This is a genomic window from Paenibacillus lignilyticus (genome assembly GCF_017942085.1).
In the GTDB taxonomy this organism is placed as follows: Bacteria; Bacillota; Bacilli; order Paenibacillales; family Paenibacillaceae; genus Paenibacillus_Z; species Paenibacillus_Z lignilyticus.
Genome location: NZ_JAGKSP010000008.1, coordinates 173,014 through 264,219, shown reverse-complemented (window position 1 = coordinate 264,219; position 91,206 = coordinate 173,014). Strand labels below are relative to the sequence as shown.

Genomic DNA, 91,206 nt, shown 5'->3' with positions numbered 1-91,206 from the left:
CCCCCCCCCCCCCCCCCCCCCCCCCCCCCCCCCCCCTCCCCCCCTCCCCCCCCCCCCCCTCCCCCTCCCCCCCCCCCCCCCCCCCCCCCCCCCCCCCCTCCCCCCCCCCCGCCCCCCCCTCCGCCCCCCCCCGCCCCCCCCGCCCCCCCCCTACCACCCGCCGCCCCACGCGTACCAGGGTCACCGGTCGCACCAGTCGCACCGGTAGCGCCAGCGGCGCCAGGTGTACCAGGGTCACCGGTCGCACCAGTAGCACCGGTAGCTCCAGCGGCGCCAGGTGTACCAGGGTCACCGGTCGCACCAGTCGCCCCGGTTGGACCTGTAGGACCACCGGGTTCACCAGGCGTACCAGTTGCCCCAGTCGCACCAGGTTCACCGGTGGCTCCGGTAGCACCCGTCGCCCCAGCAGCGCCAGGCGTACCAGGATCACCGGTCGCACCAGTAGCGCCAGTGGCTCCGGCAGCGCCAGGCGTACCAGGAGCACCAGTAGCACCGGTGGCTCCGGCAGCACCAGGCGTACCAGGAGCACCGGTAGCACCGGTAGCACCGGTCGCGCCAGTGGCGCCGATCACTCCGCCGGCGTCACTCAACAATTCGTTGGTAACCAGACGATGGGAGGCAACCAGTTCACCGCCGGCATCTTTGCCCCAAACCGAAATTTGAGCAGACGATGCTCCGTCACCTGAGGCGTTGAAGATAAATTCAAATGCATCTAAATCAGCGAAATAGGTTTTGGTAACGACCTGATTGGCAAAGACCACAAACAATTCTTCGACATATAGTGATCGCAGAGTGCCCACATAATAGCCCGTAAGATAAAGGATATACGAGTCAGTAGAATGACTGTTATCGATTTTGATCGTTACGGTTTGTGTAGGTCTAGTTCCGGTTTCTGCGGCAATACTATTTTCAATCGGTCCAGTTGAGAAAATAGGCAATTTATTAATTCCTCCTTATTGATTTGATTAAGATTCCGCCGCGATAAAGCGATGGGTGTCAACTAAACGGCCAGTGCCTGTTTTACCCCAAGCAGATACCGCGGTTTGATCGGCTCCTGCACCTCCGGTAATGAATTGATACTCGTAGGCGTCAAAGTCGGCATAATACACTTTTGAAAACGTTTGATTGGGTAATAAGCTAACCAGCTCATTAACATACATGGTGCGACCCCCGTTCAAGTAAAATCCTTGAACAAGGACGGTGGACATGCTGAGCGAATCCCGGTTCACCATCCGCACCGCCAATTGCTGAACACGGTCGATTGCGCCGACGGCATGATTAGCAACGGGGCCGGTTGACAGGAAGGGCATTTGTTCTCCCCCTCTCGAATTAGATTTAGTTAAACTCGTTGTAAACTAGTTCGTATAAGCAGAAGCTGCTAGACGAAGAACCTGAAGCAATGGACAACTTTTTTGGCTCTATCATAGTAGTATTCAATAGGGATTCAACCGTGTGGATAAACGAGTATAAATTACATAAATATTGTAAATTTAGGCGACTTTCGATCCAAGAAATCCGCTTTTTGGATGCTATGAAATCTAGATTGACGCAGCATCCAATCGTAACCTATAATTAATAAATCCAATGGAATAATTATATATAGCCATCTTTGTGATACTAGCTGCTTCACTAATTCGTTAGGGGGGTTCAATTATGTCCAAGATTCTCAGGCAACGCAAGCCGGCTATTCTCCTCATCCTCATTTCGCTTCTCGCTACCTTTTTTCCCGCCATCAGCTTCGCCGCAACCAATCTCGCACTGAACAAAACCACCACCACATCATCCGTTTGGGCAACCGGCTATGGAGGCGCCAAGGCCGTAGATGGCAACAGCACAGCCACCAGTTGGGCAAGTGCGGAATCCGAAGCCACCTCATGGATTTACGTCAACTTAGGTTCGCTGCAAACGATTGACAGCGTTGTGGTTAAATGGCCGCAATACACGTATGCGTCGGCTTTCAAGATCCAAACCTCCACAGATGCTTCGAACTGGGTGGATAAATACACGACAACAAGCGGAGCAGGAGGGACGACGACTGCGAATTTCACGGCAACCAGTGCGCAGTATGTTCGGGTGTATTTGACGGGCAAAGCCGATATCTATTACGAAATCTTTGAGCTGGAAGTTTACAATAACGGCGGTGGCAGCGGCGGAGATACAACGGCACCAACCGCACCTACAGGATTGACTTCCCCTTCACAAACCTCAACCAGCGTAAACCTCTCGTGGACCGCATCAACCGATAACGTCGCCGTAACCAGCTATGATGTGTACAAGAACGGCGCGAACCCGGTAAATGTATCGGGAACAACCGCAGTCATTAGCGGATTAACGGCCAGCACGTCCTACACGTTTACGGTAAAAGCGAAGGATGCCGCGGGCAACGCCTCCGCTGCGAGCTCGCCGCTGTCGGTTACAACAGCTGCTTCAGGCGGCGGATGCTCTTCCAACTGTCATGTGAGTAACGCTACCTTCCTAAACTCGGCTTGGTTCGCTTCGGCGCAGAGCGCGGCGAATATCGCGACCTACGTGAATGAGCTCGCGGCCAAGAAGATCAAGTACCAATTCGCCGATATTGGCGTGCTGGTCGATTCCGCCACATCAACCAACGGCACCTTACCTGCAGCGGGTTACGCAGGTCTGGCCACATGGATTAAGAACTCCAGACTGACGGATCCGAACCAATTGATTATTATTGACCTCAACTACGGCAGCCGTTTTACAAGAGTTGGCGGAACGAAGGTCGGCAATCCAAACTTCGGCAATGCGACGTTTAATACGAACGTCAACGCCATTATCAATACGCTCGTAAATGTTGGCGTCCAAGTCGGCGGAACAGGTCCGTTCTACAAGGCGGACGGCGTTCATTTGGATATTGAAGGCTTCATGACCAATGACACCACCTTGCTGAATACGCTGCAATATTTGCGCAATAACGCACTGGCTTCGAACAATAATTTTTCGATCTCCACACCGGCAGATCCGCCATACAGCGGCGTGAGCAGCTACCAGTGGAGCAACGCTTATATCGGTCAAGTCGCTGCCATCGTAAACATGATGAACCCGATGATCTACGACGCGATGGGCTGGGGCTCGGATATTACGACCGCCAATTCGTTCAAGACGCTATGGACGAACGAGATTACAAGATACAGCAATGCAATCGGCAATACCGGACCGGGCGGCGTTCGCAGCCAGCTGGTACCGACGCTGCCTTCTTATGAGCTGAAATCAGCGGATGGCACGGTGTATCATGACCCTGCCGTGGAGAGCCTGCAGAAAGCAGCCGAAGGTCTAAATGCGGCTATAGCGGGCGGTGCGAATGTGTACGGAGCGGGCATTTTCTGGTGGAGCAACTTTATTGGACGCAATGCCGGCGTGTACGGCTCCTCGTTCTATACACCGGATCAGACGAACTGGATGAACTTGTGGGTCAATCATTCCTAAAGGCAAGGGATAAAGTCAAATCCCGATCCATGTCTGACATGGGTCGGGATTTTTCTATATAACAATGAGGGGGCAGATTCCAATGATCGCATTCAACGAAGAGAAAGTGCAAACGATGCTACAGAAACTCAGTTTGAAGCAAAAGGTTGCACTGATGTGCGTAACAGGCGTGCCGGGACAACAAGTAACCGAACAGGATCGAGGCAGAATCGGCGAAACCGAGGTAGGGGGATTAGGCCTGTTCCCACATAACATCAGCTCTGAACAGCAGCTTAAGCAGCTGGTGACGGATATTGAAGCCGCATCGGCGAGAAACGGCCTGCCTTATCCGGCATTGCTGTCAATCGACGAAGAAGGCGGCAGCTTGTCCAACCTGACCGACTTCTACGTTTCGGTGCCGGGCAATCGGGCGATCGGGCTGGCGGAGGATGCGGGCCTCGCTTATTTGACGGGTAAAGTAATCGGCAGTCAGCTGTTCCACCTTGGAATTGGCATGGACTGGGCACCTGTTCTTGACGTCAACACCAATCCTCTTAATCCGGTCATTGGTGTTCGTTCCTTCCATGAAGATGCCGCCATTGCGGCAGCCTACGGGCAGGCTTTTATTTTGGGCATGCATCGCTCGGGCGTCGCGGCTACGGCCAAGCACTTTCCCGGGCACGGCGATGTTGCGGTCGATTCGCATAAGGCGCTGCCAACTTGCAGCCTCACGCTGGAACAGCTGCACCGCGAGGCGCTTGTGCCGTTCAAGGCAGCCATAGAAGCCGATGTAGACGCGATTATGGTGGCGCATGTGGTGTTCGATCAAATTACGGAAGCAGGCGGGCTGCCGGCGTCGTTATCGCGATATTTTGTCACGGAGCTGCTGCGAGGAGAACTAGGTTATCAAGGCGTTATTTGTACGGATGACATTGAAATGCATGCCATTGGACTGTACTTCACTCCTGAGCAAGCAGGGGTACTTGCGGTGAAAGCAGGCAATGATCAGGTTCTGATGTGCCATACATCGGAGTTTCAAGATCGCGTAATGGCAGGCATTATAGCGGCTGTCGAGCAGGGCGATATACCGGAGCGCCAAATCGATGCGTCAGTAAGCCGAATTCTAGCGCTCAAGCTGCGCATGGCATCCTACAGGCGGCACGCGGCTCCGCTAACCATGCATGAATCCGAAATGACCGCGCTTCATATCGCGACCTCTTCCATTGTCACAACGAGAGATCCGGCAGGGCTGCTCCCGCTGTCACACCATCCTACGTATTTGCTGATTATGCCAAGGCAGCGCAAGCTGACTCAGGCTGACAGCACGGAGGGCAAGGAGATTGCGCTGGCGGGCTACTTGGCCGAACAACAATACAATATGGTCACGGCCTACATCTCACAGCAGCCGACAGCAGACGAGATAGCCGGAATCCTGGAATTACTGCCTACCGTGGATGTCGTCATCCAGTGCACCATCAACGCCCATATGTTCCGGGAACAGCTGAAGTTAGCTGAGCTTTGCGCCGAATCCAAGCCCCATCTGTGTCTCGTTCTTCGAAATCCGTACGATGAAAGCGAGCTTCCGGCAAGCAGCGGCGTGGTCTCGATTTGCTCGACTTCGGAGATCAGCATGCGGGCGTTTGTCGAGCTTCATGCGTCATCTATTTTATAAATCCACTGGAATAATAAATTGGAAAAGCGCGTTGAATCGCAGACTCTTTTCGTTGATAGAGGGAGTATTTCGTTGCATCGAATCACTTTATCATGAAGATATAAGAGAAACGAGATAGAAGGTGATTCCGGTGCAGGGTAAATCGTCAACAGAGAATCCGAGTATCAGCCGCTTCGCTGCACAACCGAGTGCACGCGCAGAGCGGCCGCGCAAGAGCAAGCTGGTTCTGTTCGGCCGCCAGTGGGATTTGCAGATTATGGTCATCCCGGGGCTGCTGTTCCTATTCGTATTCAGCTACATTCCGCTCTACGGCTTGTTAACGGCGTTTCAGGATTACGACATGTTCAAAGGGTTCTTCGCCAGTCCGTGGGTTGGCTTCAAGCACTTCCGCATCTTCTTCGAATCCCCTGAGTTCGGCGAGGTGCTCTCCAATACGATCTGGATCAGCGTGCTGAAGCTGCTCGTCTGCTTCCCGGCTCCGATCATACTAGCCCTCATGCTGAATGAAGTGAAGAACATGTACTTCAAGCGAATCGTGCAAACGATCAGCTATCTGCCGCATTTCTTCTCCTGGGTTATCGTAGCGGGCTTTGTGAGCTCGATGCTGGCAGTGGATAACGGAAGCTTGAATATGGCGCTCGAGAAGCTGAACCTTATCGATGAGCCGATTAATTTCCTCTCGCTGCCGGAATACTTCTGGACCATCTTGATTAGCGCAAACGTGTGGAAAGAAATCGGGTTTGCTTCCATCGTCTACTTGGCCGCAATCGCCGGCGTAGATCCGACGCTCTACGAAGCAGCCGCCATGGACGGCGCAAGCCGGTTCAAGCAAGTGTTTCTGGTCACGCTGCCGAGCATTCGGCCAATCATCATTATTTTCATGATCCTGGCAGTCGGGAATATCCTTAATGCCGGCTTCGAAGATATATTGCTGCTTGCCATCAGCCCTACATTGGCGGAAGTAGCGAACGTCATCGATACTTACGTCTACCGCGTCGGATTCAAGAATTCCAGATACTCTTACGCAACGGCGGTCGGCCTGCTCAAGTCCGTCATCAACCTTGGCTTGCTCATCGCAGCCAACGCAATCGCCAGAAGGAAGGGCTCAAGCCTATGGTAATCATCACACAACCGAGAGGAGGCGGCAGACGATGAAACGCAGTACCGGAGATAAAATCTTTCACACACTCGTCTATGCCCTGTTGGTCTTGCTGGCCTTCGTATGCTTCTATCCCTTCTGGAACTCGATTGTCATCTCGTTTAATCTCGGCTCCGACACGGAGCTTGGAGGCATCACCTTCTGGCCGCGCAGCTTTACGCTTCAGAACTACTCCATCGTCTTTCAAGACGGACGCTTGCTGGATGCCTTTTATATTTCCGTCATGCGGACCTTGATCGGTACCTCTGTCGCGATTCTGTGTACAGCGATCTTCTCCTTCGGCATGTCGCGGAAGAATCTGATCGGCCGCAAATCCTACATGCTGTTCTGCGTTTTCACGATGTATTTCAGCGGCGGGCTGATTCCGACATACATGCTCATCCGCAATATGCACTTGCTGGATTCCTTCTGGGTGCTCGTGATCCCAGGCATTATAAACGTTTGGAATATGATTGTGTTCATATCTTTCTTTAAGGATCTGCCGGATGGCTTGGAAGAATCCGCTCGTATCGACGGATGCAGCAACTTCGGCGTGTTATTCAAAATCGTACTTCCCTTATCCGGCCCCATCATCGCGACACTCTCCTTGTTCACGGCCGTCTCGCTCTGGAACGACTGGTTCTATGCCGGTTTGTATATTACGAAGACAGAGCTGTTGCCCGTTCAGGCGCTGCTCCAGCAAATTCTCAATTCCAACATTATGACGACCGAGCTGCTCAACTTGAATTCCGCCGCGCAGGATCGCATAACGGCGATGCAGTCGATTACAACGAAGTCGTTATCCATGGCTACCATGATTGTAGCCGTGCTGCCGATCATGTTTACGTATCCGTTCGTACAGAAGTATTTTGTGAAAGGCGTGCTTGTCGGTTCGTTGAAAGGCTAAAGAATCGGCGGCCGGACCGGCTAGGCAGGCTGGGAAATGAGATTTGTTACAGCGGTTTTACGCGAAATAGCTTAATATAACAAGTACATGGAGGGTTATCGATGAAGAGAAAAAGAATCGCCACATCGCTTGGAGTTATGCTGCTTAGTACATCCATGTTAATGGCAGGATGCGCATCAAAGTCGGAAACGAACACCAACAACGATTCTGCTGCGGCAACAACAAACACGAATAATCAGGCAGAAGCAACGACGAATACACCGGAAGCCGCACCTGCTTTTGAGTTTGGCGTAACACCTGTTTCCTTCAGCTTCTATGGCAACTATGACTGGTACACACAAAACCCGTGGGGAGCCGATCCCGGCACGAAGTGGATTCAAGATAATAAGAAAGTAACGGTAACGGCTGTGCAAGCAGGCAGCTCGCCGGAAGTAAAGCTTAATGCCATGATCGCATCCGACGAACTGCCGGACGTCATCTGGGGAGAGCGCGATGCCAACGTCGAGAAGCTAAGAGCGGCAGGCAAGCTGGTTGCACTGGATCAATACGTAGATAAATACCCGAACTTGAAGAAATGGGCAGGCGATGCCACGCTGAACATGCTGAAGGCCGAAGACGGCCACCTGTATGTATTCCCGAACTGGTATGCGAACTCCGCACGCGGTAACGGCGGCTACATCGTGAACACGAAGATCTACACAGAGCTGGGTTCGCCGAAGCTTGAAACATTCGATGATCTGTACGCATACTTGAAACTCGTGAAAGAGAAATATCCGAAGGTCATCCCGTTTGAAACGAGCATCGGCGCACAAGGGATCTATGAGCTGTACTCCGGTTTTGCAGAAGACCACCCGGTGCAATTCGTCAGCCAAATGGCAGTGCCTAACGGCGACAAGCTGGAGTCCATCTTCACCGATCCAACCTTCAAAGAAACGCTGCAATATGCAAGCAAACTCTTCCGTGAGAAGCTGGTTACACAAGATGCGTTGACTCAGAAAATCGAACAAGTACGTGAGAAAGTAACGACCGGCAAAGTAGCTGTAGCCGCTGCTTATAACGTAACGGACCTGGGCGCAAGGGGTACGGTTGCTCTGAAGGCTGCCGACCCGAGCGCCGGATACACGATGATTTGGCCGCTGCAGAAGGGCGGACTCGACAAAAACAAGATTTTCGCAACGCAGTATGATTCGCTTGGCTGGAACGTCAACATGATTACCACATCGGCCAAAGATCCGGAAGGCATCTTCGCTTACCTGGACTGGCTGACAGGTCCTGAAGGACAACGTGTCGGCTTCTGGGGTCCTCCCGGTCTGTACTGGGATGGCTTCGACGAGACGGATGCACCTAAATTTACGGATAAATACGCATCGGATAAAGAAGGCTTGAGCAAAATGATGTCCACAATGGATTCCTTCAACTGGGCAGGTAACACAACGTTCATCGATCAAGCGAAATCGAAGCATGAATTGTCGCTGCCGGCTGATCAGCAAGAGTGGGCAACAATCGCACAAAATGCCGTAGCATGGAAAACGGCGTACAACATCACGCAATTCGCAAACATGGATCCGGCTCCGACTTCCGAAGAAGGCGTCATTGCACAACGGATCAGCGATATCTTCACACGAGTATTCTCCAAAGCGCTCTTCGCGAAGGATGATGCGGAAGTGGAAGCGATGTTGAATACGGCAAGTGAAGAGGCAAATTCGGCGGGGTATGACAAGCTGCTTACCTTCAAAACAGCGAAGTGGCAGGACAACCTGAAACGGATTAATGCTCAATAATTAATGATAGGGTTCCATGCCAAGAGAAGGTATACTAAGTATACCTTTTCTTGGCATTATTTGGAGGTGATGGCGTGTACAGTGTTCTGGTTGTAGATGATGAAACGATGGATTTGATCGGACTGCAGCAGCATATCGACTGGGACAAGCTTGGCATGAACGTCGTCGCCGCAATCAATAACAGCTTTAGCGCCCTTGAGTATATGAAGAACAACAAGGTTGATATTCTCGTCACGGACATCAATATGCCCATTATGTCAGGGCTCGAAATGGTTAGGCAGATTTTGGAGCAGAGACCGCAGCTCCGCGTCGTCTTTGTGAGCGGGTATTCCGAATTTCATTATGCGAAGCAGGCGATTTCGCTTAGCGCGGCCGGGTATGTGCTGAAGCCGGTTAATGATGATGAATTGTTCGAGGTGCTGGAAGGGGTCAAAGCAGAGCTCGACAGCGAGACCACGCGTTCCGAGTGGCACAAGAGCGAGGCGGTTAGTCAGCTGCTGAGCGGCAATTATGCGCGTACAGAGCTAACGCCTTCAGCCGGACTATCCATCGGAATCATTGAGATGGATGATATGCACTGGAAGCTGCGCGCAGCCGGCGTGGAGAAGCAAACCACCGCGTTCGATAAGCAGCTGCAGCAGATTGCAGAGCTGCTGATGGAGATGAATCTGCCCTATTTCTGCAAAACCGATGAGAAACGAATGGTCGTTATCTTAGAAGGAGCGCAGCCTCAGGAGCAGTTGAAGCTTGTCATGCATGCAGTCAGCTCGAAGCTGACCTGGTCGGTGACCGCAGGCGTCGGCACGCTGGTGTATGAGCTCCATCAGATTCCGGAATCGTATCAGTGCGCGAGGGAAGCCATCGCGAACAAAATGTTTTACGGCAAAGGCAAGGTCATTCCGTTCTCCGACATTAAACCCCAAACCGGCTTAAAGGCGAAGCAGCTCAGCGAAGTGTTGGACTCGCTCTTCACCGCCTTGGTTCAATATCAGCTGGTGCGAGTAGACGAATGCGTCGAGGATTTATCCGCCTTGATCAAGACCTTCGACGACAAGCATGCGGTATACGTTTATTTGCTTCATGTCATTTCCCAGCTTGATTTCCGACTTCGCACGGTCAATGAGGATTTGTACCAGATACTCGGCCTCAGCTTCGATAAGCTCGATATCGTCTTTCAATTCGAGACGGTGGAGGATATTCAGTGGTGGCTTAGAAGCCGGCTGTTCCAGCTCTCCGAGACGCTCTATCAGCGCAAACAGAAGAAGAACCGCAAGCTGATCGAGGAAGTGGAGAAGTACATTATGGACCATGTCGAGGAAGAGCTGACGCTCAAGGATGTTGCGAACTATTTTTCCTTCTCGCCGAATTACTTGGGGTACATGTTCAAAGAGGAAGCGGGTTTGAACTTCAGCGATTATGTCATTGCGAAGCGGATGGAGCGGGCAAGCGTGCTGCTTCAGGTGCCCAGCACGAAGGTGTATGAGGTGGCGAACCGTCTGGGCTACAAGAAGCTGAGCAGCTTTAACCGCCAGTTCAAGGATCAATTCGGCTTGACGCCAAGCGATTATCGAAAACAAGGATGAGTGACTCCCATGAAGCCGGCCGCGCAGCATTCGAAATACCTTTCCGTCGGGAAGAAGCTGTTTCTTTCTTATTTGATTCTGCTCCTTATCCCTGTTCTCGCTATCGGCTACTATGCGTATACGTCATCCGTTCGTTCGGGAGAGGAGCAGACGAGCGCTGCCGTAAGCGGTACGCTGAGCCAGATTCATGATAATATCGCCTATCGGATGGAAGATATTAAACATATCTCCGACGAGCTGTATCTCGACCAGACGATGCAAAATAATTTGAGTAAGTACGAGGAAGGGTATTATAGCTATGAAAACATGTCGCGCTATTTGCAGCCGAAGCTGACGAATATGCTCAGCTCCATGGTCAGCAATGTGTGGCTCGATATTTATACCGATAATCCAACCGTGCCCGAGGTATTCTTCGCCAGAGGAAGCGAAGTTGATCCGCTGTCTGCGGGGCGCGATTTTGAAATTATGCATATGGATCGTTTAAGAATGCTGGAATGGTATAAACAGCTTGATTTTCCGCAAGAGATTTATGGGCAGACCTTCGTCTGGCAGCAGGTGGATAACGACGCTCGTTTCGGCAACATCTCGCTCATGCGCCGATTGATCAATTTCGATGAGGGCAGCAAGCCGTTCGGGTTTATGCGGATTGTCACGAAGATCAGCGATCTGCTTCAGGCTGTCGATTATCGTAAAATGACAGACAAGAGCGTGCTGGTCGTGTCCGACTGGGACGGGAATACACTGTTTACCTCTGCACCGTCCACGCTTGAGGCGACTTGGGACAGCAAGGCCGCGGGAGACGAATACTTCGTCATTACAAAGCCGGTTGCGGGACTGAATTGGAAGCTGTCGGCTTATATTCCCCGCAGTTATTTAAAGGAAAATGCGGTCTCCGTCCGGAATGTGTATATTATGATGTGCATTATGGTGGTGGCCGTGCTCATCCTCATCAGCGCGCTGTTCTCGAGATATTTTATCCGCAAAATGACGAAAATCATCGCGGCCATCGACTCGTTCCGCGAAGGCGATTTCTCCAAACGCATTCATTTCAAGAGCCGCGACGAATTCGCCCAGATAGGCGATGCGTTTAACAATATGGGTCGGAATATGGAAGAGATGATTCAGAACCTGTATGTGGCGAATCTACAGAAGAAGGAAGCGGAGCTGGAGTTTCTCCAGGCCCAAATCAATCCGCATTTCTTATATAACACGCTGTCATCGATCAGCCGCTTGGCTAAATTCGGACAGAACGATAAGCTGCAGAAGACGGTGTTTGGACTTGCGAAGTTTTATCGGTTGTCGCTGAACGACGGGCGTATTCTTACCTCTATTACGAATGAGGTCGAGCACTGCAAGGTGTATACGGAGCTGCAGCAGGCCAAATACGAGAATCGATTGCGCGTCTATTACGAGATCGACCCGGAAGTGTTGTCGTATACGACCGTTAAACTCATCTTGCAGCCTTTTATCGAGAATACGCTGAAGCATGCCTGGTATGGCGATCAGATTAACATTCGCATTACGGCGCAGAAGGAAGAGCAGCACATTGCGTTCCGGATCATTGACGATGGGGTTGGCATCAGGCCGGATCTGCTGGAGCAGATCATGAACCCGCGCGGCGTGCAGGTGGGTTGTGGCATCCGCAATGTCGATTCGCGAATTAAGCTGCAATTCGGAGATGCGTACGGCGTTTCGCTCTACAGTCGCCCGGGGATCGGAACATCGGTCACGATTCGGATCCCGTTCTATCAGGATCCGGCCATTATGCTGGGCGCTTGAGCATTATCTTAGGAACAGAAGGAGAGCCGTCATGAAGCCGATCAAAGGAGACCTCCAGACGATGAAGGAGATGAATCGCGCCGCGATTCTTCGTTTATTTCATCGGAAAGGAACGTTAACTCGCGTGGAGATCGCGAAGCTCGCCCATTTGACACCGACAACCGTATCTTCGCAGGTCGATGAATTGATTCGAGAAGGATTCATTGACGAGCTGGGCAAAACGGATACGACCACCGTCGGGCGCAAAGCGGTGCAGCTCGAAATTACGCGGAGCAAAGGATATGTCATCGTGATCGGCCTTGGCGGTCAGACCTTTACCTGTGCGCTCGTGAATTTCCATGGTGAGATCATTCATGTTAATGAGGTGCGGAGCGTTCAAGGTAATGACGCTGTTGGGCACTATTTGAGCGAGGCGATCCCGCGCTTGATGAAGCAGGCCGGCATTGCCGAGCTGGATCGGATTAAAGGCATCAGCATCGTGTCGCCCGGCATTATTGACGAGCAGAGCGGGACAATTAAACTCTCGCGCGGTTTGCAGTTAACCGGCTTTGGGGTGAAGGCCCATCTGGCCGCCGCTTATGATTGTGTGATAGAAGTGGTCAATGACATGAACGCATCGGTCTTCGCGGAGTATTATTACGGCCTGAACGCCGCGTATCGCAATGTCATCTACGTATCCGTGGAGGAAGGGATCGGCGCAGGCATCATCATTAATGAGCAGATCTATGCCGGGTCTAACGGTGCCGCCGGCGAGATCGGCCATACGATTGTAGATGCGGGCGGCGGCATGCTGTGCCAATGCGGCAATCGGGGCTGCATTGAAACGGTGCTGACGGTGCCGTATTTGCTGAAGCGTGCGCAGATGGCGGCGAGGGAGGCAGCGGGAGCAAGTGCAAGTGCTGGTGCCGGTGTAAATGCAGGTGCCAGCGCAGGTACGGGAGCAAGTGCAAGTGCAAGTGCAGGTGCAAGTGCAAGTGCAGGTGCAAGTGCAAGTGCAGGTGCTAATATCGCTGTCGATGTCCCGCAGCAATTCGAGGACGTGCTGGCACAGTATGAGCAAGGCGCGGAGTGGGTGCAGCCGATCATGCAGCAAGCTGCGCAGGTCATGAGCCAGCTTATGGCGACGATATATAATTTCATGAGTCCGGAAATGCTGATCATCGGCGGCTGGCCGAGCCGTTCGGACGCCTTCATGCAGGAAGTGAAGAGGCGTCTCGACGTGTTCCCGTTCCCAACGGAAACCGGGAGCGACCGCTTTGTATTCAAAAGCGTTGAGCAGCATCAAATTCTCGCCGGCGCGGCAACGTGGCTGCTCCAGGATCTGTTCGGCGGCGTCCAATTCTCGCAGCGGTATAGCTAACAAATAAGGCAAGGGATGCACTTCAATTAAGTGTGCTCCCTTGCCTTTATTAAAGTATAAGCAACTATATGATGACAACGACCATAATGCCGACAAAGCATAAGGCGGACATAATGAAAAGCCCCCGAGAGCTTCCATTGGTTATAACACTACGTGTTTTTCCAATGTCTGCTGCAGGGGGGCTTGTAATTCAAAGGAGCGCTCTAAACCTGCACTTCATAGGTTTCCATCGCTTTAGCGGACTTGACCGCCGACTTCAATTCCTTCAAAGTCTTCAATACGGGATTGCCGCCGCGACCGAAATAATCGTGAAGGGCTTCGTACTCCCGGTACAACCGTTTGTAAGCTGCCTCATTTGCCGGAATCGGTAAGAATGTTTCCTCACGGATATGTGCCATGCGATTGGCCGCTTCGACGATGCTATCGTAGCCGCCTGCCGCGCGGCCCGCTGCTACGCTTGCGAACATCGCCGCGCCGAGTGCTGCCGTCTGGGTAGAAGCTGCGATCTTGATCTCTCTGCCGGTAACATCGGCATAGATTTGCATTAGCAGCCGGTTTCGCTGCGGCAAGCCGCCGCATGCGTATAGCTCATCGACGCGAATGCCTTGTTGGACGAACGAGTCGATAATTTTCCGGGTACCGAAAGCGGTAGCCTCCAGCAAGGTCCGATAAATTTCCTCCGGCTTGGTGAGCAGCGTCAACCCAAGAATCACGCCTGATAAGTCTGCATCTACGAGCACTGAACGGTTCCCGTTCCACCAATCCAACGCGAGCAAGCCTGTTTCGCCCGGCTCATAGGCCGCAGCTTGTCGTTCCAGCCAAGCATGTACGCTCATGTCCTCGGCTTTCGCAGCTTGTACCACGTATTCCGGAACCGCTTCGTCGATGTACCAAGCGAAGATGTCGCCGACTGCCGACTGTCCCGCCTCGTAGCCGTAATACCCCGGAACGATCCCGTCCGCAACGACTCCGCACATGCCTTCGACAATCGTTTCTTGCTCGCTCAGCAGCAGGTGACAAGTCGAGGTGCCCATCGCCATGACGAGCTTGCCAGGCGTAACGGCGCCAACTGCCGGTACTGCCGCATGTGCATCCACATTGCCTACGGCAACTGCCGTGCCCGGAAGCAAGCCCATAATCTCGGCCATCTCCTCGGATAAACCTCCCGCTCTCGAGCCGAGCGGGAGGATCTCACCGCGAAGCTTCGTCTCGGTCAGCCCGCTCAAGCGAGGATCCAACGCCGTGAAGAATGAATCGGAAGGATAGCCTTCCTGTTTATGCCAGATTGCTTTGTATCCTGCCGTGCAGCTATTCCGAACAGGGTTACCCGTCATTTGCATGACAATCCAATCGGCCGCCTCCATGAACAGGTCTGTGGCTTCGTAGATTTCGCTCGACTCATTCGCGATTTGCCAAATCTTCGCAATCATCCATTCGGACGACTGTTTGCCCCCATAACGAGCCGGGAAGCTTTCTCCCCGCTGCTTTGCGAGCTCGTTGATGCGATCTGCTTCTTCCTGCGCCGCATGATGCTTCCATAGCTTTACCCATGCATGCGGATTGGCCGACCACTCCGGTGTCATGCATAGAGGGGTTCCTTCCGCATTCAACGGCATCATTGTACAGGCTGTAAAGTCGATCCCGATCCCGATAACGTCCTCGGCATTCACACCGGAGAGGCGCAGTACCTCAGGCACGGATTTTCTAAGCACCTCCACGTAATCACCGGGATGCTGCAGCGCCCAGTCCGGCTCCAGCTTTCGTCCGCTTCCCGGAAGTATTTCGTCAATAACTCCGTGGCCATATGGGGTTACGTGCGAGGCGACCTCCCGGCCGTTGCTTATGTCAACGAGAAGCGCTCTGCCCGATTCTGTGCCGTAATCGACTCCGATTGCATACTTTCTCGTCATCTGGCATCTCTCCCTTTTACTTATATAGAGGTCCTAGCGTTTGGCAAGCCCGATAATCCGCGCCTACCGGGTCCATGCCGCCGAATGAAGTCCATGCTGAAGGCCGGAACGTCCGCTCATCCGGAACATTGTGCATGCTGACCGGAATGCGAAGCATGGAAGCGAGCGTGATTAAATCGCCGCCAATATGGCCATAGCTGACTGCCGCATGGTTGGAGCACCAATTGTTCATGACCGTATATACATCCTTAAACAGGCCTTCTCCAGTCGTATTCGGCACGAACCAAGTGGTCGGCCATGTACTGTTGCTCCGCTGATCCAGCTTGTCGTGTACTTCATCCGGAAGTTCGACCGTATAGCCCTCGGCCAGTTGAAGCACGGGTCCGACGCCGTCGATGATATTGATACGGGCCATGGTTACCGGCATGCCTTCGCGTGTCGTGAAGTCGGTTGAATAGCCGCCTCCGCGGAAGAAGTCAACCGCAGGGCACCAGCGTGTTGCTTTCAGGCAATTGTCGACATCCTCCTGCGTGATGTCCCAGAACGGTTTCATTGCCGGCTTGCCGTTCGCTTCCATTTGGCCGGTCGCGTCAAGTGCCGCGGGACCGGAGTTGATGAGATGGATCACGCCATCCTTGGCTGCCCCGCTTAACTCATAGCCCGTTACGCGCTGAACCGCTGCAGGACTCCAATAGGTTCGAACGTCCGCGAAGATTTGCGCCGCGTTCGTGAGCAGGTGACCGAACAACATAGTCACGCCGTTTAACGTATCGTTCTCCGTTGCCAGCATAAATGGTTCGCGAATGCCATTCCAGTCGAACGAAGAGGTAAGAATCGCTTCCATGAAGTCACCGTTCGGATAGAAGTCCGTCCATGCGCGCTGACCTTGGAAGCCTGCCGCGATCGCGTTGCGTCCGAGCGCTTCTTCACCGAATCCGATAGCTGCCAGCTTTGGATTGCCAACCATCATGTCGCGCGCAATAAGCGTCATCTTGACGACAGTTTCCCAATCGCCTTGCTTCTGCTCGGCAGTCCGCTGCAGATGCGGAGGATTCACTTCGTTGCCTTCAATGCAGTTAATGCGGGTCCATTCCAGTGCTTTCTCATATTCTTCCCGGTCATAGATGCCGAGCTCCATCCGTCTGACGAATTCCGTCATGTCCACGTATTCGTTGCGAATACCGAGGTACTTCTGGAAGAAGGACTCGTCCGCGATACAACCCGCGATGCCCATCGAGACGTTGCCCATCGACAAATACGATTTACCTTGCATGGTGGCCACCGCAAGACCCGCTCTGGCGAATTGCAGCAGCTTCTCTTGTACATCAGGTGTAATCGTCGTATCTCCAATATCCTGAACGTCGCGGCCGTAAATGCTAAAGGCCGGCAATCCCTTCTGGTTATGCGCGGACAGGGCTGCAGCCAAATATACCGCGCCGGGACGCTCGGTGCCGTTGAAGCCCCAAATCGCTTTGGGACGAGTAGGGTGCGTATCGATGGTCTCCGTTGGATAACACCAGGAAGGTGTGACGGAGATCGTCAGCCCGACGCCCGCACGAGCAAACTTTTCTTCTGCCTGCGCGGCTTCCACGACGCCGCCAATGCAAGTATCGGCAATGACGCATTCTACCGGCAATCCGTTGCTATGTCTTAAATGTTCGCTTAGGAATTGAGCCGTAGTTCGGGCCATTTCCATCGTTACTTCTTCCAGCGATTCGCGGATACCTCCGCGGCGTCCATCTACGATCGGACGAATGCCAATCAGGGGCATGCTTCCTTGCAGTCGATTCGTTCCCTTGCTCGTTGTGCTCATAATGGTTTCACTCCTGAATTTTAATAGTCGCTTGCGATGCGGGAAGAGATGGCGGCAAGTGAACGCTCGAACTCTGCCAGAGACGAGGCAGCTGCCCCACAGCCCCAATCGAAGATGGTAAACTCGCCGAGACCGTCTACGGGCGTGCCGTCATGATGGTTGAAGTTCTCCATATGGAAGCCGTAATCATTCTCGTCGAAGTGCGGATGAACGCGTTCATAAATGGCTTTAACCGCAGGATTAAGCGGGCAGTACATCATATAGAAGGACGATTTCATTGCCCAGAGCGCGCGTGCCCGATAGCTCGCGTTGCCGGTGAGGCGATAATAATCGAGATAAGTCAAAGCGAACAGGCTCTGTCTGGCGTCGTTCCATTCGTCATCGCTGTTCATGACACCGAAGCCGCCGACGGTTGGGACCGGGAAGTAGGCAGGCTGCCAGATTTGCTGATAGAGGGACGCTTCAGCCAACACTTGCTCGCCTGCGTCCAGCCATTCCGCCTTGCTGGTCGCCCGGTAGAGATCCTTGAAAGCTTCTGCTGTCCAATACATACCGAAGTTGCATTGATTGTAGAGGCCGCTTCGTGGATCGAGCAGACCGTATTGCTTGTCTTCCCACTGCTTGGAGCAAGACCAATACGTTTCAAAATCCTCCCAGCGCCCAGTCTGCACGACCTTCTCGGCGACCATGCGAGCCGAGAGCTCGGCTGACGAGACGTAACGGGCATCCGGCTCGATTTCGTTCAGCAGGCACAGCAGCATGACATGCATCGAGGTTTCAGGGCTTTCCAACAAATATGGCGATATTTGAGAAGTGACGGGCTGAACCCAAGCAGGGAATCCTCCGTTCTTGAGCTGAAGGCTTAACAAGCGATTCACGTAGCTGCGAACAAAGGGAAGGATTCGCTCATCGGCGCGTACGTCCCTGTGCCACTTTAGAAGCCAGTAGCAAGTCCAGGAAGAATCGAGCAAATGCACGTAATCTTCGTGTCCGGCGGGGCGTCTCGGACCGGACATATACCAGCGCCCGGATTCCCAGCGGTTATCGTCGCCTGCCTGATAATAGCCAGGGAATAAACCGTCTATTTGCGGTGCGCTTAAGGCAAAATTAAGCGCCAGCTCGGATTTTTTCACCCAATCCAGGCGTCCTTGTCGCTTGCCCCATTGCGCATAGCCGTAAGCAGTACGCAAGCCGCAGAACCAAGCTTGGTTCCAAAGGCTCTTGGGCTCGCGCCATTCTTGCTCTTGGCCGCGTCCCGGCTTTTGCCAGGCACAGACGATAAACACCACGCCGCCGACCTCTTCACCGTTTAGCGAGAATTGCTGCCAGGTGACGTCCTGCCAGCGGTCGAGCGCCCAGCCATATGCGTATTCCGCGTACGGCGTTAATGCTGCAACAACCGGCGCTTCTTCTTCAAGAGGCATGCGATCGGCAGCGAATTGCTCCCAAAGGAACCGCTCAATGCCCCGGTAATCTTTGTCTCGTTGGCCCGATGACTTCGTCAACTCAAGCAAATAGAATCGGTAGGATACGGACTGGGAGAAATCCTGGGAAGACGGGGTCAAACGATGATAGACATGACCCGTCTCCTCGTAGGCGCACAATCCGTACATCACGCTATGATTCGCCTGAACGTAATCCATGATGTGGGGAATCTTACGCTCATGCTCGATGTGCGCCAAGTCGGGAACGAGAGCCGTCATGCGATTTGCGTTCTCGAAGACAATCGCTGGCGAACGGAACATTTTATCCCCAACGACCATATTCTCTTTCGGAGATAAATGCGGCTTCCAGATGCACGAAAGATCGTTTTCTACCGACATGACGAGCTGAACGCCGCTTATTGCAAGACCTGCGTTGACGGGGGTAATTGTGACTTCGGCCTCGAATACTTGTCTTTCTCCTTCACTCAAACCCCGATTATTTCGAATGTTAAGCTGTACTCTCGCATCCGGCAATTCAGCAGAATAGCAGGCTGCTGCATCCGCCGAATCGTTGAGGGATGCAGCGGCCATTGCGTTAAGTTCGTAACTATGCCATTCGTTCTGAGCAAACCATTTGATGATCATACCTTCTTGAAGCCAAGCTGCCATGAGAACACTCATCCTTTCACTCCGGACATGGTAATACCTTGGACATAATATTTTTGCAGTAGGAGGAACACGCCGAGAATCGGCACAGAGCTGATGGTCGTTGCCGCCAGCACTTTCCCCCACGATATATTCCTAAGGGATTGGAACGAGGAGATCGCTACTTGAATGACCTGTTTCTTCTCTTCGTTGATGATGACTAACGGCCATAAGAAGGAATCCCACTGGTTCAGGAACGTCATTAAGCCTAGCGTAATAAGAGCAGGAACCGCGGTAGGCAGAACGATTTTGTAATAAATCCGCGTCCAGGCGGCTCCATCCATTCGGGCGGCGTCAAGAATGTCGCGCGGAATGTCGGCAAAAAATTGAATGAGCATGAATATCCCAAACACCCATACAATCTGGGGCACGATTAACGCTTTGTATGAATTCATCCAATGCATTTCGCTAATCAGCAAATACTGAGGGATCATGATGACTTCGTAAGGAATAACAAGCGAAGACAAGAAGATAACGAGCAAAATTTTCTTGAACGGAAAACGCAGCTTGGCAAACGCGAAAGCCGCCAACGAGTTCACGAGCAAGCCGGCTGCCGTTACGATAACCGCAACGAACAACGTATTCGCCATGTACCTTCCGAAGGGCTTGGAGGCGTCCATAAAGATGTCCCTATAGTTATTAATAGTCCAATGGACCGGGAAGAATAGATGCCATCCGAGCTTGCTGTACCTGAAAATCTCTTCATGGGTTCGGAATGAGCTCATGATCATCCAATAGACGGGGAAAATGACGAGAATGGCGATAATACTCATAGTAATGGTTCGAATGACGACGATGCCGGTCCGGCTCTTGTCCATGTGAAGGCCTCCTTAGGTACGAATCGGACTAATACTCGACATCTGTCCGGAATACTCGCAATTGAATAACAGAGATAACGAGCACGATCGCGAATAAAATGAAGGCTGCTGCCGAAGCGTAACCCATGTTCATTTGCTTGAATGCCGTTTCGTAGATGTAGTGCACGACGGTGCTCGTCGATTGTGCCGGGCCGCCGCTGGTTGTGATGTAGACAGGTACGAAGATTTTGAGCGCGTCCATTGTTGTGATCACGACGACGAAGCCCATCGTACGCTTCAGAAGAGGCAGCGTCACCGTTACGAATTGCTGGAACGGTCCTGCACCATCCATGTGCGCTGCCTCGTAGAGCGAATCCGGAATATTATTTAGTCCGGCGAGGAATACGATCATGAAGAAGCCCATTGCCTTCCAAATGCACAGAATGATGATGCCGATCATGGAGATATCGGGATTGGATAGAAAATCCAGCGTCGGTAGTCCAATCCCCTTGAGAATAATATTGAGCATTCCGTAGTCCTTGTTATAAATCAGCTTGAAGATCGTGGATGCGATGGCGAAGGATACGACCACCGGTAAAAAATAGATTGTACGGAAGATCCCAACCCCACGGAATGACTTCCGAACGAGCAGGGCGAGTCCCAGTGCAATGACCGTCTGGAGTGGAATGACGACGGCCGCGAAGTAGAAAGAATGGCCCAGACTGGCCAAGAAGGTACTGTCGCTTAACAGATCTCTATAATTATCCAGACCAGCTGGGGTTGAATGAGCTGAGATTAAATTATAATTTTGGAAGCTAATCAGAAGCGCCCGCGTCATCGGATAGAAGATGAACAATAAGAGCAGCGCCAGTGCGGGTAGGATGAACAAGAATGCGGCTCTCGTCTCCTGCTTGTCATACAGGCCCGATTTGTATCCTTTCACGGTGGTTTCCTCCTGACTTTCATTGTTCTTGGATAACACAAAGGGAGAGGAGCGTAGTACTCTCTCTCCCTTTGCCGTTACGATCGTAGTTACTTCACTTGCGCGATTCCGCTGTCGATTTTATCAACCGCTTTTTTGAGCGCGTCGTCCACATTCATGCCGCCGAGGCCTACGTCTTCAAACAGAAGGCGAACCGCTTCGCTTACTGCAGGATAGGCCGGAGTTACCGGACGAGGATGCGCGTACTTTGCGGATTGCTGAACAAAGATGTTCATCGGATACTCTTTAAGTTCTTGGAACGCTTCTGCCGTCGACAGGCGAGCCGGCAAGTTCTTCGTATCCTGGTACCATTGCTTGGAACCCTCTACGCCGGTTACCCAGTTCAAGAATGCCCATGCTTCTGCAGGATGCTTCGTTTTGGCCGTAATCGCCATGTTCCAGCTGCCGTTAGGCGTCACTTGCTTGGCGTCTTTCCAGAGAGGAGCCACGTCGTAATCGACGCCGAGCTTGAAGTTCGGGAAGTTCGCTTCAAGAGCGCCGAATGCCCAAGGGCCATCAATGTTGATTGCCACTTTGCCGTTTGCGAACGCATCTTGCGGAAGCTCTTTAGGAGCAACTTTATCGGTGTTGTACAAGGAACCCCAGAACTCGAGCGCCTTCTTGTTCTCCGGGGAATCCAGGAAGCCCTTCGCGGTCGTCATCTCCGGGTTCAGAATTTCACCGCCGGACTGCCAGAGGAACACCATCTCGGAGAACGGAGCGCCTTCATGGCCGGCAAAGCCCCATGGAGTGGGGTTCCAGCCGTAAACACCGTTTGTTGGATCGTTCAATTTCTTAGCCGCATCGAGCATCTGATCCCAAGTCCAAGCCTCGTCCGGATTCTTCGAAGGAAGCGGAATTCCTTTGGCTTCGAACATCTTCTTGTTATAGAACATGGCCAAGCTGGCATCGTTGTTCGGAGCCGCATAGATTTTGCCGTCGTAAGTCAAGCTCTCCAGAACCGGTTTGGCGATATCGTCTTTGTTGCCGTCTTTGTTCATGTAATCGTCTAGAGGGAGCAGCGCGCCTTGGTGAGCATAGGAAGCGAGCGTCGGGCCGTCTAGCGCCATGATGTCCGGCGGGTTGCCGCCTGCGAGCGCCGTACGGATTTTGGTCTCATACTGGTCGTTCGGAATCAATTCCATTTTGACGGTGATGTTCGGGTATTTCTCTTCGAACGTTTTAATCATTTTGTTCAAGGAATCGGCTTCCGGAGCGAAGTCATGGCGCCAGAACGTCAACTCGACCGGCTCTGCTGCAGCGTTGCTCGCGTTGTCGCTGGCGACGTTTGCCGGCTCGCTGGAATTTGCGGTGTTGGTCTTGTCGTTGGAGCCGCAACCCACCAAGCTGACTGTCAGTGCCGAAGTTAATAGCAGGCCTGCAATTTTCTTATTCATATGACCCTACCTTTCAATGGTTGGCTGATGTATTTACAAGTTCATGTTACCATCGCGGCTAGTCGCCTTGAATCCAATCGTATAGGTTTGTAGCATGCAAAATTATCGGTTTTGCTCTTCGGCTCGTTGCGTCCGATATTCGTTTGGGCTCACCCCGTACATCTTTTTGAACACGCTGCTTAAGTAGCTGGCATTAGCGAAGCCGACCAGCTCCGCGATGTCCGCGAGTCGAAGATTCGGATCAGCCAACAGCTCCGAGGCTTTGCGAATGCGGGCTTGTACAAGATACTCGCTAAAAGTTGAACCAAATTGCTTCTTAAACAACTCGGAGAGATAGGTCGTATTGATGTGGAACCGATCCGCCAGCATGGATAAGCTGATCTCGTTCATATAGTGCGCGTCTATATATTGGCGCACCGCTTCGGCTACAGCCGTACCGCCGCTTGCTCTCGAACGCTTGATACCTTCCGTTACAATCATGGCAAGCTCCTTTAAATAAGCGATAGCTGACTGATGGGTGGTAAAGCTCCATTGGGTGATCGGGAAAATCCAATCCTGTGTCTGCCCGATTGCAAGACCGTTTTTGGTAACTGCTTGATCTAGGAGCAGCACGACGCGGAGCATGAAGGAATAAATGTCCTGCAGCGATACCTTCCGCGACTGAAGCATATTCTCGATCGTATGGACGAATCGTTCCAGCTCCGCATTTTCCAGCAGAATAAGCAGTCTCTTCTCCACTTCAAGCAGCAGCTTCTCCGCGGGATAGGTTACTTTATCTGCATATATCGTCTGCGTGATCGCACCTGCCTGGCTTCTGCTCCAAGCCGTAAGCGCCGACAAGAAGGCTTGCCGCACGGTAGAAAGTCCTTCATGCAGCTCGCCTACTGCGATCACCGTCTCCACCTTGAGATGAAGCTTTAATGTTTCGTGCACCAGCTCTTTCAATTGAAGCATCCGTTGTTCGCCTTGCTCTACGGTATCCGAGGAAATCAGGTAGTTCATGATGTTCGGATAGCTCGGATGGGGGAAGGCAAACACCGCTTGCTCGAGCCTGCTGTTCTCCACGATTTCCCGACTGAGCATCTGGAAGGCTAAACGGAACAAACCGCTCTGTCCCTCTCCGGTTTCGAAACGGTTGGCTGTAGACCGGATCTCGACGCACAGGAAACGGATGAGAGCCTCTTCGTTCATGAGCGGTGTAAGCTGCAGCATTGCGATATCGCTCCGAAGCGGTAGCAGATGCTCTTCACCTTCGTCGCTAATCAAAGCCAGCATAAGCTGTTCCCGAACGGCGGGCAGTGATTGGCTTAGTCTCCATTGCGTATCGCTATGCTCGGTTTGTTTATTGCGGTCATCGTCGATTTCGTCACGGACCTTCAAGATAATTTCCTTCATCTCGCTCCGAACAACGGGTTTGAGCATGTAGTCCCTAGCTCCGCACTGTAGTGCCGCCTTGACGAAATGGAAGTCGTCAAAGCCGGACAGCACGATGACCTTCAAGAACGGATACTTCACCGAGCATCGCTTCAGCAGCTCAAGTCCGCTCATGACGGGCATCTTAATGTCCGTAATCATAAGGTCGTAGGCGGTCTCTTCCAGCTTATCCAGCGCTTCCTGGCCGTCTTTCGCTTCGCCGGCAACGAAGAAGCCCATGCCTGCCCAATCTATCTTCAGCTTTAATCCCGTGCGGATTTCTTGTTCGTCGTCGACGATCAATACGTTATACATAACTCAAACCTCATTTCTTGGAAGACCGATCGTAATCAGCGTTCCTTGTTCGGGTGAAGATTGTATGTTCATGCTAAGCCCTGGACCGTAATAAAGCTTGCAGCGAGCCAGGACGTTCCGAAGGCCGATTCTTCGTCCCGACGCTCCTAGCACGTCGGATATTTTACCGTTGGCGATTTGTTCGTATAGCTCTTCGATAAGCTCCGGAGACATCCCGACCCCGTTATCCTCAATTCGAATGACCATCCGGTTTCCTTCTTGGCTGACGGATACCCGGACAATGGCCGTATGCGAATTTTCCAAGCTGAACTTGACGGCATTCTCGACCAATGGCTGAAAAATAAATTTGACGATGGAGAGCTGCTCAAGCATGGGGTCCACTTTAAGATCGATATCCAGGCGGCTGCCGAACCGGATTCGCAAAATAGAAATATAATGCCGAATGTATCTCATTTCTTCTTGAAGCTTGACGAGATCCGTATCCGTCTTGAGGGAGAAGCGCAGCATCTGCCCGAGCGATTCCGTCACGTCCACGACTTCCTCCGACCTGCCTTGCGCGGACAAGCTTCCGATAGCCTCCAGCGTATTGTAAAGAAAATGCGGATTGATTTGCATGAGCAGCGCTTTATATTCCGCATCCTTGCGTCTCATATTGGCTTGGAATTCGGTCTCAATTAGGAATCGCAGCCGCCGGGCCATCGTTTGGAATACTTGGGTTGCATAGCCAACCTCGGTTCTCCCTCGAGGGGCGTTATCCGATGCATGCCGTTCGGCCTCGGATAGTTCCCCGCGCTCCGCAAGCTTCATCGCTTTCACGAGATTGGAGAGCGGCCGGGCAATGCTGCCTGACAAGCCGTAAACAGCCCCGATTGTAAGCAGGAGCAGCACTCCGGCAGCTCCCAGTATGGTCTGCTGCACCCGGTTCATCTTCTCGAAGAGCTCCGACTCCGGAACTTCGCCAATGACCGTCCAGTCCGAACCCTTAAGCTTCCGAAACAGTACGAGGTGCTGCTTGCCTTGGGAATTCACCGTTATTTTACCGCCGGAATGATTGTCTTTCAGAATGTTTGGCCATACGTGCTTGTAACCGGACATTTCCTCGGGTACTTGCTGGTCAAGCACAGGCAGGCCCTCCATGTCGAGCAAATAGACCCGGCCCGTTTCGCCGAACTTGATTTTGTCGATCGGCTTCTGAATTTCCTTGGACAGCACGTTGACCTTCAGCACCCCGATATTCTGAAAGGTGCTTAAGTGAACTAAATTGAATAGCAGGCTATTGGTGCTTTCTTTCTGCAAATAGCTCGGTTGATATTTGTCCAGGTGGGCCGGTGCCCATCGCCGTTCCTCGGATTTAAAAGCGGTGTACCATTCGCTCTTCAGGTACGAGTCGTCGTGGAACGCTTGGTCGTTAATGCCAACGGCCATTCCTTTCTGATCGAACACCGTAATAGAGGAGATGTAAGTATGATTAAGGGAGATCGAAGATAAAAATTTCCGCAGCTCCGCATCGAGAAGAACCTTGCGATCCTCGCGAAGATTCGGATTCATCTGTCCGCTGATCCATTGCTGGGTCACCTCGTTGCTAAGCACCTGATTCGCGACATCTTCCACTTGATTAGTCAGCGTATTGACGAAGGAGGCGTATTGATCCATCGTCTGCGAAGTGGATTCCTCGATGGAATGGCCGATCTCCGAGTTGGACATTCCGGTCAAGATGACGACCATGGTCACGAAAGGAATAATTAACAGCACGATGAAGGTGACGGTAAGACGTCCCCGCAATGAATACATCAACGTAGATCCCCTCCGAAATGCGCACGACTCCCTCCAGATCGAGTCTGAAGGGAGTAGGCGCGTAATCTATAATTCGATTTTGACTATTGGTCTAGCAGTTTGAAAAGATTGTATACAGCTTGCATCGTCTCTGCGCGGACCGCATTGGATTTCGGGGCGAAGGTTCCGTCTCCGTTACCTTGCATTAAGCCTAAGCTTGCGGCCTGTTTCACGAACTCGGATGACCAATCAGACAGCTTCGCCTGATCTTTGAAATTGCCGGTCGAGCTTGCTCCGGATTGAGTGCTGTCATTATCCTTGTGCTTGTAATGGAATGCACGGACAATCATGACGGCGATCTCTTCACGGGTGATCGTTGCGTCGGGATTGAAATGGCTGCCGTCCCCGAGAACAAGGCCGGCTTCGCTTGCCGCCGCTACGCTTTGCGCGTACCATGCGTCTTGATCCACGTCCGTGAATGCGGATTGAGCGGTTGTTTCAATGCCGAGCAGTCGAACGAGCATGGCCGCGAATTCCGCGCGCGTTGTCTTCGCGTTTGGCGAGAATTGTGTCTCTGACGTTCCATTCACGAGATGCTGAGCCGACATCACCTTCAGAGCTTCATACGCCCAGTTCGTGTTTGCGACATCGTCGAACGATCTGTCGTATACCATTAGCGCAATGTTGTTCAAATTACTGCCGCTTACAACGGCTTGGTCGTTATGCCTATCGATCGCGCCAGGCAGGTACTCCCAAACTCCGGACGTTTCGTCCAGTCGATATGCGCCAAGCAGCAGTTCATTATTCGTGCTTTCTTCATAGTGCAGGGTCAGTTGCCCCGAAAGCTGAGCTCCGTCGAGGTCAACCAATTTGCCTTGACTATCGATCGCTGAGAACTGCAAACTCGCGATGCCGCCTGCCAGCTGCATAAGAACGCCGGTAGGAGTCGGTACTTTCGACAGGGCTTGAGCCTGCTCACCTGTCAATGTCCGGATTCCTACAACGAGCTGTGCATTTGGACCGGCTGTGGCTGCCATTAGTTTCTCAGCTGCTTGCAGCGTAGCCGCGTTAAGTGTAATCGTGCTTGTTCCTCCCGCAACAATAAGCGAGCTGTTTCCAAGTTTGCTTGCAGCACCTTCAGGAAGCAGGACTTGCTCTTTACCTTGCGGCAAATTAACGTGAATGCCGTCCTTCGGAGGAGATTGCCACTGCTCCGCTGGAATAACGGCTACCGTGTTAGGCAAGGGAGGCGTAGGTGGAACAGGAATCGAGATATATGGAATATCCAGCGTTCTTGCGCTAACGGACAATCCGTCGTTCCAGTTCCCGGCGGCATCAGCTGCCTTGACCTTGAAATCGTAAACCGTGCTGCTGGTTAAACCAGTTACCGTATAACTATGGACAGAATCCACAACCGTAGCCAGCAGGACATTATTCTGATAGACCCGGTATTGCGTAACTCCTACCTCGTCGCTAGCCGGGCTCCAAGCTAATTGAAGGCCGGTTTGAGAAATGTTGGTTGCTTCGAAAGTTGCTCCTTCGCTCCATGCCGGTGCGAGAATATCGGAATTACCCGGTTCTTCATCTTCATTCAGCGTTGTAGCAGTTGTCGATGGGCCGTCAGTACTCCGGTTGCCTGCAGCGTCCGCCGCTTCTACCTTGAAGTGATATTCTGTGCCGCTCGACAACCCATCTACCGTATATTCGTTTATCGAACCGGCTACCGTCGCGATTGACGTTCCGTCTTGATAGATTTGATATTGCGTGACTCCGATATCATCGCCTGCAGTGCTCCAAGTTAATTGCAGCCCGGTCTTTGTGATGTTAGCTGCGCTCAAGGAAGATTCCGGCGTCCATACCGGTGCCAAGACATCCGGGTCGCCAGGCTCGGTTTCGCTTAGAGTGCTTGCTGTCACCGATGGTCCATCCGTGCTCCAGTTTTCCGCCGCATCGACGGCTTCGACCTTGAAGCTGTATTCAGTTTCAGGTGTTAAGCCTTCCACCGAATAACTTTGGACGTTCCCTGCAACGGTTGCTATAGGTAGGCCATTCTGATAGACGCGGTACTGTGCAACGCCTGTCGGATCGACTGCGCTGTTCCAATTCAACGTCATACCAGTGCTTGTCGCGTTCGAAGCGGTTAGGTTTGCACCTGACCAAGCCGGAGCGTCGACATCCCAGACATGGACTTGAAGATTATCGTACTCGGCAGTTCCCTGGAAAGCGAACAATCCGAATTTACCGGAAGCATACGTCGAATCGTTCTTGTCAATGGCAAGTACGCCGTCTAGATAGACTTTGATGTTGGAACCCTTGACGACGACCTTCAAGTGATAGCTCTGATTCAACGCTTTGGTAAAGGAGGTGTACCGAATAATCTCCGCATAAGGTCTCTTCGCCAGCTTAAGTCCGTCATATACGCTCAGGATGACATCATAGCCCTGCGTTCCATTGGCGTTCGTTCTAAAGCTAATGCCCGTGGAGTTTCCGCTAATCAACTTCACGTCCGCACTATAGACGAAATCCTGTCCTTGCTTGTCGAAAATATTCCAAGCGTCGAACCAGCTGTTGGCCGTCAAATAGTCGACTCTCATACGATCGCCTGCATTGCTCCATACTCCGCCATTCGGAGCCCAGCCGGACGTGTCCCCATCATCGAAGTTTTCCGTGAATGTCTCTGTTCCCGCTACGGTAATCGTTACGGAATTCGAGACTTTCGTGACCCCGTTAAGCTTCACGGTCACCGTAAGGTTTGCCGTTCCGAAGCTCTTCGCGGTTACAGTACCGCTCTCATCTACAGTCGCTACCGCTGCATTATCGCTTGCATAGGTAATTGTTGCGTCTGAAAGATCCGCAGCGGTCCCGTTCGTCATTGTTCCGCTTACCGCAGTTGTCGTTATTGCGGCGATATTCATCTGCGGAGTGGAGACGGATGCCGAAACGCTGTCTAATAAAGCGACAGAATCGTCAATGGTGACGACAAGATCTGCGCTAGCGGAGCGTACGGTTGTACCGTTAAGCGTAATATCTGCGTAGATCGCTGCGGTGCCTGCACCAATAGCCGTTACTTCACCGTTAGCATCCACGGTCGCGACCGTTTCATCGCTGCTTGCGTAGGCATAGGTTGCCGCAGACAAGTCAGCTTCTTCTTCATTGTTCAGCTTACCTGTTGTTAGAAGCTGCGTCGATTGGCCGACAAGCAGGGAGGCATCCGTAAGCGTTGCCGTTGCTTGCTCCAGCTTAAACGTCGTTTCCGCCTTCAGGTTATCGAACGAAGCTTCGCTCTGGAACGAGAACATGCCGAATTTGCCGAATGTATAGCCGTATACGGTTTCGTTATAATCCATTTTCAAAGCGCCGTTCAAGTACACTTTAATGTTGTCATCCTTAGCTACAATCTTGACATGATACGTCTGATTGTCCGCGAAAGGAGTTTGTACGGTCTTGAAGGCGCGGTATGGCCGGCCCGCAAGCTTCAAGCCTTCGTTCTTGTCGAGGATCAGATCGTAGCCCGTCGATCCCGTATCGTTCGTTCGGAAGCTGAGACCGGCCGCTTGACCGTTCTTGAACGTAACGTCTCCGCTGTATACGAAGTCCTTGCCTTGGGCATTCATAATATTCCAGGAATCCCAGCCCGTCGGCTGCGGATTGCTCACCTTCGCCTGGCCGTCCTGCACGCTCCAGACACCGGGACCGCTCTTCGCCCAACCGACAAGATCTCCATCGTCGAAGTTATCCGAGAATCCCGTAAATTGGCTTGGATCGATAACGGTAATGCTGATGGAGTTCGGAGAAGTTACGGTTACTCCGTTAACTGTGACTTCCATCGTTATCGTTGCCGTTCCCGCTCCGTTAGCCTTCAGCATGCTGCGGCTTTCCGGATCGGCATTGGCCGGATCATGGGTTACGGTGGCTACGCCGGGATTCGAGCTGATGTAATGAATTTGCGTGCTTGCCGGCATATAGCCGAGGAACCACCATATGCCGTCCTTCAGCTTCGCCCACGGCCATACTTGTACCGTTTCGTTCACCATGAGGTTCATGCTTTCTTTATCGTCTTTGTAATAGATTTCGGCATAGCTCAGATCTTCGGCTTTCATGGCCAGCGAGTTGGATTGCTTGGTAACGCCGTTAATCGTTACCGAAGCGGACACGTTGGCTGTACCAACTTTTATTGCCTTCAATAGCTCATGATCCTCCGTAAACACCGTCGGATCACTGATGATGTATTGGCGCAGCGCCGGAACATGCGTCACATCCAGCGTTTCGCCGTTGTCGAACGTCGCAATGACCGGTATTTCTTTCTCCTGCGTCATTAGCATCGTATTCGTCTTGTAGCTGGAGATCTTGACGCTAACCAATGAAGGAATCGCCACAGAGCTGGCGCTGTCGTTAGCCAACACATTATCGAAGCTAACTCGGCCTTGCGCATACAAGCCTGCATGTCCTTCTTCGTAAGTGGAATCGACAATATGGAATACTTTCGTGCCGTCCAGATAACCCATGAGAATCGGACCAGCCGCAATGACCTTTAAAGTATAGGTTCTGTTCATGTTCACGTTCATCGGCTGGGAGTAAAGCACTTGACCTTGGCGTGTAGCCAGTTTCAGTTCGCCTTCGGCGCCTGCTTTGGAATCCAGTACGAAGTCGTAGCCATTCTCGCCGGATTCGTTCGTCCTGAAGCTCAGCCCCGCTGCGCCTTCCTCATTAAGCTTGATGTCCGTGCTATAGATCAGATCTTCTTGCGTGGCATCGTTAAGCAAGAGATCGCCATCCGTGCTTTGGGCTTCCAGCTTGCCGTTGTCTGCCGTCCATGAATCGCTGTTTAGCGAGCTCCAGTCGGACAGATTAGCGGAATCGAAGTTATTCGCGAAGCTCAGATGCGGGATGTCCACTTGAACCGCGTAAGTGGAGCTGGTCGTACCCATGCTGCCTTTCACCCAAACCCACTTGGAATCCCCGGAAATTTCCTCACTGTAATCGCTCGGATCAATCGCGCTTCCATTCACGGTAACCGCTGTGACAGCAGCGTCCTTGGCGAACGGACCGAAGCGGAACTGAGATCCTTCTATCGCATTCGCGGCAGATACTCGAAGAGTAGCCTGTTCCGGTTGAATGGAATAATCGTAGGAAACGTCGGTCTGGCCAATGTTCCCGGCGCTGTCGCGATAATGCGCCAGCCAGTCGTTGACTTTAACGCCGTCCCAGCTGCTTGGAATGCGCGGCACGATGTTCAAGTTAGAGGTGCCTTCCAGCGCGTCGTCGAGTCCTGCCATAACGCGGACGTTCTTCAATGCGACGATATACTCAACCAAGTTCATGTCTTCGTTGGCGCCGCCGTTGCCGATTTCGTTCTGCTCGGCAATCCCGTGATCCGACTTGTTCACTTCGCGAACGAGCAGCCAAGGAGAAGTCTCCTGAACGCCTTCGTTGTCGTGAGCGAAGTTCAAATCCGTGCTGTTCCATATTACGTGCTGCAAATTTTTCTTTGCCATATCCATTCGATCGCCCATCAGCATGGATAGGAGAGGCCAGCCTCCGCGTTCAGACAGCACCCCGTAATCGGTACCGAAGCCGCGATTATGACCGTATAGCTTCCAATCCGCCCAGAAATTTTCTGAGTGGTAATCTAAAGTATTGTTTGTAATTTGACGCCAATCTTCGACCGCGCTGTTGCGCGTATCCGTTGGCGACTTGTAACCATAGTACAATTCCTCTTGGCTGCCAACTCCGAACCAGCCCGCATTGATCCATGGAGCATCACTGCCATCAGTTTTGGTACCATCTAGCGAATAGCGCCAAGTGTCTTTCTTTATTGTATGGCCAAGCCATGTAAGATCCGTATGCGCAACCAGATTATCGCTCATTCCCTGAGCGAGCAGATCAGCGGAAGCTAACCAGTCTGCCGCTTCGCTGGCATGACCTGTTTTGCTAGCCACCTCAGCACCGGCTAACAAAGTGAAGTAAGCAATGGAGTTGTTGTAGATACCGTAGCCTTTATTGGTCGTTTCGAGGCCGGTACCTTTGATTAAATGATAGCTATTATTGCTGATTTGATCCTTGTAATAATCCAGTCCGTCCTTCATGACCGGCCAAGCCTTGTCCACGTAATCCCCGACATAGTTATCGCCTTTGATTAAATAAGCAATGGTCGAGAATACGAGTCCGGCAGCGCCGTTATCCCCGGTGTAATGATTCGAGGCACTGCGGAATAATGAAGCCTGCTTCGCTTCATCGACATATCCCCATCTCGCCATCTCCAGCATCGCGGGAGCCGAGTCGGCTACCCAGTACAAGAGAGGGAAGATTCCGTTAGGCAGCGAGGAATCGATGAAGCCGGTGCTTTTCTCCGTCATCATGTCCATATGAAAGTACATGGTGTTGTTGACGAGGCGAGTCCAATCCTCCGCCATTTCGTTACCCTTAAATACGACTTTCAGCGAGTCATCGGAGGTTGCTCCTTCCGTCACTTCCACGAGGCTCACAAAATCAATGGAGGACCCGGTTGCCGTAGCGATTCTTAAGGAATTCGCGCCATCCGTGATATACGCGGTAACATCCAGATCCGAAATTCTTTCTTTACTCGCTTCTCTCGTGGCTTCGATCGAACCGTTTGCACCGAAGTCGAAGGTATGGTTGCCTGTCCCGCCGATGAGTCCGGCCAGTAAGTAATATTTCTTTCCGGGAGCCGGCGCCGGTTGATTCCAGTTCAGAACGACCGTTCCCGATGGACTTAGCGAAGTAATAGCCGTCCCGGAAGCCGGTTGGGAGAGACTGGTCGAACTCCCTTTGAATTCGCTGCTTGTTCCCTCGTAGTACCCTGCTTGCCACAACACTTCGGAGGTGTCCCATACGATGTGGCTGATGCGATCCCGCCATACGGAGGAGGGGCCGAGCTCCAGCCAGTGAAGATTGACTCCATCTCCGTCCGTTGGATCGGCGTCTTCGAATTTCAATTCCACGTAACCATCGGCCCAGAGGGACGGATCCGATAGCGTGAATTCCCAAGGCGTTTGCACGCCGAGTCCGCTGTTGCCCGTGTCAAGCAGCGTCTGGCCTTCGGCCGTCAGCTTAATTTCGCCGATCCCTTCCATCGCCAGATAGAGAGGAGCCGACTGCGCCGGATCTACGGGGATCTTATAGGAAAAATAAGCGCTTCCATTTGCGACCCGCTTTGTCGCCTTCTTATGCCAGCCGTAACGGGCGAAGTCGGCTACTCCATTGCCTTGGCTTTCGATCTTAGCTTCCGATCCGCTATTTTGATCTAAGTATAGTTCCTTTACGACGGAGCCGACCATTCGACTGCCCGACGTATCGGAATTACCCGCATCCGCTCCCGCGTAGATCCGGATTTGTCCCGGCTGCGGCGAATCCGAGAAAGATCCGGGCGTTACTTCGGTTGTAGGTACGCTGGCATGGGCAATACCCGCGCTTGTACCCGGAAATGCCGATCCGGATACGATTAATACCGCAAAACAGCCAAGCAATGTTTTCTTTATTCTACTGTTCATGCACCTTCACCCCACTGAAGTCTATTTAATGATGGCTTTACCTTATCACGAACATGAAAGCGCTTTGAATTTCATATGATCGGAATCTGGAGTACAAATTTATCGGTTTCCTCATTGGAGAGAGAAGAAGACGAACCCGTACAAAGTTTCGACCATTATTTCATATCCTTCAAAATCTCGGCAATCGAGCAAATATTGGAAAATAAATCTCTTATCGGCTGAATGCCGATGGGCATGTTTAATTACACAAAAAAAGGTCAACCCGTTAATTGGTTGGCCTTTTTTGTGATTGGTTATAATGTCGGTAGCCAGGTTTGTTTATCCTAGCGAGTTACATAAGAGCCAACAGGTGCCGTCAAATAGGCGGCCAGCTTGTCCGCGCTTTGCGCGAGCTCTTCATCGGTCAAACGAGGCGCGTGGAACACCATAAACGGCGGAACATACTTCATCTCGGTCAGCAGAACCGTAGCTTGCAGGGGAAGCAGAAGCTGCTCCATCGTGTAGAGGCTTTCGCCGTCCGGGCGATAGGAAACTTCAGCCCGGCCGACGGAAATGGCCAGCACATATTCTTTGCCCTTTAGCTGATTGCCTGTCCCATAGCCGAAGCCGTAGGTGTATACTTCATCCTGCCATTTCTTAAGCAGCGACGGGGTGCTGTACCAGTGAAACGGAAATTGGAACACGATACGGTCATGCTGCAGCAGAAGCTGTTGTTCCTTCTCGACATCGATCATTTCATTCGGATACGTTTGGTATAAGTCATGTACGGTAATATCGGGCTCTCGCTCGAGACGTTCTTTCCACGCCCGGTTAACCCGGGATTCTTGCATCTTAGGATGTGCGACAATCACAAGTGTTCTCATGGTGACGTAACTCCTCTGTAAGAAAATGATATAGGGATTATAGCATACTTCCTATCCAAAATAACAAAGAGCCGCAGCAGCGGCTCCCGAATGTCTACCCTATGACAAGCCGGCGTTTATACCAATCCGACATAAATATCCGTTCTATATTGGAAGCTAACGATGCCATTCTGTTGATGCTTGTCAAACAACGCTCCCAGCGCCTCCATATAAGGCTTGTAGCTTGGCGAGCCGGGAAGCGGGACATAAGAGGAGGAGAGAGTCCGGCCAATTAGCCCTTCCAGATCAAACAATTGCTCGTTCGCAAATTCCGCTTTCTTATAGCTTCCGTCCCGGAAGAAGGAGGCAAAGTCCTCATGATGAAGACGTCTATGGTTCACATCTTTGTAATCCGGTGCGTAGCGTAAGAGAAGTTGATCGTAATCCGCACCAAAAGGATCGTCGACCAGACGCGTGTTCCAGATCAGCGCTACGCTGCCGTCAGCGCGCAGTATGCGCCGAAATTCAAGCCTGGTCGATTCCGGCTCGAACCAATGGAACGCCTGCGCGGATACAATGCAATCCACCGAACCGGCCCCGAGTTTGGTTGCTTCCGCCGAACCGTCGACGGACCGGTAGCGATCATGGCCGCCAAGCTGGTCCTCTGCCGCAAGCCGCATTTCGGTATTGGGCTCCACGGCCACCACGGTACTGCCCCGCTCAAGCAGCAGCCTGGAGAAAATCCCCGTACCTGAGCCGATATCAGCGATTATACAAGTGGCCGGCGCCAGAGCCGCCTCCTCATAGATGAAATCCAAAGCAGCAGCCGGATAACTGGGTCGATACTTCACGTATTGCTCCACGCGATCTGAGAACCGTTTCGTATTATCCTTCATAGACGAATCCCTCTCCTTCTCCTCTTACATGCATTTGCTAATGTTCAAGTGATCCTCCACCGTCCGATTAAACCGTTCGAGCAGTTCACCGAACTGAGTGGATTCTTCCTCTGTCCAATCTTTCAGCACATCAGTAAAGAAGGTCTGGCGCAGCTGCCTCACTTTAAGCAGCATTTCACTGCCGGCGGACGTGACTTGGAGCAGGCTGACCCGGGCATCCTTCGGATCCACGGTTCGCTCCACATACCCCTTCGCTTCAAGCGAAGCGGTCTGCCGGCTGGCTGTCGAAATATCCAATTGAAACGTGTCGGCAAGCGCCTTAATACCAAGCGGTCCATGGTCGAACAGCCGTCTTAGCAATAAATAAGTAGAGCGGTCGAGCCCGGTATTGGTAAAATAAGCGATACGGGCAGCTTCGGCCCGGCGCACAAAAATAGCCATTTGGTGCTCGATGCGTTGCAGATTGTCTGGATCTATGTTCATGTTGGAATCACCGTTTCTGTGGTTTGTGAATCGTGTTTATCTCAGCATATCGCTTCAATTTGCACCGTGCAAGTGGAAGAGATAGACCGATTGACAGCTATTAAATACCTTGTATAATTACGAATAGACATAGTTGCATGATACAACTATACACCAGTACGTAATAAATTTCACATGCAATTACGTGAAAGGAACGCTGTAATCATGGAAAATGAAACTCAGTCGGAGTTTGTTGCGTTAAACCATATAGGACATTCGCCATCGGCCGTTGGCGCACTGGTTCGACTTAAGGTATTTCAAGTTGCTGGCCGGCACAAGCAGCTGAAACAAGTGAACCATGCCATATCGGCGATGGATCGGGTATGGCAAGACGGAGCTGTTCAGAGCGGCGCTGTTCTGCGAGGTACTCGGGGGAAACATGTCGTTTCACTTGCGCTTGTCGATGCACAGGCGGAGGAAGCTTCGGGTCCGAATCGGTATACGGTAGAGTACAGCGATCATATCGCAGCGCAGCCATCCTCTAAGTCAAAGCAAGGTCAAGAAACCGCACGTTTGTATTTCTTAAATATCGTACAGCTTGCGCCGGGCAAACGAGAAGTCATGATTCGGAATTTCGAGCGCACGATGCCTTATGTACGCAAGCAGCCTGGTTATATCTCGACGAATTTATTGGTCAGCCGCGATAATCGACTGGCCATTCATGTCGGCCAATTCGAGAGCAGGCGTCATTTTCAAGCGATTTTTCGCAAGCAAGAGGTGCTTCGCGCCTTTGGCCGAGGGCTTGCGCCGGGCATGATGGCGACGATTTGCGGCGTGCTTCCCAAACCGCCCAGTTTGCATTTGTTTGAACTCGCTCATGTGGTCGGATCAACGGAACACAATTTGCTCAACTAACAGGGATATAACTACAAGGAACGTCCGGTGCAAGAGCAAGGGTGCCGGGGAAGGAGTTGTTAAAGGTGTCTCTTTTGATGAGACTGCTTAATCGCAGATTTTTTTACTTTACTATTATCCTCTTGGTGAAGGGCATTCTGGCCTGGTCGGTTGTATTCGACGAAGGGCCGTCCTGGATGACGCTCGTAACGGAAATTCCGTTCTTCTGGGTGGTGTTCTGTCTAATCGAATGGTTAGCGGGCAAACGGAAGATGCTTTACTATATGATCGTCAATTTATTGCTAACACTGCTCTATTTTACTGTACTCATGTATTACAAATATTATGGCATTATCGTTACCTATCACGCGCTTGCCCAGGCCGATAAAGTAACGAAGGTCGGAGAAAGCACGTACTCGCTGCTTGATCCGTACTACTTGTTTATTTTCCTCGATATCGCCGTGCTGGCCTTTATCCTATGGAGACCGAAGCATAAGCATATTCAGCAGCGCGTCAGCATGAGACCCGTGAAGAAAACAGGCATTACCATTATGTTTATCGTATCTTCGCTGCTTTGCTTGCTGAACATTTGGCCGAACCGCGCCAGCATGAATGAGAACAAGCAGGCCGAAGAGATGGGGCTGCTCAATTACGAGATCTACACCATCTTCGCCGATAGCCGCAAAGACGACGAAACCGTGCCGATGGCGGACATTACGCAGAGCGCGATCGATGAGCTGAAAGGCACGGTGCAGCCGCAGCCACAGCCGCAATATTTTGGCGCGAATAAAGGAAAGAACCTGATCATCGTGCAGATGGAGTCCTTCCAGGATTTCTTGATTGGCCTCAAGGTTAACGGTCAAGAAGTAACGCCGAACATCAACAAGCTGGCGCAAGAGAACATGCACTTTAATCATTTCTACACGATGGTCGGTCAAGGAACCACTTCGGATGCCGAGTATGTGGTGAATACGTCGCTTTACGTGCCTCAGCATGAGGCGGCAACCGATCACAACGTGGATAAGGCGCTGCCTAGCTTGCCGAAGCTTCTGCATGCGAATGGCTACACGACCGCGACGTTCCATACGAACGATGTCTCGTTCTGGAACCGGACGGAGCTGTACAAGGCGATCGGCTGGGATCGTTATTACGACAAATCCTTCTACGGCGACGAGGATCATATTGCCTTCGGTTCGTCGGATGAAGTGCTTTATAAGAAGACGATTGATGAGCTTGTGAAGCTGGATGAAGGCGAACAGCCTTTCTACGCGCAGATCATTTCGATGAGCGCCCACCATCCGTACAACCTGCCGGAAGCCAAGTACAAAATGGATCTGCCGGAAGAATTCGACGACACCATCGTCGGTAACTATATTCATGCCCAGAACTATGCCGATTACGCGCTCGGACAATTCATCGACGATTTGAAACAGCGCGGCATATGGGATGACAGTGTCATTCTGTTCTACGGCGACCATCAAGGATTGTCCTTGTACTCGCTTGACCGCGACGAGAAGAGTTTGGTGGCCGGCATGATTGGCCATGAATACGGGTATACCGACATGTTCCGTATCCCGCTCATTCTTCACGCACCCGGCGTGACGACGCCTTCCGTTCGTGAACAAACCGGCGGTCAGATCGATATTCTGCCAACGGCTGCGAATTTACTTGGGGTATCGTTAAGCAATCAGATTTATTTTGGCCAAGATTTGTTGAATCAGAGCTCCAACATGCTGCCGATGCGTCATTTCTTGCCGTCGGGCTCCGTAATTACGGAAGACGATATGTTCCTGCCGGGGATTGATTATACGGATGGCACGAACTATTCGATTCGCGATAACAGTGAGACCGAGCATGGTGAAGGCGCTACGGAGGATCAATACAATCGGACGTTGAAACTGCTGAGTTTGTCTGACAGCTATGTCAGCCAACTGCCGGACAAAGATGAATAATGCACTTATCTATAATAAAGCCGCAAGCAGGATGCTTGCGGCTTTTTATCGTTTAATAAGGATCTGCTTCGTGTCCCGTTTGCTTGGCCTGATCGACGGCCTTCTCCGGCCGCGACTGCCCGCTTGCGATGTTGCGGCCGTCGGATTGCTTCAGCCCTTCTGCAACGCGCTGCCCGTAGACGGGATCCGCCTCCGTGAAATATCCGACCATGCGCGATCGGATATCCTCCTTGCACACCGACAGCGCGCCGACCAGATTGTCGATCAGCTCATCCTGCTCCCAGCTCTCGAAGGCGCGGAACGTATCGCCGGCTTGTTTGAAGTCGTTGGTCCGCTCGAGCTTCTGCCGGGTCAGCTTCGCATCGTAGCGCGGTTCATGGTCTTTGCCGCTGCGCGCGGCCTCCTGCAATCCGCCCATGGAGGATGGCTCGTAGTTCACATGCGGATTTTGCCCGGCGGAACGATCGGGACGATACTGCATTTGGCCGCCGCTCTGATTGGTCGCCACATGCGTCTGAGGTGCATTGACAGGCAGCTGGAGGTAGTTGGTTCCCACCCGGTGACGCTGCGTATCGGAGTAGGAGAACGTGCGGCCCTGCAGCAGCTTGTCGTCGGAGAAGTCCAGGCCGTCCACAAGCACGCCGGTACCGAAGGCTGCTTGCTCCACTTCGGTGAAATAGTCGTCGGGATTGCGGTTCAGCGTCATTTTGCCAACGGGTAGAAAAGGGAACTGCTCCGGCGGCCACAGCTTGGTCGGATCAAGCGGGTCAAAATCCAGCTCCGGATGCTCGTCATCCGTCATCAGCTGCACGCACAGCTCCCATTCGGGATAATCGCCGGCTTCAATGGCTTGATACAAATCAAGCGTGGCATGGTTGAAATTCATCCCTTGAATCTCGTTGGCTTCTCGCTGCAGCAGGTTCTTAATGCCTTGCCCCAGCGGCTCCCAATGATATTTCACGAGCATCGCTTCGCCGTCTTGATTGACCCATTTGTATGTATTAACACCCGAGCCCTGCATTTGCCTATAGTTGGCGGGAATGCCCCAGGGGGAGAATAGGAACGTGATCATATGTGTCGCTTCCGGTGACAACGATACAAAGTCGAAGAAACGCTGCATATCCTGCACATTCGTGAGCGGATCCGGCTTAAACGCATGCACCATATCCGGGAATTTCAGCGGATCGCGGATGAAGAAAATTTTCAGGTTGTTGCCGACCATGTCCCAATTGCCGTCTTCGGTATAGAACTTAACCGCGAAGCCGCGAGGGTCGCGAAGCGTCTCCGGTGAATGGTTGCCATGAATGACAGTGGAGAATCTAACGAATACCGGCGTCTGCTTGCCGGCCTCCTGCAGCAGCTTGGCGCGCGTATACTTAGAGACCGGCTCATTCCCGGCTTTGCCGTAGGCTTCGAAGATGCCATGGGCGCCGGCGCCGCGGGCATGAACGACACGCTCTGGGATGCGCTCCCGGTCAAAGTGGGTGATTTTCTCGATAAAATGATAGTTCTCCAAAGTGCTCGGTCCACGGCTGCCAACCGTCCGTATATTTTGATTGTCCGTCACAGGATGGCCCTGCCGGGTCGTGAGCGTTTGATCTGTATCCTTCTCCAATGCCAAGCTCCTTTAGCAGGTAAATGTGAACTTCAATGGTATTGTTGCCCAGCATGTAGTTCCTGATTCAGATTGCGGTGCAAGCAGACTCGCTAATTTTGGAAGCGGAATAGGAGGGCAATGTGCGTTGACAGTGAGAGGAGAGTCGTCTACAATACATACCCATAGGGGTATATGCAAGAGGTCTTAAAAGGGAGGATAACGATACAATGGGATTTCAAGCGGCCAAAGAAATGACACCGCAAGAGGTGGAGGAACGCCTCGGATCAGGAGAGGGTTTATATATGCTGGATGTCCGTGAACCTGCGGAGTGGGCAGCCGGTCATCTGGCAGGCGCCGTCCACATTCCGCTCGGACAGCTGATCGAGCGAGTGAATGAACTGGATGCCAAGCGTGAGATCATCGTGATGTGCAGAGGCGGCGGAAGAAGCGGATTAGCTTGCGAGCTGCTTGGCGAAAGAGGGTTCTCCGTTGTGAATATGGCAGGCGGTTTATTGAACTGGACGGGCGAGCTGACAGGAGAATAGCAGGGGGTTAGAGAAAATGGATATCGCGATCAACGTACTACTGTACTGCCGAAGCGGCATGCGCAGCAAGACAGCGGCAAGGCAGTTAGCCCGCGGCGGCTACTCGCATTTGGCTCATCTGCAGGGTGGACTTGGCTCGTGGAGCGGGAAGCTTGTTCAATAAGTTATTGTGTAAGGCTTGTTTGCAGCGACGGATTGATGCTGGGAACGGGCCTTTTTACATGCGGAATAAGGGTTAACGGCACACTAGTGAGCAGAAATCCGTACGATGACAAAATCTAACGTTGACGTTAACGTTATAGGAGGAGTAAGATGAAATCAAAGGAACCACTTAAATCGACGAAAGGGAGGAGGGATAAGATGGGAGAACGATATAAGATCGATGATGTGGCCAAAGAAAGCGGTCTGACGAAACGTACGATCCGCTATTACGAGGAGATCGGCGTGCTGCCGCCGCCGGAGCGGACGGAGGGCGGGACGCGTTTGTATGCGCGCATGCACATCGAACGGTTAAAGCAGATCATCAATGCAAGAGATGTACTCGGCTTCTCCCTGCAGGAAATTATCGATTTTGTCGCCATACGCGAAGAGCTTATCCAACACGGCGATGCTTACAGGAAAGCCGAGGAAGCGGATCAGAAGCGGGAGAAGCTTCTGGAAGCGGGGCAGATGGTCGATAAGCAATTGCAAATGATCGATTATAAGCTCGAGAAAATGAAGGAATTCCGCAAGGAAATTGAACAACTCAAGAAGCGCGTAAACGTCGCGCTTGATCAAATGAATACGTAGAAAGAAGGAGTATAAGTGTCAACACCAACTACAGCGCGTAAAGCTGCACCGCAAGCCCCATTGCAGCCAAGCGCACCGAAGAGTAACTCTATGTTCAACCAGCCGATTGCCGTATGGGCGATCGCTTTTGCAAGTATCATCGCCTTTATGGGGCTTGGCCTTGTTGATCCTATTCTGCCGATGATGAAAGATCAGCTGCATGCCTCCGACAGTCAGCTTACCTTGCTGTTTACGAGCTACAACGCGGTTATGGCCGTTGCGATGCTGATTACCGGCGTTATCTCTTCCCGACTTGGCATTAAGCGGATGCTGCTTGCCGGTATCGTCCTCATAGCCGTGTTCTCCGCGCTCGCGGGAAGTGCGGGCGATGTAATGGAAATTGTCTGGCTTCGCGCCGGATGGGGACTGGGTAATGCCTTCTTCGTCGCGACCGCATTGTCAGCAATCGTTTCGTTATCCCGCGTTGGCGTCGGTAAATCGATCATCTTGTTCGAAGTAGCCGTCGGACTCGGGATCTCCGTTGGTCCGCTGCTCGGGGGAGAGCTCGGCGCGATTTCGTGGCGGAGTCCTTTCTACGGCGTTGCCGGTCTGATGGTTCTGGCGTTCTGCCTTATCCTGTTCATGATGCCGAAGGCGAAGGCGTCTACTGTTGTGACACCGATTAAGAAAAAAGCTTCCTTGCTGGATCCTTTCCGCGCACTCAAACATCGCGCGCTGCTGATCTTTGGGATCTCGGCTGCACTTTATAACTTCGGATTCTTCACCTTGCTTGTCTATGCGGCGCTTGTGCTCGGTCACCTGCATCACGTTGATGTACACGGGCTTGGTTACGTGTTCCTCGGATGGGGATTGCTGCTGGCATTCACGTCCGTCGTTACGGCTCCTAAATTGCAAAAGCGTTACGGTACAGTAAAATCGATGTGCGTGCAGCTTCTTCTGTTCGCGGTAACGTTGTTCGTAATGGGTTACTGGACGACGGACAAAACAGTTATTATCGCGATGGTGATCTTGGCCGGTGCCTTCTTGGGCAATAATAATACGCTCATTACTACAGCGGTTATGAACGCTGCTCCGGTCGAACGTCCGACAGCTTCAGCCGCATACAGCTTCCTGCGTTTCATCGGCGGTGCGCTTGCACCTTACTACGCGGTTAAATTCGCGGAGTGGTTTGACGTCCACGCGCCATTCTACATCGGCGGCGGGTTTGTCGTGCTGGCGGTTATCGTCATTTGGCTGAACCGCAAACATTTGAAGCATGTGGATGAGGCAGAAGCGCATTAATAGCTGAGAGGCTGAGAATATATCCTTTTTTTTGGCCTAAAATGTAACGTTAACGTTAGTGTTATATTATTGCGTGCAACGAGTAATTGAGAAAACCCCGCTATCGACTCCGATGAGTCGGTGCCGGGGTTTTTCTACTACCTCCCGCCCGCCCAGCCGCAAGCTGCCATAAAGAGGGTTTTCTGGGTATCATGTCGAAAGATGTCCCCACAGATTTATTGTGGAGGTCGACATGAAGAAAACAGCATTGTCAGGCACGCTGGCTTATACGTTATTTACGTTAGAATCCAACCCTTCACAGCGCAGATTTGCTTTTATCATTGGTGCGATTATAGCGCTTGCCTCGCTTGCTTCCCTGCCATTCGCGCATATCCGGGTACCGAATAATAACGCGTTCTTATCCGCGATATGCTCATCCGTTATCTGCTTCGAGTTCAGTACGGTATTTGTCCTGTACAGCCAGTTCAAAGTCAGCCGTTCTCCGTCCATACTCATCTTGGCGGGAGGCTACTTCTACTCGGCTTGCATGACAATTCTTTATTTGTTTTCTTTTCCGGGTATCCTGCCGCCAAATGGTGGATCAAGCAATGTACGAGGCCAAAAGGCAAGTTCTGTTTCTACACCGCATCCGCCGCAAGCAGCACAAGCAGCACCCCGAAGCCGGCTCCAGCAAAACGGACGATAAATGTGCTGCAATTGAAACTCCCTCAGGGAGTTTTTTTATTTTATACCGGACCTATCCGCCGGCCTATCCGTGATCTCGGAATCGTCTAAATTTTACCCCTTTATGCTAAAGCAATCGGCACTGGGATTAGCTATGATGAGGAGAGGAGCATGGAAGATTCTAGGGGAGCAGAGGTGGGCCGTAACATGGACGCTAATGAGCGGCAAGTCTACGAGTGCAAGCAAATCAGCGAGACGAACGTCATCGATAGCGAATGGATGCTATTACGCGATACGGTAAGCGGGGACGCGCCGACAGAATGGACGAAGGTCCGTTGCGGGTGGACGGCAGACGCGCTGTTGATTCAGTTCCTCTGCGAGGATGAACACATCGTTTCCGACTACAGCGAGCGCGATGAGCCGCTGTATAATCAGGACGTGGTAGAAGTATTTATCGATGAGGATGGAAGAGGCACCCATTACATAGAACTTGAGGTCAGTCCCCGCAACGTTGTATTCGATGCGCGGATTACCAATGACGGAAGCGGTTCGGTTGGGATCGATACGGACTGGGACATCGAGGGATTGCATACGGAAGTGAGCGAGGTTCAAGCTGGGCAATGGAGATACGACATCCGAATCCCGGCGAGCACCTTCAAGCAGCCGCTTGAAGCCGGACTTCGCTGGCGGGTGAATTTCTATCGGATCGACGAACGTCGGGGCGGCATCCGGGAGTATCAAGCCTGGCAGCCGACCGGATTGGTTAATTTTCATCAACCGCAGCGATTTGGCACGCTTGTACTCATTTAATCCAAGGAGGAAGTTAAGATGAACCTAAACCATAATCAGCTGGAAACACGATGCGTCAGCTCGCTTGTCAAAATTTTCGCCCAAGACGGCGAGCTCCAAGAGCCGGTCTATCCGAAAGGCAGCGCCCTTCGGGGTGAAGTATATGCCTTTCAAATCGCTTACCGCAGTGCGCAAATGCGCAAGAACATCAACCTATCCGTCACATCCCAGCTGCAAAACAGTACAATTACCGTCCGCTCAGTCGGACTTGTTCCGTCGGAAATGCCCATGTATGCCGATCATGATGAGCGGATCTTTCAAGCGACGCCGGGACTATTCCCGGATCCGCTTTACCCGATTGCACAGGGGATAACCGCACTCCCGAATGTATGGAGCTCCGTATGGGTGACTGTACAAGTAGATCGTGCCGAACAGGGCGGTACATTCGACATCGCGATCGCGTTTGAAACGGCAGAAGGGGAATCGCTCGCTCAAGAGAGCTTCTCGCTCACCGTTATTCCGCGCGAGCTGCCCGAGCAGAAGCTGATCCACACCGAGTGGTTCCATACGGATTGTATCGCGACGCAGTACAATGTACCGGTGTTCAGCGAAGAGCACTGGCGCTTGCTGGAAGCCTTCATCGGAACAGCCGTGAGGCATGGCATCAATTTGCTGCTCACGCCGCTGTTCACGCCGCCGCTCGATACGGCTGTCGGCGGAGAGCGCCCTACCGTACAGCTGGTGGATGTCGAGAAAACGGGCAATCAGTACAAGTTCGGTTTCGAGAAACTGGACCGTTGGGCGGATATGTGTCTGGCCGTTGGCGTGCGTTACTTCGAGTTCTCCCATCTGTACACGCAGTGGGGCGCGAAGCATGCACCTAAGATCATGGCCCATGAGAACGGGGAGTACAAGCGGATCTTCGGCTGGGAAACGGAAGCCTCCGGCGAGGAATATCGCAGCTTCCTTGGCCAGCTTATTCCGGAGCTGCTGAAGTGGGTAGAGGGTCGCGGTCTGCAGAAGCAGGTGTACTTCCACATTTCCGACGAGCCGAGCATGAGCGCGCTTGAGGATTATCGCCAAGCGAGCGACTGGCTCAGACCGATGCTTCAAGGGTATCCGGTTATCGATGCCTTGTCCGATTATGAGTTCTATGAATCGGGACTTGTTCCACGGCCAATTCCGGCGACGAATCATATCGAGCCGTTCCTTGAAGCCGGCGTTCCGGATTTGTGGACGTATTATTGCTGCGGACAATATAAAGACGTTTCGAACCGATTCTTCACGTTCCCTTCCGCGCGGAACCGGATCATCGGCGTGCAAATGCACAAGTTCGGCATTACCGGTTTTCTGCATTGGGGCTTTAATTTCTGGTACAGCCAGTACTCGATCAAGCCGATCAATCCTTATATCACAACAGATGCCGGCCATGCGTTCCCATCGGGCGATGCCTTCCTTGTTTACCCCGGAGAAGAGGGTCCGATCGAATCGATCCGCATGGAAGTGTTCTATGAGGCGCTGCAAGATATGAGAGCTTTTGCCCTGCTGGAAGAGTTGGGCGGCAAGGATGAGCTGCAAGCACTTATTGGTAACCTTACCTTCAGCAGCTACCCTGCAGAGAGCGAATGGCTGCTTAATCTACGGGAAACGGTGAACAAGCGAATTGCCGAAATCATAGGCTAGGATAGCGGTCTCCGTGATCCGCCCTTGTTTTCGCCTCGGAATTTTGGGACAATACTAGTCAGAGAGTTCATGGGACGAAATTCAAGGTGTTGAAAAGAGGATAACGGATATGCATAAACCATCCATATATGGCTTCACTTTCGACCAGCTGACGGGCTGGCTTGGGGAGCATGGACATAAACCGTCGCGCGCGCGGCAAGTCTGGGATTGGCTGTACCGGAAGCGGGTTACGGCATTTGAGGCGATGACGGACGTAAACGGGGCTTGCCTGGCTTTATTGGCAGAGCACTTCGAGATTCAGACGCTCGGCGAACATACGAAACAAGAATCGGCCGACGGCACGATTAAGTTTCTGCTCAAGCTGCAGGACGGTAATCTGATCGAGACGGTGCTCATGCGGCATAAATTCGGGCTGTCCGTCTGCGTCACCACGCAGGTCGGCTGCAATATTGGCTGCAGCTTCTGTGCGAGCGGTTTGCTTGCCAAGAGCCGCGATCTGACATCGGGCGAAATCGTCGGTCAAATTATGAAGGTGCAACTGCATCAGGATGCCGCGCAGCAAGGCGATCTGGTCAGCCACATCGTCGTGATGGGCATCGGAGAGCCGTTCGATAACTTCGAGAATATGGTCGACTTCATCGAAACCGTCAAGGATCATAAGGGTCTGGCCATCGGGGCGAGACATATTACCGTATCCACAAGCGGTCTGGCTGACAAAATCGTAGCGTTCACCGATCGCAACCTTGGCGTTAACCTGGCTGTTTCCCTGCATGCGCCGAACAATGAGCTGCGTACGCGCATTATGAAGATCAATCGCGCGATTCCGATTGAGCCGCTGATGAAGGCGATCGATTACTACCTGAGCAAGAATAAGCGCCGTGTAACGCTGGAATATATTTTGCTCAAGGACGTTAATGATCGGAAGGAGCATGCCTTGCAGCTGGCAGAGCTTGTCGGCGACCGCCGCCAGCTTGTGAACGTGAACTTGATTCCGTATAATCCGGTCGACGAACATAGCCAGTATCAACGCAGCGAGCAAGAATCGATCCGCATCTTCTACGATACATTGAAGAAGCAGTCCGTTAGCGTCAGCGTCCGTCTGGAACACGGAACGGATATTGATGCCGCTTGCGGCCAGCTGCGGAGCAAGCAAATCAAAGCAACCGTATAAACAACCAGATTAAGCAGGCGTATCCCGTGTTACACTCGGCGATGCGCCTTTTTTATCGATCATCGCAAGAAATGTCAGGTGCACCGAGCAACGATGACCTAACATTGACAGCAAGGAGGTGATCCGAATGGAAGAGGAAGAACGGTATGCCGGAATATGGCGGGCTGCCGCTTATGTGGAACTGCATCTGCAGGAGGAGCTTCGATTGGAGGAGCTTGCGAAGCTGGCGGGGTATTCGCCGTTTCATTTTCACAGGCTGTTCTATGCTTGCACGGGAGAGACGTTGTCCCATTATATCCGGGAGCGACGCTTAGCTTATGCAGCCAGAAAGCTGCGGGGGTCGGCGCAATCCGGCACGGAGATCGGCTTCGATATCGGCTATGGCAGCCACGAATCCTTCATCCGCTCGTTTATGAAACGGTTCGGGGAGCCTCCGCAATCCCTGCGAAGGAGAGCGTGTACGATGAGAGAGCCTGTGTTGGTTAACCGCGAGACGATTCATGTCGCGGGCGTGTTATGCATGACGGATACGACGAAGGATCGCAACATTGCACAAGCCTGGAAATCGCTCAGCCGCATATGGGCAAGTATTCCCGGCAAGGTAAATGAACGGATTAGCTTCGGTCTCGAGATTTATAATCCGCAAGCAAGCGGAGACCGCGAGAGACAGTTCGATTATTTGGCAGGCACCGAGGTGGCGGACCCGGCGTCCGCGATGCCAAGAGCTGCTCAGGTATATACAATCCCGGGCGGAAGATACGCGGTCTTCACGCATGTGGGTTCAACCGAGCTGCTCGGGGAGACATTCCGCTATATCTATGGTGAATGGCTCCCGTCTTCAGGTGAGCGGCTGCGCAGCTTGGGAGATAGCGGCTTCGATTTCGAATACTATGATGCTCGTTTCCAAGAAGGCCGCGCAGACTCAGAGCTCGATATCTATGTGCCTTTATGTCCAATCGACATGCCTTCATCTGAATAGGATAGCGTAGGATTAACTACGCGATGAAGGATTGATGTGAGTGATGGCCAAAGCTAAAGGTCAAGCCAAGGTGGTCAAACGCGAGAACCAGGTGTATTCCAGCCGAGTGGTCCGCTCCGAATTTGGCAACTATTGGCGAACCTCTCTAACGAGAAGCGGATACGTCGTGTATACGGCAACCCGCAATGACGCGAAGGTAACGGTGCTGCTGAGTACCGGCGCTTCCAAATTGCTTGTTTTCCCTAGAGGAGGCAAGGTTTTGGTAGGCGGCGGAGGCGTGAGTCATTACAGCAAACCGCATGTGGCGATCGATCTTTAAAATGAAAAAAACGTAACAGTATTTCCAAAGGTTTCCCTCTTATAGGGAACCTTTTTTTTGTCAACAATTATTGGGGTGGGCATCGAGGCGACATTCGGTCCCAAATCGGGTAGAATAGAGGAATTCCATGGAACGGGAGCTGTAACGATGTCTAACGAAGAAATGATTTTAACCAAAGAGGGCTTTGCTAAATTGCAGGAGGAGCTTGACGACCTCAAGTACGTGAAACGCAAAGAGCTGGCCGAACGGATTAAGCTTGCCATCAGCTACGGGGATTTGAAAGAGAACAGCGAGTACCATTCTGCGAAGAATGATCAATCTTTCTTGGAAACACGCGTCATCATTCTAGAGAAAATGCTGAATACGGCCCGCATCGTGGAGACCGACCCGAACAATACAAGTTCGGTTCAAATCGGCTCGAGCGTCATCCTGAATGACGTGGAATTCGACGAACGGATTGAATATCAAATTGTAGCTCCGGCGGAAGCGGATGTACAAGCGAACAAAATCTCCTACGAAAGTCCGCTTGGCAAAGAACTGCTGGGCAAAACAGTGGGCAGCCGGATTAACGTAAATGCTCCGATGGGTGTTATCGTGTATGAGCTGCTTGAGGTCAGAGCGCTCTAATAGGGTCTGTTACGTAAAGCCGCCGGCGATGCAGCAGTGTCATTAAGTTACTTAACTTAATGACACTGCTGCGATGCCGAGCGGCTTTTTTCGCGTCTTCACGAGAATCCCCGGCATCTCTCCCGAACGGAAACCCGCGCAAACGCGGAAGGCCATCGCCTTCCATGGCAAGCGTACAGGCCGCCTTGCTCGTCTGTGAATACAATGTGATGTATTCCAAAACAAGGAAGGAGATAATACCTTGAAACGTAATTATCCACACATGGGCCAAGTTGCCGGTGCAAACATGGGCCCAAACATGGGACCGAATATGGGACCTAACATGGTGGCAGGTGCAAATGACCAATTCTGTCCAGACTGCCCTACACAAACTATCTATGACCCTCCGGTTACACAATATGAGAATGTCTACCATCCGCAGCTTGTAAACGTCGTTCACGCCGTAGAAGTGGTAAAGCAGCATCATTGCTGCCCAGTATATCAACACTGCTACACGTATTCCGAGAAAGATGTCATGGTTTCGAGCGTAAAACGCGGCAAACGCACAAAAACATCCTCCAAAAAACGCACTAGAAAATAGTCTCATTCTTCAAACGATGACCCGCGCAGGGACACTTTAAAACGAAGTGTTCCTGCCGCGGGTCATTTGTTTACGAAGCCGTTAGAGGATGTCTTGATCCTGAATGAGATAATGCCCCATTCGAAGCGCTGCTTCCGTATTCCCTGTTCTCGCGTAATAATGAAACAATTGCTGTTCTGACCGTCTGATGAGGTACATGTAGCCGAATTTGCGGTAGACCGGCAGCGCCTCGTCGTTCATATACTGGTAGTACTCCGCCTCTTTGCCACTGATCAAGAGGAGCAGCATCGTAAAGAGCAGAATGAAGACTTGGTCCTTCAATGCCTTAGCGCCTGTCAGGCCGGCCTGGGCCAGCCGCTCTAACTCTTCCGTCTGCAGCAGACTGCCCATGAAACAGCTCCGAAGATAACCTTCTAACGACAGCAAATAAGGCAGCGTTCGGGGATTCTTAAGCTCCATGGATTGCTTATAGAAGCTGCTCGCCTTCAGATAATCCTTCCGCCGCAAATACTCATAGGCCAAATTATGGATGACTTTGGCTTTTCGGTCAGGCGCGTTACACATATCGCAGCTCTGAATCAAATTCTCGAACCGCGCGATTACTTCTTTAAAATCATGCTGCGGATCATCCTGCACTTGAATGAGCATCAGCATCTCCGCATCGATGACGCGAAGAAAACAGTTGATCTCCTTGAAGAAATTCCGTGCCTTCTCCGCGTAGAAGTAGGCCATGACCTCAGACCTCATCGTATGATAAGCCATAGCCAAATGGTGAAAATATTCCGGATTATTATATTCCTTATCGTTAATCGTTTTGAGCGTTGCGATGGCTTCTACATGATTTTGTTTGGATAAATGGTAGATGCCTTCTACATGCTTCAGAAGGTTGCTTTCGAAGTCAGGCAGCCGCTCCGCCGTTTTGCGGACGCGATTGATGATGCGCAGCGCCATCTCCGGCTCATTCCTCTGCAGCAGATACTTGGCTTGAAGCAGCAAATAAAACGTTTCATACTCGGAGATCTGCAGAAGCGCTTCCTGCTCGAGTTCTGCCTTAATCGATTCCATGTCCGCGGATAATTGCTTCACGATGGCATCGTGCCAATCGTACAGCCTTTTCTTAATGCTGCTGAACTTCGCCAGCTCGCAATCCATGCTAATGCCAAGCCGCAGGCACAGCAGGTCCAGCACTTCCTGCGAGTAATCGGTAATGCCCCGTTCGATTTTGCTGATATGGGTGTCCGAGCAGATGCCAAGACCCAATTGATCTTGCGTCAATTGTGCTCTTTCGCGGTAAAATTTAATGATTTTCCCTTCATGCACTGGGATGAACCCCCTGGTTGTCACAATTTCACGGTAAGACTATTGTACCAAAACAGCGGCATCGCGGTAAAATTAGGCTATACTAATAGGATCCCAATGATTCGTCGAAGGAGCAATTATGCAAGTAAACCTTTTTCATACGTACCCCTTAAGCGAGGAAATCGTTCGCGCACTAGATCATCTTGGTTATACGGAGCCGACACCGGTTCAGAGCAAAGTCATCCCTGAAGTGCTCGCGCAGCGCGACCTCACCGTGCGATCCCAGACCGGAAGCGGCAAGACGGCAGCCTTCGGCATTCCCATCTGCGAGCTCGTGGAATGGGAGGAGAACAGACCGCAGGCGCTCGTGCTGACGCCAACGCGGGAGCTGGCGGGTCAGGTCAAAGAGGACCTGATCAATATCGGCAGATTCAAACGCATCAAAGCGGTTGCCATCTACGGCAAGCAGCCTTTCGCCCAGCAGAAGCTGGAGCTGCAGCAGAAGGTCCATATCGTCGCGGGTACGCCCGGACGTGTACTGGATCATATTAAACGCGGGACATTGGATGTGGATCGGCTGCGTTATCTTGTCATCGATGAAGCGGATGAGATGCTGAACCGCGGATTTATCGAGCAAGTGGAGTCCATTATCAAGGAGCTGCCCAAGGACCGCGTAACACTGTTGTTCTCCGCAACGCTGCCGCCGGACGTGGAGCAGCTATGCCATCGCCATATGAAGAACCCTATGGATATCGAGATCGAAACCGCAGGCATTACGACGGATCGGATTGCTCATACCCTCTATATCGTGAAGGATGAGCGAAAGCCGGAGCTGCTGAAGGCCGTGACCACGATCCAAAATCCGGATAGCTGCATGATTTTCTGCCGTACGCAGGAGGCGGTCGACCAGGTAAGTCGTATGCTTCGGCAAAGCGGCTACCCCTGCGACAAGATTCACGGCGGTATGGAGCAAAACGATCGTTTCAGCGTCATGCATGCCTTCCGGAGGCGGGAGTTCCGCTATCTGGTGGCCACCGATCTGGCGGCCCGCGGAATCGATATCGAGAATATAACGCATGTCATCAACTACGACCTGCCGATGGATAAAGAAAACTTCGTGCACCGCACAGGCCGAACAGGACGGGCGGGACAGAGCGGTATCGCGATTACGTTCGTTACGCCAAGCGAGGGCAGATATCTCGACGATATTCAAGGCTACATCGGCTTTGAGCTGCCGCGGGCAGAGCCGCCGAGCGCAGCACAGGTTGCTGAAGCGCGGGAAGCCTTCGAAGAGAAGCTGAGCGCCATGGATGCGCCGCGCCTCGATAAACGCGAGCTGCTGAGCCAGGATATCACGAAGCTGTATTTTGGCGGCGGGAAGAAGAAGAAGCTGCGGACGGTGGATTTTGTCGGGACGATCGCGAAGCTGGAGGGCATGACGTCAGCGGATATCGGCATTATTACGATTGAGGATAGCGCAACCTTCGTGGAAATTTTGAATGGCAAAGGCTCCCTTGTCCTGCGGGCGATGAAGAACACGACCGTGAAAGGGAAGCTGCTCAAGGTACATATTGCGAACAAGTGAGGCTCATAGAAGAATGGGGCTTCGCTGATCCGGATATGTGTCGTGGCCGGTTGAAGGCAAGGCTAGAGTAGGGCAAAGAAAGCTTGCTCGGCTTTGGCCTACTGGCCGGTCACGTTCGCTGCTTGCGGCTATTGTTGCTGCGGCTGCTTCATCTTCAACAGTGTCTTATGAATCCAGATAGCGGCTTGTGCCCCTTCGCCCATCGCGATCGACACCTGCTCGGAATGTACGGCAACGTCACCGGCTGCCCAAACGCCGGAGACACTGGTCATTTTGCTGCGCGAATCGGTCCAGATGTGGCTGTTCTCGTGCAGCTTGGCGCCAAGCCGACGGGCGAGAGAAGATCGCACCTCGTTGCCGCCATAAGCGAGAAAGGCGCGATCCGCCTCGATGCGGGTGCCGTCCTGCAAGGTGACGCCCTGCAGATTGCCATCGCAATCGGCATGGACGCGTAGATGCTCTGCTCTTTGATAAGCGATCGAAGCGGCTGCCAGCTTCTCTTGTAGAGAGGCGCTTACGGACTGAGATTCCGGTGCTTGGTCGAGGTACAGCAGCTTGTCCGTCCAGGTCCGCAGCGTGAGCGCCATGTTGGCGCCGACATCGCCCGCACCGAGCACGAGGGTGCTGCGATTCCGTATCTCGTAGCCGTCACAATCCGGGCAGACGAATACGGTGAGTCCCAGGCAAGGCCGCAGCTCCGGATAATCGGGCAGCCGGTCCATGACGCCTGTGGCGATAAGCAGCGTCCGCGATTGGTAGGGCTCGCTCCCGGGCTTGCTGCCGCGCAGCTCAAACAAGTCGGAGGCGATGCCGCTCGCTTCGAGGATGGTGTCGGTTATGACCTCTATGCCGTAGTCTGCTGCCTGTGCAAGACCTGCCTGTCGCAGCGTATCGCCGGATACACCGCCAGGATATCCCAGCAAATTTCGATAGCTGCGGCAGATTTTGGAGCGCCCATCATCGGAATCGATGACGAGCACGTCGTGCATCGCATACCGCCCGAGCTGAATAGCCGCCTGCAGTCCGGCGATTCCGCCGCCGATAATGATGCAGTCATAAACCATCATGGGCACCTCCTAAAGTTCGTCAGAATTAATGGAACGACTTGTGCCTATCTTTCGTACTACCGTTATTGGTACAATATAAGTGAGAAAAGCAGCGTGGAGAGAGGACTAAACAACCTAATGATAGAAGCTGAACAAGGCCATTGGCGTAAGGAAATTGCGGAATTTGAACGACCGAAGCTCAAGAACAGTATTTGGCAAATCATTAACACGATCGGACCTGTAGTGCTGCTATGGCTCGCTGCTTATCTCTGCTTATCCGTCTCACCTTGGTTGACAGTCGGTGTTTCGATAATTGCAGGCGGATTTTTAGTTCGGACTTTTATTATTTTCCATGATTGCTGTCACAAGTCATTTTTCAAAAATCGCAAAGCCAATGATATCGTCGGCACCATTACCGGTATCATGACTTATGTACCTTATATGCAATGGAAGCACAGCCACACGGTCCATCATGCGACATGCGGCAACCTCGATCGTCGGGGCACGGGCGATATTTGGACGCTCACGGTAGACGAATATTTGAGCGCTTCACCGCTGCGCCGACTCGTGTATCGGTTGTACCGCAACCCCTTTATCATGTTTACGATTGGCCCGATTTATATCTTCTTGATCGACTATCGCTTCAATCGGAAACGTGCGAACGCGAAAGAACGGATGAACACGTATATTACGAATGCCGGAATTGCAGCTGTAGCTGCCCTGCTTTGCTGGGCTGTTGGCTGGCAGGCATTTCTGCTGATACAGGGAACCATCTTCTTTATGTCAAGTATTGCGGGGATTTGGCTGTTTTATGTGCAGCATCAATTCGAGGAGTCGTATTATGAGGCGGATGCCGAATGGGATTTCGTGAAAGCTGCGATGCATGGCAGCTCCTATTATAAATTGCCGCGGATTCTGCACTGGATTACGGGCAACATCGGCTTCCATCATATTCACCATCTGAGCCCGCGGATTCCAAATTACAACTTGGAAGCGGTTCATGAGACGAACCCGCGCATGCAGGAGGTTCGAACGATTACGGTTCTTTCAAGCCTGAGCTCGCTTAATTTCCGCTTATGGCATGAGCCCAGCAAGCGGTTAATCGGGTTCCGGGATATGAAGCGGCTGATGCGTATTGCGAAGACAACGCCTGCCGCCGCTGAATTATAAGAGATGAATCGCTCTCCAAGCTTAGCTTGGGGGGCGATTGTTTTTTGCTCGAACTCTCAGCATCAAACCCACCTGAAAAAGAAGTCGAGCGTCTCAGATGCGAGCTCTCGGCTTGAAATTTTAGTTTCATGTGGTCAAAAGTGACCGTTAACATTGATTAATTGCATTTTTAGTTTTCTTACGGTCATTAGTGTCCATAATCGAGGGAAAAGACATTGAAAACCGTGAAGTATTCATTCTAATGGTCATTGGTGACCATAAAAAACAGTGAATGTACGTTATTTTCGTTCTAATGGTCAAGATTGACCACTTGATAGGACCGATAACGCTGTAGTCCACGTCCCATCCGTCTAGCGGATCGATTCAGGTAACAAGGAGCTCACTGCACCAAAATCATCGGAAAAAGAAGCGGCAGTCATAATTTTTGAACGATCAGCTCGTATTTGAGGTGGACAGGGTAAACGGAACGAATGGATAATTAAAGAATGAAGCCAAAAGCAAAGACGATACTTAGCGTGAACTTGATACCATATTGGAGGCTGCAGTTGTTATGATTAAGCTTAAAGACGGAGCGCTGACGCTGTTCGAAAGTGCGCTGTACAAAACGATGTCGGCGGTCATTGAGACCGAGGATGCGATTATTATCGTTGATCCATGCTGGCTGCCGCATGAAGTCGAAGAAATTCGGCAGTATGCGGATGCGGTGGCGGATGGAAGGCAGAAGTATGTGTTGTTCACGCACTCGGATTATGATCATATAATCGGATACGGAGCTTTCCCGGATGCGCAAGTGATTGCCTCCGCAGCGTTGGCGGATAAGAACGAGGTAGAGAAGGAAGCGATTCTCGAGCAAATTCGGGGCTTCGAGGACAGCTACTATCTGGAGCGCGACTATGAGATCGCCTATCCCGTTGTACAGCACCGCGCGGAATATGATGGGCAGGTGTTGCAATTAGGGAACGGCACGAAGCTGACGTTCTATCTGTCGCCGGGGCACAATGATGACGGCATGTACACCGTGGTGGAGCCGCTTGGACTGCTGTTTGCCGGTGATTATTGGTCGGATATTGAGTTCCCGTATATCTATTTCAGCAGCACGCTGTATGAAGCGAGTATTAGCAAGCTGGATACGATCTTGGCTGCCCATTCGATTACGCGGTTGATTCCGGGTCACGGCAATTCGACCGTGGAGCGCGACGAGATGAAACGCCGCCAAACGGCGGATTTCGCCTATATTGCGGCGATGCGGGAAGCCGTAGCAGCTGGGGATCAGGCAGCTGTTGACGCGCTGATTGAAGGATGTCCGTTCCCGCGCAATTTGCGCAAGTTCCACTTGGGGAATCAGCAGTTATTTGAGCGGGAGCTGGGAGTTAAGGGTGTGGAGTAGAGGCTGCAACTAGGCAGTCCGGCAATCGAACAAGCCAGGAAGTGGGCAGCCCTGTAATCGAGCAACCGCCAACTCACCAACTGAGCAACCTAGGAAGCTAGTAATTAGGCGGACCAGTAACTGAGTAACCGAGGAAACCCAGGAAACCCAGTAAGTGGCCAGACCAGTAACCTTAGCAACCGCCAGCCCACTAACTGAGCAACTCAGCAACCTACCGGCTCACTACCTGATCACGCCACCCCCATGCTTGCATGGGCAAAGCTGCTGTTGTCTGATTGAAATGGTGCCATTTATGCAACATTTCTATTGGAAGGGTGGGGTTATAGAGGAATTGTTGCACTTTCTGCAACATGTTGTTCTCGTAACGCCTCATTTCCAGTGATCCGCGTGAAAATGTTGCATATTGAGCAACATCGGATCGTTTTGGACCACTCAGGGAAGTGAGATGTTGCATTTTCTGCAACCTATTTACGAGCGGCTCGGCCATTTTGTAGAAATGTTCATGCAAAAGAAGAGCTGCCTCAAAAGTCGTACACTTTTGGGGCAGCTCTTCTGTTTGTGAGGGAGCTGGTTTACAGGCGAAGCTTGGCCAGGTCGAATGCAGGCACGAGACCTTCCTTCGCGGCTCGTCCGAGCAGCGCTTCGACGGCGGCATAGCCGCTCTCGCCGAGATTAGCCGAGTAGTCGTTGACATACAGCGCGATGTGCTGCTTAGCAACGTCCGGCGACATCTCCTGCGCATGCTGCATTACATAAGCGGCAGACTCTTCGGGATGTGCCCATGCGTATTCGACAGAAGCGCGAATCCATGACGTAAGCGATGCTTCATCAAGGGAACGGCGAGCAATAATGGCGCCGAGCGGAATGGGCAGACCGGTATCGGATTCCCACCAGCTGCCGAGGTCAGCCATCATGTTGAGACCGTAGTTCTGGTACGTGAAGCGGGCTTCATGGATGACGAGACCCGCGTCGATGGAGCCGTCTCTGACAGCAGGCATGATTTCATGGAATGGCATGACGACGATTTCCATGTTGCCGTCCGGGACAAGCTGCGCGGCCCAGAGACGGAAGAGCAGGTAAGCGGTAGAGCGATCGCTTGGCACGGCAATTCGTTTGCCTGTCAGCGCCGCCGGATCGTCTGTCTCGCCCTTCGTCAGCACAAGCGGACCGCATCCGCGGCCCAGCGCGCCGCCGCAAGGCAGCAAGGCGTAATCGTCCAGCACCCATGGCAGTGCGGCGTAGGAGATTTTGAGTATTTCGGGACCGGCGCCTTTCGCGGCCCAGTTGTTCGTAATATCGATATCCGCGTAGGTCACGTCAAACTCCGGTGCGTCCGGAATCAAACCGTGCACCAAGGCGTGGAATACAAAGGTATCGTTCGGACATGGAGAGAATGCGATATTCATTGTCATTGGAGCACCTCCTTTAGAATTGCGCTGCCGCGCTCAAGCGCTTGAAGCGCGTCGCCGATGCGCCACGCTTCGCGGTCACGCGGGCCGACCGCGTTCGAGATCGCGCGCAGCTCCAGGACGGGCACGCCGAAGTGCTGGGCTGCGCTTGCCACGCCGAAGCCTTCCATCGCTTCGGCTGCGGCTTCAGGCACTCGCCGCACATGCTCCGCAGCTGTGGCGGCTGTGCCTGTTGCCGTGGTCACGGTGAGCACCGGCCCCGTGACCACCGGCAGACCGGCCGCGCTAAGCGCCGCGGCCAAAGCGCTCGCGCTGCGCGCGCAGACCCCGGAGCGAGATGAGCCGAAACCGAGCTCATCCACGCTGGCGAAGCCGCCCGGGGTCTCCACGCCGAGGTCGGCGGCGATGATCTCGCTCGCGACCACGAGCGAGCCGAGCGCGGCCCGCTCGGCAAAGCCGCCGGCGATGCCTGCGCTGACGACCAGGCGGTACCCGCCCGCGGTCGCGGCGGCAGCTGGGCTTGTTGCCGTGCTAGCTGCTGCGCTGAAGCTCGCCGCGGCTGCCGCTCCGGCAGAGCTCCCGCCTTCTGCCCCACGCGTGCTCTCATCAGCAGCGTCCGCGCCCGCCTCAGCGGAACTCGCCGCCGGGTTCGTCCCCCAGGCGGCGCCGCCTGCCGCAAGCGTCGCCGCGGTAACCGCAGCCGCCGCAGCCGGGCCAACTCCGGCGGCGATCACATGAAACTGCGCCGCTTCTTCACCGAGCCCGCGCAGCACGGCGGCACGCTCGGCTTCTACAGCCGTCACAATCAAGATGCGACGCGTATCTTTCTTTTCCCCATTGCTCATCATGAACATCTCCCTTACTCACGCTGAAACGGTATGGACCGATCGTTACTGTAGAGGTATTGTACCATTTTTTAAGTGGATATCCTAAGTCGGCGGGGATAGGCTGCAGCGGTCAACTTGAGACGAGCGCGCGTAAAGAGTAAGCTAGAGGTTGAATTCAGGGTGAGGTGACAGACAATTATATGAAAGCTTTAGTTTTCCATACATTTGGGGGGCCGGAGGTTCTGGCTCTTCAAGAGATCCCGGAGCCGCTGCTTCAGGCAGGTACGGTAAAAGTCCGCACGCGGGCGATCGGTCTTAATTATGCGGACATTTATCGGCGCCGCGGCAACTACCATCTGGTCGGTGAACCGCCGTACATACTGGGTTATGAAGGAGCAGGCGTGGTCGAAGAGGTTGCGCCTGATGTGGAGGGCATTCAAGTCGGGGACCGCGTCGGTTTCGCGGATGTGCCGCATGCGAATGCGGAGCTTGTCCTTGTACCCGCTGACCGGGTCATCAAGCTTCCGGAAGGCATCAGTTATGAGGACGCTGCAGCTGTACTGTTGCAGGGCCTCACGGCGCAATATCTTGTAAACGACAGCTACGCCGTGAAGCAGGGCGAGGAGGTGCTTGTCCACGCGGCGGCAGGCGGAGTTGGCCAGCTGCTCATTCAATTATGCAAGGCTAGAGGAGCTAAGGTCGTCGGCCTGACATCCAGCCCTGAGAAACGTGATGCGGCGCTCGCGGCAGGGGCCGACGAGGTGTTCCTGTACAATACGGACTGGGTGAGCGGGGTGTTGAATTGGTCTGCAGGTGCGGGGATCGATGTGGCTTACGACTCCGTAGGTTCGACGTTGATGGACAGCTTCAAAGCGGTTCGGATCAAAGGGACGGTCGTTTTCTTCGGGATGGCCGGCGGCGATCCGGCGCCGGTCGATCCGCGGATGCTGATGGATACGAGCAAAACGCTCACCGGCGGCGACCTCTGGAACCACATTACATCAGCCGAGGAACGCAGCAGGCGCGGCAACGCGCTGTTTGCGGATATGTTGGGGGGCAGACTGCGCCTGTCAGAGCCGAGGACTTTTTCGCTGGCTGATGGCGCCGAGGCGCATCGTTACTTGGAGAGCCGCGCGAGTACGGGCAAAATTTTGCTGATCCCCTAACTGTGATACAATGGTTTTACCACAATTAACCGACTAGGAGTTGACCCTACATGAGTGAAGAAATCAACATGCAAGAGCTGGTTCAGTTTATCGCCGGCAAAACAAAAGCAACACCGAGCAGCATCGAGCAAGTACTGAAGCATGAGCAAACGTTCATCAACAACGCGCAAGAGGACAAGAATGGCGAAGTGAATATCGACAGCGACGAGCTGGTGGATTATATTTTGAGTCGGCCGGGGCTGAAGCTGGACGAGCTGACGGTGGAAACGATTTTGGACGTTGAGATGGAATACTTGATGGATAAAGGCATTGCCGGCTACGTCGACTAAACGAATTTTATATGGAATGTGGCTGAGGCCCATAACTCTTGTTGAAGAGTTGTGGGTCTCTTTGTGGTGCGCGAAAAAATCTTGAATTGCGGTTAGAGTGCCGTTTCCACTTCTCAATCGACTGCACATACATAGTACTAGATTGATAGAAAGATAGTGGAACAGTCCATGAAGGAGGATCGTATGCCTCATACCGCGCTTGCTCGATTATTTAAAGACATGTATGTCGTTCTCGAAGAGGCTAACCAGAGAAAAATCCCTTTTGAACAAGTCGTATACGAATGGAAAAGAAAGGCCGCCCATCCGCTGGCGCTGCCTCATGCCGAGCCGATTACCTCGCCTTTTCATCCCCCGGTGCAAGCTTCGCGATCTGTGTTTGCATCCCGAATTGCCATTATTGGAGGCGGTCTGGCTGGTCTGACTTGTGCGTATCGGCTGGAGCAGGCGGGATTCGCACCTATTGTGTTCGAGGCTGATCATAAAAAGATTCCCGGCCGCGTAGACACGCGGCGCGGCGCTTTCGACGATGGGCAGTCGATCGAGCGCGGCGGGATGTTGATTGATACCGGCCATGTCGCATTGCGCAGGCTGATTGAGGAGCTTGGGCTTACGCTGAATGATTTGCTGGCTGCTGAGGTGCGGGGTACGGAGCCTTGTTATTACTTTGACGGCGCGCCTTACACGCTGGCAGACGCGACGCGAGACTTCCAGGCGGTAGTGCCGAAGCTGAATGCGGACTTGAAGGCTGCCGGATTTCCGACAATGTATAACCAATATACGCCGCGGGGGCTTGAGCTCGACCGGATGTCGGTGGTGGATTGGATTGAAGAGAGTGTGCCCGGCGGCAAGCTTTCGAAGTTTGGGAAGCTGATCGATATTGCCTGCAACATCGAGTACGGGGCGGAGTCCTCGCAGCAAAGCGCCTTGAATTTCCTGTATTTGCACGATTACATCCCGGATGGGGAGAAGTTTAGCGTGTTCGGCGTGTCGGATGAGCGGTACCATGTGCGCGGGGGGAACGATCAAATCGCGCATCGGCTGATGGACAGGCTTGCGCCGGGCACCTTGCAGCGCGGCTGCCGGTTAATCGCGATTGCGGAGACGGCAGATGGCAGCTATCGGCTAACCCTGCAAGACCGGAGCGGCACGCATGAGGTGGCCGCGGAGCATGTGGTGCTCACGATTCCGTTCTCGATTTTGCGCAGTTCCGTGGATTACGGCAAGGCGGGCTTTAGGCCGCTCAAAATATCCGCCATCGAAGAGCTCGGCATGGGGGCAAACAGCAAGCTTCATGTGCAGTTTACCGACCGCCACTGGACGTCGGCCGGCTGCAACGGCGACACCATCACGGACGGCGGCTATCAAAATACATTCGATGTCACCCGCGGCCAATCGGGTAAATCCGGCATTCTGGTCGCATATACGGGAGGCAACGTGGCAGAGGGGATGAACCTCGGCTCGCTGCCGGAGCGAGCGCAGCAATTCCTGCATCAGCTGGAGCCGGTGGTACCCGGTATTACCCCGCGTTGGAACGGCAAAGTAACGCGCGACTATTGGCCGGGCAATCCGTTCTCGCTCGGGTCGTACGCCTACCGCAAGGTGGGGCAATATACCAAGTTCACGGGCATCGAAGGGGAGCGCGAGGGCAGCAAAGGCGCCTGCCATTTTGCCGGCGAGCACACCTCCGTCGTCTTCCAAGGCTACATGAACGGCGCCGTCGAAACCGGCGAGCGCGCCGCGGAGGAGATCATGGAAGCTCTGCGGGCGGAGGAGAGCAAGGAGTAGCTCCCAGAGCAACACAAGTAGCACACCCAGAGATCCACATGCGAGCCAGACAGCGAATTTCAGTACAAGAAGCTCATCCAGAGGTCTACATGCGAGATAAATAGCGAGTTTCGGAGCAAGTAGCACTCACAGAGATCCACATGCTAGCCAGACAGGGAAATTCAGCGCAAGAAACGCACCCAGAGATCCACATGCGAGCTAAATAGCGAATTTCAGCACAAATAGCCCACCAATAGATCCACAAGGGAGCAAACTCAGCGAATACGTCGCAAGAAGCACGCCCAGGGATCTACATGGTGCGGAAAGCAGCAAATTTCGAGCAAGAAGCTCACCCGCAGATCCACATGTTACTGAAGCGGCAAACAGCCAAAAAGGCGGAGCAGGAATTTCACCTGCACCGCCTTTTTTCTGCCTGTCCGCCCGAGGTTTACTTGTTCGTGGCGTGCTGTTTATTGCCCAGCTGTTTTGCCGGTGCGCCCTTGCCCTGGCGCTGTTTATTGCCTTCGGCTTTGGCCTGTGTATCATGCACCTTGTTCACGAAATCGCTCGTTTGATCCATGTGATTACCTCCTTCGGAATTCGCCTCTTTTAGGATGACCAGACAGCTCCGCAAACATGCAAGAAACGCCCAATTTGCGCAGTTTTTGCGCCTTTTCGTCACAATCTATGAATATCGGAAAATAAAGTTTGCAACTGCTATTTTCCGACATTTTACACTCTTGTAACCTTCTATGAAAGCGCTACAATAATAGTAACAACAACCCAGGAGGTGATTACTATGAGCCATGAGGAAGAGGTCATTTCAGAAGAAATTTCAAGCGAGCTGGAAGCAGCTGAGGAAGTAGCTGCAGCTAGCGAAGAAGCTGCAGAAGAAGCAGCCGAAGCATCCGAGGAAGCCGAAGAAGCAGCTGAAGAAGCTGAGGAAGCGACAGAAGAATCCGAGGAAGAAGCATCTGAAGAAGAAGCATCATCCGAAGAGGAAGCAGCTGTAGAAGCTGAAGAATCCGAAGAAGCTGCGGAAGAAGCTGCTGCCGAAGAACAAGCAGCAGATGGAGAAACGGAATAATGATATCCATCATTTCTTATAAACAATAAGGGCTTTCCCGAGTGTCTGCTAATGGACGCGGGGGAGCTCTTATTTTTGTATAATAGGAGGCAGAGGCTACAACCCGAAAAGAGGTTACGCAAGCTGATGGCTCAGGATTCATTCCTGTGGGACTTGCCCACACTGCTCATTCTGTTCGCGCTTGGATTGGTCGCATCGACCTTCGGCGCCGTCGTCGGTCTCGGAGGCGGCGTTATTATTATACCGGCGCTGCTGCTGCTTGGCCCCTCCATGCTGGGCATGGACATCGATACAACGCTGGCGGTCGGCGTTTCGCTGGGCGTGCTCGTCTTTACTTCGCTGACGTCGACGATCACGTTCTACAGAGAGGGCAAAACCGATCTTCGCTGCGCGCTCTTCTTCTCCATCTCAAGCGGTCCCATGTCGGTGGTCGGTGCCGGTTTGACCTCGCTGTTTGAGCCGGATGTATTCCGCCGGGCGTTCGGCTTCTTCATGCTGTTCATGGTCGTATTGCTGCTGCTTCGCAGCCGCATCAAGCCATTCCGCGGAACATGGCGGTACACCAAGCTGTACGTGGACGGAAACGGAGAACAGCTCGAATATGGCTACAGCATGCTGCCGGCACTGACCATCGGGGGAATAGTTGGACTCATCTCGGGTTTGCTCGGCATCGGGGGCGGTGTGCTGCTTATCCCTGCGATGGTGCTGCTCTTCCGGTTTCCCCCGCATATCGCGACTGCGACGTCGATGTCCGTCATCTTGGTGTCGGCACTGTTCGGCAGCGGCATGCATCTGTATCGCGGGGAGTGGGACTGGCAGCTTGTGCTGCCGCTTGCGCCCGGAGCGTTGATCGGCGGCTACGCAGGCGCGATTATCTCGCGCAAAATCGGAAGCAAGCTGCTCATTCGCATTATGTGTGCGGCGCTTGCGCTGTTTGCCATACGTATGATTTGGACATAGCGAATAGCAGACTTAGCGACTGCATTTCACCACAAATCAACTATAATAAAATCATCCTATTGTACCGGGAGGCATCGCTGCATGTCGCAACCTATACCGATCGGCCTGCTGCAGCTGGCCCCATACGTGCGGTATGTTCATTACAATGAAGGCGACGAGCGCTACCGCGTGCCGCGCAGAGTGATTTATGATTACGAGTTTATTTACGTGACGAGAGGCAGCGCATGCTACACGCTCGGCGATGTGGACTATGTGCTGCGTGCAGGCGATCTGCATATCATTCCGCCGCTCACGCTTAATTCGTGCAAGGTGCCGGAAGGCGGTTCTTTTGCTTATTACGCCTGCCATTTTGACCCGATCTATCTGGGGCAGGAGCAGGATTTCTCCGATGATGTGTATGTAAAAGTAGACTACGCGAATCTACCGGAGGTACCGGTGCAGGAGGGACTGCTGGTGCGGCAAACGCTGCAGTTTACCGATTTCGTGCTGCCGGCCGTACACCATTCGGGTGCACAATCGCATCGATTCGGCGATCGGTTCGCCGAGCTGCTGGACTTGTTCACCCGCAAACCCTTCGGCTACCAGGTCCGGATGCGTGCCTGTTTGCTCGATGTGATCGGGCTGCTGCTTGCAGACACGCATACTTCCGAGGGCATCAAACAGGACAGCCCCCACAAGGCGATGATCGCGGAAATAATTGAACTCATGCGCCAAGGCTATCGCTCGGAACTCGACATAGAAGGCATCGTGCGCAGCTATGGTATGACGGCTAAGTACGCCCGCACGCTGTTTAAGCAAGCGACAGGCCTTTCATGGACGCGCTACTTGGCGCGGTTTCGGATGGAACGGGCCAAAGAGCTGCTGCGCCAAGGAGAGCTGTCCGTAAGCGAAATTGCCGTATTGTGCGGCTATGAAGACCTGCATTATTTTAGCCGCCTCTTCAAGAAACTTGAAGGGATGCCGCCGCGTGCATACGGAGATTCCCTGCGCGGAACCCCTTAGACGCGGCAAGCTACTTTAAGCAACTCCTCTGCCAGCAGCCCCATTCGCTATTTGTGCAAAAATTAACGCTTGCGCTCCAAATACAGGATCATCGCGGCTGGGGTAGGATGGACCTAGCAGATGATCCTTTTATTCGTTTGGAGGCCGATTGAGACGATGAGCAAACCTGTTGAAGTAGCCGTCTATTATTTTCCGAACTATCACGTGGATAAACGCAATGAAGCCTGGCATGGCAAAGGGTGGACGGAGTGGGAGCTGACGAAGCGCGCTGAGCCGCGTTTTGCAGGTCATGATCAGCCGAAAGTGCCGCTGTGGGGCTATGAGGATGAAGCAGACCCCGCCGTCATGGCGCGCAAAATCGACGCCGCTGCCGATCACGGCGTGGATACGTTTATTTTCGACTGGTACTGGTACGAGGATGGGCCTTATCTGGATCGAGCGCTCGAGGAAGGTTTTCTTGGCGCGGACAACAATAGCCGCTTGAAATTTGCGTTGATGTGGGCGAACCATGATTGGATGGATATTCATCCGGCTCAGCGGAGCACGCCATATAATATTTTGGCGCAAGGTACGGTCAGTCGGGAAGCGTTCATGCAGGCGACCGATCACATGATCCGGACGTATTTCACTCGGCCGAACTATTGGCGCGTGGACGGAAAGCTGTATTTCTCGGTGTACGAACTGATGAGCTTGGTCAAAGGGCTTGGCAGCATCGAGGCGACGAGAGAAGCGCTCGATGATTTCCGTACTCGGGTTCGCGCGGCAGGACTCGGCGAGCTGCATGTGAATGCGGTGGTATGGGGCGTGCAGATTCTCCCGGGCGAGCAGAAGATCACGAACGGCAATGAGCTGCTGGCTGCGCTGGGCGTCGACAGTATCTCTTCGTATGTGTGGATTCATCATCAGGAGCTGCCGACATTTCCGGAGACGCCGTATGCTCAGATTAGCGTGAAGTCGGCTGAAGACTGGTCCAAATTCTCGTCCATGTATGGTCTGCCTTATCTGCCGAATGTGACGATGGGCTGGGACTCATCGCCGCGAACGGTGCAGTCGGACGCGTATGATAATCTAGGCTATCCGTATATGGGCATGCTGTCCGGCAACACGCCGGCACAATTTGAATTGGCGCTTGTAAGGATGAAGCAGTTTCTGGCGAGCGGGGAGAACAACTTCCCGGCGTTTACGGTTAATGCGTGGAACGAGTGGACGGAAGGCAGCTACTTAGAGCCGGATACGAAGAATGGAATGGCGTATTTGGAAGCGATCAAGCGGGTATTTGGCTAAGGGAATATTCCACTCGAAAAAACCCCCTTCACCGGGGGATGCAGCGCAAGCTAGCGCTGCTGCCCGGATGAAGGGGATTTTTGTGTGTTGCAGATGCTGCTGTCACTGCCGATTGGCGGATTTGAAGCCCACCAATACGAAGAAGATCAGCAAAGCCAGAATATCGAGAGCGGCAATGATGATGCCCATCGGAATAGCCGTATGGCTGCCGGCGATGCCGACAAACGGTGCAACGATGGAGCCGAACATGAACGACATGAGTCCTTGCAGCGCGGAAGCACTGCCCGCGGCATGGCCTTGACTGCGCATCGCGAGCGAGAAACCCATCGTGGTCACGATCCCGACGCTTGCGACAACGAAGAACAGCGGCAGCAATACGAGCAGCAGCGGCGCGTGGATCAGCAGCATGAGCAGCAGGGTGACGCCGCCGAGCGCAGCCAGACAAAGTCCGGTCACGAGCAGCTTCACTTCGTTCACGCGACCAGCCAACCGTCCCGCGACTTGGCTTGCGACGATAATGCCGAGCCCGTTAATCGCAAAGCAGAGACTGAAGATCTGCGGGGATACGCCGTACACATCCTGCAGTACGAAAGGCGAGCCGGAGATGTAAGCGAACATCGCGGCCATGACGAAGCCTTGTGCCAGTGCATAGCCCATAAACGAACGGTTCGTCAGCAGACCACGGAACGTGGAGAGGGTATTCAATATGCCGCCTTTGGCACGTCGGTTGATCGGGAGCGTTTCAGGCAGACCCAGAAGTACGGCGATGAACATGATAAGACCGATTGCGCCAAGCACGACAAACACGCCATGCCAGGTCGTAAAGTGAAGCAGCTGTCCGCCGAATATGGGGGCGGCGATCGGCGCGATGCCGTTGACGAGCATGAGCAGCGAGAAGAACTTCGTCAGCTCAGGCCCCGTGTACAAGTCGCGCACAATGGCGCGGGCGATAACGATCCCGGCCGCGCCGGCTAAACCCTGTACGAACCGCAATACGATGAACGTGCCGATCGATGGCGCGATCGCACATAACAGAGATGATACCGTGTAAAGCAGCAAGCCAATCAGAAGCGGCTGCCGACGGCCGCGGACATCGCTGATTGGGCCGGCGAACAGCTGTCCGAGCGCGAGTCCGATCAAGCACGCGGTCAGGCTGAGCTGAGCGAGCGAGGTGCTCGTGTTCAAATCGTCTGCGAGCTTCGGCAGCGCGGGCAAATACATATCGAGCGACAGCGGTCCGAAAGCGCTCAGCGAGCCGAGGACGGCCGCTGTCCAGAGCCGTCTGGAGCGCGGCATGACGGCCGTTGCGCCTGTCAGTCTATCCATAAGGGGACTTCCTTTCTGCTAACCGTGTAAGTAGCACTATTTATTATAGTACAGCCCTTCGGACTGTCAACGAACGAAGGCTCCGATTCGTACCCTGAGTGGTGCAATCCCAGGGCCAAGAGAAGGAATGAACCAAGGAAGAAGTTAGCATACTATCCCCAAAGAACAATGGGGGGAATTACAACGATGCCAACAAGATCAAACCGCTTCTATATGACGCTTGCAACTGCAGCACTGCTGACCTTTACTATGCCCGCATGCGGCAAGCAGGAATCAGACAATCATGCCGATGCGCCGGGTACCAATTTGCTGGAAACCATCAAGTCCAACGGCGAGATTACGATTGGCACGGAGGGCACCTATGCCCCGTTTACCTTTCACGATAAGGACGGAAAGCTTACCGGCTTCGACGTGCAGATCGCGGAAGAAGTGGCCAAACGGCTCGGCGTAAAAGCGAAATTCATCGAAACGAAGTGGGACGGCATGCTTGCGGGCCTTGATGCGAAGCGCTTCGATATGGTGGCGAACGAAGTCACGATTCGAGACGATCGGAAGGAGAAGTATGATTTTTCTGATCCCTATATTGTTTCTAAGGCTGTGCTAATCGTGCAGGAGGACAACACCGACATTAAGAAGCTTGCGGATCTCAAAGGCAAGAAGTCGGGGCAGTCGCTGACGAGCGACCTGGGTGACATTGCAAAAGCAAACGGCGCGGAAATTGTCCAGATCGACGGCTTTAACCAAGCGATTGATCTGCTCACCTCGGGCCGAATCGATGCCACCATCAACGATAAGCTGAGCTTTCTGGATTTGAAAAAGCAGCGTCCGGATGTTCCGATCAAAGTGGTCGACGAGACGAATAACGCATCTCAAAGCGGCTTGCTGCTCCATAAGGGAAATCCGGAGCTGGTCGATGCCATTAATAAGGCGCTTGCCGACATGAAAGCGGACGGCACCTATTTGACGATCTCCAAAACCTATTTTGGCGAGGATGTATCGCAGTAAAGAGGGCGGTTGATCATCATGAGCGATCGCACAGAGCGGCTGCTGCACATCTTTCTCGAAAATTTCATGCCTCTGCTGAAGGCAGGATTAGCTTTCACAGTCCCGCTAACGCTGATTTCGTTTGTACTTGGTCTGCTGCTGGCCGTCGTGACGGCACTTGTACGGCTGTCGGATTTGCGCGCGCTGGCACAGCTGGCGCGCTTCTATGTGTGGATAATCCGCGGGACGCCGCTGCTGGTGCAGCTCTTTATTATTTTCTACGGGCTGCCGAGTGTCGGCATTACGATCGACCCGTTCCCAGCAGCAGTGATTGGATTTACGTTAAGTGTGGGAGCATACGGATCGGAAATCATACGCGCGGCAATTATCTCTATTCCGCGCGGGCAGTGGGAAGCGGCTTATTCGCTTGGACAGACGAGGTTGACGGCGCTGCGGCGGATTATTCTGCCACAGGCTGCGCGCGTGTCCGTTCCGCCGCTGTCGAACTCGTTTATCAGCTTGGTGAAGGATACGTCACTGGCGTCGACGGTGACGTTCACGGAGTTGTTTCAGAAAGGGCAGCAAATTACGGCGGTCGTCTATGAGCCGCTGCTCATCTATTGCGAAGTGGCGCTGATCTATTTGCTGCTATGCACGGTGTTGTCCACGCTTCAGCGCCGGTTGGAACGATATTACGAACGGTATGATGCCGGGTAGAGGAGCGTGACGAAGGCGCGATGATTCAGGTTCAAAATTTAACGAAATCGTTCGGCTCCTCGGCCGTGCTGAAAGGCATCGATATGCGGCTCGAGCAGGGCAGCGTGCTCGTCGTTATTGGCCCGTCCGGCTCTGGCAAATCAACGCTGCTGCGCTGCCTGAATGTGCTGGAGGTGTCGACTTCGGGCTCGGTTGCCATCGGCAATGCCAGCATCGACTTTCAGCCGGGCGTGAAGCCTAAGCTAGCCGACGTGCTGTCGCTGCGGAGGCAAACGGGGATGGTCTTTCAGGCGTATCATCTGTTTCCTCATTTGACTGCGCTGCAGAACGTTATGGAGGGGCAGATTACGGCATTGCGCCGAACGAAGGCGCAAGCAAGGGCGCGGGCGCGGGAGCTGCTCGAAAAGGTAGGTCTCGCGGATAAAGCGGACGCTTACCCGCATCAACTGTCCGGCGGTCAGCAGCAGCGTATCGGTATCGCGCGTGCCATGTCCATCGACCCCAAGCTGCTGCTCTTCGACGAACCGACCTCGGCGCTCGATCCCGAATTGGTGCAGGAGGTATTGAAAGTTATCCGCGAGCTTGCCAAAGAAGGGCGAACAATGATGATCGTGACGCATGAAATGAAGTTTGCCCGCGAAGTGGCAGACCGCATTATCATGATCGACGAGGGCGTAATCGTCGAAGAAGGCCCACCGGAGCAAATATTTGGAAGCCCTCGGCAAGAACGAACCAAGCAGTTTTTATCGATTTTGCTGGAGAAATAACAGTCAGACTGGTAAATATGGAAATATATTTACATTTGAAAGCCCCGTCCTATCTGAGGACGGGGCTTTTTCATGCCGAAATTCCCCCCATTGTCGGTTGGTAGGATAGCAAGTAGATTTACATAATAGAGTTGTTCCCGTCTATTATTCTCATCTACTTGAAGGAGAGTCGGTATGCACAAAAGCAGCAGCAAGAAGCTAGTTTCGAAAGTTATCGTCGGCAGTATGCTGGTATCGCTTGCCCTTCCCTATCATGTGTTTGCGGCGAATCCGCTTCAGGACGTTAGTCCTTCCAACTACAATTTCTCACCGGCACAAAAGAGCGCATTGAAACAGCTGGATTTCAAGCGTCCCGTTATTTCGCCCGAGCTCAACCTCAAGAGCTCGGCTTCCGTCTCCGTCATCGTGGAATTTAAGCAGGCGCCAGCGCGGGTGGAAGTGCTTAGACAAGCTTCAGAAGGCGTGAAAATTTCCCCCAACGAAGCGTTAGAGGAAGCTGCAGACGACCATGCGACGTTCAAGAGCTACGTGCAGCAGTTGGTAGAGAAGAAAGCGGCCGAGCAAGGCCCGGCTACCTTTGATGCGGAAGAAGTAGCGATCACCAGAGAGTATCACCATGCTTTTAACGGCGTCGCCATGACGCTGCCGGGCAAGGATGTCGAAAGCCTGCTTCGTTCAGGCGTCGTCAAAACGATTTATAAGGACAATGCCGTACAGCTCGATCCGAAAGAGATGGAGCTGCTAACCGGTGCAGAAGCCGTCCGGCAATCCGATGCGCCTTCCACCGATAACTCGATTCCGCTGGATGGCATTTATGACTTGCATGCGCAGGGCATTAAAGGCAAAGGGATTAAAGTAGGCGTACTGGATACAGGGATCGATTATAACCATCCGGATTTGACGCACGCCTACAAAGGCTACCGCGCGCAAGAGGGCGTGGATCCGAAGACGATTGATCCGTCTGCAATTAAAGGCTGGGACGCCATCGATAACGATGCGGATCCGATGGAAACCACGTATAAGGATTGGCAAACATCCGGTCAACCGGAAGATCAGGGTAACGGAACCTACTATACGTCTCACGGTACGCATGTATCGGGAACGATCGCCGGCCGCGCCGAGAACAGCGCAACCGACGCTCCGGCACTGGGCGTAGCGCCTGAAGCAGATCTGTATGGGTACCGCGTCTTGGGGCCTTACGGCAGCGGCACGGAGAGTCAGATTATGGCGGGAATCGATAAAGCCGTACAAGACGGCATGGATGTCATCAATCTTTCTCTAGGGGTTATGGTTAATGACCCGCTCATGGCTGAGGCCGTCTCGATCAATAACGCTACGCTGCTTGGCGTAGTCTGCGCGGTTGCCGCAGGGAATGCGGGACCGGATGAGAAAACGGTAACCTCCCCGGGTACGTCGCCGCTGGGTATTACGGTTGGCGCAAGCGATTTTGCGATAGCTCTGAAGACAATGACGGGGAGTGTCTCGGACGCGGCAAATTCGATTTCGCTGGATGAGATGCATGTCATTGCGTACAACTATTCCTCGCTGGAAAGCTTGTTAAACACGGAACAACCTTTCGAGATCGTCGATGTGGGATTAGCGGATACGGCTGACTTCGAAGGCAAAGACCTTACGGGCAAAGTCGCTTTCATTCAGCGCGGAACGCTTTCTCTTCAAACAAAAGTAGAAAATGCGGCGAAAGCAGGCGCTATTGCCGCGATCATGTCGAATAACGTGGATGGCGATATTCCGTTTGTAGGCGATGGATCTGGCTTAATCCCGACCTTCGGAACGACCCAAGCGGTAGGCGAAGCCCTCAAAGCAATGGGGGCTCCGAAGGTGTCGTTCAGCTCCATCGGAAGCACCGTTACCGAAGGCGGCCATTTGGCTAACTTCAGCGGAAGAGGCCCGGTTAACGGCAGCTATGATATTAAGCCGGATGTCGTTGGGCCGGGTGTGAATGTCTATTCCACTTACCCGGAATATATTCACAGCAAGGAAGAAGGCATTGACTACTCGCATGCTTATGCGCGAATCTCGGGCACTTCGATGGCAACGCCGCATGTAGCGGGTATCATTGCGCTGATTTTGCAGCAGCATCCGGAGTATACGCCTTTCGATGTCAGAGCCGCGCTGATGAATACGGCGGACGACCTGAACGGCGACTACTCCGTCTACCAAGTGGGCGCAGGCGAGGTCGATGTAACCGAAGCCGTAAATGCGGATGTATCCATTACGGTGTTGAACAAAGTCCAGACGCTCGATCAGACAGGCATGCCGGTTACGATCGACAACCCTACGGGTTCGATCTCCTACGGTAACCATGCGAAGTTCCAAGATATCGGCGAAAGCAGAAATATGACCATTACGAATCATAGCGCAACCGATAAAACCTTTATGATCGCGGCAGAGTATTTTGCAGGCGGCAGCGTGAGCGCGGTTGACAATAACGTTGCAATAAATGCAGGCGGAGCGGAGACCGTTAAGGTTCCTGCGGGAGCTTCTGTGACGTTGCCTGTAACCGTTGTCGTTCCATCGACTGCGGCGAACGGCAGATACGAGGGCTATGTCCACCTTGCCAACGCAGAGAATGCCGATGAGAAGTACCAGGTTCCTTTTGCGATTCGTGTCGTGGAGCCGGGTGTTGATTATATGTACCTGCTTAATCCGGCGTTCATGTCGGAGTACCCGTCAGTTGCTCATCCTTTCCAAGACAGCCTGAAATATATGATGTTCAAGCTGAATAGTCCTATGGTTTCCGTGGAAACCGTAGTGACGGACAAAGACGGAAATCCGATCGGAAGCTATGCTCCGCAACCTCGTGATGCATCGGATGCTCCGGTGGATGAAGAACTTTGGCTTCAAGTGGGCGAGTATATACTCCCGTATATCGGAGATCCGGCGGACAATCAGATTTCGACGCAGTATGAGCTATTGAAGGAAGGCGAATACAAGCTTCGTCTAATTGCGAAGGATGCAGAAGGCCGTATTTATACGAAAGAAACTCTGTTTATTATCGATAATAAACGTCCAACCCTCACGTTTAATGATTATGCTCCGGGCGTGTATGAAGTTGAAGACGCCATGTTTACGACGGAAGAATTGCAAGGCGCGAGCCACGATGCGATTTGGATTCATGCCAACCTGAGCGACGAGGGGACGGCAAAGCTGGCGCCGCTCGGCATCACGCAAGCCGCTAACCGTCTGTTCTATTACCAGAACCAGAATATCTACCCGGACGGCGAGTTCAAGGTCGAAGACAACGGCGATGTCAAGTTCGGTATCACGCGCGAAGATTTGATCGATCCCGAAACGAAGGTGGACAGGCCGCTTACGCTGGCACTATTCCCGATCGATCTGGCGACGAACGGGTACCTGGTCGCGGATTTCCGGCATTACGGATTTATCAAAGCAGGTTCGCCTTATGTCGTCCCAGAGTATGATAAGGACAAATTGGCTTTGAACGAAGAAGTCACCATGACGCTCAACCTGAATAATGTCGAAGATTTGATCGCAGGCACATACGATGTGAGCTACTACAGAGAACTTGAATTCGTAGATGTGAAAGTGAACGATGCCTTCCGGGCAAAAGCTGACGAAGCAGGCGTAACCGTCAAACTGGATGAACCAGTCATTCACGAAGACCCGGTTTGGTCGTCCAAGAACATCGTGAACGTCGGTGCCTCCGTAGTCGGCGATAACTTCGCCGGATTTGACGGAGACATGCCGTTCGTTGACGTGACGTTCAAATTGATTGATGACAGGTTGTATACCGGTCTCGACAAGATGAATATCGAACAGAACATCGAGAAATTTTTCTATACGAAAGCAGGAGAGGAAGCCGCCGTGCAAATTCCTCTTTTCAATCAAGTCGACAGCTACAAAGTGGCAGCTAAGCATTCCAATGTGGAAGGGTCATTGTGGCCTGAAGCCTTCATGGCCTTCGACGGCGACTATGGCAACCTCGATTATTCCAAAGACTTTAGCAAAGTGGGAGCTAAAGCGACTGCGAACGTAGACGGTACTACGTATGAGGCGACTATAGAGCGAAATGGCAGGGTCGTGTTTGATAATCTCCCGCTCAGCGAGAACGAGACGGAATTCACCATTGAAGTTCCGGGGCATTTAACCGGCCAAGTCTCTATGAAAATCGGTAAAACGATGTTTGATGAACATGTCGGGGAAAATGCTATGTTAGCTCAAGCGCTGAACCTGGCGGGCGATGTGAACGGCGACCACATGATCGATATTCTGGATGCGCAGCGGGTTGCCGGCCAATATTATAAGCGCTCCGATACGAACTTCCCGGCGGAAGACTTGAACCAGGATGGACTCGTTGACGCGAAGGATATGGCGTTTATCGTCAAGAACTTCCTGGAGGTTGACTCTGAAGCAACGGGAACGCCACAAGAGACGATCGACGGCAAAGGTGTACAGGATTTTGTCGATGAACTGTCCGCTGCTGAAGCGATCAGCGACCTTACGAATAAATCGTTTAACAAGCATGAAGCGGAGTTCGAATGGAGTGCTGTAGAAGGCGCTGAAGCGATCTCCATTGATCAGTCCAGCGATGACGGCGTTTCTTGGAAGGCGGCAGAGACGGCTGAACCTCTCGCGCCGGATGCTGCAGCAACAAAGGTACAGGGCTTGAAGGCAGGTACGGCGTATAAATTCAGAATCGTTGTCACCGGCGGTCCGAATGCCGGCGTGTCCAACATCGTGGATGTGACGACCGTAGCGACACCGATCACCGATTTCACGAATAAAGCCGTATCCGAAACAGAAGCTCAGTTCGAATGGACCGCTGTGTCGGAAGCCGGGGAGCTGGCAATTGAACAGTCGACCGATAATGGGGCAACATGGACCAAATCCGAAACGACCGAATGGCTTGCTTCCGATGCCGCAACGGCGACGGTAAAAGGCCTAACGGCGGGCACGTCGTATAAATTCAGAATCGTGGTATCCGGTGGACCAAGCGCGGGTGAATCCAATATTGTATCGGTGACAACCGCCTCGACGTTTGTTCCGGGAGGCCCTGGCGTACCGACACTGCCGGACAACCCTGTAACCGATGGGGATAACGGCGTAATTCTAACACCGGGGGCTGACGAAGTGAAAACCGGCACAACGCCGGACGGTAATACTACCGTAACCGTCACGCCGGATGCAGATGATCTTACGAAAGCGTTCGAATCGCTCAAAGGCAACAAGCACGCGGTCGTGATTCATATCAATCAAGCGGCGGACAACGTTGATTTGCAGCTGCCTGCAGATGTGCTTGCAGCTGCGGTAGAGTCCAATCCGAATGCGGTCATCGCTGTAGAGACCGATAAAGGAAGCTTCAATCTACCGATCAAATCCGTTGACTTTAAAGGGCTTGCGCAATCGCTTGGTTCCGATCTAAGCAGCATGACGGTATCCATTTCGATGACTGCCCCTACGGCGGAGCAACAGCAGCATATTACCGACAGCGCGAAAGCGAACAACATGAATGTTATCGGTGTCGTTAACTTTACCGTGACTGCAAACGCTGGCGGTAAATCCGAAGAGATTACAAACTTCGGCAGCACCTATGTTACAAGAACAATCGTCGCAGAAGGTCAAGGTGCAGGCAAGCAATTTATGGCTGTTCTCGTTGATCCTGCTACAGGCGAAATGTCCTTCATCCCAGCAACGGTGACGAATGAAAAAGGTACAGTAGAAGCCGTCATTAAGGCTCCTCATGCAAGCTTCTACGGTATCGTTGAAGTATCGCCAAAAACATTCGCCGATGTGACGACGCATTGGGCGAAGAAAGAAATCGAGCTGCTCGCTTCGACGCTGCTTCTGAAGGGCACTTCAACAAGCACATTCTCGCCAAGCAGCACCGAAACGCGTGCGGAGTTTGCCGCGATGCTGGCAAGAGCGCTCGGTCTTGAGATGATGGATACAGCTACTGCATTTGCTGATGTGCCGGCAGACAAATGGTACGCCAGCGCGGTTCACGCCGTAGTAGAAGCAGGCATCGTTTCCGGACGCAGCAAGGACAGCTTTGCCCCGAACGCAACGATCACGCGCGAAGAAATGGCTGTCATGCTGGCCGGAGCGCTTAAGTTCGCGGGCAAAACGTCCGGTTCCTCGGCGCAGCTGTCCTTCACGGACAAAGGCAGCATTGCAAGCTGGGCTAAGAACGCTGTAGCTCAAGCTGCAGGCGCAGGCATTCTGCAAGGCAACAATGAAGGCGCATTTGCACCTAAAGCGAATGCAACGCGCGCGGAAGCAGCGGTTGTATTGAAACGTTGGCTGCAATTCGTGGGCTTCATGAACTAAACCAAAAAGGACGGAGCAGGTTCAACCTGCTCCGTCCTTTTTGGTTGTACGCGCATATACGGCGCGGCTCTATGCTGTAGCTCCATTGACGATTCGATTCACGGATGCGACCGTGATGCCGTAGTACACCGTGTAAATCATCACATAAGCGATCATGGCCAAAGCAATGCTCCAGCTGCCGGCAATCAGGTTTACATTGTCGAGCACCTTCAGAAACATGGCGCTGTGGGCGATGCCGACAAGAAGCGGCAGCGCGAAGATGAACCGCGTCTGCTTCGCGATTGCCCGGCGGATTTCTTGCCGGCTGACGCCGATCTTGCGCAGTACCGCATAGCGCTCGCGGTCGGCATGTGCCTCGGCCAGCTGCTTGAAGTAGATGATGCTGCCGGTCGCCGCAAGGAACACGAGCCCGAGGAAGCCGAGAATGAACAAATTCAGACCGCCATTCTCCAGTCCTTCGCGGTAGGGGGTGTAGAACGGCGACATTTCATCATCTTCTTTGGCCATCGCAAGCAGCGTTTTGGCCGTCGTCCCTGTCTTGCGCTCATTCTCGACGTTGTACACCATGTACGTAATCGGAGGGGAAGCCTTCGACATCGCGGCGAACGTCTCGTCGCTTACGACCAGCGCAAGGTCGGGATAGCCCCATCGCAGCACGTGCTCCTCCAAGAGCTGCGTCACCTGAACTTTTGTCCTTATAGCAGAGGCTTCCGCCGCGCTATCCTTGCTGCGCCAATCTATCGTGCGGCCGACGAAATCGTCAGGAGAGAGATCGGACGTATAACGCGGCCGAATCATTGCGGCCTCATCGCGCCTAAGCTCACTTAGCCGGCTGCGAAGTCCGAGCGCGCCGACGGCGCTCGTGTATGCGCTGACCGACATCACTTTCATCGGCATTTCGGCAGCGGGAAAGGCGGACGGAATATAGACAAGCTCCGATACGTCACCTACCGCGCGCAGGACGGGAATATGCGCTCTCGCCGTAATCGAATGCGATGTATCCGCCTCGATAAGAGCGGCAGCCTTCGCGTCAAGGTCGCTGCGGCTGACCCAGCTGTAGCTGAACGGCGCAGCCTCCTCGGCTGCCCGTCCGTTATCGGTATACATAATATATCCCGTACTGACGGCGCTTAGCGCCATCGCACTCAGCAGCGCGATCATGGTCAGCGTGCGGGTATTGCCCTTCATGCGGTACGCGAGCTGAGAGACGGCGACGAGGTTCATCCCTGAATAGTAGCGGGATTTGTTCCGCTGCGCCAGCTGCAGCAGCTTCATAATGCCGGAGCGAAACAGCAGATACGTGCCCGCAATCAGCCCGATCAAGAACAGCAAGCCGTTCCGGCCCATCTGTGAAGTGGTCGTCATCGGTTGAAACACGATCCAATAGCTGCCTGCAAGCAGCACTGCGGCCGCAAGGGCCGCGACCAGCGATGTGCGCGGAGCATGCTCGCCTTCTTTGTCCGCTTGGAAGAGCTGCGCGAGCTGGAAACGGTACACGAGGCGGTAAGCCCGTACCGACACCAGCAAGATGAGCGCCATGAACACGATGACCGTGTTGACGATGGCAGTGCCGGAGAACCGGAAGCTGACCTCTACCGCGGAATCCAGCAGCTTCAGGAAGATCATCGCGAACATTTTGGAAAGCAGCGTGCCGAGCAGCACCCCTGCCCCAAGCGCCGCTGCGCCCATCAGAAGATTCTCATAAAAGAGAAGCAGGCCGATGGTTCTTTTGCGAATGCCAAGCAGCGCATAGAGACCGACTTCCTTTTTCCGCCGCCTTGTGAAGAAGCCGTTTGAATACCAGATAAACACGGCGACGAATAGAATGAGCACGGCGGAAGCGCCGAAGAAAACGTTGCGGATGCTGTCCGCAAGCTCCATGGTGGCCTCGATTTCAGGGCTATACATTAACGAAACGAAGGTGAAGTAGATCATCACGCTCAGCACGAGAGAGATGAAATAGAGCAGATAGCTGCGCGCATTCCCAATCAGGTTCTTCTTGACCAAACTAAACAAGGTCACCGGAGCCACCTCCAAGCACGGCCAGCACATCGAGCACCTTCTTGAAGAATTGGCTGCGCGTCATCGACCCCCGCACCAATTCGGTAAACAACGTCCCATCCTTAATAAAAATAACCCGTTTGCAGTAGCTCGCGGCAAACGCATCATGCGTGACCATGAGAATGGTGGCGCGGTCTTGCTCGTTCAATCCCCTCAAGCTGTCCAGCAGGTCGGCGGCTGCTTTGGAATCAAGCGAGCCGGTCGGCTCGTCCGCGAGCAGCAGGCTCGGGCGCGCAATCATCGCGCGGGCGGCGGCCGTACGCTGCTTCTGCCCGCCGGAGATGTGATACGGATATTTATCGAGAATCGCTCCGATTCCGAAGGTGGCGGCAACCTCCTCGGCACGGCGCTCCATATCTGCGGCATTCGCCTTAGACAGCGCGAGCGGCAATATCATATTCTCCTTCACCGTCAGCGTATCGAGCAGATTGAAATCCTGAAAAATAAAGCCGAGCTTGCTGCGCCTAAACGCCGACAGCTGCTCCTCGTTCATGCGCAGCATGCTTTGGCCGTCAATGACGATATCGCCGGCAGTCGGCTGATCGATCGTCGCCAGCAGGTTCAGCAGCGTCGTCTTGCCTGAGCCGGACGGGCCCATGATACCGACGAACTCGCCTTCCCGTACAGCGAGGTCAATGTCCTGCAGGGCGGTATATAGATTGCCCTTAGCGCCGTATACTTTTCGCACGGCGGTTGCTTCCAATATGGTCTTCATCGTCAGTGGTCCTCTCCGTTAGGTGCTTGCCGCACCGGTTATAGCTCCATTGTACAGGAATCAACCCTAGCTCAAGCTTACAGCTTCCGCGGGTAACCTTACAGATTTGTCAGGTTGGTTGCTTCCTATTGGGGCCAAAGGTAACATGGAGGAAGAAACCATGGCGGGGAGCGAAGCTGCGTTGAAAATCATGATCGTCGAGGATGACGCGACTATTCGGGACATGATCTGGGAGTCGCTGAACAAGTGGGGGTTCGAGACAGCGGCTATCGTCGATTTCCAAGACGTCATGGGCCGCTTTGCCCGCGAAGAGCCGCATCTCGTGCTGCTCGATATTAATTTGCCGGTCTTCGACGGCTTCTACTGGTGCAGCGAGATCCGCGCCGTGTCGAAGGTGCCCATTCTCTTCATTTCCTCGCGCAATACCCCTATGGATATGATTATGTCCATGAATATGGGCGGGGATGATTTTATTCAGAAGCCGTTTCGCGCCGACGTGCTCATTGCTAAGATAAATGCGCTGCTGCGCCGAACCTACACCTACATGGACGCGCAAACGAGCGCCATCGAGCATGACGGCATTCTCTTGAACTTAAAGGATGGAGCCCTGTATCTAGGCGAGCGGAAGGCGGAGCTGACGAAGACGGAATTCGTCATTATGAGCTTGCTCATGCGGCAGAAAGGGTCCATTGTCACCCGGACGAAGCTGATGCGAAGTCTGTGGGAGGACGAAAGCTTCGTGGACGACAATACGCTGACCGTCAATATCGTGAGACTGCGCAAGAAGCTGGCTGAACTCGGCCGTGAAGACTTCATTTCGACGCGGAAAGGGCAGGGGTATATGATCGAATGACCTTTCTCTCTTATTTGAAGGACAAGCGTTATTACATAAGCTGGTTTGCGGCCGTGCTGCTCTTCGTGACCGTCATGCTGATTGTCAGCGGCAACGGCTGGAGTGACGTGGCCTACATAGATGGAAGCTGCATTGTGTTCGCCGCCATCTATGTCGTGGCAGGTTATTACTATCGGCGTTCCTTCTATAAGGAACTGGCGGAGCTGCTCCATAGCGGCGAGTTGGAACGATTCGAGGCGCTGCCGGAGCCGCAGAATGAGGCCCAATCGCTGTATTTCGGGCTTCTTCGCAGCCAGCAGGAGACTTATGTCAAGCGTCTTCAGCAGGTGCAGCTGGAGATGAAGGATCATCAGGATTTCGTGATGTCCTGGATTCACGAGGTGAAGCTGCCGATTACCGCAAGCAAGCTGCTGCTGTCGGGCAGCGACGATAAACCGGTCGATGAGTTAGTCGACAAGCTGGAGGACGAGATCAGCAAGATTGACGGCTACGTCGAACAGGCGCTGTATTATTCGCGGATTGACTCGTTCTCCAAGGATTATTTTATCCATGAAATCGGCATTTCGGCGGTCGTAAAAGGAAGCGTGAAGAAATACGCGAAGCTCTTCATCACGAAGCGCATCCGGTTTCTGCTCGCGCCAAGCGATGAAATGTTCGTGGCCAGCGACAGCAAGTGGCTGGCATTCATGATCGATCAGATCATGGCCAACGCGCTGCAGTACACGGCGGAAGGCGGGGAAGTCACGGCCTTCTGCGAGGAAGACGGCAGCGAGAGACGGCTTGTCATCCGCGATACCGGGATCGGCATCCCGCCCGAGGAGGTGCACCGCGTGTTCGACAAAGGGTTCACCGGCTCGAACGGGCGCAGTCATACGAAATCGACAGGAATGGGGCTTTATCTGGTCAAGCAGCTGGCTGCCAAGCTTGGACATGAGGTATCGATCGCTTCGGAGGAAGGCGCGTATACCGCGGTGACGATTCATTTTCCGAAGTTCCGCAGGTTAGAACTTTAGATATGCAGAGCGGCTAATTGGGAGTAGTCTTCCAACTGCGTACCTTCAGAGTAAAGAGTAGCTCCCAGAGCAACACATTGGCCGAAAAGTGATGGAATTGAGTAAAGAGTAGCTCTCAGAGCAACACAAGAAGCTCACCCAGAGATCCACATGGCAGCAAAAGCAGCGAATGTGGAGAAAGAAGCTCACCCAGAGATCCACATGGCAGCAAAAGCAGCGAATGTGGAGAAAGAAGCTCACCCAGAGATCTACATGGCAGCAAAAGCAGTTGAAATTTAAGGCAGGTCCGTAAGTCATTCGCTGATGACTTATGGGCCTGCCTTTTTTTATTGATAGGCACTAATCCGCTAGGCGATAGGCAACTATCTACTCCCGGCAAATGCCATTCAGAGATATCTATCAAGCGTTGATAGGAGATGGTTTTCATAGATTCGGGGGTATTGTCCAGTACGAGCCATCTGCCTTGTACATATATATACAGTACATCGCTGCAGTTGCGGGCATGCGGAGGAGGAATCTATGAAAATAGCATCGCGCTGGAAAGTGTTCTTATTCGGCTTGAAAGGAGAATGAAAGACTAGAGAAATGATTTCTTGAAGAGAGGTAAAAACATGCACGACTTAATGGCAATCATTACAGTTTGTACGTTCTTCCTAACCGTCGGCTTTATGTTCTGGCGTCCGAATGTCAATGAAGCGATACCGGCAACGGTCGGTGCGTTTATCGTCTTGCTTACCGGCACGGTGTCGCTTGGAGATTTGGGAAGTATCACGGAAACGATCTACGGCGCCGCGATTACCATCATCGCGACCATCGTGATGGCGATTGTGCTGGAGAGCTTCGGCTTCTTCAACTGGGCAGCCGAAATTTTAACCCGCAAGGCGCGGGGCTCCGGCATCCGGCTATTCTGGCTTACCAACTTGTTCTGTTTTCTCATGACCCTCTTCGTCAATAACGACGGCAGCATTCTGATAACTACACCGATCCTGCTGATGCTGCTTAAGAGCATGGGGCTCAAAAACCATCAGAAAATCCCGTATCTCCTCTCCGGTGCTCTGATTGCCACAGCCTCCAGCGCTCCCATCGGGGTAAGCAACATCGTCAATCTGATCGCGCTCAAAATCGTTCACATGGACCTCTACATGCAAACGGCAATGATGTTCGTGCCGGCATTCATTGGACTTATGTTCATGGCTCTTCTCTTGTTCGCGATCTTCTACCGTACGCTCCCGAAGAAGCTGCCTGAAGTGGAGCCGTGGAAAATGACGCCGGGCAGCCATCCACTCAAAGGGGAAACGCCGAAGGAGAAGTTTAACGGCAAGTTTATGCGCAATGTGCTTATATTCGTTTTCTGCGTGCGCATCAGCCTGTTCGTAGCTTCGTATCTTCATTTTCCCGTCGCGTTAATGGCTGTTATCGGCTCTGCTTTTCTTCTCACATGGCGCTGGATCTATCTCAAAGTACCGCCCGTCGATATGTTGAAGAAAACACCGTGGTATATCTTGATTTTTGCTTTCGGTATGTACGTGATCATTTACGGACTGCGCAACATCGGCTTAACGGAGTGGTTGATTGAATATTTGCAGCCGATTATATCCGGCAGCTTATTGCACGCCAGCGTGTTGATGGGCGGGCTGCTGAGCGTCATGTCCAACTTGTTTAACAACCATCCGGCCCTAATGGTCGGAACGCTGACTTTGACGAATATGGGCCTGGACCCGCTTACGCTCAAAGTCGCCTATCTGGCAAGTGTAATCGGCAGTGACGTTGGTTCGCTTCTGCTGCCGATCGGTACGTTGGCGACGATTATGTGGATGCACATCATCCGAAAAGGCGGTGTGAAACTCAAGTGGGCCGAGTATATGAAGGTAACGGTCCTCGTTATTCCGCTAACCGTGCTGTTCACGCTTGTCCTATTGACGTACTGGGTGAGTTGGATTTTTTGACCAGACAAGCCAAACCAAATATGAAGGTAAAGGAGGGACTAGCTTGAATCAATTGATTCCTTATCTTGCGGAGAAAGTGAATGTGGAGGTGACGGGGAAAAAGAAGCTAGCGGGTAAATTAGTCGATGTGGGTCCGGATATTCTGGTTCTCTATCATGAAGAGCGGTATATGTATATTCCGACCATCCACGTACACAATTTGAATTCGGATGCTTCGGACGACAATGCGGCTGACCAGCAAGGAGATCCGGGTGCGATGTTGCAGCCCGACTCCATTTCACTAATGACCGTGCTTCAAGAAGCGAAAGGAATGTTCGTCGAAATCTGCATCAGCGGCAGCAAGCCGATGTATGGTTTCTTGCAAGGCGTTATGAACGATTATCTGGTCATTTGCTCGCCAATCTATAATGCGCTTTTCGTTTCGTTGCGTCATTTGAAATGGCTTATTCCTTATCCGTCTTCTCATCTCCCGTACGCCCGAAGTGCAGATACGCCTTCGATGAAGCCGCTGCCGCCTGCTCTATCAAGAAGCTTCGAGGAACGGTGCAGGGAAGAAGAAGGCAATATGGTCGTTATTGATCTTGGCGGACCATCCGCAAAATTAGGCGTCATCAAGAAGGTGGGCAGCGGCTTTATCGACTTCATCGATGCGGGCGGAAGCAGCACAATGTTGAATATGCAGCATATTAAATCCATCTATGCGCCGAAGTAATCCTCCCACTAGATTACAAGGTGCTGTCGTGGTGCTCAGCCTCGTTTCAAGGCATTATGTACAAAAAAAGAAGACCTCCGGGAGAAGGCCGCATAGAGGTCATGCACATCTTAGTTTATGTGGAATTGCATTGGCGCGCTTGGGTAGTTGGTATGAATTCCGCTAAGGCTTGAACAATAATTGTTCAAGCCTTTCCTGCGTACAGGCATTTTCTGGGGCTGTCTCTTATATATTTTAGTATTTAGACGAGAGGTGCTGAAGGGATGCTGCATATTGTCGCCTGCATTAAGCAAGTGCCGGATACGAAAATCATCAAGATGAACCCCAAAACCAACACGATGGATCGTGCCAGCGCGCCGGCGATTCTGAATCCCTATGACGCGCATGCGGTTGAAGAAGCGGTTCGGCTGAAGCAGCGCTACGGGGGAACAGTTTCGGTGCTCACCATGGGTCCGCCGCCGGCTGTCAAAGCGATTCGCAAATGCATCGAGATTGGCGCAGATGAGGGGTATATGATTTCCGACCGCGCCTTCGCCGGAGCGGACACGCTGGCTACTAGCTACGCCTTAACGAAAGCGCTTAACAAAATCGCCAAGGAAAAGCCGATCGACCTCATTATCTGCGGCAAAATGACGATCGACGGCGATACCGGCCAAGTGGGGCCGGGCATCGCGCGGCGGCTAGACATCCCGCCGCTCACCTCGGTGAAGAAGATCGTCGTGATCGACAAGGAGAAGGGCATTGCGATTCTCCATCGGAAGCTGGAGGACGGCTACGAGGTCATTTCCTCGACGCTGCCTTGTCTGTTTTCTGTTGAGAAGGACATTAACGAGGTCCCTTATTCAACGATGCCGAACATGCTGCGAGCAGCCAGATATAACCCCTACATCTGGTCCGTGAATGAGCTGGAGGATGTGGATAAGACGCAACTTGGTCTTAAAGGCTCGCCAACGATCGTATCGTCGGTGTGGGCGCCGCAGAAGCCGCAGGGCGGACAAATGCTGGATGGCGCGGCAAGAGAGCAGGTCAACCAGCTGCTCACCGTTCTGCTGGAGAAGAAGGAACTGTTCCAAGCGAAGGGGGAATCGTCATGAGCTTCGAGGATTACCGCGGCATCTGGGTGTTCATGGAGATCAAGGACGGCGCAATCGTACCCGTGGCGCGGGAGCTGCTGGGCGCGGGCAGACAGCTGGCGGATAAACGCAAAACCGAGCTGGCCGGCGTTATTATTGGCGATGGGGTGAGCGCGCTTGCACAGGAAGCCATCTATTACGGCGCGGATCAAGTTTATGTCTACGACGCGCCGATTTTCAAGCATTACCGTACCGAAACGTACATGCGGGCGCTCCTCGCCTGTACGGAGAAATACAAGCCCGAGATTATCCTCTACGGCGCAACGTCGACGGGTAAGGACTTGGCAAGCGCTGTTGCCACGGACCTCCCGACAGGCCTTACCGCCGATACTACGCAGCTGGACGTGGAAGAGGACACAGGTCTTCTTCTCGCAAGCCGTCCCGCCTTTGGCGGCAACATCATGGCGACGATTCTATGCAAGAAATACCGGCCGCAAATGGCCACGGTAAGACCGAAGGTCGTACGGGCGCTTCCGCGCGACACGACCCGAGAGGGTACGGTTATTGAAGAGTCCATCGAGCTGCACGAGGATGACGTAAGGACGAAAGTGCTCGAAATCGTTCGCAATACCGTGCAGGCGGTACGGATCGACGAGGCGGACATTATCGTCGCCGGCGGCAAGGGGCTTGGCAGTCCGGCCGGGTTCCAGCTCATCCACGAGTTTGCCGATGTCATCGGAGCTGCGGTGGGCGCAAGCCGGGATGTGGTCGAAGCCGGCTGGGTAGGGCATCGTCATCAGGTCGGGCAGACCGGTGTGACCGTGACGCCTAAGATTTATTTTGCCATCGGAATCTCCGGGGCGATTCAACATATTGTAGGCATGCAGAATTCCGGACTCATTATCGCGATTAACAAAGATCCCGGCGCGCTGATCTTCCAATCCTGCCATTATGGCATCGTAGGCGATGCCTTCGAAATTGTGCCGCTGCTGATCGAGCAGTTCAAGCTTGCGCTTGGGAAGGAGAGTAACTATGCCTGAGAAGTTTGATTGTATCGTCGTAGGCGCAGGGCCTGCCGGAATTGCCTGCGCTTACGAGCTGGCGAAGGCGGGCGTGAAGGTGCTGCTGCTCGAGAGGGGGGAGTATCCCGGCTCGAAGAACGTCATGGGCGGCGTGCTCTATCGGCAGATGATGGAGGATGTCATCCCGGAATTCTATAAGGAAGCGCCGGTAGAACGGCCCATCGTGGAGCAGCGCTTCATGATGATGGATAAAGAATCGGCTACGACGTTCGGTTATAAAGGGCTTGAGTGGGCACGCGAGCCCTATAACAATTTCACCGTGCTGCGGGCCAAGTTCGATCAGTGGTTCGCGAGCAAAGCGGTGGAGCAAGGGGCGCTGCTCATCAATGAGACGGTTGTCCTCTCCTGTATTGTAGAGAACGGCAAAGTCGTCGGCGTTCAAACCGATCGCCCGGACGGTCAGCTCTATGCCGACGTTGTCGTGCTTGCCGATGGCGTGAACTCGCTGCTCGCCAAGTCACTCGGCTTCCACAAGGAGTTTAAACCGGATGAAGTGGCGCTGGCGACGATGGAGATTTTGAAGCTGGATAAGAAGGTCATCGAGGACCGCTTTAACTTGGAAGAAGGGCAAGGCTGCACGATCGAGCTGTTTGGAGATGCCACGAAAGGCATTCTCGGCACCGGGTTCCTGTATACGAATAAGGACACGCTCAGTTTGGGTGTGGGCACGTTACTTTCGGGCATGATCAAGCATAAGCTAAAGCCTCACCACTTACTCGATTATGTCAAAAATCATCCGATGATCCGTCCGTTCGTGCAAGGCGCGGAGCCGCAGGAATATCTCGCGCATCTGATACCGGAGGGAGGCTACTACTCCATGCCGAAGGTGGTCGGCAACGGCGTGCTCGTCGTTGGCGATGCGGCGCAGCTCGTCAACGCGATTCACCGCGAGGGCTCCAATATGGCGATGACGTCTGGGCGTCTGGCCGCGGAGACGGTCGTGCTGGCGAAGCAAGCCGGGGATTTCTCGGAGGCGTTTCTCGATCGGTATAAAGCGGCGCTGATGGGCAGCTTTGTCGGGAAGGATTTGAAGAAGTACAAAGACTCCACGCATCATTTTGACAAGTTCCCGCAATATTTCGATGAATACATTCCGATGATAAACCGGGCGGCGAGCCAAATGTTCACCGTAGACGGCACTTCGAAACGGGAGAAGCAGAAGAAGATTTGGCGGGACATCGGCACAGCGAAAGAGAAGGTGAAAATCGCGCGGGATTTGTACCGTGCCTGGAAGGTGATTAAGTAAATGAGCGATCTGGCGAAAGGGCAGTCCATCGAAGAGAAACAGTATCTCCTCAGGTTTAACGCCGATACGAAGTCGCATCTGACTGTGCTGGATGCCGAGGTGTGCATGTCGAGCTGTCCGGACAAAATATGCACCATTTTCTGCCCGGCAGAGGTGTACAAATGGGAGGAGATCCGCATGCATGTCGGCTACGAAGGCTGTCATGAGTGCGGGAGCTGCCGCATCGGCTGTCCGCATCAGAACATCAAGTGGGAATATCCGAAAGGTGGTCACGGAATCGTTTTCAGACTGGGGTGATAACGATGTTCGAGGTCGGAGATTGCGTTGTGTTCTTGCTGGACGGCACGAGAGGTACCGTAATGGAAGCCGGGGAGGGCTTATACCACGTAGCTTGGGAGGATCAGTTCGTAAGCTGGGAGCGGGAAGAGCTGCTGGAGAAGATTCAGCTTCGGTATTGAAAGCGTATACGTTAGAGGATCGCCGCTCTCCTGGCTTACAGGGAGCGGTTTTTTATTTGTGATGGCGTGCGGGATGCAGGAACTTTGGCGGTTTTTGTCGAATAATCTCTCATCAGCTTGAAAGGGGGCATGTGCATGCTCCGAACGAAGGGATTTTCGATACGCACGATGGTGAGTGCACTTGTCGTTGCGACCGTCGTGATTACGCTGGGAATCAGCTTGTTGATCAGCTATCGCAACGAGAAGAATTCGTTGATGACGATGAATTTCCAGCTTAACCACATGTATACGACAAAAATCAGCGATACGGTCAATGAGCTGTTCGCTTCGATGAAGCAGAACTTGAAGTACAACGCCGCACATATTGCAAAGGGCGGTCTGAACCGTTCTGACCTGGACGAGCAGGTGAAGCTAATTCAACAAACAAATCCCATGTACAAAGCGGTCGTCGTGGTCGATAGGACCGGTAAAGTGATCAGCATTGCATCGGAAACCGATACGGGGCTTAAAGGCAAAACCATTGAAACGGACGGCGCCAAGCAGGCGCTGAAGGAACGAAAGCCGCTTATTTCGGAGCCTTATATCAGTGCGGCGAATCAATTGATTATTATGGTCAGCCATCCGCTGTGGGGCGCCGACGGCGAATATTTGGGATACGTCGGCGGTACGATCCGTCTGCACGAGACCAATTTGCTGAATACCATTCTAGGGGATGCTGCACAGTCCGGTAACGGTACCTACGCCTATGTGGTCAGTGCCTCCGGCGCGTTGCTGTATCATCCGGATAAGAGCCGCATCGGGGAGCACGATATTGTCAATCCGATTTTTGCAGATATGCTTTCCGGGCACAGTGGCGTGAAACGGATCGTGAATTCGCGCGGGGTCGATATGTTGGCCAGCTACACTTATATGAAGGAGACCGGGTGGGGCGTGGTCACGCAGACGCCGACAGACGTCATCTTGACGGCGTCCAAGCGTCCGATTCTGAGGGTGGCGCTGTATATGGCTCCCATTCTGGTGCTCTTGCTGCTCGTTATCTATTGGTTAATCGGAAAAATGTCAGAGCCGCTGACGAAGCTCTCTAACTTCGCTTCGGTGCTGTTAACCAGCAAGTCCGTGCGCGATGAGGTCCCTCGCATTCATTCCTGGAATAGTGAGGCCAATGCGATGCACCGGGCATTCGTGCTGGCTGTCGGTCAAATCCGAAGGAGATTCGATCATTTATCGCTGGAGGCCCAGACCGATCCGCTTACCGGACTGTACAATCGGCGGACGATGGATCTCTGTATCCGCACATGGATTGCGGAGGAGATTCCTTTTGTCATCATGGTGCTGGATCTGGACCATTTTAAGCAGGTCAATGATACGTATGGGCACGAGATGGGCGACGAAGTGCTGCGGTTTCTGGCTGCCAACATGCAAGCGCAGTTCGAGGCAAACCATATCTGCTGCAGATATGGCGGGGAAGAATTCGTCGTGCTGCTGCCGGAAACGGGGCTTGAGACGGCGATGGTCTACGCGCAGAATCTGCGCACGATCATGGAAGAAACGGACAGCCCCGTTGGGAGGCCTGTCACGCTGTCAATGGGCATCGCGCGTTATCCGGACACGGCGCAGGATGCGGCCGTCTTGTTCCGCGACGCGGACGAGGCGCTCTACCGCGCCAAGCATCTGGGTCGCAACCGCGTGGAGACGGCGAATACCGCCGCTTCGGCGCATATGCTCTAGCCGCCTCGCACCGTAAAGGGCAGCAGCTTAGCGGAGTGGCTCGCAGAGCGACACAACTGTGCGAACGAGCCCATACAAAACAAAAAGAGCAGCTTTCGGCCGAGAGCTGCTCTTTCACATTCCACACTTCACATTCCAGCTGCTACTTCTATTTACTTTATCCCTACCCCTACTTCTACTTCTTTTCTGCTGTCAGCAAGCTATCCGGCGAATGGCTGTTCAGGATGCGAAGGATCGTATCTGCCTGCTGCGGCGGATAGTATAGGAAGCCTTGAATGTCATGGCAGTGGTTCTGCTGCAGGAAGAACAGCTGGTCCGGCGTTTCAACGCCTTCAGCGATGATGGTTAAGCCGAGATGGCTTGCCATCAGCATAATGGCCAGAATGATCGCCTCATCCTTAGGTTCCTTCGAGATGCCGTTTACGAAAGAGCGATCGATCTTGATCTTGTCGATTGGCAGTCGCTTCAGGTAGCTAAGGGAGGAGTAGTGAGTCCCGAAATCATCGATGGAAATCGTAATATTGAGATTGCGCAGCTCCTGCAAGGCGGCCGCGTTCTCATCCTGCATGGCCAGATTCTCCGTAATCTCCAGCTCCAGATAGGCGGGGTCGAGTCCGGTTTCGGCCAGTATCGACTTAATAAGCTCGGTCAGTTTGTTACGCTGGTTGAATTGGCGGGCGGACAGATTGACGGCGACCCGGATGGGTTCGGCGCCGGCGTTCTGCCACACCTTGCTCTGCGCGCATACCGTACGCAGCACCCACTCCCCGATTGGTTCAATCAAGCCGCATTCTTCGGCGATCGGGATGAAGATAGAAGGCGGAATTTGTCCGCGCTTCGGATGATTCCAACGGATGAGCGCTTCAAGCCCGATGATCTTCCTCGTCTTAATTTCCAGCTGCGGCTGATAGTAAATCTCGAATTCTTTGTTCTCAAGCGCGCGCCGCAGGCTGTTCTTGATATAAATTTTCTCCTGCACATCGGCATTCAGCGTATCGTCATAAATCCGGTAATTGTTCTTGCCTTCTTCCTTCGCGCGGTACATCGCGGCATCCGCATACTTCATGAGCAGCTCCGCATCGTCACTGTGTTCCGGGAAGACCGTGACCCCGATGCTTGCGGTCACATAATACTCCATCCCTTGCAGGACAAAAGGCTGCTGGAACAAGTTCACAACCTGCTGCGCCATATGGTGCAAATGCGCCAGATCCTTCAAATACGGCAAAATAATCGTGAATTCGTCGCCGCCGATGCGCGAGAACGATTCCCCTTTGGTCAGCAGCATCGTCATCCGCTCGCCGACTTCTTTCAGCAGCAAATCGCCATAGGAATGGCCGAGCGTATCGTTGATGAGCTTGAATTGATCCAGATCGATGAAGAGCAGCGCGAAGCGGCGATTCTTACTGCCGGCCGTGAGGACGATTTCTTCGAGCCGTTCTTGGAAGAAAATACGGTTGTTGAGTCCGGTTACCGTATCGCGGTAAGCCATCTGGCGGAGCGTCTGCTCGGTGCCTTCCAGCAGCCGATATTGGGTGCGCAGCTCATCCTCGGTAGCGATCAGCTCCTCGTAGGTAGCTTCCAGCTGTTGATTGGCGCGCGTCAGGTTATTCGTCCGCTCGTTCACCATCACTTGAAGCTTATGTTTCTGAGTCAATTGAATATAAATCAAATAGATAAGCAGGATGAGCGCTAAGAGGAAAATCAGCTGAATAATCTGGACCTTCGTATCAATCGCATTCAACTTCGCTTTATTCGGCAGTGCGGCAATCTCCCAGCTTCCTTCGGCCAGATAGACGTTCTCCAGCAGCGGAGACCGTTCATAGAGGCCCGGGTCCCCGTAGATCACGTTTTTGCCCGCTTTGACAGCCAGGTCGATGCCCTTGTTCACCTTCGTCAGTCCGGCCTCTTCCAGAATCGGCGGCACATCGAGTACGATGGAGACGAAACCCCAGAACTCACGCTGAACGAAGATGGACTGCCTGGACAATAACCCAAGACCGCCTTGCGTAAGCTCGAATGGACCGAAGATCGTTTTGACATTCAGATGCTGCGTTCGCAGCGCGTTCTCGCGAATATCGGGATTGGCGTGTTTAAAGAGATCGAGCCCAATGACACTCTCATTCCCTTTAAGCGGATAAACAAATTT

The 91,206-nt window shown here is 53.1% G+C and carries 69 protein-coding genes (1 of these 69 only partly in view); 46 read left to right on the top strand and 23 right to left on the bottom strand.

All coding sequences use genetic code 11. The features are described 5' to 3' along the window. Nucleotides 1–965: 965 nt before the first annotated feature. Nucleotides 966–1,310: a hypothetical protein gene (locus I8J30_RS20030; RefSeq protein ID WP_210661093.1), complete on the bottom strand. Its 345-nt coding sequence runs from the start codon at nt 1,308–1,310 to the stop codon at nt 966–968. Nucleotides 1,311–1,653: 343 nt separating this feature from the next. Here I8J30_RS20030 and I8J30_RS33780 point away from each other — a divergent pair, with 343 nt between their 5' ends. The 8 genes from I8J30_RS33780 to I8J30_RS19990 all read left to right on the top strand — a co-directional run bounded on the left by I8J30_RS33780 (nt 1,654) and on the right by I8J30_RS19990 (nt 13,646). Continuing rightward, on the top strand, nt 1,654–3,447 hold the full coding sequence (locus I8J30_RS33780) for a galactose-binding domain-containing protein (RefSeq protein WP_276316163.1): 1,794 nt from the start codon (nt 1,654–1,656) through the stop codon (nt 3,445–3,447). Between the two features lie 82 nt (nt 3,448–3,529). Beyond that, complete coding sequence (nagZ, locus tag I8J30_RS20020; RefSeq protein ID WP_240548207.1) at nt 3,530–5,098, top strand: beta-N-acetylhexosaminidase; 1,569 nt, start codon at nt 3,530–3,532, stop codon at nt 5,096–5,098. 256 nt (nt 5,099–5,354) lie between these two features. After that, a complete protein-coding gene (locus I8J30_RS20015; RefSeq protein WP_091225074.1) occupies nt 5,355–6,218 on the top strand; it encodes an ABC transporter permease in 864 nt (287 codons plus the stop codon). 31 nt (nt 6,219–6,249) lie between these two features. Beyond that, a complete protein-coding gene (locus tag I8J30_RS20010) occupies nt 6,250–7,143 on the top strand; it encodes a carbohydrate ABC transporter permease (RefSeq protein ID WP_091224789.1) in 894 nt (297 codons plus the stop codon). Nucleotides 7,144–7,244: 101 nt separating this feature from the next. After that, the gene (locus I8J30_RS20005) at nt 7,245–8,924 is read left to right on the top strand and encodes a type 2 periplasmic-binding domain-containing protein (RefSeq protein WP_210661091.1); all 1,680 of its coding nucleotides are present in this window, start codon (nt 7,245–7,247) and stop codon (nt 8,922–8,924) included. Nucleotides 8,925–8,998: 74 nt separating this feature from the next. After that, nucleotides 8,999–10,507: a response regulator gene (locus I8J30_RS20000; RefSeq protein WP_210661089.1), complete on the top strand. Its 1,509-nt coding sequence runs from the start codon at nt 8,999–9,001 to the stop codon at nt 10,505–10,507. A gap of 9 nt (nt 10,508–10,516) precedes the next feature. Further along, on the top strand, nt 10,517–12,286 hold the full coding sequence (locus I8J30_RS19995; RefSeq protein WP_210661087.1) for a sensor histidine kinase: 1,770 nt from the start codon (nt 10,517–10,519) through the stop codon (nt 12,284–12,286). Nucleotides 12,287–12,317: 31 nt separating this feature from the next. Beyond that, the gene (locus tag I8J30_RS19990) at nt 12,318–13,646 is read left to right on the top strand and encodes an ROK family transcriptional regulator (RefSeq protein ID WP_210661085.1); all 1,329 of its coding nucleotides are present in this window, start codon (nt 12,318–12,320) and stop codon (nt 13,644–13,646) included. A 203-nt stretch (nt 13,647–13,849) separates the two neighbouring features. Here the strand turns inward: I8J30_RS19990 and I8J30_RS19985 are convergent, their stop codons facing one another. From I8J30_RS19985 to I8J30_RS19930, 12 genes are all read right to left on the bottom strand, one after another. After that, nucleotides 13,850–15,556 (bottom strand): ribulokinase, encoded by a 1,707-nt coding sequence (locus I8J30_RS19985; protein ID WP_210661083.1) that lies wholly within the window; start codon nt 15,554–15,556, stop codon nt 13,850–13,852. Between the two features lie 16 nt (nt 15,557–15,572). After that, nucleotides 15,573–17,369: an L-fucose isomerase gene (locus I8J30_RS19980; RefSeq protein WP_210661081.1), complete on the bottom strand. Its 1,797-nt coding sequence runs from the start codon at nt 17,367–17,369 to the stop codon at nt 15,573–15,575. A gap of 20 nt (nt 17,370–17,389) precedes the next feature. Further along, nucleotides 17,390–19,462 (bottom strand): hypothetical protein, encoded by a 2,073-nt coding sequence (locus I8J30_RS19975; protein WP_210661079.1) that lies wholly within the window; start codon nt 19,460–19,462, stop codon nt 17,390–17,392. An 8-nt stretch (nt 19,463–19,470) separates the two neighbouring features. Next, complete coding sequence (locus I8J30_RS19970) at nt 19,471–20,316, bottom strand: carbohydrate ABC transporter permease (protein WP_240548206.1); 846 nt, start codon at nt 20,314–20,316, stop codon at nt 19,471–19,473. A gap of 28 nt (nt 20,317–20,344) precedes the next feature. After that, the gene (locus I8J30_RS19965; protein WP_338044903.1) at nt 20,345–21,238 is read right to left on the bottom strand and encodes a carbohydrate ABC transporter permease; all 894 of its coding nucleotides are present in this window, start codon (nt 21,236–21,238) and stop codon (nt 20,345–20,347) included. A gap of 89 nt (nt 21,239–21,327) precedes the next feature. Further along, a complete protein-coding gene (locus tag I8J30_RS19960) occupies nt 21,328–22,674 on the bottom strand; it encodes an ABC transporter substrate-binding protein (protein ID WP_210661077.1) in 1,347 nt (448 codons plus the stop codon). Between the two features lie 102 nt (nt 22,675–22,776). After that, complete coding sequence (locus I8J30_RS19955; RefSeq protein ID WP_210661075.1) at nt 22,777–24,402, bottom strand: response regulator transcription factor; 1,626 nt, start codon at nt 24,400–24,402, stop codon at nt 22,777–22,779. Nucleotides 24,403–24,405: 3 nt separating this feature from the next. Then, on the bottom strand, nt 24,406–26,193 hold the full coding sequence (locus I8J30_RS19950) for a sensor histidine kinase (protein ID WP_210661073.1): 1,788 nt from the start codon (nt 26,191–26,193) through the stop codon (nt 24,406–24,408). An 86-nt stretch (nt 26,194–26,279) separates the two neighbouring features. After that, the gene (locus tag I8J30_RS19945) at nt 26,280–33,686 is read right to left on the bottom strand and encodes a 3-keto-alpha-glucoside-1,2-lyase-like domain-containing protein (protein ID WP_210661071.1); all 7,407 of its coding nucleotides are present in this window, start codon (nt 33,684–33,686) and stop codon (nt 26,280–26,282) included. Nucleotides 33,687–34,009: 323 nt separating this feature from the next. Continuing rightward, on the bottom strand, nt 34,010–34,549 hold the full coding sequence (locus I8J30_RS19940; protein ID WP_210661069.1) for an NAD(P)H-dependent oxidoreductase: 540 nt from the start codon (nt 34,547–34,549) through the stop codon (nt 34,010–34,012). A gap of 116 nt (nt 34,550–34,665) precedes the next feature. Next, complete coding sequence (locus I8J30_RS19935) at nt 34,666–35,424, bottom strand: class I SAM-dependent methyltransferase (RefSeq protein WP_210661067.1); 759 nt, start codon at nt 35,422–35,424, stop codon at nt 34,666–34,668. A gap of 24 nt (nt 35,425–35,448) precedes the next feature. Continuing rightward, complete coding sequence (locus tag I8J30_RS19930) at nt 35,449–35,907, bottom strand: MarR family winged helix-turn-helix transcriptional regulator (RefSeq protein WP_210661064.1); 459 nt, start codon at nt 35,905–35,907, stop codon at nt 35,449–35,451. A 204-nt stretch (nt 35,908–36,111) separates the two neighbouring features. Between I8J30_RS19930 and I8J30_RS19925 the strand changes: the two genes are divergently transcribed. Both I8J30_RS19925 and I8J30_RS19920 read left to right on the top strand, forming a co-directional pair. Further along, nucleotides 36,112–36,801, top strand: coding sequence for an antibiotic biosynthesis monooxygenase family protein (locus tag I8J30_RS19925; protein WP_210661062.1), 690 nt, complete (start codon nt 36,112–36,114; stop codon nt 36,799–36,801). A 65-nt stretch (nt 36,802–36,866) separates the two neighbouring features. After that, the gene (locus tag I8J30_RS19920; protein ID WP_338044902.1) at nt 36,867–38,732 is read left to right on the top strand and encodes an LTA synthase family protein; all 1,866 of its coding nucleotides are present in this window, start codon (nt 36,867–36,869) and stop codon (nt 38,730–38,732) included. A 52-nt stretch (nt 38,733–38,784) separates the two neighbouring features. Here the strand turns inward: I8J30_RS19920 and I8J30_RS19915 are convergent, their stop codons facing one another. Beyond that, the gene (locus tag I8J30_RS19915) at nt 38,785–40,353 is read right to left on the bottom strand and encodes a catalase (protein WP_210661060.1); all 1,569 of its coding nucleotides are present in this window, start codon (nt 40,351–40,353) and stop codon (nt 38,785–38,787) included. Nucleotides 40,354–40,556: 203 nt separating this feature from the next. On the opposite strand from I8J30_RS19915, the gene I8J30_RS19910 reads away from it, so the two are divergent. The 11 genes from I8J30_RS19910 (at nt 40,557) to greA (ending at nt 49,175) form a co-directional block, all read left to right on the top strand. After that, entirely contained in the window at nt 40,557–40,874 is a 318-nt protein-coding gene (locus I8J30_RS19910) for a rhodanese-like domain-containing protein (protein WP_210661058.1), read from the top strand. Nucleotides 40,875–40,890: 16 nt separating this feature from the next. Continuing rightward, complete coding sequence (locus I8J30_RS19905) at nt 40,891–41,037, top strand: rhodanese-like domain-containing protein (RefSeq protein ID WP_210661056.1); 147 nt, start codon at nt 40,891–40,893, stop codon at nt 41,035–41,037. A gap of 149 nt (nt 41,038–41,186) precedes the next feature. Then, the gene (locus I8J30_RS19900; RefSeq protein ID WP_240548204.1) at nt 41,187–41,663 is read left to right on the top strand and encodes a MerR family transcriptional regulator; all 477 of its coding nucleotides are present in this window, start codon (nt 41,187–41,189) and stop codon (nt 41,661–41,663) included. A gap of 90 nt (nt 41,664–41,753) precedes the next feature. After that, a complete protein-coding gene (locus tag I8J30_RS19895; protein WP_210661129.1) occupies nt 41,754–42,944 on the top strand; it encodes an MFS transporter in 1,191 nt (396 codons plus the stop codon). Nucleotides 42,945–43,176: 232 nt separating this feature from the next. Beyond that, entirely contained in the window at nt 43,177–43,629 is a 453-nt protein-coding gene (locus tag I8J30_RS19890) for an MASE4 domain-containing protein (RefSeq protein WP_210661054.1), read from the top strand. Between the two features lie 149 nt (nt 43,630–43,778). Beyond that, entirely contained in the window at nt 43,779–44,417 is a 639-nt protein-coding gene (locus I8J30_RS19885) for a carbohydrate-binding family 9-like protein (protein ID WP_210661052.1), read from the top strand. A gap of 18 nt (nt 44,418–44,435) precedes the next feature. Further along, complete coding sequence (locus tag I8J30_RS19880; protein ID WP_210661050.1) at nt 44,436–46,079, top strand: DUF4091 domain-containing protein; 1,644 nt, start codon at nt 44,436–44,438, stop codon at nt 46,077–46,079. A 109-nt stretch (nt 46,080–46,188) separates the two neighbouring features. Continuing rightward, the gene (gene rlmN, locus I8J30_RS19875; RefSeq protein WP_210661048.1) at nt 46,189–47,250 is read left to right on the top strand and encodes a dual-specificity RNA methyltransferase RlmN; all 1,062 of its coding nucleotides are present in this window, start codon (nt 46,189–46,191) and stop codon (nt 47,248–47,250) included. 127 nt (nt 47,251–47,377) lie between these two features. Beyond that, complete coding sequence (locus tag I8J30_RS19870) at nt 47,378–48,229, top strand: AraC family transcriptional regulator (RefSeq protein ID WP_210661047.1); 852 nt, start codon at nt 47,378–47,380, stop codon at nt 48,227–48,229. 43 nt (nt 48,230–48,272) lie between these two features. Next, nucleotides 48,273–48,548: a hypothetical protein gene (locus I8J30_RS19865; protein ID WP_210661045.1), complete on the top strand. Its 276-nt coding sequence runs from the start codon at nt 48,273–48,275 to the stop codon at nt 48,546–48,548. 147 nt (nt 48,549–48,695) lie between these two features. Continuing rightward, complete coding sequence (gene greA / locus I8J30_RS19860) at nt 48,696–49,175, top strand: transcription elongation factor GreA (RefSeq protein WP_210661043.1); 480 nt, start codon at nt 48,696–48,698, stop codon at nt 49,173–49,175. A 661-nt stretch (nt 49,176–49,836) separates the two neighbouring features. On the opposite strand, the gene I8J30_RS19855 is transcribed toward greA, so the two are convergent. Beyond that, nucleotides 49,837–51,075 carry a helix-turn-helix domain-containing protein gene (locus tag I8J30_RS19855; protein WP_210661041.1) on the bottom strand — a complete coding sequence of 413 codons (1,239 nt, stop codon included), beginning with the start codon at nt 51,073–51,075 and terminating at the stop codon, nt 49,837–49,839. Nucleotides 51,076–51,193: 118 nt separating this feature from the next. On the opposite strand from I8J30_RS19855, the gene I8J30_RS19850 reads away from it, so the two are divergent. Further along, nucleotides 51,194–52,639, top strand: a complete 1,446-nt coding sequence (locus tag I8J30_RS19850; RefSeq protein ID WP_210661040.1) for a DEAD/DEAH box helicase — start codon at nt 51,194–51,196, stop codon at nt 52,637–52,639. A 128-nt stretch (nt 52,640–52,767) separates the two neighbouring features. On the opposite strand, the gene I8J30_RS19845 is transcribed toward I8J30_RS19850, so the two are convergent. Next, entirely contained in the window at nt 52,768–53,706 is a 939-nt protein-coding gene (locus I8J30_RS19845) for an NAD(P)/FAD-dependent oxidoreductase (protein WP_338044900.1), read from the bottom strand. Between the two features lie 117 nt (nt 53,707–53,823). On the opposite strand from I8J30_RS19845, the gene desA reads away from it, so the two are divergent. Together desA and I8J30_RS19835 are read left to right on the top strand one after the other, a co-directional pair. Then, complete coding sequence (desA, locus tag I8J30_RS19840) at nt 53,824–54,855, top strand: Delta(5) desaturase DesA (protein ID WP_210661038.1); 1,032 nt, start codon at nt 53,824–53,826, stop codon at nt 54,853–54,855. 550 nt (nt 54,856–55,405) lie between these two features. Beyond that, nucleotides 55,406–56,242 (top strand): MBL fold metallo-hydrolase, encoded by an 837-nt coding sequence (locus I8J30_RS19835; RefSeq protein ID WP_210661036.1) that lies wholly within the window; start codon nt 55,406–55,408, stop codon nt 56,240–56,242. A gap of 572 nt (nt 56,243–56,814) precedes the next feature. On the opposite strand, the gene I8J30_RS19830 is transcribed toward I8J30_RS19835, so the two are convergent. Both I8J30_RS19830 and I8J30_RS19825 read right to left on the bottom strand, forming a co-directional pair. Beyond that, nucleotides 56,815–57,648, bottom strand: a complete 834-nt coding sequence (locus I8J30_RS19830; protein WP_210661125.1) for a 1,4-dihydroxy-6-naphtoate synthase — start codon at nt 57,646–57,648, stop codon at nt 56,815–56,817. Between the two features lie 2 nt (nt 57,649–57,650). Beyond that, nucleotides 57,651–58,499, bottom strand: coding sequence for a futalosine hydrolase (locus I8J30_RS19825; RefSeq protein ID WP_240548203.1), 849 nt, complete (start codon nt 58,497–58,499; stop codon nt 57,651–57,653). 179 nt (nt 58,500–58,678) lie between these two features. On the opposite strand from I8J30_RS19825, the gene I8J30_RS19820 reads away from it, so the two are divergent. From I8J30_RS19820 to I8J30_RS19810, 3 genes are all read left to right on the top strand, one after another. Beyond that, nucleotides 58,679–59,644, top strand: a complete 966-nt coding sequence (locus I8J30_RS19820; RefSeq protein WP_210661035.1) for a quinone oxidoreductase family protein — start codon at nt 58,679–58,681, stop codon at nt 59,642–59,644. Nucleotides 59,645–59,694: 50 nt separating this feature from the next. Further along, a complete protein-coding gene (locus I8J30_RS19815) occupies nt 59,695–59,973 on the top strand; it encodes a hypothetical protein (protein WP_210661033.1) in 279 nt (92 codons plus the stop codon). Nucleotides 59,974–60,156: 183 nt separating this feature from the next. Further along, nucleotides 60,157–61,758 (top strand): flavin monoamine oxidase family protein, encoded by a 1,602-nt coding sequence (locus I8J30_RS19810; RefSeq protein ID WP_210661031.1) that lies wholly within the window; start codon nt 60,157–60,159, stop codon nt 61,756–61,758. 427 nt (nt 61,759–62,185) lie between these two features. Here I8J30_RS19810 and I8J30_RS19805 read toward each other — a convergent pair whose 3' ends face one another. Continuing rightward, on the bottom strand, nt 62,186–62,317 hold the full coding sequence (locus tag I8J30_RS19805) for a DUF4023 domain-containing protein (RefSeq protein WP_090980254.1): 132 nt from the start codon (nt 62,315–62,317) through the stop codon (nt 62,186–62,188). A gap of 219 nt (nt 62,318–62,536) precedes the next feature. Between I8J30_RS19805 and I8J30_RS19800 the strand changes: the two genes are divergently transcribed. From I8J30_RS19800 to I8J30_RS19785, 4 genes are all read left to right on the top strand, one after another. Further along, on the top strand, nt 62,537–62,824 hold the full coding sequence (locus I8J30_RS19800) for a hypothetical protein (RefSeq protein ID WP_210661029.1): 288 nt from the start codon (nt 62,537–62,539) through the stop codon (nt 62,822–62,824). Nucleotides 62,825–62,950: 126 nt separating this feature from the next. After that, complete coding sequence (locus I8J30_RS19795) at nt 62,951–63,784, top strand: sulfite exporter TauE/SafE family protein (RefSeq protein WP_210661027.1); 834 nt, start codon at nt 62,951–62,953, stop codon at nt 63,782–63,784. Between the two features lie 81 nt (nt 63,785–63,865). Then, nucleotides 63,866–64,786, top strand: a complete 921-nt coding sequence (locus I8J30_RS19790; RefSeq protein WP_210661026.1) for an AraC family transcriptional regulator — start codon at nt 63,866–63,868, stop codon at nt 64,784–64,786. Nucleotides 64,787–64,942: 156 nt separating this feature from the next. Then, the gene (locus I8J30_RS19785; RefSeq protein WP_210661024.1) at nt 64,943–66,070 is read left to right on the top strand and encodes a glycosyltransferase WbsX family protein; all 1,128 of its coding nucleotides are present in this window, start codon (nt 64,943–64,945) and stop codon (nt 66,068–66,070) included. A 102-nt stretch (nt 66,071–66,172) separates the two neighbouring features. On the opposite strand, the gene I8J30_RS19780 is transcribed toward I8J30_RS19785, so the two are convergent. Further along, nucleotides 66,173–67,396 (bottom strand): multidrug effflux MFS transporter, encoded by a 1,224-nt coding sequence (locus I8J30_RS19780; RefSeq protein ID WP_210661022.1) that lies wholly within the window; start codon nt 67,394–67,396, stop codon nt 66,173–66,175. A gap of 186 nt (nt 67,397–67,582) precedes the next feature. Between I8J30_RS19780 and I8J30_RS19775 the strand changes: the two genes are divergently transcribed. The 4 genes from I8J30_RS19775 to I8J30_RS19760 all read left to right on the top strand — a co-directional run bounded on the left by I8J30_RS19775 (nt 67,583) and on the right by I8J30_RS19760 (nt 76,173). Continuing rightward, nucleotides 67,583–68,401 carry an amino acid ABC transporter substrate-binding protein gene (locus tag I8J30_RS19775; RefSeq protein ID WP_210661020.1) on the top strand — a complete coding sequence of 273 codons (819 nt, stop codon included), beginning with the start codon at nt 67,583–67,585 and terminating at the stop codon, nt 68,399–68,401. Between the two features lie 18 nt (nt 68,402–68,419). Continuing rightward, nucleotides 68,420–69,097 carry an amino acid ABC transporter permease gene (locus I8J30_RS19770; protein ID WP_210661018.1) on the top strand — a complete coding sequence of 226 codons (678 nt, stop codon included), beginning with the start codon at nt 68,420–68,422 and terminating at the stop codon, nt 69,095–69,097. Nucleotides 69,098–69,117: 20 nt separating this feature from the next. Next, nucleotides 69,118–69,864, top strand: a complete 747-nt coding sequence (locus tag I8J30_RS19765) for an amino acid ABC transporter ATP-binding protein (protein WP_210661016.1) — start codon at nt 69,118–69,120, stop codon at nt 69,862–69,864. A 174-nt stretch (nt 69,865–70,038) separates the two neighbouring features. Then, entirely contained in the window at nt 70,039–76,173 is a 6,135-nt protein-coding gene (locus I8J30_RS19760) for a S8 family serine peptidase (RefSeq protein WP_210661014.1), read from the top strand. 69 nt (nt 76,174–76,242) lie between these two features. On the opposite strand, the gene I8J30_RS19755 is transcribed toward I8J30_RS19760, so the two are convergent. Beyond that, a complete protein-coding gene (locus I8J30_RS19755; RefSeq protein WP_210661012.1) occupies nt 76,243–78,195 on the bottom strand; it encodes an FtsX-like permease family protein in 1,953 nt (650 codons plus the stop codon). Beyond that, nucleotides 78,182–78,949 (bottom strand): ABC transporter ATP-binding protein, encoded by a 768-nt coding sequence (locus tag I8J30_RS19750; protein WP_210661010.1) that lies wholly within the window; start codon nt 78,947–78,949, stop codon nt 78,182–78,184. Before I8J30_RS19750 ends, I8J30_RS19755 begins: the two co-directional genes overlap by 14 nt. Nucleotides 78,950–79,130: 181 nt before the next feature. Between I8J30_RS19750 and I8J30_RS19745 the strand changes: the two genes are divergently transcribed. The 11 genes from I8J30_RS19745 to I8J30_RS19700 all read left to right on the top strand — a co-directional run bounded on the left by I8J30_RS19745 (nt 79,131) and on the right by I8J30_RS19700 (nt 89,060). After that, on the top strand, nt 79,131–79,802 hold the full coding sequence (locus I8J30_RS19745) for a response regulator transcription factor (RefSeq protein ID WP_210661123.1): 672 nt from the start codon (nt 79,131–79,133) through the stop codon (nt 79,800–79,802). Beyond that, the gene (locus I8J30_RS19740; protein ID WP_210661008.1) at nt 79,799–80,815 is read left to right on the top strand and encodes a sensor histidine kinase; all 1,017 of its coding nucleotides are present in this window, start codon (nt 79,799–79,801) and stop codon (nt 80,813–80,815) included. Before I8J30_RS19745 ends, I8J30_RS19740 begins: the two co-directional genes overlap by 4 nt. Before the next feature lie 150 nt (nt 80,816–80,965). Next, on the top strand, nt 80,966–81,094 hold the full coding sequence (locus I8J30_RS33775; RefSeq protein ID WP_276316161.1) for a hypothetical protein: 129 nt from the start codon (nt 80,966–80,968) through the stop codon (nt 81,092–81,094). A 332-nt stretch (nt 81,095–81,426) separates the two neighbouring features. Beyond that, nucleotides 81,427–82,761: an arsenic transporter gene (locus tag I8J30_RS19735; RefSeq protein ID WP_210661006.1), complete on the top strand. Its 1,335-nt coding sequence runs from the start codon at nt 81,427–81,429 to the stop codon at nt 82,759–82,761. 43 nt (nt 82,762–82,804) lie between these two features. Then, nucleotides 82,805–83,473 carry a DUF2642 domain-containing protein gene (locus I8J30_RS19730; protein ID WP_210661004.1) on the top strand — a complete coding sequence of 223 codons (669 nt, stop codon included), beginning with the start codon at nt 82,805–82,807 and terminating at the stop codon, nt 83,471–83,473. A gap of 263 nt (nt 83,474–83,736) precedes the next feature. After that, on the top strand, nt 83,737–84,567 hold the full coding sequence (locus I8J30_RS19725) for an electron transfer flavoprotein subunit beta/FixA family protein (RefSeq protein ID WP_210661002.1): 831 nt from the start codon (nt 83,737–83,739) through the stop codon (nt 84,565–84,567). Further along, entirely contained in the window at nt 84,564–85,586 is a 1,023-nt protein-coding gene (locus I8J30_RS19720; RefSeq protein ID WP_210661000.1) for an electron transfer flavoprotein subunit alpha/FixB family protein, read from the top strand. The genes I8J30_RS19725 and I8J30_RS19720 overlap by 4 nt, the downstream gene beginning before the upstream one ends. Beyond that, entirely contained in the window at nt 85,579–86,874 is a 1,296-nt protein-coding gene (locus I8J30_RS19715; protein WP_210660998.1) for an FAD-dependent oxidoreductase, read from the top strand. The genes I8J30_RS19720 and I8J30_RS19715 overlap by 8 nt, the downstream gene beginning before the upstream one ends. Beyond that, nucleotides 86,875–87,171, top strand: a complete 297-nt coding sequence (locus I8J30_RS19710; protein ID WP_090980218.1) for a ferredoxin family protein — start codon at nt 86,875–86,877, stop codon at nt 87,169–87,171. It abuts the gene before it with no gap. A 5-nt stretch (nt 87,172–87,176) separates the two neighbouring features. Then, complete coding sequence (locus tag I8J30_RS19705) at nt 87,177–87,332, top strand: hypothetical protein (protein WP_210660996.1); 156 nt, start codon at nt 87,177–87,179, stop codon at nt 87,330–87,332. 135 nt (nt 87,333–87,467) lie between these two features. Beyond that, a complete protein-coding gene (locus I8J30_RS19700) occupies nt 87,468–89,060 on the top strand; it encodes a sensor domain-containing diguanylate cyclase (RefSeq protein ID WP_210660994.1) in 1,593 nt (530 codons plus the stop codon). A 175-nt stretch (nt 89,061–89,235) separates the two neighbouring features. Here I8J30_RS19700 and I8J30_RS19695 read toward each other — a convergent pair whose 3' ends face one another. Beyond that, nucleotides 89,236–91,206: the 3' portion of a bifunctional diguanylate cyclase/phosphodiesterase gene (locus I8J30_RS19695; protein ID WP_210660992.1), read on the bottom strand. It continues 366 nt past the right edge of the window; only the last 1,971 of its 2,337 coding nucleotides appear in the window; the start codon falls outside the window, past its right edge — the gene reads right to left on this strand; its stop codon occupies nt 89,236–89,238.

Bases quoted from the DNA above. Each gene is read 5' to 3' on its own strand.
- I8J30_RS20030 (WP_210661093.1), bottom strand. From the start codon at position 1,310: ATGCCCTTCCTGTCAACCGGCCCCGTTGCTAATCATGCCGTCGGCGCA.
- I8J30_RS33780 (WP_276316163.1), top strand. From the start codon at position 1,654: ATGTCCAAGATTCTCAGGCAACGCAAGCCGGCTATTCTCCTCATCCTC.
- nagZ (WP_240548207.1), top strand. From the start codon at position 3,530: ATGATCGCATTCAACGAAGAGAAAGTGCAAACGATGCTACAGAAACTC.
- I8J30_RS20015 (WP_091225074.1), top strand. From the start codon at position 5,355: ATGGTCATCCCGGGGCTGCTGTTCCTATTCGTATTCAGCTACATTCCG.
- I8J30_RS20010 (WP_091224789.1), top strand. From the start codon at position 6,250: ATGAAACGCAGTACCGGAGATAAAATCTTTCACACACTCGTCTATGCC.
- I8J30_RS20005 (WP_210661091.1), top strand. From the start codon at position 7,245: ATGAAGAGAAAAAGAATCGCCACATCGCTTGGAGTTATGCTGCTTAGT.
- I8J30_RS19995 (WP_210661087.1), top strand. From the start codon at position 10,517: ATGAAGCCGGCCGCGCAGCATTCGAAATACCTTTCCGTCGGGAAGAAG.
- I8J30_RS19990 (WP_210661085.1), top strand. From the start codon at position 12,318: ATGAAGCCGATCAAAGGAGACCTCCAGACGATGAAGGAGATGAATCGC.
- I8J30_RS19985 (WP_210661083.1), bottom strand. From the start codon at position 15,556: ATGACGAGAAAGTATGCAATCGGAGTCGATTACGGCACAGAATCGGGC.
- I8J30_RS19980 (WP_210661081.1), bottom strand. From the start codon at position 17,369: ATGAGCACAACGAGCAAGGGAACGAATCGACTGCAAGGAAGCATGCCC.
- I8J30_RS19975 (WP_210661079.1), bottom strand. From the start codon at position 19,462: ATGGCAGCTTGGCTTCAAGAAGGTATGATCATCAAATGGTTTGCTCAG.
- I8J30_RS19970 (WP_240548206.1), bottom strand. From the start codon at position 20,316: ATGGACAAGAGCCGGACCGGCATCGTCGTCATTCGAACCATTACTATG.
- I8J30_RS19960 (WP_210661077.1), bottom strand. From the start codon at position 22,674: ATGAATAAGAAAATTGCAGGCCTGCTATTAACTTCGGCACTGACAGTC.
- I8J30_RS19955 (WP_210661075.1), bottom strand. From the start codon at position 24,402: ATGTATAACGTATTGATCGTCGACGACGAACAAGAAATCCGCACGGGA.
- I8J30_RS19950 (WP_210661073.1), bottom strand. From the start codon at position 26,193: ATGTATTCATTGCGGGGACGTCTTACCGTCACCTTCATCGTGCTGTTA.
- I8J30_RS19945 (WP_210661071.1), bottom strand. From the start codon at position 33,686: ATGAACAGTAGAATAAAGAAAACATTGCTTGGCTGTTTTGCGGTATTA.
- I8J30_RS19940 (WP_210661069.1), bottom strand. From the start codon at position 34,549: ATGAGAACACTTGTGATTGTCGCACATCCTAAGATGCAAGAATCCCGG.
- I8J30_RS19935 (WP_210661067.1), bottom strand. From the start codon at position 35,424: ATGAAGGATAATACGAAACGGTTCTCAGATCGCGTGGAGCAATACGTG.
- I8J30_RS19930 (WP_210661064.1), bottom strand. From the start codon at position 35,907: ATGAACATAGATCCAGACAATCTGCAACGCATCGAGCACCAAATGGCT.
- I8J30_RS19925 (WP_210661062.1), top strand. From the start codon at position 36,112: ATGGAAAATGAAACTCAGTCGGAGTTTGTTGCGTTAAACCATATAGGA.
- I8J30_RS19910 (WP_210661058.1), top strand. From the start codon at position 40,557: ATGGGATTTCAAGCGGCCAAAGAAATGACACCGCAAGAGGTGGAGGAA.
- I8J30_RS19905 (WP_210661056.1), top strand. From the start codon at position 40,891: ATGGATATCGCGATCAACGTACTACTGTACTGCCGAAGCGGCATGCGC.
- I8J30_RS19900 (WP_240548204.1), top strand. From the start codon at position 41,187: ATGAAATCAAAGGAACCACTTAAATCGACGAAAGGGAGGAGGGATAAG.
- I8J30_RS19895 (WP_210661129.1), top strand. From the start codon at position 41,754: ATGTTCAACCAGCCGATTGCCGTATGGGCGATCGCTTTTGCAAGTATC.
- I8J30_RS19890 (WP_210661054.1), top strand. From the start codon at position 43,177: ATGAAGAAAACAGCATTGTCAGGCACGCTGGCTTATACGTTATTTACG.
- I8J30_RS19885 (WP_210661052.1), top strand. From the start codon at position 43,779: ATGGAAGATTCTAGGGGAGCAGAGGTGGGCCGTAACATGGACGCTAAT.
- I8J30_RS19880 (WP_210661050.1), top strand. From the start codon at position 44,436: ATGAACCTAAACCATAATCAGCTGGAAACACGATGCGTCAGCTCGCTT.
- rlmN (WP_210661048.1), top strand. From the start codon at position 46,189: ATGCATAAACCATCCATATATGGCTTCACTTTCGACCAGCTGACGGGC.
- I8J30_RS19870 (WP_210661047.1), top strand. From the start codon at position 47,378: ATGGAAGAGGAAGAACGGTATGCCGGAATATGGCGGGCTGCCGCTTAT.
- I8J30_RS19865 (WP_210661045.1), top strand. From the start codon at position 48,273: ATGGCCAAAGCTAAAGGTCAAGCCAAGGTGGTCAAACGCGAGAACCAG.
- greA (WP_210661043.1), top strand. From the start codon at position 48,696: ATGTCTAACGAAGAAATGATTTTAACCAAAGAGGGCTTTGCTAAATTG.
- I8J30_RS19850 (WP_210661040.1), top strand. From the start codon at position 51,194: ATGCAAGTAAACCTTTTTCATACGTACCCCTTAAGCGAGGAAATCGTT.
- I8J30_RS19845 (WP_338044900.1), bottom strand. From the start codon at position 53,706: ATGATGGTTTATGACTGCATCATTATCGGCGGCGGAATCGCCGGACTG.
- desA (WP_210661038.1), top strand. From the start codon at position 53,824: ATGATAGAAGCTGAACAAGGCCATTGGCGTAAGGAAATTGCGGAATTT.
- I8J30_RS19835 (WP_210661036.1), top strand. From the start codon at position 55,406: ATGATTAAGCTTAAAGACGGAGCGCTGACGCTGTTCGAAAGTGCGCTG.
- I8J30_RS19830 (WP_210661125.1), bottom strand. From the start codon at position 57,648: ATGAATATCGCATTCTCTCCATGTCCGAACGATACCTTTGTATTCCAC.
- I8J30_RS19825 (WP_240548203.1), bottom strand. From the start codon at position 58,499: ATGATGAGCAATGGGGAAAAGAAAGATACGCGTCGCATCTTGATTGTG.
- I8J30_RS19820 (WP_210661035.1), top strand. From the start codon at position 58,679: ATGAAAGCTTTAGTTTTCCATACATTTGGGGGGCCGGAGGTTCTGGCT.
- I8J30_RS19815 (WP_210661033.1), top strand. From the start codon at position 59,695: ATGAGTGAAGAAATCAACATGCAAGAGCTGGTTCAGTTTATCGCCGGC.
- I8J30_RS19810 (WP_210661031.1), top strand. From the start codon at position 60,157: ATGCCTCATACCGCGCTTGCTCGATTATTTAAAGACATGTATGTCGTT.
- I8J30_RS19805 (WP_090980254.1), bottom strand. From the start codon at position 62,317: ATGGATCAAACGAGCGATTTCGTGAACAAGGTGCATGATACACAGGCC.
- I8J30_RS19800 (WP_210661029.1), top strand. From the start codon at position 62,537: ATGAGCCATGAGGAAGAGGTCATTTCAGAAGAAATTTCAAGCGAGCTG.
- I8J30_RS19795 (WP_210661027.1), top strand. From the start codon at position 62,951: ATGGCTCAGGATTCATTCCTGTGGGACTTGCCCACACTGCTCATTCTG.
- I8J30_RS19790 (WP_210661026.1), top strand. From the start codon at position 63,866: ATGTCGCAACCTATACCGATCGGCCTGCTGCAGCTGGCCCCATACGTG.
- I8J30_RS19785 (WP_210661024.1), top strand. From the start codon at position 64,943: ATGAGCAAACCTGTTGAAGTAGCCGTCTATTATTTTCCGAACTATCAC.
- I8J30_RS19780 (WP_210661022.1), bottom strand. From the start codon at position 67,396: ATGGATAGACTGACAGGCGCAACGGCCGTCATGCCGCGCTCCAGACGG.
- I8J30_RS19775 (WP_210661020.1), top strand. From the start codon at position 67,583: ATGCCAACAAGATCAAACCGCTTCTATATGACGCTTGCAACTGCAGCA.
- I8J30_RS19770 (WP_210661018.1), top strand. From the start codon at position 68,420: ATGAGCGATCGCACAGAGCGGCTGCTGCACATCTTTCTCGAAAATTTC.
- I8J30_RS19765 (WP_210661016.1), top strand. From the start codon at position 69,118: ATGATTCAGGTTCAAAATTTAACGAAATCGTTCGGCTCCTCGGCCGTG.
- I8J30_RS19760 (WP_210661014.1), top strand. From the start codon at position 70,039: ATGCACAAAAGCAGCAGCAAGAAGCTAGTTTCGAAAGTTATCGTCGGC.
- I8J30_RS19750 (WP_210661010.1), bottom strand. From the start codon at position 78,949: ATGAAGACCATATTGGAAGCAACCGCCGTGCGAAAAGTATACGGCGCT.
- I8J30_RS19740 (WP_210661008.1), top strand. From the start codon at position 79,799: ATGACCTTTCTCTCTTATTTGAAGGACAAGCGTTATTACATAAGCTGG.
- I8J30_RS33775 (WP_276316161.1), top strand. From the start codon at position 80,966: ATGGCAGCAAAAGCAGCGAATGTGGAGAAAGAAGCTCACCCAGAGATC.
- I8J30_RS19735 (WP_210661006.1), top strand. From the start codon at position 81,427: ATGCACGACTTAATGGCAATCATTACAGTTTGTACGTTCTTCCTAACC.
- I8J30_RS19725 (WP_210661002.1), top strand. From the start codon at position 83,737: ATGCTGCATATTGTCGCCTGCATTAAGCAAGTGCCGGATACGAAAATC.
- I8J30_RS19720 (WP_210661000.1), top strand. From the start codon at position 84,564: ATGAGCTTCGAGGATTACCGCGGCATCTGGGTGTTCATGGAGATCAAG.
- I8J30_RS19715 (WP_210660998.1), top strand. From the start codon at position 85,579: ATGCCTGAGAAGTTTGATTGTATCGTCGTAGGCGCAGGGCCTGCCGGA.
- I8J30_RS19710 (WP_090980218.1), top strand. From the start codon at position 86,875: ATGAGCGATCTGGCGAAAGGGCAGTCCATCGAAGAGAAACAGTATCTC.
- I8J30_RS19705 (WP_210660996.1), top strand. From the start codon at position 87,177: ATGTTCGAGGTCGGAGATTGCGTTGTGTTCTTGCTGGACGGCACGAGA.
- I8J30_RS19700 (WP_210660994.1), top strand. From the start codon at position 87,468: ATGCTCCGAACGAAGGGATTTTCGATACGCACGATGGTGAGTGCACTT.